Origin of the sequence: Sphingomonas sp. Xoc002 (assembly GCF_050408055.1) — a bacterium.
Classification (GTDB): Bacteria; Pseudomonadota; Alphaproteobacteria; order Sphingomonadales; family Sphingomonadaceae; genus Sphingomonas; species Sphingomonas yabuuchiae.
Genome location: NZ_CP191175.1, coordinates 3,176,721 through 3,290,629 on the forward strand (window position 1 = coordinate 3,176,721; position 113,909 = coordinate 3,290,629).

At 66.3% G+C, this 113,909-nt stretch carries 101 protein-coding genes and 1 tRNA gene (2 of these 102 cut by a window edge); 53 read left to right on the top strand and 49 right to left on the bottom strand.

The features are described 5' to 3' along the window. From ACQR50_RS14590 to ACQR50_RS14605, 4 genes are all read right to left on the bottom strand, one after another. Positions 1-772: the 5' portion of an ABC transporter permease gene (locus ACQR50_RS14590; RefSeq protein WP_428968862.1), read on the bottom strand. 335 nt of this gene lie to the left of the window's left edge; 772 of the gene's 1,107 nt are visible here — the first part of the coding sequence; it begins with the start codon at positions 770-772; its stop codon lies beyond the left edge, outside the window. 97 nt (positions 773-869) lie between these two features. Further along, positions 870-2,075 (bottom strand): DUF445 domain-containing protein, encoded by a 1,206-nt coding sequence (locus tag ACQR50_RS14595; protein ID WP_184105094.1) that lies wholly within the window; start codon positions 2,073-2,075, stop codon positions 870-872. Between the two features lie 266 nt (positions 2,076-2,341). Further along, complete coding sequence (locus tag ACQR50_RS14600; RefSeq protein WP_428968863.1) at positions 2,342-5,548, bottom strand: efflux RND transporter permease subunit; 3,207 nt, start codon at positions 5,546-5,548, stop codon at positions 2,342-2,344. Between the two features lies 1 nt (position 5,549). Continuing rightward, positions 5,550-6,728, bottom strand: coding sequence for an efflux RND transporter periplasmic adaptor subunit (locus tag ACQR50_RS14605; RefSeq protein ID WP_428970714.1), 1,179 nt, complete (start codon positions 6,726-6,728; stop codon positions 5,550-5,552). A 219-nt stretch (positions 6,729-6,947) separates the two neighbouring features. Here ACQR50_RS14605 and ACQR50_RS14610 point away from each other — a divergent pair, with 219 nt between their 5' ends. After that, on the top strand, positions 6,948-7,700 hold the full coding sequence (locus ACQR50_RS14610; RefSeq protein WP_428968864.1) for an SIMPL domain-containing protein: 753 nt from the start codon (positions 6,948-6,950) through the stop codon (positions 7,698-7,700). 141 nt (positions 7,701-7,841) lie between these two features. Here the strand turns inward: ACQR50_RS14610 and ACQR50_RS14615 are convergent, their stop codons facing one another. From ACQR50_RS14615 to ACQR50_RS14625, 3 genes are all read right to left on the bottom strand, one after another. Continuing rightward, positions 7,842-8,099 (bottom strand): GlsB/YeaQ/YmgE family stress response membrane protein, encoded by a 258-nt coding sequence (locus ACQR50_RS14615; RefSeq protein WP_042483991.1) that lies wholly within the window; start codon positions 8,097-8,099, stop codon positions 7,842-7,844. A gap of 150 nt (positions 8,100-8,249) precedes the next feature. Then, the gene (locus tag ACQR50_RS14620; protein WP_428968865.1) at positions 8,250-8,549 is read right to left on the bottom strand and encodes a DUF1153 domain-containing protein; all 300 of its coding nucleotides are present in this window, start codon (positions 8,547-8,549) and stop codon (positions 8,250-8,252) included. A 95-nt stretch (positions 8,550-8,644) separates the two neighbouring features. Next, a complete protein-coding gene (locus ACQR50_RS14625; RefSeq protein WP_056436937.1) occupies positions 8,645-8,875 on the bottom strand; it encodes a hypothetical protein in 231 nt (76 codons plus the stop codon). A 177-nt stretch (positions 8,876-9,052) separates the two neighbouring features. On the opposite strand from ACQR50_RS14625, the gene mnmA reads away from it, so the two are divergent. Then, positions 9,053-10,150 carry a tRNA 2-thiouridine(34) synthase MnmA gene (mnmA, locus tag ACQR50_RS14630; RefSeq protein WP_428970715.1) on the top strand — a complete coding sequence of 366 codons (1,098 nt, stop codon included), beginning with the start codon at positions 9,053-9,055 and terminating at the stop codon, positions 10,148-10,150. A gap of 15 nt (positions 10,151-10,165) precedes the next feature. After that, positions 10,166-10,438, top strand: coding sequence for a UvrB/UvrC motif-containing protein (locus ACQR50_RS14635; protein WP_184104828.1), 273 nt, complete (start codon positions 10,166-10,168; stop codon positions 10,436-10,438). On the opposite strand, the gene ACQR50_RS14640 is transcribed toward ACQR50_RS14635, so the two are convergent. Then, positions 10,429-10,812: a VOC family protein gene (locus tag ACQR50_RS14640; protein WP_428968866.1), complete on the bottom strand. Its 384-nt coding sequence runs from the start codon at positions 10,810-10,812 to the stop codon at positions 10,429-10,431. The two genes, ACQR50_RS14635 and ACQR50_RS14640, sit on opposite strands and share 10 nt — an antisense overlap. A gap of 37 nt (positions 10,813-10,849) precedes the next feature. Next, positions 10,850-11,563, bottom strand: a complete 714-nt coding sequence (locus ACQR50_RS14645; RefSeq protein ID WP_428968867.1) for a DUF4163 domain-containing protein — start codon at positions 11,561-11,563, stop codon at positions 10,850-10,852. Between the two features lie 106 nt (positions 11,564-11,669). Here ACQR50_RS14645 and ACQR50_RS14650 point away from each other — a divergent pair, with 106 nt between their 5' ends. From ACQR50_RS14650 to ACQR50_RS14660, 3 genes are all read left to right on the top strand, one after another. Next, a complete protein-coding gene (locus ACQR50_RS14650; protein ID WP_428968868.1) occupies positions 11,670-12,914 on the top strand; it encodes a putative DNA modification/repair radical SAM protein in 1,245 nt (414 codons plus the stop codon). 80 nt (positions 12,915-12,994) lie between these two features. Further along, positions 12,995-13,480, top strand: a complete 486-nt coding sequence (locus ACQR50_RS14655) for a hemerythrin domain-containing protein (RefSeq protein WP_056437197.1) — start codon at positions 12,995-12,997, stop codon at positions 13,478-13,480. A 166-nt stretch (positions 13,481-13,646) separates the two neighbouring features. Beyond that, positions 13,647-15,044: a UdgX family uracil-DNA binding protein gene (locus ACQR50_RS14660; RefSeq protein ID WP_428968869.1), complete on the top strand. Its 1,398-nt coding sequence runs from the start codon at positions 13,647-13,649 to the stop codon at positions 15,042-15,044. A gap of 71 nt (positions 15,045-15,115) precedes the next feature. Here ACQR50_RS14660 and ACQR50_RS14665 read toward each other — a convergent pair whose 3' ends face one another. The 3 genes from ACQR50_RS14665 to ACQR50_RS14675 form a co-directional block, all read right to left on the bottom strand. Then, positions 15,116-15,286 (bottom strand): metallothionein, encoded by a 171-nt coding sequence (locus tag ACQR50_RS14665; protein WP_056436918.1) that lies wholly within the window; start codon positions 15,284-15,286, stop codon positions 15,116-15,118. A gap of 5 nt (positions 15,287-15,291) precedes the next feature. After that, positions 15,292-15,594: an ArsR/SmtB family transcription factor gene (locus tag ACQR50_RS14670; protein WP_428968870.1), complete on the bottom strand. Its 303-nt coding sequence runs from the start codon at positions 15,592-15,594 to the stop codon at positions 15,292-15,294. Positions 15,595-15,694: 100 nt separating this feature from the next. Next, complete coding sequence (locus tag ACQR50_RS14675; RefSeq protein WP_428968871.1) at positions 15,695-16,492, bottom strand: aldo/keto reductase; 798 nt, start codon at positions 16,490-16,492, stop codon at positions 15,695-15,697. Between the two features lie 75 nt (positions 16,493-16,567). Between ACQR50_RS14675 and ACQR50_RS14680 the strand changes: the two genes are divergently transcribed. Continuing rightward, positions 16,568-17,203 carry a DedA family protein gene (locus ACQR50_RS14680; protein ID WP_056436910.1) on the top strand — a complete coding sequence of 212 codons (636 nt, stop codon included), beginning with the start codon at positions 16,568-16,570 and terminating at the stop codon, positions 17,201-17,203. Here ACQR50_RS14680 and ACQR50_RS14685 read toward each other — a convergent pair. Further along, a complete protein-coding gene (locus ACQR50_RS14685) occupies positions 17,158-18,573 on the bottom strand; it encodes a hypothetical protein (RefSeq protein WP_428968872.1) in 1,416 nt (471 codons plus the stop codon). The two genes, ACQR50_RS14680 and ACQR50_RS14685, sit on opposite strands and share 46 nt — an antisense overlap. Before the next feature lie 125 nt (positions 18,574-18,698). On the opposite strand from ACQR50_RS14685, the gene ACQR50_RS14690 reads away from it, so the two are divergent. The 7 genes from ACQR50_RS14690 (at position 18,699) to ACQR50_RS14720 (ending at position 25,933) form a co-directional block, all read left to right on the top strand. Continuing rightward, positions 18,699-21,443, top strand: a complete 2,745-nt coding sequence (locus ACQR50_RS14690) for a [protein-PII] uridylyltransferase (RefSeq protein WP_428968873.1) — start codon at positions 18,699-18,701, stop codon at positions 21,441-21,443. A gap of 82 nt (positions 21,444-21,525) precedes the next feature. Further along, a complete protein-coding gene (locus ACQR50_RS14695) occupies positions 21,526-22,800 on the top strand; it encodes a glutamate-5-semialdehyde dehydrogenase (protein WP_428968874.1) in 1,275 nt (424 codons plus the stop codon). Continuing rightward, on the top strand, positions 22,797-23,396 hold the full coding sequence (locus ACQR50_RS14700; protein ID WP_428968875.1) for a nicotinate-nucleotide adenylyltransferase: 600 nt from the start codon (positions 22,797-22,799) through the stop codon (positions 23,394-23,396). The genes ACQR50_RS14695 and ACQR50_RS14700 overlap by 4 nt, the downstream gene beginning before the upstream one ends. Before the next feature lie 12 nt (positions 23,397-23,408). After that, positions 23,409-23,813, top strand: a complete 405-nt coding sequence (gene rsfS, locus ACQR50_RS14705; RefSeq protein ID WP_042483930.1) for a ribosome silencing factor — start codon at positions 23,409-23,411, stop codon at positions 23,811-23,813. 19 nt (positions 23,814-23,832) lie between these two features. Beyond that, a complete protein-coding gene (locus ACQR50_RS14710) occupies positions 23,833-24,255 on the top strand; it encodes a 23S rRNA (pseudouridine(1915)-N(3))-methyltransferase RlmH (protein ID WP_042483928.1) in 423 nt (140 codons plus the stop codon). 4 nt (positions 24,256-24,259) lie between these two features. Then, a complete protein-coding gene (locus ACQR50_RS14715; RefSeq protein WP_428968876.1) occupies positions 24,260-25,420 on the top strand; it encodes a murein hydrolase activator EnvC family protein in 1,161 nt (386 codons plus the stop codon). A gap of 42 nt (positions 25,421-25,462) precedes the next feature. Then, complete coding sequence (locus ACQR50_RS14720) at positions 25,463-25,933, top strand: hypothetical protein (RefSeq protein WP_428968877.1); 471 nt, start codon at positions 25,463-25,465, stop codon at positions 25,931-25,933. 25 nt (positions 25,934-25,958) lie between these two features. On the opposite strand, the gene ACQR50_RS14725 is transcribed toward ACQR50_RS14720, so the two are convergent. Further along, positions 25,959-26,042: transfer RNA gene (locus ACQR50_RS14725), tRNA-OTHER, on the bottom strand. A gap of 231 nt (positions 26,043-26,273) precedes the next feature. Here ACQR50_RS14725 and ACQR50_RS14730 point away from each other — a divergent pair. The 4 genes from ACQR50_RS14730 to ACQR50_RS14745 are packed head-to-tail and all read left to right on the top strand — an operon-like array spanning position 26,274 to position 29,095. Next, positions 26,274-27,560 (top strand): S41 family peptidase, encoded by a 1,287-nt coding sequence (locus tag ACQR50_RS14730; protein ID WP_428970716.1) that lies wholly within the window; start codon positions 26,274-26,276, stop codon positions 27,558-27,560. Positions 27,561-27,562: 2 nt separating this feature from the next. Next, on the top strand, positions 27,563-28,057 hold the full coding sequence (locus ACQR50_RS14735) for a disulfide bond formation protein B (protein ID WP_428968878.1): 495 nt from the start codon (positions 27,563-27,565) through the stop codon (positions 28,055-28,057). After that, positions 28,054-28,596: a demethoxyubiquinone hydroxylase family protein gene (locus ACQR50_RS14740; RefSeq protein WP_058744552.1), complete on the top strand. Its 543-nt coding sequence runs from the start codon at positions 28,054-28,056 to the stop codon at positions 28,594-28,596. Before ACQR50_RS14735 ends, ACQR50_RS14740 begins: the two co-directional genes overlap by 4 nt. Before the next feature lie 22 nt (positions 28,597-28,618). Further along, positions 28,619-29,095, top strand: a complete 477-nt coding sequence (locus ACQR50_RS14745; RefSeq protein ID WP_056436887.1) for a hypothetical protein — start codon at positions 28,619-28,621, stop codon at positions 29,093-29,095. A 394-nt stretch (positions 29,096-29,489) separates the two neighbouring features. Here ACQR50_RS14745 and ACQR50_RS14750 read toward each other — a convergent pair whose 3' ends face one another. Continuing rightward, positions 29,490-30,557, bottom strand: coding sequence for a Glu/Leu/Phe/Val family dehydrogenase (locus tag ACQR50_RS14750; RefSeq protein WP_428968879.1), 1,068 nt, complete (start codon positions 30,555-30,557; stop codon positions 29,490-29,492). A gap of 128 nt (positions 30,558-30,685) precedes the next feature. On the opposite strand from ACQR50_RS14750, the gene ACQR50_RS14755 reads away from it, so the two are divergent. Further along, a complete protein-coding gene (locus tag ACQR50_RS14755; protein ID WP_428968880.1) occupies positions 30,686-31,156 on the top strand; it encodes an Lrp/AsnC family transcriptional regulator in 471 nt (156 codons plus the stop codon). Positions 31,157-31,804: 648 nt separating this feature from the next. Here ACQR50_RS14755 and infC read toward each other — a convergent pair. The 5 genes from infC to ACQR50_RS14780 all read right to left on the bottom strand — a co-directional run bounded on the left by infC (position 31,805) and on the right by ACQR50_RS14780 (position 36,863). Next, positions 31,805-32,338, bottom strand: coding sequence for a translation initiation factor IF-3 (gene infC / locus ACQR50_RS14760; protein ID WP_037569087.1), 534 nt, complete (start codon positions 32,336-32,338; stop codon positions 31,805-31,807). 114 nt (positions 32,339-32,452) lie between these two features. After that, entirely contained in the window at positions 32,453-34,456 is a 2,004-nt protein-coding gene (gene thrS / locus ACQR50_RS14765) for a threonine--tRNA ligase (protein ID WP_428968881.1), read from the bottom strand. Between the two features lie 96 nt (positions 34,457-34,552). Beyond that, positions 34,553-35,245: an EAL domain-containing protein gene (locus tag ACQR50_RS14770; protein ID WP_428968882.1), complete on the bottom strand. Its 693-nt coding sequence runs from the start codon at positions 35,243-35,245 to the stop codon at positions 34,553-34,555. Positions 35,246-35,435: 190 nt separating this feature from the next. Next, on the bottom strand, positions 35,436-35,630 hold the full coding sequence (locus ACQR50_RS14775) for a general stress protein (protein ID WP_056436877.1): 195 nt from the start codon (positions 35,628-35,630) through the stop codon (positions 35,436-35,438). 417 nt (positions 35,631-36,047) lie between these two features. After that, positions 36,048-36,863, bottom strand: coding sequence for an LD-carboxypeptidase (locus ACQR50_RS14780; protein WP_428968883.1), 816 nt, complete (start codon positions 36,861-36,863; stop codon positions 36,048-36,050). A gap of 74 nt (positions 36,864-36,937) precedes the next feature. Between ACQR50_RS14780 and ACQR50_RS14785 the strand changes: the two genes are divergently transcribed. The 10 genes from ACQR50_RS14785 to ACQR50_RS14830 all read left to right on the top strand — a co-directional run bounded on the left by ACQR50_RS14785 (position 36,938) and on the right by ACQR50_RS14830 (position 43,044). Beyond that, positions 36,938-38,329 carry a UDP-N-acetylmuramate--L-alanine ligase gene (locus ACQR50_RS14785; RefSeq protein ID WP_428968884.1) on the top strand — a complete coding sequence of 464 codons (1,392 nt, stop codon included), beginning with the start codon at positions 36,938-36,940 and terminating at the stop codon, positions 38,327-38,329. Positions 38,330-38,411: 82 nt separating this feature from the next. Further along, positions 38,412-38,801, top strand: a complete 390-nt coding sequence (locus ACQR50_RS14790) for a hypothetical protein (RefSeq protein ID WP_428968885.1) — start codon at positions 38,412-38,414, stop codon at positions 38,799-38,801. After that, a complete protein-coding gene (locus tag ACQR50_RS14795; RefSeq protein ID WP_428968886.1) occupies positions 38,783-38,998 on the top strand; it encodes a helix-turn-helix transcriptional regulator in 216 nt (71 codons plus the stop codon). Before ACQR50_RS14790 ends, ACQR50_RS14795 begins: the two co-directional genes overlap by 19 nt. 61 nt (positions 38,999-39,059) lie before the next feature. After that, positions 39,060-39,314: a DUF6356 family protein gene (locus ACQR50_RS14800; RefSeq protein WP_428968887.1), complete on the top strand. Its 255-nt coding sequence runs from the start codon at positions 39,060-39,062 to the stop codon at positions 39,312-39,314. Positions 39,315-39,489: 175 nt separating this feature from the next. Next, positions 39,490-40,218, top strand: coding sequence for an alpha/beta hydrolase (locus tag ACQR50_RS14805; RefSeq protein WP_428968888.1), 729 nt, complete (start codon positions 39,490-39,492; stop codon positions 40,216-40,218). Further along, positions 40,215-40,979: a tetratricopeptide repeat protein gene (locus tag ACQR50_RS14810; protein WP_428968889.1), complete on the top strand. Its 765-nt coding sequence runs from the start codon at positions 40,215-40,217 to the stop codon at positions 40,977-40,979. The genes ACQR50_RS14805 and ACQR50_RS14810 overlap by 4 nt, the downstream gene beginning before the upstream one ends. 90 nt (positions 40,980-41,069) lie before the next feature. Continuing rightward, entirely contained in the window at positions 41,070-41,486 is a 417-nt protein-coding gene (locus tag ACQR50_RS14815; protein ID WP_076717443.1) for a VOC family protein, read from the top strand. A gap of 10 nt (positions 41,487-41,496) precedes the next feature. Further along, positions 41,497-42,213: a hydroxyacylglutathione hydrolase gene (gene gloB, locus ACQR50_RS14820; protein ID WP_219020859.1), complete on the top strand. Its 717-nt coding sequence runs from the start codon at positions 41,497-41,499 to the stop codon at positions 42,211-42,213. Between the two features lie 34 nt (positions 42,214-42,247). Further along, complete coding sequence (locus ACQR50_RS14825) at positions 42,248-42,676, top strand: hypothetical protein (RefSeq protein ID WP_428968890.1); 429 nt, start codon at positions 42,248-42,250, stop codon at positions 42,674-42,676. After that, positions 42,676-43,044 (top strand): hypothetical protein, encoded by a 369-nt coding sequence (locus ACQR50_RS14830; RefSeq protein WP_428968891.1) that lies wholly within the window; start codon positions 42,676-42,678, stop codon positions 43,042-43,044. Before ACQR50_RS14825 ends, ACQR50_RS14830 begins: the two co-directional genes overlap by 1 nt. Before the next feature lie 228 nt (positions 43,045-43,272). Here the strand turns inward: ACQR50_RS14830 and hslU are convergent, their stop codons facing one another. The 3 genes from hslU to phaR form a co-directional block, all read right to left on the bottom strand. Then, complete coding sequence (gene hslU, locus ACQR50_RS14835) at positions 43,273-44,568, bottom strand: ATP-dependent protease ATPase subunit HslU (protein WP_056436846.1); 1,296 nt, start codon at positions 44,566-44,568, stop codon at positions 43,273-43,275. A gap of 13 nt (positions 44,569-44,581) precedes the next feature. Continuing rightward, entirely contained in the window at positions 44,582-45,124 is a 543-nt protein-coding gene (hslV, locus tag ACQR50_RS14840; protein WP_056437183.1) for an ATP-dependent protease subunit HslV, read from the bottom strand. A 351-nt stretch (positions 45,125-45,475) separates the two neighbouring features. Then, positions 45,476-46,036, bottom strand: a complete 561-nt coding sequence (phaR, locus tag ACQR50_RS14845) for a polyhydroxyalkanoate synthesis repressor PhaR (protein WP_428968892.1) — start codon at positions 46,034-46,036, stop codon at positions 45,476-45,478. A gap of 90 nt (positions 46,037-46,126) precedes the next feature. Between phaR and ACQR50_RS14850 the strand changes: the two genes are divergently transcribed. The 3 genes from ACQR50_RS14850 (at position 46,127) to ACQR50_RS14860 (ending at position 51,701) form a co-directional block, all read left to right on the top strand. Next, positions 46,127-47,122, top strand: coding sequence for an alpha/beta fold hydrolase (locus ACQR50_RS14850; RefSeq protein ID WP_428968893.1), 996 nt, complete (start codon positions 46,127-46,129; stop codon positions 47,120-47,122). Between the two features lie 22 nt (positions 47,123-47,144). Then, on the top strand, positions 47,145-48,317 hold the full coding sequence (locus ACQR50_RS14855; protein ID WP_076717449.1) for an acetyl-CoA C-acetyltransferase: 1,173 nt from the start codon (positions 47,145-47,147) through the stop codon (positions 48,315-48,317). Positions 48,318-48,527: 210 nt separating this feature from the next. Beyond that, positions 48,528-51,701, top strand: coding sequence for a TonB-dependent receptor domain-containing protein (locus ACQR50_RS14860; protein WP_428968894.1), 3,174 nt, complete (start codon positions 48,528-48,530; stop codon positions 51,699-51,701). A 50-nt stretch (positions 51,702-51,751) separates the two neighbouring features. Here the strand turns inward: ACQR50_RS14860 and alr are convergent, their stop codons facing one another. The 9 genes from alr to ACQR50_RS14905 all read right to left on the bottom strand — a co-directional run bounded on the left by alr (position 51,752) and on the right by ACQR50_RS14905 (position 59,832). After that, positions 51,752-52,780 (bottom strand): alanine racemase, encoded by a 1,029-nt coding sequence (alr, locus tag ACQR50_RS14865; RefSeq protein ID WP_428970717.1) that lies wholly within the window; start codon positions 52,778-52,780, stop codon positions 51,752-51,754. Between the two features lie 96 nt (positions 52,781-52,876). Continuing rightward, a complete protein-coding gene (gene mmsB / locus ACQR50_RS14870) occupies positions 52,877-53,752 on the bottom strand; it encodes a 3-hydroxyisobutyrate dehydrogenase (protein WP_428968895.1) in 876 nt (291 codons plus the stop codon). 146 nt (positions 53,753-53,898) lie between these two features. Continuing rightward, positions 53,899-54,675, bottom strand: a complete 777-nt coding sequence (locus tag ACQR50_RS14875; protein WP_428968896.1) for an enoyl-CoA hydratase — start codon at positions 54,673-54,675, stop codon at positions 53,899-53,901. Positions 54,676-54,688: 13 nt separating this feature from the next. After that, positions 54,689-55,738 carry an enoyl-CoA hydratase/isomerase family protein gene (locus ACQR50_RS14880; protein ID WP_428968897.1) on the bottom strand — a complete coding sequence of 350 codons (1,050 nt, stop codon included), beginning with the start codon at positions 55,736-55,738 and terminating at the stop codon, positions 54,689-54,691. A gap of 116 nt (positions 55,739-55,854) precedes the next feature. Continuing rightward, positions 55,855-56,997 carry an acyl-CoA dehydrogenase family protein gene (locus tag ACQR50_RS14885; protein ID WP_428968898.1) on the bottom strand — a complete coding sequence of 381 codons (1,143 nt, stop codon included), beginning with the start codon at positions 56,995-56,997 and terminating at the stop codon, positions 55,855-55,857. Positions 56,998-57,124: 127 nt separating this feature from the next. After that, positions 57,125-58,642, bottom strand: coding sequence for a CoA-acylating methylmalonate-semialdehyde dehydrogenase (locus ACQR50_RS14890; protein WP_428968899.1), 1,518 nt, complete (start codon positions 58,640-58,642; stop codon positions 57,125-57,127). 113 nt (positions 58,643-58,755) lie between these two features. Beyond that, entirely contained in the window at positions 58,756-59,391 is a 636-nt protein-coding gene (locus ACQR50_RS14895; RefSeq protein ID WP_428968900.1) for a YoaK family protein, read from the bottom strand. Positions 59,392-59,400: 9 nt separating this feature from the next. After that, complete coding sequence (locus tag ACQR50_RS14900; RefSeq protein ID WP_428968901.1) at positions 59,401-59,568, bottom strand: hypothetical protein; 168 nt, start codon at positions 59,566-59,568, stop codon at positions 59,401-59,403. A 108-nt stretch (positions 59,569-59,676) separates the two neighbouring features. Continuing rightward, entirely contained in the window at positions 59,677-59,832 is a 156-nt protein-coding gene (locus ACQR50_RS14905; RefSeq protein ID WP_219020874.1) for a hypothetical protein, read from the bottom strand. A gap of 260 nt (positions 59,833-60,092) precedes the next feature. On the opposite strand from ACQR50_RS14905, the gene ACQR50_RS14910 reads away from it, so the two are divergent. From ACQR50_RS14910 to ACQR50_RS14920, 3 genes are read left to right on the top strand one after another with little or no spacing between them, the layout of a single operon-like run. Next, on the top strand, positions 60,093-61,355 hold the full coding sequence (locus tag ACQR50_RS14910; RefSeq protein WP_428970718.1) for an efflux RND transporter periplasmic adaptor subunit: 1,263 nt from the start codon (positions 60,093-60,095) through the stop codon (positions 61,353-61,355). After that, positions 61,355-64,549 (top strand): efflux RND transporter permease subunit, encoded by a 3,195-nt coding sequence (locus tag ACQR50_RS14915; RefSeq protein WP_056436807.1) that lies wholly within the window; start codon positions 61,355-61,357, stop codon positions 64,547-64,549. Before ACQR50_RS14910 ends, ACQR50_RS14915 begins: the two co-directional genes overlap by 1 nt. After that, positions 64,546-65,967, top strand: a complete 1,422-nt coding sequence (locus tag ACQR50_RS14920) for an efflux transporter outer membrane subunit (RefSeq protein ID WP_428968902.1) — start codon at positions 64,546-64,548, stop codon at positions 65,965-65,967. The genes ACQR50_RS14915 and ACQR50_RS14920 overlap by 4 nt, the downstream gene beginning before the upstream one ends. A 391-nt stretch (positions 65,968-66,358) precedes the next feature. Here the strand turns inward: ACQR50_RS14920 and ACQR50_RS14925 are convergent, their stop codons facing one another. Both ACQR50_RS14925 and ACQR50_RS14930 read right to left on the bottom strand, forming a co-directional pair. Next, positions 66,359-67,372, bottom strand: coding sequence for an inorganic phosphate transporter (locus ACQR50_RS14925; protein WP_294269797.1), 1,014 nt, complete (start codon positions 67,370-67,372; stop codon positions 66,359-66,361). A 10-nt stretch (positions 67,373-67,382) separates the two neighbouring features. Beyond that, the gene (locus ACQR50_RS14930; RefSeq protein ID WP_042483828.1) at positions 67,383-68,027 is read right to left on the bottom strand and encodes a DUF47 domain-containing protein; all 645 of its coding nucleotides are present in this window, start codon (positions 68,025-68,027) and stop codon (positions 67,383-67,385) included. A gap of 368 nt (positions 68,028-68,395) precedes the next feature. Here ACQR50_RS14930 and ACQR50_RS14935 point away from each other — a divergent pair, with 368 nt between their 5' ends. Continuing rightward, positions 68,396-70,753 (top strand): TonB-dependent receptor, encoded by a 2,358-nt coding sequence (locus tag ACQR50_RS14935; protein ID WP_428968903.1) that lies wholly within the window; start codon positions 68,396-68,398, stop codon positions 70,751-70,753. Between the two features lie 117 nt (positions 70,754-70,870). Here the strand turns inward: ACQR50_RS14935 and ACQR50_RS14940 are convergent, their stop codons facing one another. The 3 genes from ACQR50_RS14940 to ACQR50_RS14950 all read right to left on the bottom strand — a co-directional run bounded on the left by ACQR50_RS14940 (position 70,871) and on the right by ACQR50_RS14950 (position 75,506). Further along, positions 70,871-71,566: an HPP family protein gene (locus tag ACQR50_RS14940; RefSeq protein ID WP_428968904.1), complete on the bottom strand. Its 696-nt coding sequence runs from the start codon at positions 71,564-71,566 to the stop codon at positions 70,871-70,873. Positions 71,567-71,843: 277 nt separating this feature from the next. Beyond that, complete coding sequence (locus tag ACQR50_RS14945; RefSeq protein ID WP_428968905.1) at positions 71,844-72,932, bottom strand: lactonase family protein; 1,089 nt, start codon at positions 72,930-72,932, stop codon at positions 71,844-71,846. Between the two features lie 93 nt (positions 72,933-73,025). Continuing rightward, positions 73,026-75,506, bottom strand: coding sequence for an alkaline phosphatase PhoX (locus ACQR50_RS14950; protein WP_428968906.1), 2,481 nt, complete (start codon positions 75,504-75,506; stop codon positions 73,026-73,028). Between the two features lie 440 nt (positions 75,507-75,946). Here ACQR50_RS14950 and rplJ point away from each other — a divergent pair, with 440 nt between their 5' ends. The 3 genes from rplJ (at position 75,947) to ACQR50_RS14965 (ending at position 78,535) form a co-directional block, all read left to right on the top strand. After that, complete coding sequence (rplJ, locus tag ACQR50_RS14955) at positions 75,947-76,468, top strand: 50S ribosomal protein L10 (RefSeq protein ID WP_056437177.1); 522 nt, start codon at positions 75,947-75,949, stop codon at positions 76,466-76,468. A gap of 69 nt (positions 76,469-76,537) precedes the next feature. Further along, positions 76,538-76,912, top strand: coding sequence for a 50S ribosomal protein L7/L12 (rplL, locus tag ACQR50_RS14960; protein ID WP_007403895.1), 375 nt, complete (start codon positions 76,538-76,540; stop codon positions 76,910-76,912). 195 nt (positions 76,913-77,107) lie between these two features. Next, positions 77,108-78,535 carry a diguanylate cyclase gene (locus tag ACQR50_RS14965; RefSeq protein WP_428968907.1) on the top strand — a complete coding sequence of 476 codons (1,428 nt, stop codon included), beginning with the start codon at positions 77,108-77,110 and terminating at the stop codon, positions 78,533-78,535. Positions 78,536-78,586: 51 nt separating this feature from the next. Here the strand turns inward: ACQR50_RS14965 and ACQR50_RS14970 are convergent, their stop codons facing one another. After that, on the bottom strand, positions 78,587-80,221 hold the full coding sequence (locus ACQR50_RS14970) for a hypothetical protein (RefSeq protein WP_428968908.1): 1,635 nt from the start codon (positions 80,219-80,221) through the stop codon (positions 78,587-78,589). A 367-nt stretch (positions 80,222-80,588) separates the two neighbouring features. Between ACQR50_RS14970 and ACQR50_RS14975 the strand changes: the two genes are divergently transcribed. After that, on the top strand, positions 80,589-82,610 hold the full coding sequence (locus tag ACQR50_RS14975) for a hypothetical protein (protein WP_428968909.1): 2,022 nt from the start codon (positions 80,589-80,591) through the stop codon (positions 82,608-82,610). A 531-nt stretch (positions 82,611-83,141) separates the two neighbouring features. Here the strand turns inward: ACQR50_RS14975 and ACQR50_RS14980 are convergent. From ACQR50_RS14980 to rpoB, 3 genes are all read right to left on the bottom strand, one after another. Next, on the bottom strand, positions 83,142-83,321 hold the full coding sequence (locus ACQR50_RS14980) for a hypothetical protein (protein ID WP_428968910.1): 180 nt from the start codon (positions 83,319-83,321) through the stop codon (positions 83,142-83,144). 269 nt (positions 83,322-83,590) lie between these two features. Then, on the bottom strand, positions 83,591-87,877 hold the full coding sequence (rpoC, locus tag ACQR50_RS14985) for a DNA-directed RNA polymerase subunit beta' (protein WP_428968911.1): 4,287 nt from the start codon (positions 87,875-87,877) through the stop codon (positions 83,591-83,593). Positions 87,878-87,961: 84 nt separating this feature from the next. Continuing rightward, on the bottom strand, positions 87,962-92,140 hold the full coding sequence (rpoB, locus tag ACQR50_RS14990) for a DNA-directed RNA polymerase subunit beta (RefSeq protein ID WP_184104923.1): 4,179 nt from the start codon (positions 92,138-92,140) through the stop codon (positions 87,962-87,964). A 399-nt stretch (positions 92,141-92,539) separates the two neighbouring features. Between rpoB and ACQR50_RS14995 the strand changes: the two genes are divergently transcribed. Continuing rightward, on the top strand, positions 92,540-93,766 hold the full coding sequence (locus ACQR50_RS14995) for a hypothetical protein (protein WP_428968912.1): 1,227 nt from the start codon (positions 92,540-92,542) through the stop codon (positions 93,764-93,766). 44 nt (positions 93,767-93,810) lie between these two features. Here ACQR50_RS14995 and ACQR50_RS15000 read toward each other — a convergent pair whose 3' ends face one another. Both ACQR50_RS15000 and ACQR50_RS15005 read right to left on the bottom strand, forming a co-directional pair. Beyond that, complete coding sequence (locus ACQR50_RS15000) at positions 93,811-94,584, bottom strand: metallophosphoesterase family protein (RefSeq protein ID WP_428968913.1); 774 nt, start codon at positions 94,582-94,584, stop codon at positions 93,811-93,813. A 28-nt stretch (positions 94,585-94,612) separates the two neighbouring features. Further along, positions 94,613-95,701, bottom strand: coding sequence for a catalase family protein (locus ACQR50_RS15005; RefSeq protein WP_428968914.1), 1,089 nt, complete (start codon positions 95,699-95,701; stop codon positions 94,613-94,615). Between the two features lie 259 nt (positions 95,702-95,960). On the opposite strand from ACQR50_RS15005, the gene ACQR50_RS15010 reads away from it, so the two are divergent. The 6 genes from ACQR50_RS15010 to ACQR50_RS15035 all read left to right on the top strand — a co-directional run bounded on the left by ACQR50_RS15010 (position 95,961) and on the right by ACQR50_RS15035 (position 102,042). Next, on the top strand, positions 95,961-96,989 hold the full coding sequence (locus ACQR50_RS15010; protein ID WP_428968915.1) for a quinone-dependent dihydroorotate dehydrogenase: 1,029 nt from the start codon (positions 95,961-95,963) through the stop codon (positions 96,987-96,989). A gap of 46 nt (positions 96,990-97,035) precedes the next feature. Then, the gene (gene ggt / locus ACQR50_RS15015) at positions 97,036-98,790 is read left to right on the top strand and encodes a gamma-glutamyltransferase (protein ID WP_428968916.1); all 1,755 of its coding nucleotides are present in this window, start codon (positions 97,036-97,038) and stop codon (positions 98,788-98,790) included. 60 nt (positions 98,791-98,850) lie between these two features. Next, on the top strand, positions 98,851-100,638 hold the full coding sequence (locus tag ACQR50_RS15020) for an AMP-dependent synthetase/ligase (protein ID WP_428968917.1): 1,788 nt from the start codon (positions 98,851-98,853) through the stop codon (positions 100,636-100,638). Between the two features lie 194 nt (positions 100,639-100,832). Then, positions 100,833-101,069 (top strand): helix-turn-helix transcriptional regulator, encoded by a 237-nt coding sequence (locus tag ACQR50_RS15025; RefSeq protein ID WP_056436755.1) that lies wholly within the window; start codon positions 100,833-100,835, stop codon positions 101,067-101,069. After that, on the top strand, positions 101,069-101,557 hold the full coding sequence (locus ACQR50_RS15030; protein ID WP_428968918.1) for a hypothetical protein: 489 nt from the start codon (positions 101,069-101,071) through the stop codon (positions 101,555-101,557). Before ACQR50_RS15025 ends, ACQR50_RS15030 begins: the two co-directional genes overlap by 1 nt. Continuing rightward, positions 101,554-102,042 carry a hypothetical protein gene (locus ACQR50_RS15035; protein WP_428968919.1) on the top strand — a complete coding sequence of 163 codons (489 nt, stop codon included), beginning with the start codon at positions 101,554-101,556 and terminating at the stop codon, positions 102,040-102,042. Before ACQR50_RS15030 ends, ACQR50_RS15035 begins: the two co-directional genes overlap by 4 nt. Positions 102,043-102,158: 116 nt before the next feature. Here ACQR50_RS15035 and ACQR50_RS15040 read toward each other — a convergent pair whose 3' ends face one another. Next, positions 102,159-103,682, bottom strand: a complete 1,524-nt coding sequence (locus tag ACQR50_RS15040; protein WP_428968920.1) for a fumarate hydratase — start codon at positions 103,680-103,682, stop codon at positions 102,159-102,161. Positions 103,683-103,797: 115 nt separating this feature from the next. Here ACQR50_RS15040 and ACQR50_RS15045 point away from each other — a divergent pair, with 115 nt between their 5' ends. From ACQR50_RS15045 to ACQR50_RS15060, 4 genes are all read left to right on the top strand, one after another. Then, the gene (locus ACQR50_RS15045; RefSeq protein ID WP_428968921.1) at positions 103,798-106,455 is read left to right on the top strand and encodes a putative bifunctional diguanylate cyclase/phosphodiesterase; all 2,658 of its coding nucleotides are present in this window, start codon (positions 103,798-103,800) and stop codon (positions 106,453-106,455) included. A 3-nt stretch (positions 106,456-106,458) separates the two neighbouring features. Then, complete coding sequence (locus tag ACQR50_RS15050; RefSeq protein WP_428968922.1) at positions 106,459-107,049, top strand: DUF3429 domain-containing protein; 591 nt, start codon at positions 106,459-106,461, stop codon at positions 107,047-107,049. A 361-nt stretch (positions 107,050-107,410) separates the two neighbouring features. Beyond that, a complete protein-coding gene (locus ACQR50_RS15055; protein WP_056436738.1) occupies positions 107,411-109,333 on the top strand; it encodes a ribonucleoside-diphosphate reductase subunit alpha in 1,923 nt (640 codons plus the stop codon). Between the two features lie 124 nt (positions 109,334-109,457). After that, the gene (locus ACQR50_RS15060) at positions 109,458-109,889 is read left to right on the top strand and encodes an endonuclease domain-containing protein (protein ID WP_428968923.1); all 432 of its coding nucleotides are present in this window, start codon (positions 109,458-109,460) and stop codon (positions 109,887-109,889) included. A gap of 74 nt (positions 109,890-109,963) precedes the next feature. On the opposite strand, the gene ACQR50_RS15065 is transcribed toward ACQR50_RS15060, so the two are convergent. Then, positions 109,964-110,215 (bottom strand): DUF2171 domain-containing protein, encoded by a 252-nt coding sequence (locus ACQR50_RS15065; protein WP_042489736.1) that lies wholly within the window; start codon positions 110,213-110,215, stop codon positions 109,964-109,966. Positions 110,216-110,271: 56 nt separating this feature from the next. On the opposite strand from ACQR50_RS15065, the gene ACQR50_RS15070 reads away from it, so the two are divergent. Both ACQR50_RS15070 and ACQR50_RS15075 read left to right on the top strand, forming a co-directional pair. Then, positions 110,272-110,469: a hypothetical protein gene (locus tag ACQR50_RS15070; RefSeq protein ID WP_076717506.1), complete on the top strand. Its 198-nt coding sequence runs from the start codon at positions 110,272-110,274 to the stop codon at positions 110,467-110,469. A gap of 50 nt (positions 110,470-110,519) precedes the next feature. Then, positions 110,520-111,575, top strand: a complete 1,056-nt coding sequence (locus ACQR50_RS15075; protein WP_056436728.1) for a ribonucleotide-diphosphate reductase subunit beta — start codon at positions 110,520-110,522, stop codon at positions 111,573-111,575. 381 nt (positions 111,576-111,956) lie between these two features. Here the strand turns inward: ACQR50_RS15075 and ACQR50_RS15080 are convergent, their stop codons facing one another. The 4 genes from ACQR50_RS15080 to ACQR50_RS15095 all read right to left on the bottom strand — a co-directional run. Further along, on the bottom strand, positions 111,957-112,292 hold the full coding sequence (locus ACQR50_RS15080) for an HNH endonuclease (protein WP_237243444.1): 336 nt from the start codon (positions 112,290-112,292) through the stop codon (positions 111,957-111,959). A gap of 93 nt (positions 112,293-112,385) precedes the next feature. After that, complete coding sequence (locus ACQR50_RS15085; RefSeq protein WP_428968924.1) at positions 112,386-113,027, bottom strand: outer membrane protein; 642 nt, start codon at positions 113,025-113,027, stop codon at positions 112,386-112,388. A gap of 232 nt (positions 113,028-113,259) precedes the next feature. Further along, positions 113,260-113,592: an MliC family protein gene (locus ACQR50_RS15090; RefSeq protein WP_428968925.1), complete on the bottom strand. Its 333-nt coding sequence runs from the start codon at positions 113,590-113,592 to the stop codon at positions 113,260-113,262. Then, on the bottom strand, positions 113,589-113,909 hold the 3' portion of the coding sequence (locus tag ACQR50_RS15095) for a hypothetical protein (RefSeq protein WP_056436720.1). It continues 21 nt past the right edge of the window; the window shows 321 of its 342 coding nt (coding positions 22-342); its start codon lies off the right edge, out of view; its stop codon occupies positions 113,589-113,591. The genes ACQR50_RS15090 and ACQR50_RS15095 overlap by 4 nt, the downstream gene beginning before the upstream one ends.

The following is a 113,909-nucleotide window of genomic DNA, read 5'->3' on the forward strand; positions in this document are numbered from 1 at the left end:
CCGCCGCGATGGTACGCGGCACGACGAGCGCCTCCATCGGCGATACGCCGATGACGCGCATCGCATCGATCTCTTCGGTCAGCTTCATCGTGCCCAGCTGCGCGGCAAAGGCCGAGCCGGAGCGGCCCGCCACCATGATCGCGGTCATCAGCACGCCCAGTTCGCGCAAAGTGAGGCGCCCGACCAGATTGATCGTGAACACCTCGGCACCGAACTGACGAAGCTGCACCGCACCCTGTTGCGCGATGACGATGCCGATCAGGAAGCTCATCAGCCCGATGATCGCCAGCGCCGAGACGCCGACCGTCTCGAACTCATGCACCACCGCATTGAAGCGGAAGCGGCGCGGATGGCGGATCACCGCCAGCCCGGCGAGCACCGTCGCGCCCATGAAGCCGAGCAGGCCGTACAGCGTCTGGAAGGCAGCGACCACCGCATCGCCGACCTCGCCCGCCACGCGCGCGAAGGGGCTGATCGGCTTGGGGCGCATCGCGACCGGCTGATCCGCCTCGGTCACCTTGGCGAACAGGTGGCGTTGGTCGTCGTCCAGACCGTCGATGGCGGCATCATTGCGCGCGGCGAAGCGGTGGATCAGCCAGGCACCGACCGTGTCGATCCGGTCGACCTGCGACAGGTCGATCCGCCGGACCGCCGAATCCTCGCGATCCAGCCGCTCGGGCAGGTCGCCCAGGGTCGCCAGCGAAAGGCTGCCGGTGAAGCGCAGCGCTCCCCCGTTGGCCGGGTCATGTTGATAATCGGCCTTGGCGTTCATCAACTGCCTCTTTGCGGGAAAGCGGGTGTATCGACAAGGCGCTTCGTTCCTACGACGAATCGACTGGCGGCAGTAATTATACGACGGCGTGACGTTTTCATAGCAGCCGATCCAGCAGATGCAGGATCAGGCCGACACTGCCGCCCACCAATGTCCCGTTGATGCGGATATATTGCAGGTCGCGGCCCACCGCATTTTCCAGCCGCGAGGTGACGGTGTCGGCATCCCAGCCGCGCACCGTCTCCGACACCAGCCGGACGATGCCGTCGCCATAATCGGCCGCGATGCCCGCCGTCGCGCGGCGCACGAAGCGATTGATCGTCGCCGCCAGCCGGGGGTTGTCCTGCAACGTCTGGCCTAGCTGGCGCATCGCATCGCCCAGCCTCCCGGCGGTGACCGCCTGCGGATCGCGCGCCATGCGCAACAGGGCCTCGCGTGCCTGCTCCCACAAGCCGTCCAGCCAGCGCTGCATCGCCGGATTGGCGATCAGCTCGGCCTTCATCGCCTCCACCTTGGCGCGCATGTCGGGATCATATTGCAGGTCCCAGGCGAGGCGATCGAGCCCTTCCTCGATTTTCTGGCGCAGCGGGTGGTCGCGGTCCTCGGCGACGTCGTGGAGCAGCTTGTGCAGCCCGTCGATCAGCTTGTCGGCCAGCGTCTCGTCCAACCCGGTCCAGCGCAGGATGGCGCCCGCCCGTTCATGCACCATCGCCCGGACGATCGCTTCGTTGGCGTCCAGCGCGGAGGCGGCCCAGCGCAGCACAGAATCGAGCAGGGGCAGATGCCGCCCCTCGGCGATGCTGGCCTTCAGCAACTGGCCCAGGATCGGCGCGACCTCGGTCGCGCGCAGCCGCGACCCGATCCCCGCCTTGACCATGCCGCCCAGCCGCTGCGGGTCGAAGGCGGTCAGCATCTCGGCGAACAGGCGCGACGCCCCGCGCCGGATGCGCCCGCCCTCCTGCGGCGGTTGCGCCAGCCAACGCCCGGCCGCGCCCGCCACGTCGAGCCGCACCATGCGCCGCGCGACGACGCGCGGGACCAGGAAATTGGTGCGCAGGAAATTAGCGAGCGTGTCGCCGATCCGATCCTTGTTGCGCGGTACGATCGCGGTGTGCGGGATGGGCAGGCCCAGCGGATGGCGGAACAGCGCGGTCACGGCGAACCAGTCGGCCAGCCCGCCGACCATCGCCGCCTCGGCAAAGGCGCGGACGTAGCCCCAGGCAGGATGCACCGGCTGCAGCCCACGCGACACCAGATACAGCGCCGCCATGCCGACCAGCAGTCCGGTGGCCAAGACCCGCATCTTCCGCAGGGCGGCTGGAACGGTCTGGCTACCCCCCGATCGCATTGCGAGTTCCATCAATCAGGACAATTCGCGAAGGGCGGCTTTGTTCAAGAGGAATCTTTCCCGAGCGTAACGAAAGCGGGGCAAAGGCAATCCTCCCCGGCACGGGGAGGTGGCAGGCCCAAGGCCTGACGGAGGGGGGCTTCCACGCAGGGTGTCCTTTGTGGCGATCCCCCTCCACCATGCTGCGCATGGTCCCCCTCCCCGTGCCGGGGAGGATAATTTCACTCCGCCGGATCGTAACCCAGCTTGCCCGTCGCGGGCGGCAGCGCGGGACCGCCCGCAGGCCCTTCGATCACCGGCCCGCCGCCCAGTTCGTCGCCGGGCTTGTAGGTCAGCAGGCGCCGGCCCAGGCGCGGCCCGATCCAGCGTTCGACACCGACCGAAAGGCTGAAGGCGGCGGGAACGATCAGCAGGGTCAGGATCGTCGACAGGGCAAGGCCGCCGATCACCGTCACGCCCATCGGACTGCGCCACGATCCGTCACCGCCCAGCGACAGCGCGGTCGGGATCATGCCCGCGACCATCGCGACCGTGGTCATCACGATCGGCTGGGCGCGCTTGTGCCCGGCATCGACCACCGCCTCATAGATGGGAACGCCCTTGGCGATTTCCTCCAGCGCGAAGTCGATCAGCAGGATCGAGTTCTTGGCGACGATGCCCAGCAGCATCAGCAGGCCGATATAGACCGGCAGCGACAGCGGATTGCCGCTGAAATACAGCGCCAGCAGGCCGCCCAGCGGGGCGAGCAGCAGCGACGCCATGTTGACGAAGGGCGGCAGGAAGCGGCGATAGAGCAGCACCAGCACGGCGAAGACCAGGAACACCGCCGAGATGATGGCGGTGAAGAAGTTGGCCATCATCTCCGCCTGCATCTTGGCCTGGCCCAGCACCATCTCGCCGACCCCCATGGGCATGTTCTTCATGATGGGCAGGTCATGGACCTTCTTCATCGCATCGCCGCTGATCAGGCCCTTGGCGAGGTCGGCGCCGACCGTCACCTGACGCCGTTGGTTCACGCGGTCGATCTGGGTCGGCCCTGCGCCCAGGCCGATATCGGCGACGACGCTCAAGGGCACCGAGCCGCCGGTCTGGGTCTGCACCGGCAGGTTCTGGATGGTCGACAGGCGCGCGCGCGCATTCTGGTCCAGCGCGACGCGGATCGGCACCTGCCGATCGGACAGCGAGAAGCGGGCCGAATTCTGGTCGATATCGCCCAGGGTCGCGATACGGATCGCGCTCGACAGCGCCTGCGTCGTCACGCCCAGATTGGCCGCGAGGTCGAGGCGCGGGCGGATGACGATTTCCGGCCGATCGACATTGCCGACGATGCGCGGCGCGACGAGGCCCGGAATGGTGCCCATCTGCTCGACGATCTTGTTCGCCGTATCGCGCAGCACGGCGGGATCGTCGCCGCCCAGCGTGATGGTCAGGTCACGCCCGCTCGAGCCCCAGCCGAATTGCGACTGGAACGACACGCGCGCATCGGGGATCGCGGCCAGTTCGGGGGCCAGCGACCGTTCGAAGTCGGTGCTCTTCATCGAGCGATCCTCCTTCAGCGTCGCGACCACCCGGCCATTGCCGACATTGGTGCGGGCATAGACCGATTCCACGTCGGGCTGCTTGCTCAGGAACGCCGCGACCCGCTTTACCACCGCATCGGTCTGGGCCAGCGTGGTGCCGGGGACCATGTCGATCTTGGCGACCGCCCGATCATTGTCCTGCGGCGGCTGGAACGTCTTGGGGATGATCGCGAACATCGCGATGGTCAGCATGAAGGCGCCGACGCCGATGCCGATCACCCACAGGCGATGGTCGCGGAACCGCCCCAGCAGGCGACGCAGACGCCCGCGCTTCACGCCATCGGTCGGCCGGTCATAGCGAAGCGACCAGCGCAGCGTCGCCATATAGGCGTCCATCAGCCTGCCCTCGCCATGGCTGGCATGGCCGGCGGACTTCAGGAAATAGGCCGCGATCATTGGTGTGATCAGGCGCGCGACCGCGAGGCTCATCAGCACCGAGACGACGACGGTCAGGCCGAAATTCTTGAAATACTGGCCCGGAACGCCGGGCATCAGCGCGACCGGCAGGAACACCGCGACGATCGCCATGGTGGTTGCCAGCACGGCGAGGCCGATCTCGTCCGCCGCGTCGATCGACGCCTGATAGGCGGATTTGCCCATGCGCATGTGGCGGACGATATTCTCGATCTCCACGATCGCATCGTCGACCAGCACGCCCGCCACCAGGCTGAGCGCCAGCAGCGTCATCTGGTTCAGCGTGAAGCCCAGCAGGTCCATAAACCAAAAGGCGGGGATCGCCGACAGCGGAATGGCCAGTGCCGAGATCACCGTCGCGCGCCAGTCGCGCAGGAAGATGAAGACGACGATGACGGCCAGCACCGCACCCTCGATCATCGCGTGGATGGCGCTTTCATATTGCGCCTCGGTGTATTTCACGCTGTTCGAGCGGAGGACGAACTTCACCTCCGGGTTGCGCTTTTCGAGGTCCTTCAGCTTGGCGACCGCGCCGTTGAAGACGCTGACGTCGGAGGCGCCCTTGGCGCGCTGGAAGTCGAAGCTGATGACCTGCCGTCCGTCGACCGCCGCCTGCGAACGCTGTTCGGCGTAGAGGTCGCGCACGGTGGCGATGTCGGCAAGGCGAACGGTACGGCCGCCGCGCACGTTGATCTGGGTCTGGCCCAGGTCATAGGCGTTGCGCGCATTGCCCAGCACGCGGACCGCCTGTTCGGTGCCCGCGATCTCGGCGCGGCCACCGGCGGCGTTCAAATTGGTCATGCGTAACTGGGCATTGACCTCGCTGGCGGTCAGGCCCTGCGCCTGGAGCTTCAGCGGATCGAGGATCACGCGGATCTCACGCGTCACGCCGCCGTTGCGGATGACCTTGGAGAGACCCGGAACCGACAACAGCTCCTTGGTGACATTGTTGTCGATATACCAGCTGAGCTGTTCGGGCGTCATGTTGGACGCCACCGCCGAATAGCTGGCGAGGTCGTTATCGGTCGAATCGACGCGGATGACCTGCGGCTCGAGAATGCCGTCTGGGAGCATCGAGCGGATCTGAGTGATCGCATCGCGCGCATCGCTGACCGCGCGGTCAATCGGCGTGCCGATGTCGAGCTGAACCAGCGTCTGCGACGTGCCCTCGGTCACGGTCGAGGTGATTTGGTCGACGCCCTGCAGGTTCCGCAACGCCGCCTCGACCCGCTGGGTGACCTGCGTCTCCAGTTCGGTCGGTGCCGCACCCGGCTGGTTCACGACGACCACGACGATCGGGAAATCGATATCGGGGTCGTTGTTCACGTCCATCCGCATGAAGCTGACGATCCCCGCCAGGGTCAGTGCGACGAACAGGACGATCGGCGGAACGGGGTTCCGGATCGCCCAGGCCGAGATGTTGCGGAAACTCATGTTACTTGGCCTCCTGACCGCCAAGGATCGGGCGGACCAGCTGCCCGGCCGCCAGGAAGCCACCCGCCGAACGCACCACCCGCTCGTCACCTTTCAGGCCCGAGGCGATGGTCACGCCATCGTCCGACACCTGACCGATCTTGACGTCACGGCGCGCGACCTTGTTGTCGGCTCCGACGATATACACGAAACTTCCCTTGTCGTCGCTCTGGATCGCCGAGTCCGGCAGGACCGGGGCATGGCCCGCACCGCCGCGGATCGTCGCCGCGGCGAAACCACCGGGCCGCAGCGCCGGGTCATAGGACAAAGCGACGCGCGCGACACCCTGACGCGTCTGCGGGTCGATGACGGGCGACACCTGCCACACCTCGCCCTTGAAGCTCTTGTCGCCGCCGACCGGGGTCACGGTGGCGGGCGCGCCGACCGACAGGCCGACCAGGTCCGCCTCCGCCAGCTGCGCGCGCAGCTCCATCTGCCCGCCCATCGCCATGCGGAACAGCACGCCCGAGCCCGAGCTGACGATCTGGCCCGGCTCGGCGGCGCGGGTCAGGATCAGCCCCTCGGCAGGCGCGCGAATATCGAGGCGGCCGTTGCGCGCCTGCGCCTCGCGGAAGGTCGCCTGCGCCGCGCGGACGCGGGCAGCGGCGGCATCGCGGGTCGCGGTGCGGCGCTGGAGATCGGCCTTGGAGATGAAACCGCGATCGACCAGCTGCTGAGCACGGTCGAGTTCGGCCTGCGCGATCTGCTGGTCCGACTGCGCGACCGACACCTGCGCGTTCAGCGCCGAGGCGGTCTGGGTCTGGACCGAGCGGTCGACGGTGGCCAGCACCTGCCCCGCACGGACCCACTGGCCCGGCTCGACCAGGACGCGGGTGATCATGCCACCCTCGCCCGCGACGCCGACCGGCATTTCGCGGCGCGCGGCCAGCGTGCCGGTGGCCGAGATCACGCGGCTGACCGCCTGCTGGCCGGGAACGACGACGGTGATGTTGGGCACCTGCGTCCCCGCCCCGGCCCCTTGGTCCGCCTCATGCTTCTTGGGCGCGAACAGCAACCAGCCCGCCAGCGCCAGCACGATGACCGCCGCGACGATCCAGATCCAGCGCCTGCGCGGCGTGGATACCGGCCCCTCCAGCTCCAGATGCCGGCCGCCACCGATCGCCCCCGTCTCGTAATTCATGTTCGTCATCGATCCCCGAACCGCATCCATCGTGCGCGCATTGCCATGCAGGATGCACCCATCCCCGCTGTGTTATAGAAATATAGCACACCACTCAAGCGTCTTTTGGTACGCCGGAATTGCGGCGGCTCCAAGGTGGACGCCATGCGTTCATCGCCTGTTTTGCCATGAGGCGTCAAAGCCTTGGCCCATAGTCGTGAGACGATCATCACAAGGGAGATGTCGATGAGGAAATACCTGCTTCTGGCCGCGATGGCCCCCGCCGCGTTGGCGCCGCTGACCGCCGCTGCGCAGGTCCAGCCCGCCCCCACCACGGTCGAGCCGCTGGTGCCCGCCGCCGGGACGGTGCTGGACGTTTCGGCCGAGGGGCGCACGACGCGCGTGCCGGACCTGGCGACGATTCGGGCCGGGGTGGTCAGCCAGGGTGCGACCGCCGCCGCCGCCCTGTCCGACAATGCGCAGCGCATGGCGCGGGTGCTGGCCGCCGTGAAGCGCGCCGGGATCGCCGACCGCGATATCCAGACCGCGACCGTGCAGCTTCAGCCGCAATATCGGTATGGCGACAATGTGCCGCCGGTCATCACCGGCTATCAGGCGACCAACACGCTGAGCGTCCGGTTCCGCGACGTCGCCAAGTCGGGCAGCGTGCTCGACGCACTGGTGGCGCAGGGGGCGAACCAGATCGACGGCCCCAATCTGTCGATCGACAAACCCGACGCCGCGCTGGACGAAGCGCGGGCCGACGCGATCCAGCGTGCCCGCGCCCGCGCCGAGCTTTACGCCAAGGCGGCGGGGCTGCGCGTCGCGCGGATCGTGTCGATCACAGAAAATGGCGCGGATGCGGGCGGCCCTCAGCCGCCGATGATGCTCCGCGCCTCGGCGATGCGTTCGGACGCCATGGAAAAGACCAGCATCGCGCCGGGTGAGCGCGACGTGACCGTCAATGTCTCGGTTCGTTTCCTGCTGAACTGACCGATCACGCCCCCATCGCCTTCATGGCATGGGGGCGACCATTCCGGCGGGCAGATAGCGGCCAGCACCATACCCGGCATACGAAAAAGGCCGCCCGGTTTCCCGGACGGCCCTTTCTGGCTCAGCGAGCGAATGCGTTGTTTAACGCACCCGACCACGACGAACCAGGTTCACGATCGCCAGCAGGACGACGGCGCCCAGCAGCGAAACGAGGAACGAGGTCAGCGTCAGACCGGCATTGTTGATCGAACCGCCTGCGAAGATCAGGCCGCCGATGAACGCGCCGACGACACCGACGACGATATTCAGGAAGATGCCCTGCTGAGCATCGGTACGCATGATGATGCTGGCCAGCCAGCCAATGACACCACCGACGATAAGCCACAGGATAATACCCATTGTCTTTCCCTCCGTTGGGCCCGCGAGCGGGACACGGGGAAAAGACGTGCGAATGTGGCTATTGTTCCGTGGCCGTACCGGCAATTCGACGAAGCGTTTTTGAAAATGTCAACGATGCGATCGTTTTTATTCCGCCCTGGATTTCGGGGCTCAGTATTTCTGCTGGCGCTCGTAGAGCGAGCGATAATGCTGGATGCGCGTGACACGCAGGCCCGGCATTCCCGAGCGATCGATGGCGCGCTGCCACCCGGCGAATTCCTCGACCGTCAGGCCATAACGGTCGCAGACCTCGTCCACCGAAAGCAGCCCGCCATTGACGGCCGCCACCACCTCCGCCTTGCGACGGACGACCCAGCGCGTGGTGCTGGGCGGCGGCAGGTTGTCGAGCGTCAGCGGTTCGCCGAGCGGCCCGATTACCTTGGCAGGGCGGATCTTTTGGTTCTCGAACATCATCAAACCTCGTCGGGGCTCCCTACCCCATGTCGTCTGCAGGGCCGCTCTACCATGTGCCCTTGAACATCGCCTAAAATCGAAAGGTTAACGGATCATTCATTCCTGTTCCATCCGACGATGGCCCGCGCCATCGGCCCGTTGAACGCCCCGTCGAGCGGGGCGAACAGCATCGGATCGGGGGACACGCGGGCGAAACCGGCCTGCACCGCCGCGGTCGGGCTGGCCGCCTGTCGCGCCGTCGCACCGACCATCAGCACGGCCAGGTCCGGCGGCAGCACCGTCAGTTCGGTATCCCGATCGAAACGGTTGAAACTCAGGTCCAAAAGCGCGGTCCAATCCCGGTGGGTGAGCGGCCTTGTTATCGACGGGATATGAAAGCCGGGTAAAGGCCCAAAACTATTCTCCCTATTTTACGACGCTTGCCCCTGCTTCAATCGGGAGGACGCTCCGCTTTTTTGCATGACGCGCGCGAAAGGCGTATGGGGGCCACCATGGAGCAGATGGTGGACTTTCAGCTTGGGGGCGATCCCCGGGCCAAGCGGATCGTGGTCGCGATGTCGGGTGGCGTCGACAGTTCGGTCGTGGCCGCGCTCGCCCATGCCACGGGGGCCGAGACGATCGGCGTCACCCTGCAACTCTACGACCATGGCGAGGCGGTGGGCCGCGCGGGCGCCTGCTGCGCCGGCCGCGATATCCGCGACGCGCGCGCCGTGTGCGATCGCCTGGGCATCGCACATTATGTCTTTGACCATGAAGACAGTTTCCGCACCCAGGTGGTCGATCGCTTCGCCGACGAATATCTTGCCGGGCGCACGCCCATCCCCTGCGTCCAGTGCAATATGGGGCCGAAATTCACCGACCTGCTGAAGCTGGCGCGCGACCTGGGCGCGGACTGTCTGGCGACCGGCCACTATGTCCGCCGGGTCGAGGGGGTGAACGGTGCGGAGCTGCATCGCGGCGCCGATCCCGCGCGCGACCAGAGCTATTTCCTGTTCGCCACGACGCAGGATCAGCTGAACTTCCTGCGCTTTCCGCTGGGCGCGCTGCCAAAGTCGCGGGTGCGCGAGATCGCCGCCGAACTGTCCTTAAGCGTCGCGGCCAAGCCGGACAGCCAGGACATCTGCTTCGTACCCGATGGCGACTATGCCGGACTGGTCAAGAAATTGCGTCCGGAAGCGGATACGCGCGGCGATATCGTCGATCTGTCGGGCGCCAAGCTCGGCGAGCATCGCGGCCTGATCCATTATACGGTCGGCCAGCGGCGCGGTCTGGAGATCGGCGGTAGCCCGGAACCGCTCTATGTCGTCCGGCTGGAGCCCGATACCAAGCGCGTCGTCGTCGGCCCGCGCGTCGCGCTGGCGGTGGAGGCGGCGCGGCTGACGTCCATGAACGTGCTGGGACCGCTCGACGGCCCGCTTCTCGCCAAGGTCCGCTCCATGGCCAAGCCGGTGCCCGCCCGCATGGTCGGCGACCGGCTGGTGTTCGATGCGCCCGAATATGGCGTGTCGCCGGGCCAGGCGGCGGTGCTCTATGACGGCGACCGCGTGCTGGGCGGCGGCTGGATCGCCGAGACCGAGGCGGCACGCATCGCCGCCTGAGGCGTTGGTCCGGGCATGACCGCCCCGACCCTCGAAGAACTGCGCCGCCAGATGGAAGCGGCCGCCGAACGCCTCGACTTCGAGGAGGCACGGGCCCTGCGCGACCGGATCAACCTGTTGCGCGGCGGCGCGGAGGACGTCGCCGTCGACACCAGCGGCCTGACCCGCCAGCAACCCGGCGCCATGGGCCTGGGCACCAGCCAATCCCGCCCGGAACGCCCCGAAGGCTGGGTGCCGCCGAAAAAGCCCGATCCGATGACCAAGGGACGCGGGCGGCGTCAGGGGTGACCCTTGATCCGCCATGGCGGGAAGCGCCGATTGCTTCCCGCCTGAAACAGGCAAAGCCGATTACCGGCGGGGTCGCGCAGCCGTGCCTCCCGCCAGAGCCAACGCTGGTCTTCCGGTCCTGACTCCAACGTGCCGCCCTGTGCCGTGAATCGGGCGGCGGCAGCATCCACGTCATCGACCTCGAAATAGATGATCGGCCCATCGCCGGGCACGTCGCTTTGCAGGTGGATGGAGAAGGTCGCATCCCCCTCCGGCATTTCGCCCCGGGCATATTCGCCGCGCGACGAGACGATCAGGCGCAGACCCAGATCGCAGTAGAAGCGGACGCTGGCCTCGAAATCGGTCGCACCGACCGTCACTTGATTCAGCCGCACCCTTCCCCTCCCTCGCCGTTGCCGCTACCGGGTCATATCACCCCCGCACCGCAAACGCCCCGCGATATTCCGGCTTCACCGCACCCAGGATCGCCCGCGTCACCGGCAGCGTGACCTCATAGGCTCCCTCGGCATAGGAGCCCGCCACATAAGGGTCGGCGATCAGCCCGATCCGGTCGATCGCGCGGCCATTGGTCGAGCCCAGCAGCATGGTCAGGTCCTTCAACGGCGGGCAGGCGTTCATCGACGATAGATCGCCTTGATTACGCTTCACCTGCTCAGCCTTGAGCCTCGCGCAATAGTCGGTGCGGATCGCAGTTTGGAGCGCGGGCAGCGACGTGAACACCGCCTTCGGGTCCAGCCGCCGCCCCACCGCCTTGTCCCAGACCAATTCATGGGAGGCAGGCGAGCCATGCGCGCCGCCGGTGAAACTATAGCTGTCGCCCGACAGGCTCAGGAAGCGCGGTGTGTCGGTCACGACCTTCCACGTCTTGTCGAAGGAATAGCGGTTATAAGGAAAGCCCGATTGTTTAGCGTCGCGACGGCCGGCGGCCCCGTCGCGCGCCGCCTTCGCCTGGATGCGTGCGCGGTCGGCGTCGAGCCATGCCTTCAGCCCACCGATCCGCGCCGCGGCCGCCGGATAGGCATAGCTGAATTCATAGTCGGCGGTCTTGGCCTCGCGTGTCACGACCTGCGCCACAACCGGGCTGGCGGCACCGATCAAAGCCAGCGCGATCATCACCTTATGCATCAATCGTCTCCCCTCGATATCGGCAATATGGACCGGACGGGCTGTACGGCCGATGACTGGCGACGAGCCGCTTGTCCCGCCGCGTGGGCGAACATATATCGAACACATGGCGCAACTTGACACCCGTGAGAAGCTGGCGATCCTGGCCGATGCCGCAAAATATGACGCGTCCTGTGCGTCGTCGGGGACGTCGAAACGCAACAGCCGCGACGGCAAGGGGATCGGATCGACCGAGGGCATGGGCATCTGCCACGCCTATGCGCCCGATGGCCGCTGTATCTCGCTGCTAAAGATATTGCTGACCAACAGCTGCATCTTCGACTGCCATTATTGCATCAACCGCAAGTCCTCGAACGTCCGCCGCGCGCGCTTCACCGCGCAGGAGGTGGTGAACCTGACGCTGGCCTTTTACCGGCGCAATTATATCGAGGGGCTGTTCCTTTCCTCGGGCATCATCAAATCGTCCAACTATACGATGGAGCAGATCGTCGAGGTCGCGCGGTCCCTGCGTGAGGATCATGGCTTTCGCGGCTATATCCATCTGAAGACGATCCCGGATGCCGATCCCGAGCTGGTGCGGCTGGCCGGGGTTCATGCCGACCGCGTGTCGATCAATGTCGAGCTGCCCACGGTGGGCGGTCTCCGCCGCCTCGCGCCCGAAAAGGATGCGGGCCGGATCGAAGGGGCGATGGCCGATGTGAAGACTGCGATCGAAGACCGGACCGACGCGGCGAAGAAGTACAAGTCCGCCCCCGGCTTCGCGCCCGCAGGCCAGTCGACCCAGATGATCGTCGGCGCGGATGCCGCGACCGACCGCGACATCGTCGGTCGTGCCGCGACCCTGTACGGTCGTTTTTCCTTACGCCGCGTCTATTATTCGGCGTTCAGCCCGATCCCCGACGCCTCGGCCGTGCTGCCGCTGCAACGTCCGCCGCTGATGCGCGAGCATCGGCTGTACCAGTCCGACTGGTTGATGCGCTTCTACGACTATCGCCCCAATGAAGTGGCGGCGGCCGCGGACGAAGCGACGGGGATGCTGCCGCTCGATATCGATCCCAAGCTCGCCTGGGCGCTGAAATTCCGTCAGAACTTTCCTGTCGACGTGAACCGTGCCCCGCGCGAGATGCTGCTGCGCGTGCCGGGACTGGGCGTGAAGGCGGTGGACCGGATCATCGCCACCCGCAAATGGCGCAAGCTTCGGCTGGAGGATGTCGGGCGGCTGACCGTCTCGATCACCAAGCTGCGCCCCTTCCTGATCGCGGAGGACTGGCGCCCGGTGGCGCTGGCCGAGCGGGCGGACCTGAAACCGCTGATCAAGCCTAGCGCCAAGCAGCTTGAGCTGTTCGGCTGAGTATACCTGATTCCATGAGAGTGATTCGCGGGTGAAACGCGCGTCATGTTGCGCCGTTGGGCCATGCGAAGGAGACGATCATGGCCACCGCCGAAATCTATGCCGATCTGAAGCGCGACCACGACAAGCAGCGCGAGATGCTGAAGGAACTCGCCGAGTTGAAGGGCGACGGCGCCAAGCGCAAGAAGCTGTTCGAAGCGTTCCGCATCGAGATTCAGAGCCATGCCGCCGCCGAGGAAGAGTCGCTCTACGCCACCATGCTGGGCGAGCCCGAGCTGCGCGACGATGCACGCCACTCGGTGTCCGAGCATAAGGAGATCGACGATCTGCTGGGCGAGATGATGGACCTCGACTTCGCATCGGACGAGTGGGAGTCCAAATTCTTCCATATGCGCCATCGCTACGAGCATCATATCGACGAGGAAGAGGAAGAGATGTTCCCCGCCGCCGAAAAGGAACTCGACGACGCCACCGAGCAGAAGCTCGCCGAAATCTACGAAACCCGCAAACCCATCGAAGCGAAGGAAGCCAAGGCCAACCCGCCCGGCGGAGACGAGCGCGATTGAGCTTGCCTATGCGCCAATTCCTCCCCTTGCAGGGGAGGTGGCAGGCCGAAGGCCTGACGGAGGGGTGTAACCGGTCGCGAGCGAAGCCTGCCCTCGCAGCCGGGGACACCCCTCCACCAGCTTCGCTGGTCCCCCTCCCCTTGCAGGGGAGGAACGTCGCGAACCCATGCGCATCATAACCCTGCCCGCCCCCGACGACTTCGACGCCTGGCGCGACGCCGCGCGGGGGTTGATCGCCGACAGCGTGCCGCCCGACCAGGTCGTGTGGCAGGTCGGCGAGCAGCTAGCCGATCTGTTCGGCGCGGTTGCCGAGGACAATCCGGCCACCACCGCCCCCCGCTTCAACGTGTCGCGCGGCTTTATCGACCTTGCGCGCAGCGTCATCCTGTCCAACGACCAAGAGCGTTTCGCCCTGCTCCACACCGCGCTCGACCGGTTGCGCCGCCACCCCCGGCTGATCGAGGATCAGGCCGATCCGCTGATCCGCCGCCTCGACCGACTGGCCAAGGCGGTGCGGCGCGACATCCACAAGATGCGTGCCTTTCTGCGCTTTCGCGAGACCGAGGATGACGACGGCCCGCGCTATGTCGCCTGGTTCGAGCCCGAGCATCATATCGTGCGCGCCAATGCGGCGTTCTTCGTCAACCGCTTCACCACCATGCGCTGGTCGATCCTGACGCCCGAGGTATCGCTCCACTGGGACGGCAAGACGCTCACCGAAGGTCCCGGCGCGAGCAGGGCAGACGCGCCCGAGGGCGATCCGACCGAGGCGGTGTGGAAGACCTATTATGCCAGCATCTTCAATCCCGCGCGCGTGAAGATCGGCGCGATGCTCAAGGAGATGCCGCGCAAATACTGGAAAAACATGCCGGAAACCGCGTTGGTCTCCGAATTGATCGCGGGCGCGCAGGCGCGGGAGACGGGTATGATCGCAACGGCCAAGACGGATGTGCGGACCGGGCGCGGCGGCAATGCGCAGGCGGCCTGGGCGGCGCTCAGGGACGAGGCGATGACCTGCACCCGCTGCCCGCTCCATGCGCCCGCGACCCAGACGGTGTTCGGCGAGGGTCCGGTCGATGCCGCCCTGATGTTCGTCGGCGAACAGCCCGGCGACCAGGAGGATCTGGCGGGCCACCCCTTTGTCGGCCCGGCCGGACAGGTGTTCGACCGCGCGGTGGCGGAAGCCGGGATCGACCGGGCGACGGCCTATGTCACCAACGCGGTCAAACATTTCAAGTTCGAGCCGCGCGGCAAGCGCCGCATCCACAGCTCACCCAATGCGGGTGAGATCCAAGCCTGTCGCTGGTGGGTCGAGCAGGAACGTCTGCTCATCCAACCCCGGGTGACGGTAGCACTGGGTGCGACGGCCGCACGATCGTTGTTCGGCAAGGTCATGACGATCGGGCGCGAGCGCGGCAAGGCTCTGACGCTGCCCGATGGCGGCATGGCCTTCATCACGGTGCATCCGAGCTATCTGCTCCGCCTGCCCGATCCGGCGGCAAAGGGGGTCGAATATGCGCGGTTCGTGGATGACCTGAAACTTGCCGCCGCAGCGCTATCGTGAAGCGGCGGCCAGCAATTTATTGTCGATAATCAAGGGGCCGGGCGCGATCGGCACCCGGCCCTCGAAAGGGATCAGCCGTGGCAGGTGCAACCGGCATGGTCGCAACCCGTGCCGCCCTCATGATGCTGGGCACAGGCGTCACTACAGAAGCTGCGGCCTTCGGCTTCGATGGCATTGTTGACGCTGACGATGCAGACGCAATCGGCGCAGGCGCACTTCACTTGATCGACGGTGACGGCCATTCGACTTACTCCTCGTCTAGGGAATCGGGTTCGAGCACATGGTCCATCATGTTGGTCAGCATGGTCCGGATATGACAGTCGGGCAGTTCGTAAAGCACGTTGCGCCCCTGCCGACTTTGCTTAAGCAAGCGCCCGGCGCGCAACAGCCGCAGATGTTGCGAAGCCAGGCTCTGGCTCACGCCGACGTCCTGCGTCAGCTCGCTGACGGTGCGCGGCCCATCCAGACACGCGACCACCAGCCGCAGCCGATTGGGCTCGCCCAAAAGGCGAAACACATCGGCCAGTAACGCGCCCTCATCCGGTGTCATGCATATACCAACATATGAACACATCCTAATATGTTCATATCAATCTTGATGTCAATCAGGATTGGTGGATTTCAATGCCGCCGAGGCGCGGTACGCCCCGTTACATCACCCTCGGATCCGGACCGATCCGCCCATCGGCATCGTCCAGCGCATCGATCGCCGCCATGTCCTCATCGTCCAGCACCAGCTCGGTCGCCGCGAAGTTATCCGTCATATGCGCCGCATCCGCCGCCTTGGGGATCACCGACAGGCCGTGCGCCAGATGCCAGGCCAGCACGACCTGTGCGGTCGAGCGACCATGTTTCTCCGCGATGCCCGCAATCTCGGCCGTCTTCAGCAGCGCCCCGCCCTGCCCCAACGGGCTCCAGCTCTGGGTCACGATGCCGTTGGCTTCATGATAGGCCCGCGCCTCGCGCTGCTGGAAGCGGGGGTGGAGTTCGATCTGGTTGACGGCGGGCACCACGCCGGTGGCCTCGATGATCCGGTCCAGATGCTCGGGCAGGAAGTTGGACACGCCGATCGACCTCGCCTTGCCCGCATCGCGAAGCGCGATCAGGCTTTGCCATGCCTCGACATAGGCGTCCTCGGCAGGCACCGGCCAGTGGATCAGATACAGGTCGACCGCCTCGACACCCAGCAGCGCCAGGCTTTCGTCCAGAGCGGCTTCGGCGTCGCGGTGGCGGTCGTTCCACAGCTTGGTGGTCAGGAAGGCGTCGGCGTCGCGAAGCCCGTCGCCCGCGCCGCGCTCATTGCCGTATATGGCGGCGGTGTCGACCAGGCCGTATCCGGTATCGAGGCCACGCCGCACCACCAGCGCCGCCTGCGAATCCGGGATCTGATAAGTGCCCAGCCCCAGCTGGGGCATGGCGCGGCCGTCGTTCAGGGTCAGTGTCTTCATGCCGTCCCAAACCGGCCGCCCCCTCATGCGGTTCCGATTGACCCCCGCCCCCCGATCGCGCAAGTCGCTGCCCCCATGGTCGAGCATATTCTTTCCGCGCTGGCGAGCTTCGCCATCTGGGTCATTTCCACCGGTGGCTATCTGGGCATCATGCTGCTGATGGCGATCGAGAGCGCGTGCATTCCGCTGCCCTCCGAGATCATCATGCCGTTCGCGGGCTATCTGGTGTCGACCGGGCAGTTCAACCTGTACCTCGCCGCGACGGCGGGCGCGCTGGGCTGCAATCTGGGTTCGATCGTCGCCTATGAGATCGGCAAGCGCGGCGGACGGCCGGTCGCCGAGCGCTGGGGCAAGTACCTGCTGATCGGGCCGGGCGAGCTGGACGCCGCCGACCGCTTCTTCGCGCGCTATGGTTCGATCGCGGTGCTCATCGGGCGTCTGCTGCCGGTGATCCGCACCTTCATCGCCTTTCCGGCGGGTGTGGCGCGGATGAAGCTCGTCCCCTTCCACCTCTACACCTTTCTGGGCAGCTGGCCCTTCTGCCTGGTGCTGGCCATCGTCGGACGCGAGCTGGGCGAGAAGTGGGATTCGGACCCGCGCGTCAAGGCGTTCTTCCACCGCGCCGACCTGGCGATCGGGATCGTGCTGGTCGTGCTGATCGGCCTTTACATCTGGCACCGGGTACGCGGGCTGAAGCGCGCGCAGGACTGAACCAGCCCCAAAGCGAGCGGGACCGCCACCGCCGCCCAGAGGTACAGGCCGTGCCAGCTCGTCCATCCCCACCATTCGGAGGGGATGGTGCGCAGGTCGCCGAACAGGAAGCGCTGCTGCATCACCGCCTGCCACCAGGCCCAGCGGAAGGTCGGCGGGGCGAAGATCTCGGCCGATGCGATGGTCAGGTTGATCGCCATCGATCCCGTCAGCACCGACGCGAGCAAGCCGCGCATCCAGAGCCGCCGCGCCATCGTCCAGAGCGGCGCCAGCCCCAGCGCCATCACGCCCGCCAGCGGCATGGCATGACGCGGGCCGGTGGCGTTGCCGCCATCCCAATAGACATAGGCCGCATTGACCAGCAGCGCGACCAGCGCGACCCCGGCGGCGGTCAGCGCCAGCCCGCGCGTCGCCCGATCCTCGCCCAGCCGCCACAGCCCGATCGGGGCCAGCACCAGTACCGGCGCGACCCAGACGATCCCGCGCGTCGGGCCGGTCAGGATTTCGCGAAGCACCGCGATCCGGGGAAAGGTCAGTCCGAACAACCCGTGGTTCATCCCCTCGAACCCGACCACGCCCGAATAGCCGATGCGGAACGGCGTCCCGAAGGCGAAGAGATTATAGGCGAACAGCGGCAGCAGTCCGGCCACGCCCGCCGCCAGCAACGGTAGCAGCGCCTTCGGGGTCGCCCGGTGCCGCCACAGCGCCCAGAGCCCGATGACGGTCCCGGCCAGGACCGCCTGATACTCGACCACCACTGCCCAGCCGAGCGCCAGCCCCGCCACCGCCAGCCAGCGTCCACCGCCCCGCGCCATCCCGATCAGCGCGATGACGAACAGCGCCGCCACGCTCGCATGGCCGAGCAGGGTCGTGGAATAGCCCCAGATCGGCGTCCCCAGCGCATAGCCGAGCGCGGCGAAGAGCCCCGCCCCTGCGCGGCCGCTCAGGCCCAGTGCGAAGTCGAACAGCAAAACGGCCGCGATCGCGGTCAGCAGCGCGGAGCCCGTGGCGGCGGCGACGCGGGTGCGCAGCTTCAGATAGTCGACGAAACCGGGATCGACCGTGGACATGATATGATGCTCGGCCCGGTCGCCGGTGGCCAGATCGGTCAGCGCCACGGCGGGCAGCGCCATCAGCGTCATGCCCGGCGCCTTGTCGAGATAGGCATGCGCGCCGAACTGCGCCTTGTCGATGGTCAGCGGCGCGAAGGGGTCGATGGTCGCGGTGCCGTTCTCGACCATGCGGATCGCGGCGAAGAGGCGGGTCGCATTGTTGGGATTCCACTCCCAGGACCCGAACCAGACACAGGAGAACCAGACCAACAGGAACAGCCCCGCCCGAATGCCGCCCAAGCCCTGCCACCGCGTCATCGGATCATCCCCCGGTTCACGGGCTCCGGCGCTACCCGCCCTGCCGGTCGCGGACAAGCGCGCCTTGTCGAGGATTGAATCGCCTCCCTCTCCTTTTGTTCATCACCAGCCCCTATGAAGGCCTGATGCACAGCCGTTTCGAATCCCTGCCCAACCGCCGCGCCATCGTCGATCGCCGGGCGCTCGCCGACCAGGTCGCCGCCCTGGGGATCACGGGGCCGGAAGGCCGCACGCTCGTCACCCCCGTCCTGCGCGCCGCACTCGATGCCGGGCGGCAGGAAGTGGCGCGACGGCTGTCGCTCCATCCCTCGCGCGGGTTGGAGGCGGCGGCGGCGCAGGCCTATCTGACCGACCAGGTGCTGAAGGTGTTGTTCGAGTTCACCACCGACACGCTCTACCCCGTGAGCAACCCCACGGCGGGCGAGCGGCTGACCCTGATCGCGGTCGGCGGCTATGGGCGGGGCGAGATGGCGCCCTATTCGGACGTCGATATCGGCTTCCTCACCCCCTTCAAGCAGACTCCGCATGCCGAGCAGGTCATCGAATCGATGCTCTATTCGATCTGGGACCTGGGGCTGAAGGTCGGCCACTCCAGCCGTTCGATCGACGAGATGATCCGCCAGGCCAAGGCCGATGTGACCGTCCGCACCGCCCTGCTGGAGGGGCGTTTCCTGTGCGGCGACCAGGCGCTGTACGGCGAGGCATCGCGCCGCTTCAAGACCGAGATCCAGACCGATTCGCATCGCCAGTTCATCGCCGACAAGCTGGCCGAGCGGGACCTGCGCCACCGCAAGATGGGCGACACCCGCTATGTCGTCGAACCGAACGTCAAGGAGGGCAAGGGCGGCCTGCGCGACCTGCACGCGCTCTTCTGGATCGGCAAGTACGTCTATGACGTCGACCGCGCCGCCGAGTTGATCGACCGGGGCCTGTTCACCCGCGAGGAATATCGGCAATTCCACCGCGCCGACAATTTCCTGTGGGCGGTGCGCTGTCACCTCCACACCATCACCGGCCGGGCCGAGGACCGGCTGACCTTCGACGTGCAGCGCCAGATCGCCGAGCGGATGCGCTTCTCCGACCGGCCCGGCAAGGCCAAGGTCGAGCGGTTCATGCAGCTCTATTTCCTCCAGGTGAAGACGGTAGGCGCGCTGACCGGTGCGTTTCTGGCGCATCTGGACGAGCGGTTCGCGGCGCGGGGCCATCGTTTCGGCCTGCCCACCATCCGCAGGCGCCCGCGCCGGTTGAACGGCTTCGTGCTCGATCGCGGGCGGCTCGCTTTGCCGCGCGACAGCTTCTTCCAAGAGGACCCGGTCCGCCTGATCGAGATCTTCCAGCTCGCCGATCGTTACGAGCTGGAGGTCCATCCGCTGGCGGTGCGCGCGGCGTCGCGCGATGCCAAGCTCGCCGACGATATCCGCAACGATCCGCGCGCCAACGCCCTGTTCCTCGACGTGCTGACCAGCCGTCACGACCCCGAACTGGTGCTGCGCTGGATGAACGAGGCTGGCGTCTTCGGCCGCTTCATGCCCGATTTCGGCCGTGTCGTGGCGCAGATGCAGTTCGACATGTATCACCATTATACGGTCGACGAGCACACCATCCGCGCGCTGGGCCTGCTGGCGAAGATCGAACGGCAGGAACTGGTCGAGGAGCATCCCGTCGCCTCGGCGATCATCGACCAGATCGTGTCGCGGCGCGTCCTTTATGTCGCGGTCCTCCTCCACGACATCGCCAAGGGGCGTGGCGGTGACCATTCGATCCTGGGCGCGGAGGTGGCCGAGCGGCTTTGCCCACGCCTGGGCCTGAGCGAGGCCGAAACCGAAACGGTGGCGTGGCTGGTCCGCTGGCACCTGCTGATGTCCGCCACCGCGTTCAAGCGCGACCTGTCGGACTTCAAGACGATCCTCGACTTTTGCGAGACGGTCCAGAGCCCCGAGCGGCTTCGCCTGCTCCTCCTGCTGACCATCGTCGACATTCGCGCGGTCGGGCCGGGGACGTGGAACGGCTGGAAGCGCCAGCTGCTCGCCGACCTGTACGACGCCGCCGAGGAGGTGCTGCGCCTGGGCCACAAGCAGCGTGGCCGGACCGAGCGGATTGCCGCCAAGCAGGCGCGGCTGGCCGAGATACTGGGCTGGCCCGAGGCGCAGTTCGCTGCGCTGGTCCGCCGCCTGCCCGAGGCATACTGGATCGCCGAGCCCGAGGATGTGCTGGCCCATAATGCCCGCCAGATGGCGGCGGCGGGCGATGCGCAGCTGTCGATCGACGCGCAGGTTTACGGCGAGCGCGGCGCGACCCTGGTGTCCATCTATGCCGCCGACCATCCGGGCCTGTTCTATCGTATCGCGGGCGCGATCCATGTCGCGGGCGGCAACATCATCGATGCGCGCATCCACACCACGCGCGACGGCATGGCGATCGACAATTTCCTGGTGCAGGATCCGCTGGGTCGACCCTTCGACGATCCCGGCCAGTTGTCCCGCCTGCGCCGCGCGATCGAGGATGCGCTGGCCAATCGCAGCAAGCTGGCCGACCGGCTGGTCGCCAAGCCCAATGCCCGGCCGCGCGCCGATGCCTTCCCTATCGCGCCCAACGTCCTGATCGACAATCGCGCGTCCAACCGCTTCACGGTTGTCGAGGTCCATGCCCGCGACCGCCCCGCGCTGCTGAATCAGCTGGCCCATGCGCTGTTCCAGTCGAAGGTGACGATCCACTCCGCCCATGTCGCAACCTATGGCGAACGCGCCGTCGACGTCTTCTACCTGACCGACCTGACCGGGGATCAAATTACCAATGGCGGCCGGTTGAAGACGCTGGAGAAGAGGCTGCTGGGCGCGGCGGCGGGCGAAGCGCTGGAGATCGCGGCATAAACGGCCTTGCGATCACCGCACCTTGCAGGAGAGCAAGATTCCCATGCTTGGGTGCGTCGTCCCGACATGATACCGCCCCCGCATGGCCGACCTGAACAATATTCCCGCCCTGATCGCCGATATGGGCCAGCGGGCCCGCAGCGCCGCCGTCACGCTGGCGCAGATGCCGACCGAGGCGAAGGCCGATGCCCTGCGCGCCGCCGCCGCCGCGATCCGCGAGGCGACGCCGGCGGTGCTGGAGGCCAATGCGCGCGACGTGGCGGCGGGCGCGGCCAACGGTCTGTCCACTGCCATGCTCGACCGGCTGACGCTGGACGAGGCGCGGATCGCGGGCATCGTCGCGGGCGTGGAGGCGGTGGCCGCTCTTCCCGATCCCGTGGGCGAGCGGATCGACGAGCGCACCCGGCCCAACGGCCTGAACCTGTCGCGCGTTCGCGTGCCGGTGGGGGTGATCGGCATCGTTTATGAAAGCCGCCCCAACGTCACGGTCGACGCCGCCGCCCTCTGCGCCATGGCGGGCAATGCCGCGGTCCTGCGCGGCGGGTCGGAGGCGGTGCACAGCAACCGTGCGCTGCACGCCGCCTTCGTCCGGGGATGGACGGCGGCGGGCGGACCTGCGGATGCGGTGCAACTGGTGCCGACCACCGACCGCGCCGCCGTGGGTGCGATGCTGGCCGCCGACGGGCTGATCGACCTGCTGATCCCGCGCGGCGGCAAGAGCCTGGTCGCGCGGGTGCAGGCCGAGGCCAAGGTGCCGGTGCTCGCGCATCTCGACGGGATCAACCATGTCTATGTCGATGGCTCGGCCGATCATGACATGGCGCGGCGGATCGTGCGCGATGCCAAGATGCGCCGCACCGGCATTTGCGGCGCGATGGAGACGCTGCTGATCGACCGCGCCTACTGCCACCCCGCCGAACTGGTCGCCGCGCTGATCGACGCGGGTTGCACGGTGCGTGGGGATGCCGACATGCGCGAGATCGTTCCCGGACTGGAGGCCGCCACGGCCGAGGACTGGGATACCGAATATCTCGATGCGATCGCCAGCGTCGCGCTGGTCGACGGCCTGGAGGGAGCGATGGCCCATATCGCCGCGCATGGATCGCACCATACCGACGCGATCGTCGCCGAGGACACGGGCGTCGCCGAGCGCTTCCTGGCCCAGGTCGACAGCGCCATCGTGCTGTGGAACGCATCGACCCAGTTCGCGGACGGCGGCGAGTTCGGACTGGGCGCCGAGATCGGCATCGCCACCGGGCGGCTGCACGCGCGCGGTCCGGTCGCGCTCGAAGGGCTGACCACCTATAAGTGGATCGGGCGCGGGACCGGGCAGATCCGGGCCGAAAATCAGGGATGAGGATCGGTCTGCTCGGCGGGTCGTTCAATCCCGCCCATAAGGGGCATCGCCGCATCACGCTGGACGCGATGCGCGCGCTGAACCTGGACGAAGTGTGGTGGCTGGTGTCGCCGGGCAATCCGCTCAAGGACGGTGCCAGCGACATGGCGCCCTTTGCCGCGCGGTTCGCCTCGGCCCGGAAAATGGCACGCCGCGCGCCGATCCGGGCCAGCGCGATCGAGCAGGAACTGCACACCCGCTACACGCTCGACACGGTGCGGAAAATCCAGCGCCGCTACCCCGGCCACACGTTCATCTGGCTGATGGGCGAGGACAATCTGGAGCAATTTCATCGCTGGCGCGGGTGGCGCGATATTGCCCGCGCGATCCCGATTGCGGTTATCGGCCGTCCGGGGTACAATGCCGCCGCCCACGCGACACCCGCGCTGGGCTGGTTCAGGCGTTTCCAGAGGCGTCCGGGCCAGGCGAAGAACTGGACGATGTGGAGTTTGCCGGCCTTCGTGCTGTTGCGCTTCCGCCCCGACCCGACTTCCGCCACGGGCCTTCGGGCCCGCGATCCGGACTGGTTTCGGCATATGGGCCGGAACGTCCCCTGAACAGGAGCTCACTTGGCCACTTCCCCGCAATCGCCGCGTCCGTCCGATCCCGCCGAGGTGGAGGCGCTGCATCGCCTGATCCTCGCGTCGCTGGATGACGACCAGGCGGTGGAGACGATCTCGATCCCGCTCGCGGGCAAATCGTCGATTGCCGATTTCATGGTGATCGCCAGCGGTCGCTCGACCCGGCAGGTCGCCTCGATGGCGATGAAACTCGCCGAGAAGATCAAGGCCGAGTTCGGCCGCTCGGTCCGGATCGAGGGTCTGCCGACCGCCGACTGGGTGCTGATCGACGCGAACGACGTCATCGTCCACCTGTTCCGGCCCGAGGTCCGCAGCTTCTACAATCTGGAGCGCATGTGGGCGTTCGGCGATGCGCCGACTCCCCCGGCCAGCCCGGCCGACCGTAACCCCTGATTCACGCCAAGGTCCGCCCGTGCTGCTGCATATCGTCGCGCGCGGGCGGATCGGCCGTTCGCCCGAGGCCGAGCTGGTCGACCGCTATATCAAGCGGATCGGCTGGCCGACCAAGGTCACCGAACTCCCCGACACCGGCGGCAAGGTCCCGCCGTTAGAGGGACAGGCGCGTCTGGTCCTGATGGACGAGAAGGGCGAGAACCTGTCCTCGATGGATTTCGCGCGTCGGCTGGAGCGCTGGCGTGACGATGGCGTGCGCGAGTGCCGCTTCATGATCGGCGCGGCGGATGGATTCGAGGATGCCGACCGCGCTCGCGCCGACCTGCTCATCTCCTATGGCCGGGCGACCTGGCCGCACATGATGGCGCGCGCGATGCTGGCCGAGCAACTGTTTCGCGCGACCAGCATCCTCGCCAACCATCCCTATCACCGCGAAGGCTGAACACGTGAGGCGGCGGCATGGCGTGCTGGCGCTGGCGGCCCTGGCGCTGCTCGGCGCGACCGACATCGCCGCCGACCAGCGACGGCTAGCCGATGCCCGTGCGGGTGCGGCGGCAGCGCAGGCGCGAGCCCAGGCGCTGGAGCGACAGGCCGGAGCCGAACGCAACGCCGCCGCCATCGCCCAGGCCAAGGAACGCGCCATGGCCGCCCGCGTCGCTGCGGCGGAGGCCGAGGTGACGGCGGCCCGCGCCCGCGTCGATCTGGTCGCCGGGCTGCTGGAGCAGCAACAGGCGAAACTGGCCAGCGCGCAGGCCCCGCTCGCGCATCTGCTGGCCGCGATGCAGAGCATGGCCGCGCGTCCCCCGGTCGCGGCGGTGGCACAGCCCGGCTCGGTCGCCGATCTGGCGCATGTCCGCGCGGTCTTCGCCACCGTCGCCCCCGTCATCGCGGCGCGTTCTGCCACCGTCCGCGCCGAACTGGCCGCCACCCGCCGGGTCCGCGCGCAGGTGACGGTGGCAGCGCGGGCGCTGACCGAGACCACCGCCAAGCTGGAATCCGAACGCCAGGCGCTGGCCCGCCTGGAGGCACGCCATCGCGGCCGCGCCGAGGCGCTGGGCCAGGTCGCCATCGACGAATCCAACCGCGCACTGGCGCTGGGCGAGGCGGCGCGCGACATCGTCGACCGCATGGCCGAGCGGGGCGAGGCGCAGGCCACGGCGGGCGAACTGGTCGCCCTCCCCGGCCCTGTCTCGCGTCCGCTCGGGGCAGGCGTCATGGGCCCGGTGATCCCGCCGGACACGTATCGCCTGCCCGTGAAGGGACGGGTCACGGGCGGCTTCGGCGAGGTTTCGGATTCGGGCGTGCGGGCGCGCGGCATCACCTTGTCGACCGTTCCCTATGCGCCGGTCCTCGCCCCCGCAGGCGGCGAGGTCCGCTATGCGGGCGCATTCCGGGGCTATGGCGGGATCGTCATCCTGAATCACGGCACCGGCTGGACCAGCCTGGTAACCGGTCTGGGCGGCATCGCGGTCAAACCCGGCGACCATGTCGCGGCGGGGGCGGTCCTCGGCCGTGCGGGACGAGGACGAGCCGGTGTCGAGCCGCGCGTGACGGTCGAATTGCGCCGCGACGGGCGTCCGATGGATATTGCCGCCCTTCTGGGGTGAGGGATTGCCTTCCGGATGGTGTGCATCATCTCAAGGCGGTAAGTGTTCGCGATGCTCACGCCCTTTTTGCTGATCGCCATGGTCCTTGCCCAAGTGTCCGGGGTGCCACAGCCCGCACGCCAGCAGGCGCTGATGAACGAGATTGAGGGGATCATAGTACTGCCCCGAGGTGCCGGGCCGCTCGCGTCCTATGGTCGGAACTATGCGTTGTCCGGACCCGATAAGGTGGTGGCCACCTATCTGTTGCCATCGCCGTCGATCGACTTCAGTCAGAGGTGTGAGGAGATGCTGGCGGACTTCAGTTCCCGACCTTGCACCAAGAGCGAGATAAAGGCTCAAGTGCGATCGGAGGCAGAGCGCAAAGCGGCGGAAACGCCCGCTGGCAAGAGACGCTGGCATCAAAGTGCCAAGGCGCTCCCCCGCATCAACGACGGCGAATGTATGCAGGTCAACGTCGAGTATGAAATTTCGACACGCCGCGTCATCACGGTTTCCTGCAACGGTCAGGCATAGCGTCTGATGCGCCGTCGCCCGATATGACCAGCGGCGGGGATCGAACCCACACCCCGACGATTGCCGAGGATCGCTGAGGCGATACGTCTACCAATTCCGTCACGCTGGTGGCAGTCCATAGCATGGAACGCGGCAAGGTGGGGCGCTGTTGGTTCTCGACATTCCCCACCCTTCGCTCACCCCCCGTTCAGCACGGTTGCGCTTTGATTGCGTCCGGCTTCCCGCTACACAGGCGGTCTGCTTATCTGGTCCAGGACCCTCGATGCCCCGCCCGCTTTTCAGACTTCCGCTGCCGAACCGTCCGCTTCTGACTGCTACTGCCCTTGTCGGCGCGCTGGCCATGGTGCCGATCACGACCTCCGCGATGGCGGCGGTGGACAGTTCGACCGTCCGCCAGTTCGACCGGTTCCTCGACGTCTACAACCGGATCAAGGCCGATTATGTCGACAAGGTCGACGACGACACGCTGATCAAGGGCGCGATCCAGGGGATGCTGGCGGCGCTCGATCCGCATAGCAGCTATGTCGACGCGCTCGACTTCGACAACCTCAAGATCCAGACCGAGGGCAATTATGGCGGGCTGGGCCTGACCGTCTCGATGGAAGACGGCGCGATCAAGGTCATCGCGCCGCAGGAAGATACCCCGGCGGGCCGCGCGGGCGTCAAGTCGGGCGATTACATCACCCATATCGACGGCAAGCTGATCTATGGCCAGTCGCTGGACGAGGCGATCGGCCAGATGCGGGGCAAGCCCGGCACCAAAATCAAGCTGACCATCGTGCGCCCCGGCCGCGACAAGCCGATCGAGCTGACCCTGACGCGCGAGGTCATCGTCCAGCGCCCCGTCAAGTGGGAGGTGAAGGGCGATGTCGGCTATATCAACATCAACACCTTCTCCGAAAACACCGGCGCCGACACGCGCGCGGCGATCATGGCGATCGACAAGGCGTTGGGGCATCGGCCGCTGGGCTATGTCGTCGACTTGCGCGACAATGGCGGCGGCCTGCTGACCCAGGCGATCGCGGTCAGCGATGCGTTCCTGGATCACGGCGAGATCGTGTCCCAGCGCGGCCGCGAGAAGTCGGATATCGAGCGTTATTACGCCAAGCCCGGCGACGATGCTCACGGTCTGCCGGTGATCGTGCTGACCAACTCCGGCACCGCCTCGGCGTCGGAGATCGTCGCGGGCGCGCTTCAGGATCATCACCGCGCGCTGGTGATGGGCGAGCGCAGCTTCGGCAAGGGATCGGTCCAGACGCTGCTGCCGCTGGGACCGGAGACGGCGCTCCGCCTGACGACCGCGCGCTACTACACCCCCTCGGGCCGGTCGGTGCAGGAGGGCGGGATCGAGCCCGACATCAAGGTGCCGCAGATTTCCGATCCCGATTACAAGACGCGCCCCGTCTTCCGCGAGGCCGATCTGCGCCGCCACCTGATCAACGAGGTGAAGGCGGACAATTCGATCCTGGAAGAGGATACCAAGGCCGATCCGCGCTTCGCCGCCACGCCCGAGGCGCTGAAGAAGCAGGGGATCGAGGACTTCCAGCTCTATTATGCGCTGAAGACGGTCGCGCGTCTGGGCGGCCCGGCCCAGATCGCCGCCGCCACCAAGCCGCCGGTGAAGTGATCATGGCCGTCGCCCGCACCCGCAACGAGAGACTGGCGAACATCATCGCCTTCGCCCTGCCCGCCACGCTGCTGGCGGGGGCCTGGGGCAGCCAGCTGATCGGCGGGCTGTACCCGTGCGAGATGTGCCATTGGCAACGCTGGCCGCATTATGCCGCGCTGGTGCCCGCCTTCCTCGCCTTCTTCGTGCCCCAGCGCAGCATCCGGGGATCGCTTGTCGTGCTCGCCGCGTTGTTGATCGCGGTGTCGGGAGGGATCGGTGTCGCCCATGCCGGGGTCGAATATGGCTGGTGGCAGGGCTTTACCGCTTGCACCTCGACGGTGAGTTTCACGGGCGGGAGCGCCGCCGACCGGCTGAACGCGATTTTGAAGGCGCCGGTCATCCGTTGCGATGTGGCGCAATGGACCCTGGGCGGGATTTCGCTCGCCGGGTTCAATGCGATCTTCTCGCTGGGCGGTGCGGCGGCGATCCTGCTGTTGATGAGGAAGGCGCGATGAGCCAGCTTCGCTGGATGCCGGGCGACCGGCGCGAACCGATGAAGGCGATGGTCCGGGTGGACCAGGCCGGGGAATATGGCGCGACCCGCATCTATGCCGGGCAGCTGGCGGTGTTGGGCGACCGGCATCCCTTTGCACGCGCGATCCACCACATGGCCGAGCAGGAAGAGCGCCACCGCGCCTTTTTCGACCGGATGATCGCCGAGCGCCGGGTGCGCCCGACCCTGTTCCAGCCCTTCTGGGACAAGGCCGGTTTCGCACTGGGCGCGATCACGGCGGCGATCGGGCCGAAGGCGGCGATGGCCTGCACCGCGGCGGTCGAGACCGAAATCGACAAGCATTACCAGGAACAGCGCGACCAGCTGGGCGACAGCGACCCCGAATTGTCGGAGGCCATCGCCGATTTCCAGGCCGAGGAACTGGAGCATCGCGACCATGCGCTGGGCGCGGGCGCCGAGGAGGCGATCGCCTATCCGGTGATGTACGGACTGATCCGGGCGGGCTGCAAGGTCGCGATCGCGGCGGCCAAGCGCCTCTGAACGATATTGCGGGAGAGAGAGGATGACGAACCGGTCCCGGGCCGCCGGCATGTTGGCCATGATGACGATCGCAGGCATCGGCGCGGCCCCCGCGACGGCACAGCAGGTCGCCGCCCCCGGCGCGCTTCCGCCCAAGAAGATCGAGGCCCCCGGCGAGGTCTCGCGCAACGCGCCGGTCAACGGCGTGCTGACCCTGTTCGGCAACGAACGCTGCCCGACGGACAATCAGGGCAACGAGATCGTGGTCTGCGTCCGGCGCGGCGCGGAGGAACAGTTCCGCGTGCCCAAGGAACTGCGCGACCTGCAGGTCACACCCGAGAATGAGAGCTGGGCGGCGCGGGCGACGGGCACGCTGAACGAGGGTGCGGGCGTCAACAGCATCGGCAGTTGCTCGGCGGTCGGCGCGGGCGGTGCGACCGGCTGCTTCGTCCAGCGCGCGCGGGAGAACCGCGCGATCAACGCCCAGCGCAGGCGTGACGAGGAACCGCGGAATCCGTGATGTATGGGTGTCGGCAATTCTTTGAACCCCGACTCCATCCCTACACGGCCGAGTATGTAGCCTAAGCGCGCTTATAACTGCGGCAAGCATACCGTAACTGGACCCCGGCCTTCGCCGGGGTGGTGCGTTGAGAGGCGCAAGCGCAATTCACGGTAAGTGTCGTCGAAGCGCCCGCGCCGCAGCGCTAGTTTGGCGAAGGGTTGGCTCTTCGCTCAGGCCGAACGGGGGTGGGGAAATCGACTGACATTGGTCAGGGCAGACCTATCTGTCCTGCCACCATTCCCGACTTCCGTTCACGCTGAGCAACGTCGAAGCGCACGCCAGACTCGGGCGGCCGGGCCTATGCCGGACCTGCCGCCCGCCAGAATGCGACCGGGAAAGCCCCGCCGCCCCCTCAAGCCGCCACGGCCTGCACCCGCGGCATCTGCGCGATCCGTTCCAGCGCCAGCGCGCGGGCCGCCTCGTCCGGCGTGATGCCGTTCTGCTCGGCCAGTGCCAGCACCGCGCCCATCTTCCGCCCGACGGCCTGGACCCGCCGCCGCACTTCGGCCGTGCGCCAGCCCAGATATTCGCCCGCCACATTGATGATCCCGCCCGCATTCGCCAGGAAGTCCGGAGCATAGAGGATGTCGCGAGCGGCCAGCCGTTCGGCCATGTCCTCGCTCGCCAGCTGGTTGTTGGCCGCCCCGCACACCACGCTCGCGCGCAGCTGGGCGACCGTGTCGGCATCCAGCACCCCGCCCAATGCGCAGGGCGCCAGCACATCGACGCGCGCCGACAGCAGCGCCCGGCTGCTCATGACCATCGCGCCGAACCGGTCGGCGGCGCGCGCCGCCACCTCGCTGCGCGGTTCCGCCACGATCAGCTTGGCCCCCTGTTCGTGGAGCAGTTCGCATAGCGCATACCCGACATGGCCCAGCCCCTGAACGCCGACCGTCACGTCGGAAAGCTCCGCGCCCAGCCGCTGACGAACCGCGACACGCATGGCCTGAACCACCCCCAGCGCCGTCCAGGGCGAGGGATCGCCGCCGGGCTTCTGCCCGGAAACGGGTAACCCGGCGACATGGCGCGTGCGCGTGGCGACCTCTGCCATATCCGCCACGCTGGTCCCGACATCCTCGGCGGTGACATAGCGACCCTTCAGCTCGGCGACCTGACGCCCGAAGGCACGGAACAGCGCGGCACGGTCGAACGGTCCCTGGGGCAGGCGGATGACCGCCTTGCCGCCGCCAAAGGGCAGATCGGCCAGCGCATTCTTCAACGCCATGCCCTCGGCCAGCCGCAGCGCATCGACCGTCGCGCTGCGGTCGTCGGCATAATGCCACAACCGGCACCCGCCCGCCGCCGGGCCGAGCACGGTGGAGTGGAGCACGATGACGCCGCTCGCCCCGCTGTCCTTGTCGTGGAACGTCACCACCTCTTCGGGCGGCAGGCTCTGGCGGTCTTGGGCTGGGTGCAGCATCGATCGTATCCCTGAACTTTCTCTGACATGGAGATAGCCCAGCGCGAGAGGCGAAACTGATCCGATTGATTAGGCCAATGTCGATTTATCGGCTAATATGACCTCATAGTGGCTGACTGAAGGATGAAATGTCTCACGATCTCGATATCTGGGAAAGACGCATCCTTGCCCTGCTGCAGGAGGATGCCAGTCTTTCCACCGCCGCCATCGCCGAAGCCGTCGGCCTGTCGGCGTCACCTTGCTGGCGGCGGATCGACCGGTTGGAGCGTGACGGGATCATCAAGCGCCGGGTCGCGCTGGTCGACCGCGCCAAGGTGGGGCTGAAGGCGCAGATCTTCGCGCAGGTGAAGCTCAACGCCCATGGCCGCGCCAATCTCGACGAATTCACCGCCGCCATCCGTGAAGTGCCGGAAGTGATGGAGTGCCATGTGCTGATGGGCTCGGTCGACTTCATGCTGCGCATCGTGGCAGCGGATATCGAATCCTATGAGCGGCTGTTCTTTAAAAAACTGTCGAACCTGCCCGGGGTGCAGGAAATCAACTCGACGGTGGCACTGTCGGAGATCAAATCGACCACGTCGCTGCCGATTGCCGGGTGAGGCCCTCACCTTGCCGTTTAGGCCTGTCACACGGCCCCCGCTCCGTTCGCACTGAGCGTGGTCGAAGTGCACGCCACGCGGTGGAACCGATCAACCGTCCAGGCTCTTCCGCTAACCCTGCTGGCTAGCGCAGCTTGGGTAGGGGTTGAGCGAGCCTTCGGCTCGCGCGCTCGCGGATGCGAGCGCAGCACCCCTCACCCAGCTCCGACTAAGCCTTTGCTTCGCAAAGGCCAAGTCTGCGCAACCCTCTCCCCTCTATGAGGGGCGAGGGGGGAAGGGCATGGCTCAATGTCGATCCGCTCTAGATCGAGACTGTTGATGCCATTGCCTGAAACGCGAAGTTTTCAGGCATAAATTACATGAAATGCCCCCCTCCCCTTCAGGGGAGGGGTCGGGGGTGGGGCGCTTCCGCAAGCGCGGCGTTCGTGGAAAGGCCCCACCCCAACCCCTCCCCTGAAGAGGAGGGGCTCACGTTGATTCAAGACATTGTCGTCAGGCTCGAACCTTCGTCGCTCAGGCTGAGCGGAGATCAGATTCGACATTCTCCACGCACGCCCAAAACAAAAACCCCCGGCAGCCCATTGAGCCACCAGGGGTTCTCAAAAGCATCGCGCAACCCGGGGAAGCCCCCCCCCGAGTCGCCGCGCATCACTTCGGGGCCAGCACCATCAGCATCTGGCGGCCTTCCATGCGCGGATAGGCTTCGACCTTGGCGACCTCGGCGACCTGCTCGGCGACGCGCTGGAGCACGTTCATGCCCAGCTGGCCGTGGCTCAGTTCGCGACCGCGGAAGCGCATGGTGACCTTCACCTTGTCGCCCTCGCCGATGAATTCGACCACCTTCTTCATCTTGGTGTCGTAATCATGGTCGTCGATGTTCGGACGCATCTTGATCTCCTTGATCTCCTGCGTCTTCTGCGACTTGCGGGCGAGGTTCGCCTTCTTCTGCGCCTCGTACTTATACTTGCCGACGTCGAGGAACTTGGCGACGGGCGGGTCCGCGTTCGGCGACACCTCGACCAGGTCGAGGCCGAGCTCCTGGGCCTGGGCCATCGCCTCGCGCGTGTACATCACGCCGAGATTCTCGCCCTCATGGTCGATCACGCGAACCTTGGGGCTTTGAATCCACTCGTTGAACCGAGGACCGTTCATCGGCGGCGCCTGCATCGGACGGCGCATCATGGGAGGACGTATGGGTATTTCTCCTGTGGCAATTACGATTTCAATATAAGCGATCGGGGGCAAATTTGAAAGGGCGAGACAAACGTCCCGCCCTTTCCTTTAGCTTATGAGGATTCAGCCGCGCAGATCCGGCGGCGTCGCTTCCTCACGCAGCATGGCGATGGCTTCGTCCAGCGTCATGATCTCCTGCGCCTGGCTGCCCAGACGGCGGACGGCGACCTTGCCCTCCTCGGCCTCGCGCTTGCCGACGACCAGCAGCACGGGGACCTTGGCAACCGAGTGCTCGCGCACCTTGTAGTTGATCTTCTCGTTGCGCAGGTCGGTCTCGACGCGGATGCCCGCCGCCGCCAGCTTGGCCGCCGCCTCTTCCGCATAGCCGTCCGCGTCCGACACGATGGTCGCGACCACCGCCTGCACCGGTGCCAGCCACACGGGGAAGCGGCCCGCATAATGTTCGATCAGGATGCCGATGAACCGCTCGTACGAGCCGAAGATCGCGCGGTGGAGCATGATCGGGCGATGCCGCTCGCCATCCTCACCGATATAGGACGCATCGAGTCGCTCGGGCAGAACCCGGTCCGACTGGATGGTGCCGACCTGCCAGGTGCGGCCGATCGCGTCGGTCAGATGCCATTCCAGCTTGGGCGCATAGAAAGCCCCCTCGCCCGGCAGCTCTTCCCAGCCATATTGCTCGGTGGCGAGGCCAGCGCGCACGACCGCGTCGCGCAGCTCGGTCTCGGCCATGTCCCACATCTCTTCGGTGCCGAAGCGCTTTTCGGGGCGCAGCGCCAGCTTGATCGAGTAAGTGAAACCGAAATCCTTGTAGATCCGGTCCGCCAGTTCGCAGAAGGCGCGAACTTCCTCGACGATCTGGTCCTCGCGGCAGAAGATATGCGCGTCGTCCTGGGTGAACTGGCGCACGCGCATCAGGCCGTGCAGCGCGCCATGCGGCTCGTTGCGGTGGCAGCAGCCATTCTCATAGAAGCGCAGCGGCAGGTCGCGATAGGACTTGATCCCCTGGCGGAAGATCAGGACGTGCGCCGGGCAGTTCATCGGCTTCAGCGCCATCCACTGCGCATCGTCCGACACCAGCGGGCCTTCGTCCTCGACGTTCGGTACCTCGTCGGGGATCACGAACATATTCTCGCGATACTTGCCCCAATGGCCCGACTGCTCCCACTGGCGCGCGTCCATCACCTGCGGGGTCTTCACCTCGCGATAGCCGCCCGCGTCGATCGCGCGGCGCATATAGGCCTCCAGCTCGCGCCAGATGCGATAGCCCTTGGGATGCCAGAAGACCGAGCCATGCGCCTCCTGCTGGAGGTGGAACAGGTCCATCTCGTTGCCCAGCTTGCGATGGTCGCGCTTGGCGGCTTCCTCCAGGCGGGTCAGATGCTCGGCCAGCTGCTTCTTGTTGAGCCAGCCGGTGCCATAGATGCGGCTGAGCATCGCGTTCTTCTGGTCGCCGCGCCAATAGGCGCCCGACACGCGGGTCAGCTTGAACGCATTGGGATCGAGCTTGCCGGTGGAGGCGAGGTGCGGCCCGCGGCACATGTCGAGCCAGGCATCCTCGCCCTTGCCCGCACGATAGACGGTCAGTTCCTCGGTATCGGGCAGTTCGGCGGCCCATTCGGCCTTGAAGCTCTCGCCCTGCGCCGTCCAGCGCTCGATCAGCTGTTCGCGGGTCCAGACCTCGCGGATCAGCGGCTCGTCCTTGGCGATGATCTTGCGCATCTCGGCCTCGATCGCGGGCAGGTCCTCCTCGGTGAAGGGGCGATCCTTGGGCGCGAAGTCGTAGTAGAAGCCGTCGTCGGTCGCCGGACCGAAGGTGATCTGCGTGCCGGGGAACAGCGCCTGCACCGCCTCGGCGAGGACATGCGCATAGTCGTGGCGGGCGAGTTCGAGCGCATCGGCCTCGTCCTTCGCAGTCACCAAGGCCAGCGCGGAGTCGCCCTCGAACGGGCGCATGATGTCGCGCAGTTCGCCATCGACGCGCGCGGCGATCGCCGCCTTGGCGAGGCCCGGACCGATCGCGGCGGCGATGTCCGCGGGAGTAGTTCCGGGCGCGACCTCACGGACGGAACCGTCGGGCAGCGTGATACGGAACATCGCGGACATGGATACTCTCTTCGATTAGGGCTGGTGATGCGCCAGCTGAACCCGGCGCGAGGGGCTCTATAGGGAAGAAACGGCGACAGGTATATGGGGTGGCGCTCAGCCCTGCGCCCGGATCTCCGGCAGCACTTCCAACGCGGGCCGGGCATACCAGTAACCCTGGTGATACCGCACGCCCAGATCGCGCAGCGTCGCGGCCTCAGCCGCCGTCTCGATTCCCTCGGCGATCAGCAGCGTGTCGAGTTCGGCGCACATGCCGACCACCCCGCGCACGATGGCGCGGCGGCGGGGATCGGTGTCGATGTCGCGGACCAGTTCCATATCCAGCTTCACCTCGTCGGGGGCGAAGCGCATGAACCGGTCGAGCCCCGAATGGCCCGCGCCGAAATCGTCGATCGCCACCGAAAAGCCGATCTGCTTGTAGGAATCGATGATGCTCGCGACATGTTCGGGCGATCCCATCTGCTCGTTCTCGGTGAACTCGAAGATCAGCCGGTCGACAGGCAGCCCCTGCGCCTGGGCGGTGCGCAGGGTCAGCTGGATACAGGCCATCGGCGAATAGACGGCATTGGGCAGGAAGTTGATAGACAGCCGCGCATCGCCGTCCATGATCCCCGCCGCCATCGCAGTTTCGATCGCCTTCACCCGGCACGCCTGGTCGAAGGAATAGCGGTTCGCCTCGTTCACCTGCGACAGCACGCTATACGCGCCCTCGCCCCTGAGGCCCCGGATCAGCGCCTCATAGGCAAAGGGACGCCCGGTCATGGTGTCGACGATTGGCTGGAATGCCATCGTGAACGGGATCTCGAAATCGACACCGTCGCGGCATCCACTGCAGATTTTGCGCATTTCCATGCCCCCCGGCTAATTGGAATTGGTTAACGCCTTGCCTCACCGGAATTTTCCGATGCAAGGCGCTTGCCCAGAAAAAGGGCGGCGGTGGTCCGTATCCACCGCCGCCGCAAGGTTCAGGACCTGGGCGTCAACCTTGCTGGCCGCCGCCGTGACTGGCCTGTCCGCCCTTTGCCCCGGCCTCGGCCGCGCGTTCGGGGTCGTTCTTGAAATTGCCGCCGCTTTCCTGACCACCCTTGCGTCCTGCTTCGGATGCCTTTTCGCGGTCGTTGGCAAAGTTGCCCGGATTATTCTCGCGGCCGCCGCCGCCATTGCTGTTGGCCATCTTGTCTCTCCTACTGCCCCCGCAGCGCAAAGACGAAGCGGCGAAGCCTCAAGTTTCGGAAATCCGCGCAACAATTATATTCTGCATAAGTGACAGATCATGATCTGTTTAATGGAGCGAAGCGGTACGGACTTCAGCAATCCTGACCCATATCATTATCAGCCACAGGGACGGAGCCCGAAATAACGGGGCGAACCACATCATGTCTTCGCCGATATCACGCGGCGCAGCCGGTCCCTATTAATCGATTGGGTAGACCGCCATCGCCGTGACCTTGCCGTCGATGGGCGTAGGCGACAGGTCGATACGAACCGGTGGTGCCGGTGGCGGAAACCGGGATTTACGAGGGCGAGTTTGTCTGGGCCATCGCGGTCCGTGCGATGCATGGGCCAAGCGCCATGCCTTGATCGCCTTCCCTCACGCGATCCCGAACGGCACGAGGTGATTGTCCTGCGTATGACCGATCCGCGCCCGCCCCAGATAGGGCACGCCCATCTCGGTGCACCAGCGCTGGATCATGAACTCCAGCGTCTCGCCCCATTCGGGCTCGTTGGCCTGGACGTTGCTGACCGCGCCCAGCCGGACGCCCGCCACGCCCTTCAGCTGGGTGGCGTTGGCCATGGTGAACAGCATCCGGTCGACGGCATAAAGATGCTCGGACACTTCCTCGATCATCAGGACATGGTCGGTCAGGTCAGGCAGCCAGGGCGTGCCGATCAGCGCATGGAGGATCGACAGGTTGAACGCCGCCGCCGGGCGGCCGTCGAGGCCCGGCTCCAGCCCCTGCCGATCGCCGCTCACCAGCCAGCCGAGCGAACGCGCCACGGTCACATCGCCATGCTGGCGGCGAATGTCGCTCGCCATCGGCCCATGCACCGGCCGTCCGATCCGCCGGGCATAGAGCGCGGCCAGCACGAAGCCGAGGTCGGAATAGCCGATATAGGTCTTGTGCCCCGCCGCCGCGTTCAGATGGGGCATGACCCGCGACAGGATGCGGTTCGATCCGTATCCGCCGCGCAGGAACCAGATCGCGTCGATGCCGGGATCGTTGGCGAACTCCAGAAAGGCCGAGGCGCGGCGTTCGTCGGACCCGGCGAAATGGCCGTCCTGCTCATAGCATTGCGGGTGGAAGATCAGGTCGACATCCGGATAGGCGATCGCGGCAAAGGCGCTGACCGGGGCTTCGGCGGCGGGGTTGCCGATGCTGGCGGGGGCGAGGATTCCGATCTTCATGCTGGCGTACCCCCTTGGCTGCCGATCCGGCGGGGCATTGCCCTGTGCCGCATTACCGCCGATAGCGTGGCGCCATGACCAACGGCAATTCCTGTTTTCTGGTGGGTATCGGCGGATCGGGGATGATGCCGCTGGCGATGATCCTGCGCGCACGCGGCTGGACGGTGGCGGGCTCCGACCGGGGACTGGATCAGGGGCGCGTCGCCGCCAAGTTCGACGCGCTGCGCGCCGCCGGGATCGCGCTGTTCCCCCAGGACGGATCGGGCGTGACCGCGGCCGACCAGCTCGTCATCGCCTCGGCCGCCGTCGAGGAGACGGTGCCCGACATCGTTGCCGCCAATCGGCTGGGCTGCGCCCGCGCCACCCGCGCGCAGGTGCTTGCCAGCCTGTTCAACGAGAGCGCGCTGCCCATCGGCGTGGCGGGGACCAGCGGCAAGTCGACCGTCACCGGCATGATCGCCTTCATCCTGCACGAAACGGGGCGCGATCCGACCGCGATGAACGGCGCGGTGATGAAGGACTTCGTCTCGCCCGACAGTCCCTTTGCCAGCGCGCTGGTCGGCGGCGGCGAGGCGTTCGTCAGCGAGGTGGACGAAAGCGACGGTTCGATCGCGCTCTACAATCCGGCCATCGCGGTGCTGAACAATGTCAGCCTGGACCATAAGTCGCTGGAGGAATTGCGCGACCTGTTCGGCGGGTTCGCAGCGCGGGCGCGTCATGTCGTGGCGAATGCGGGCGATGCCGAGACGGCTGCCTTGCTGGCCGACATTCCCAACCTGACCACCTTTGCGGTGGAGGGGGCGGCCGATCTGGTCGCCGAGGCGCTGAAGCCTGAACCCTTCGCGATTCAATTCGACCTGATCACCGGGGGGGCAGGCTATCACGTCCGGCTATCGGTGCCGGGCCGCCACAATGTCTCCAACGCGCTGGCCGCCATTGGGGCGAGCGTGGCGGCGGGCGTGCCGCTGATCGATGCGATCCGCGCGGTCGAGCGCTTCACCGGCCTGAAACGCCGGTTCGAGAAGGTCGGCGAGGCGAAGGGCGTTACCGTCATCGACGATTTCGGCCACAACCCCGACAAGATCGCCGCGACGCTCGATACGCTCCATGCCTTTCCCGGCCGGTTGCTGATCCTGTTCCAGCCGCACGGTTATGGCCCGCTCAAGGTCATGCGGACCGAACTGGTCGACAGCATCGCCGCACGGATGAAGCCCGACGACGTGCTGGCGATTCCCGACCCGGCCTATTTCGGCGGCACCGTCGCACGCGAGGTGACCAGCGCCGACATCGTCGCCGACCTGCGCGCGCGCGGCCTCGATGCCCGCCACATCGCCGACCGTGCCGAGGCCGCGGCAATGCTGGTGGCCGAAGCGCAGGAAGGCGACCGTATCGTGGTGATGGGCGCGCGTGACGACACGCTCAGCCTGCTGGCGCAGGACATGGTGGAGCAGCTGGCAGCGACGTAAAGGACGCTTGACGTAAAGCGAACTTTCCATGTAAAGCTTCCTTCACATACGAGGGAGGTTCGTGATGCGTTTGCAACCTGAAATGAAGCGATATACCCGCCGCCTGCTGGCGACGATGACGCTCTATGCCGTCGCTCTGATCGGCGCGAATATGTGGTTCCGTCATGCGCCTCCCTCAGGCCCGCTGGCCTATCTGGTCGCCATTCTGCCCGCGCTGCCGATCATGGGCGTCTTCGTCGTGATCGGCCGCTTGCTGGTGGAGATGCGCGACGAATATGTCCGGATGCTTCTCGTGCGACAGTCGCTCATCGCAACCGGCTTTGCCCTGTCCGTTTCGACGGCATGGGGGTTTCTGGAGGGCTTCGGGCTGGTCGAGCACACCCAAGGTTACTGGACGACCGTCCTTTGGTTTGGTGGCTTCGGGCTGGGCGGCTGTGTCAACGCATTGACGGAATGGCGGGCGAGGGCGTGAACAACCACCTCCGCACCCTGCGCGCCGAGCACGGTTGGAGCCAGCAGGATCTGGCCGAACGGCTGGAGGTCAGCCGCCAGAGCGTCAACGCGATCGAAACGGGGCGCTACGATCCCTCGCTCCCCCTCGCCTTCAAGATCGCCGAGCTGTTCGGCTGCGCGATCGAGGACATCTTCGTCAGCCCGTCCAAAGGCTGATTTGGCCCATTCCCATCGTCATGATAGGATCGACGCCAACGGCCATAGGAGAACGCCCGTCATGTTCCGTCGCCTGTTTACCGAACATCCCGAAAGCGTCGGCGAAAGCTATGTCGAGCATTTCGGCGTCGCGGCACGGTTCGGGGGGATCATGATCCTGGGCGGGCTGGGCGCGATCGTGCATGCCGTGGTGCCCGGGCTATGCACCACGACGGGCAGCGACACGGTCGCCCGGCTCCATGCCGAGATGGTGGCCAAGCGGCGCAAGAAACAGGCGGCACAGGTGCAGATGAAGAGCGTCGAATATGTGATCTGAGGGGGGTGCCCCTCCTTCCGTTCGGCCTGAGCATAGTCGAAGGCCACGCCGCGGCCTCTCCAGGCATCTCCATGGGGAGGTCATCTCTTGGCCTTCGACTTCGCTCAGGCTGAACGGAGGCGGGACATTGCGCCGTCGGGTTTCCAATCCCTTCCCCGCCCCCTAAATCCCGGTCATGACCGACACGCCCACACCCCGCCCCAAGCTCGCCCATCACTGGACGCCGGGGACCGGCCCCGCGATCGTGTTCCTGCCCGGCTATGCCTCGGACATGCAGGGGTCGAAGGCGCTGGCGCTGGAGGCATGGGCCCAGGCGAACGGCCGGGCCTTCCTGCGCTTCGACTATGGCGGCTGTGGCGATTCGGAGGGCGCGTTCGAGGATCAGGCGCTGGCCGACTGGCGGGACGACGTGGTCGCGATGCTCGACGATGTGGTGAAGGGACCCGCCATATTGGTCGGATCGTCGATGGGCGGCTGGCTGATGCTGCTCGCCGCCAAGGCACGCCCCGAACAAGTCCAGGCGCTGGTCGGCATCGCGCCCGCGCCCGACTTCACCGACTGGGGCTTTTCCGAGGAGGAGAAGATGACGATCCTCCAGGCCGGGCAACTGGAGCGGCCCAATCCTTATGGCCCCGCCCCCACCATCTATACCCGCCGTTTCTGGTCGTCGGGCGAGGCCAATCGCCTCACGTTCGGCTCCATCGCGTTCGACGGGCCGGTCCGCCTGCTTCAGGGCATGGCCGACCCCGATGTGCCCTGGCAGCGGACCACCCATCTGGCGCAGCTGTTCCGTTCAGCCGATGTGCAGACTGTCTTGATCAAGGACGGGGATCACCGGCTGTCGCGCGATGCCGATATCGCGCTGCTGATCCGGGCCGTCGAGGACGTGTTGCACCGCCTATGATCCTGCTCTCCCTGGCGCTCGCCGCCGCCGTCCAGTCCGCCCCCGCCAAGACGCCGCCCCTCCCCACCGACCCGCGCGAGGCGCGCTATCAGCGCTGCGTATCGCTCGCCGACACCAATCCCGCTGCGGCCAAGGTCGAGGCGGGCAAATGGCGGCTGGCGGGCGGCGACTATTTTGCGCAGCAATGCCTGGGCCTCGCCTTTGCGGCCGAGCGCAGCTGGAGCGCCGCGGCCAGCGCCTTCGAACAGGCCGCCCGCGCCGCCGAGACCGCGCATGACGTGCGTGCCGCCAATTACTGGGCACAGGCGGGCAATGCCTTTCTGGCCGGCGGGGACGCCACCCATGCCCGCGCCGCGCTGGATGCTGCACTCGCGGCAGGCGAGTTGAGCGGCTTCGCGCTGGGCGAGGCGCAGCTCGACCGGGCGCGGGCCTCGGTGGCGGGCGGACAGATGGCCGCCGCGCGGGTCGATCTGGATGCGGCGCTGGCCAACGCGCCTGCCGATCCGCTCGCCTGGCTGCTCTCGGCGACGCTGGCGCGGCGGATGAAGGACCTGCCCCGCGCGCAGAAGGACATCGCCCAGGCGCTGGCCCGCTCCGCCGACGATCCCAGCGTCCAGCTGGAGGCGGGCAACATCGCCGCCGTCGCGGGCGACGAAGCGGGCGCCCGCAAGGCGTGGAGCGAGGCCGCCCGCCTCGCCCCGCCCGACAGCCCGATCCGCGCCGAGACGGCCAAGGCGCTCTCGCAATTCCCGTCCCGCTAATCCCTTATCGCACGTAAAGGTCATGCTTTCCCGTTCGGGATAGCATGGCTGTCCCGCCCGAGCGGCCCCGTTGAACAGGCAGAACCACCGATGCGCTATCTCCACACCATGATCCGCGTCAGCGATCTCGACGCCAGCATCCGCTTCTTCGAGCTGCTGGGCCTTAAGGAGGTCCGGCGGGTGGACAACGAGCGCGGGCGTTTCTCGCTGATCTTCCTGGCCGCGCCGGGCGACGAAGGCCGGGCCGAGGTCGAGCTGACCCACAATTGGGATCCCGAAATCTATACCGGCGGTCGCAATTTCGGGCATCTCGCCTACCGCGTCGACGATATCTACGCGACGTGCCAGCGGCTGATGGATGCCGGGATCATCATCAACCGCCCCCCGCGCGACGGGCATATGGCCTTCGTCAAGACGCCCGACGGCATCTCGATCGAACTGTTGCAGGACGGTGCGCTGCCGCCCGCCGAACCCTGGGTCTCGATGCCCAATGTCGGAAGCTGGTAAGAGGCTTTCCATGGAAATCGTTCGAGTCCCCGTCCTCTCCGACAATTATGCCTGGCTGATCCATGACGCCGGGCAGACCGTCGCGCTCGACCCCGGCGAGGCCGCGCCCGTCGCGGCGGCGGCCGCCGCGCGCGGCTGGACGATCGATCAGGTCTGGCTGACCCATTGGCATCCCGATCATGTCGGCGGTGCCGCCGCGTTGAAGGCGCAAGGGGCCCGCGTCGCGGGTCCGGCGGCGGAGGCGGCGAAGATCGACGGGCTCGACACGCTGCTGGACGAAGGCGACACCATCGCGGTCGGTGACGCCGTGGCGACCATCTGGTCGGTGCCCGGCCATACGGCGGGCCATATCGCCTTTCACATCGCCGACCGGGCGACGATCTTCACCGGCGACACGCTGTTCGCCATGGGATGCGGGCGGCTGTTCGAGGGAACGGCGGCGCAGATGCACGCCAATATGCGCCGATTCGCGGGGCTGCCGGGCGACACGCGCGTCTATTGCGGCCACGAATACACCCTGTCCAACGCCCGCTTCGCCGCCGCCGTCGAGCCCGACAATGACGCCATCGCCGAGCGGCTGGCCGATGTCGTCGCGATGCGCGAACAGGGCGAGCCGACCATTCCGACGACCATCGCGCTGGAGCGGGCGACCAACCCCTTCCTCCGCTCGGTCGACGCGGACGAACTGGCGCAGCGCCGTGCAGCCAAGGACGCGTTCAAGGGTTAAGCCATTGCTACAGGGGCGTTTAGACGGAGACGGAATGATGCGTATCGTGACGTTGTTACCTGTTCTGATCCCCATGGCGGGCTTGAGCGCCTGTACGCTGACGCCCGCGCAAAAGGCACAGGTCGAGCAGCGCGCCCAGACCGAGCGTGCCGATCTCGATAAGGCGCTGCGCGGCCTGACGCCGGGCGCGCCGACCCAGTGCATCAGCCAGTACCGGACGCAGCAGGTCCGGTCGTACGGCCCGACCATCGTCTACACCGTGTCACCGCGCCTGAAATATGTCAGCCGGACGGCGGGCGGGTGCAGCGATGTCGGCGGGTCGGGCAATAACATCTTCGTGACCCGCACGACCACGGGCCAGCTCTGTTCGGGCGACATCGCGCAGACGGTCGACCGCACCTCCGGCTTCTTTACCGGCAGTTGCAGTTTCAATGAGTTCATCCCCTATCGGAAGCGGGGCTGATGCGCGGCAAGGCCACCATCGCCGCCGCGCTGGGCCTGACCCTGACCCTATCGGCGGCCAGGTCCGACCCCTTTGCGGGACGTGTCGCGGGGGCGCCGGCGCAATGCGTCGACACCAGCACGACCATGTCGGGGCCGGTCATCGCCGACAAGGACGTGATCGTCATCAAGGCGGGGCGTCGCGTCTGGCGGGCCAAGGTCCGTGGCCAGTGCTTTGGTATTCAGCCGTTCAACACGCTGTTGATCGACCGCTGGGGATCGCAGGTCTGTCGGAACGACCGGTTCCGGGTGTTGCAGCAGGGGCTGTCGATCCCGTCGGCATGGTGTTTCTTTGACGGGTTCGTGCCGTATGATCGGGTGAAGAAATAAGCGTTTTCGCTTGCGGCCTGCCCTCCCCCATCCCCTCCCGCAGGCGGGAGGGGCGTGCCTGGATCGACACGTATGAATGGAGGCACAACATTTGGTCTTGCCGCTCCCCTCCCGCAGGCGAGTTTCAGGTCGGTCATGCCCCCGGCATGACCTAAACGATGCGGGGCATCGTTTACCTGAAACTGGGATGGGGGAGGGCTTCGGTGTCTCACCGAGCCCCCACCCCGATCACAGAACGAACCGGCTCAAATCCGTATTCCGCGCCACCGCCGACAACTGCTTGTCGACATAGGCCGCATCCACGGTCAGCGTCGAACCCTGACGATCCTCCGCCTCGAAGCTGATCTCCTCCAACAGCTTCTCCATGACGGTCTGAAGCCGCCGCGCGCCGATATTCTCGACCTGGCCGTTCACTTCCGCCGCAATCCGCGCGATCGCGGCGATGCCGTCCTCGGTAAAGGAAATCTCCACCCCCTCGGTGCCGATCAGCGCCTTGTACTGGGCGGGCAGCGACGCCTTGGTGTCCGACAGGATCGCGACGAAGTCGCTCTCGGTCAGCGCCTTCAACTCGACCCGGATCGGCAAACGGCCCTGAAGTTCGGGCAGCAGGTCGGATGGCTTGGCGACGTGGAAGGCGCCAGACGCGATAAAGAGGATATGGTCCGTCTTCATCGGGCCATATTTGGTTGCGACCGTCGTCCCCTCGATCAGCGGCAACAGATCGCGCTGCACGCCCTCACGGCTGACCGAACCGCCGCGTACGTCGCTGACCGCAATCTTGTCGATCTCGTCGAGGAAGACGATCCCGTTCGCCTCGGCATCGGCCAGTGCGGCGCGGCTGACCTCGTCCTGGTCGAGGCGCTTGTCGGCCTCTTCCTCGACCAGCTTGGTCCAGGCCGCGGAGACGGTCAGCTTGCGGCGCTTGAGCGGCTGGCCGCCGAACGCCTTGCCCATCATCTCGGACAGGTTGATCATCTGCGGCGCGGCACCGGGAATCTCGAACGGCGTCGCCTGCGCCTGCTCCAGTTCGATCTCGATCTCGGTCTGGTCGAGATGGCCGTCGCGGAAACGCTGACGGAAGGCCTCACGCGTTGCCTGGCTGGAGTCCTTGCCGACCAGCGCGTCGAGCAGGCGGTTCATCGCCGCCTCTTCCGCCTTGTCCTTCACCGCGACGCGGCGGCGCTCCTTTTCCAGCCGGATCGCCTCCTCGACCAGGTCGCGCGCGATCTGCTCGACGTCGCGGCCGACATAGCCGACCTCGGTGAACTTGGTCGCCTCGACCTTCACGAAGGGCGCATCGGCCAGCTTGGCGAGACGGCGGCTGATCTCGGTCTTGCCGCAGCCGGTGGGGCCGATCATCAGGATGTTCTTGGGCGTCACCTCGTCGCGCAGGTCCGCGCCCAGCCGCTGGCGACGCCAGCGGTTGCGCATGGCGACGGCGACGGCGCGCTTGGCGTCGGCCTGGCCGATGATGTGCGCGTCGAGCGCGGCGACGATCGCCTTGGGGGTCAACTGGTCGTTCATGGGAGCTTTCGGATTAGTTCGCGCCGTCGATGGCTTCAAGCGTGACGCGGTCATTGGTGTAGACACAGACATCGGCGGCGATCGCCATCGCCTTGCGCGCGATCGTCTCGGCATCCTGTTCATAGTCGACGAGCGCGCGGGCCGCCGCGAGCGCGTAATTGCCGCCCGATCCGATCGCACAGATACCGTTCTCCGGCTCCAGCACGTCGCCATTGCCGGTCAGGATCAGCGTCACGTCCTTGTCGGCGACGATCATCATCGCCTCCAGGTTGCGCAGAAACTTGTCGGTCCGCCAGTCCTTGGCCAGTTCGACCGCCGCGCGCAGCAACTGGCCGTTATGCCGCTCCAGCTTGGCCTCCAGCCGCTCGAACAGGGTAAAGGCATCCGCCGTCGCGCCCGCAAAGCCGCCGATGACCGAGCCGTCGCCCAGCCGCCGAACCTTGCGCGCATTGGGCTTCATGACCGTCTGGCCCATCGAAACCTGACCGTCCCCGGCCACCACCACCCGGCCGCCACGGCGCACCGAGCAAATCGTCGTGCCATGCCAGGTGGGCATGGCGTGTTCATTCCCGCTCATGCGCGGCGATATGGAGTCGGGTAGGCGCGGGTTCAATGATCGCGATGACGGACTATCCGTCTCCGTTCCGCCTGAGCGAAGTCGAAGGCCACGCACGGACATCGCGGCTGAACCAATCTTATTCCTCCCCTGCAAGGGGAGGTGGCAGGTCGAAGGCCCGACGGAGGGGTGTCGCCCCTTGGAGAGGTTGGGGCGCACCCGCAGCTGGTTACACCCCTCCACCCGCTTCGCTGGTTCCCCTCCCCTTGCAGGGGAGGAATAGCTAGGTGCCAGCCTCGCCGGTTAGAGTGTAGCCTTCGACTTCGCTCAAGCTGGACGGAGGCTCGGGCCTTATTCCCCCAGCTTCTCGATCTTGTCCTTCAACGCGGCCAGTTCCGCCTTCAGTGCGGCCATTTCCGCGTCCTTGCCCGCCGGAGCCGCCGCAGGCGCAGCCGTCACAGGTCCCGCCGCGCCCGGCTTGAACCCTTGCGTCGCCGCCTCGAACATCGCCAGGTTGCGCTTGGCCATGTCGGCGAAGGGCGTGTTCGCGAACGCACCCTCGACCGCCGACTTGAACTGTTCCTGGTTGCGGCGGAAGCTGTCCATCGACGCCTCCAGATAGCCGGGCACCATCGCCTGCATCGAATCGCCGTACATCGAGATCAGCTGGCGCAGGAAATTCACCGGCAGCATGGTTTCGCCCCGGCTTTCCTCTTCCATGATGATCTGGGTCAGGACATTATGGGTGATGTCCTCGTCGGTCTTGGCGTCGACGACCTTAAAATCGCGACCCGCGCGGATCATGCCCGCCAGATGGTCGAGCGTGATGTAGGAGGAGGTTTCGGTGTTGTAGAGCCGCCGGTTCGCATATTTCTTGACGATCACGACGCCGTCCGATGCCTGCTTCTTCATGGACCCCCGCCTTTCATGGTTTTGTCGCAGCCTAACGCCTTGGATTTCGCATCGCAACATGGTCCGCGACCCTTGCCGCTGTTCCTAGCAATGTTGCGCAGCGAGGCTGCGGAAAATCCCGAGCTGGTACAGGCCGCGCTGGCGGGACTGCGCCGGTTTCAGGAGGCGAAGCGCGAGCGGCCGATGCGCGCCCTGCCCGTCCGGCGGCGGCGCGGCCGGGTAAAATTGCGCGATGCGGGAGGCGGAGGACGGCCGGTGCTGTTCATCCCCTCGCTGATCAACCCGCCCTCCATCCTCGACATGGCGCGCGACCGCTCGCTGATCCGCTGGCTGCGTGGACAGGGTTTCCGTCCCTGGCTGGTCGACTGGGGGACGCCGGGCGTGAAGGACCGCGACATCGACGTTGCGGGCCATGTCGAACGCTTCCTGCTTCCGCTGATTGCGTGCCTGCCACAGCCGCCGGTGCTGGTCGGCTATTGCCTGGGCGGCACGCTTGCCATGGCTGCGGCGGCGCGCAGCAAGGTCGCCGGGCTGGCCGCGATCGCCGCACCATGGCATTTCACCGGCTATGGCGACGAAGCCCGTGCCGCGATGGCCGGGCAATGGGCCGCGATCAAGCCGACCTCCGAAGCGCTCGGCCTCGTTCCCATGGAGGCGTTGCAGGCGGGCTTCTGGCGGCTCGATCCGGCGCGCACCATCGCCAAATATGCAGCCTTCGCCGAACTCGATCCGCGCAGCGACGCCGCCCGCCGCTTCGTCCGGTTGGAGGACTGGGCCAACCGGGGCGCCCCTCTACCCCATGCTTTCGGCCGCGAGCTGTTCGAGGAACTGATCGCCGAGGATCGTCCCGGCCAGGGCCAATGGCGCGTCGCCGGGGCGACCGTCACGCCATCGCAATGCGACGCCCCTAGCGTCGAATTCATCGCCACCGCCGATCGGATCGTTCCCGCCGCCACCGCCATCGGCCTGTCCGACCGGCGAGCGGGGGGCACGGGTCATGTCGGCATGGTCGTCGGCGGCCGTGCGGAGCAACAGCTCTGGCAGCCGCTCGCCGACTGGATCACCGCCCTCCCAACACCTAGATAGATCCGAACCTAAAGGAGCCTTCATGACCGAGATCGTCATTACCGCCGCCAAGCGTACCCCCGTGGGCAGCTTCCTGGGCGCCTTTGCCGCCACGCCCGCGCACGAACTCGGCCGGGTGGCGATCACCGCCGCGCTCGAACAGGCGGGCATCAAGGGCGAAGACGTGTCCGAGGTGATCCTCGGCCAGGTGCTGACCGCCGCGCAGGGCCAGAACCCGGCGCGTCAGGCCTCGATGGCCGCGGGTATTCCCAAGGAGGTCCCCGCCTACGGCGTCAACCAGGTCTGCGGCTCGGGCCTGCGCGCCGTGGCGCTGGGGATGCAGGCGATCGCCAATGGTGATGCGACCATCGTGGTCGCGGGCGGCCAGGAATCGATGTCGCTCTCGCCCCATGCCCAGACGATGCGCGGCGGCACCAAGATGGGTCCGCTGACCATGGTCGACACCATGGTGCATGACGGCCTGACCGACGCCTTTGCCGGTTATCACATGGGCATCACCGCCGAGAACCTCGCCGAGCAGTATCAGGTGACCCGCGACCAGCAGGACCAGTTCGCGGTCCGCTCGCAGAACCTGGCCGAGAAGGCACGCGGCGAGGGCCGCTTCAAGGACGAGATCGCGCCCGTCACCATCAAGGGCCGCAAGGGCGATACGGTCGTCGCCGACGACGAATATATCCGCGCCGGTGCGACCATCGAAAGCGTGTCGGGCGTCCGCCCCGCCTTCAAGAAGGACGGCACGGTCACGGCCGCCAACGCCTCGGGCCTGAACGACGGCGCCGCCGCCATCGTCCTGATGAGTCGCGAGGAAGCCGAGAAGCGCGGGACCCCGATCCTCGCCACGATCAAGAGTTGGGCCTCGGCAGGCGTCGATCCGTCGGTGATGGGCATCGGCCCCGTCCCCGCCACCAAGCGCGCGCTGGAAAAGGCGGGCTGGACCATCGGCGACCTCGACCTGATCGAAGCCAATGAGGCCTTTGCCGCACAGGCCCTGTCGGTCGGCAAGGAACTGGGCCTCGATCCCGAGAAGGTCAACGTCAATGGCGGCGCGATCGCACTGGGCCACCCGATCGGCGCCAGCGGCGCGCGTGTGCTGACGACCCTGATCTACGAAATGCAGAAGCGTGACGCCAAGAAGGGTCTGGCGACGCTGTGCATCGGCGGCGGCATGGGCATCGCCATGTGCCTCGAACGCTAAACGTGTGTTGAGCGATAAACACGCTACTTTTCGAAAATTTCGCGTTTAACCGTTAGATTGCAGGGATGTGTCGAAGCTGTCACATCCCTGCAACTATGCTGACGCAATTTTCAGAAAGCGTTGCGTCAGCGCTTGTTTTCCCGTCGGAAATTTCTTTCCCTGCGATGAACGGACATGAACGATCCGTCATATTGGGGGTAAAGAATGAATATGCGTACCCTGCTGGGAGCCTCTGCGCTGGCCAGCACCCTGGTCCTGATGCCGGTCGCCGCGTTCGCGCAGACCGCCACCTCGGGCACCACCGCGACGCAGTCGCAAGAGGATGCCGCGACCGATCCCAACGTCGCCGAGCGTAGCGAACAGGCGGCGGGCGACGTCGTCGTCACCGGCTCGCGTCTGGCTCGTCCGAACCTGGACTCGCCGACCCCCGTCACGTCGGTCACCGCCGAACTGCTGACCTCGACCGGCAACCTGAACCTGGGTGACTCGCTCAACCAGCTGCCGGCGCTGCGCACGACCTACAGCCAGGCGAACTCGACCCGCTTCATCGGCACCTCGGGCCTGAACCTGCTCGACCTTCGCGGTCTGGGCACGCAGCGCACCCTGGTGGTCGTCAACGGTCGCCGCCACGTAACCGCGCAGCCGGGCAGCTTCGTGATCGACACGAACACCATCCCGACCGACCTGCTCGAGCGCGTCGACGTCGTGACCGGCGGCAGCTCGGCCGTGTACGGCTCGGACGCCATGGCGGGCGTCGTCAACTTCGTCCTGAAGCGCGACTTCGAGGGCCTTCGCGCCACCGGCCAGAGCGGCATTTCCAGCCACGGGACGCGCGGCTCCTATTTCGGCGCACTGACCGCCGGTAAGAACTTCGCCGAGGGTCGCGGCAACATCGCCGCGTCGGCCGAATATTCCTTCTCGGACGTCGTCTATTTCACCGATCGCGACGACATCACCGGCGCCTTTTCGGGCCGTCGCCAGTTCAACGCGGTACAGAACACCGGCCCGCAGCTGAACCCGAACGGCGGCGTGATCCGTACCGGCGGCGAGCCGTCGACCGGTGACGGCATCCCCGACACCAACTTCCTGACCGGCGTGCGCAACGGCACCATCTCGGAAGGTGGCGTGTTCGCGTCCTCGTGCCCGACGGTCGCGGCCACCGGCGAGTCGGCGGCAGCCTTCGCCGCGCGTCGTGCCTTCACCTGCACGGGCATCGCCAATGTCGGCAGCGCCAATCCGCTGTCGCAATATGGCCGGAACTTCCTGTTCAACCCGGACGGTACGCTGACCGCCAACAACTGCGTTGCCGATCTGCGTCCCGCCTCGACCAACTGCGTCGGCGGCCGTGGCTCGACGCTGCGTCTGCTGGGCATGTTGCAGCCGCGCATGGAGCGCGCTTCGGGCAACCTGCTGGCGCACTTCGATATCTCAGACGCCTTCAAGCCGTTCATCGAAGCCAAGTATGTCCGCATCAAGTCGTTGCAGGAAGGTCAGCCGACCTTCGCCAACAACACCTTCAGCATCAACAACCCGTATCTGACCGACCAGGCCCGCTCGACGCTGCAACAGGCGCTGGCACCGGGTGCCACGACCTTCGTGGCGCAGCGCTTCAACGTCGACTTCGGCGGTCGCGGCGAAGACCATACGCGTGAGACCTTCCGCATCGTCGGCGGCGTCGAGGGCGATTTCGGCCAAGGCTGGCATTACGAAGTGTCGGCGAACTATGGCCGCCTCGACACCTTCTACCGGACGGCAGGCAACTACGTCACGCAGAAGTACAACAACTCGATCAACGCCGTGCGCAACGCCGCCGGTCAGATTGTTTGCGGTATCAATGCCGACGCCTCGACCGCCAATGACGACGCGGCCTGCGTGCCCATCAACCTGTTCGGCCAGGGCCAGGTCAGCCAAGCCGCGCTGAACTATTTCTCGGTCACCTCGACGCGCAAGCAGAAGGCCGAGCAGTTCGACCTGCTGGGCTTCATCAACGGCAAGCTGTTCCGCCTGCCGGGCGGCGACGTCACCTTCTCGCTGGGCGGTGAATATCGTCGCGAGACGGCCTATTCGAAGTATGACGACCTGACCGCCAGCGGGGCGACGTTCCTGAACGCCATCCCGACCTTCGCGCCGCCTGCCTACGACATCAAGGAAGCGTTCGGCGAACTCAGCGTGCCGTTGCTGGCCGATCGTCCGTTCTTCCACGAACTGACGCTGACCGGCGCTGCCCGCGTGTCGCACTACAATGTCGGCAATGCCGGAACGCCCTGGACGTACAATCTGAATGCGATCTGGTCGCCGATCCGCGACATCACGATCCGTGGCGGCTATGCCCGTTCGGTCCGTGCGCCCTCACTGGGCGAACTGTTCACGGCCAACAACCAGACCTTCGCCCAGCCGTCGGATCCGTGCAGCCAGAACAACATCAACAACAACCCCAACCGCGCCCGGAACTGCGCGGCAGCGGGTGTGCCGACGACCCAGACGTTCAACGGCACGACCGAACCGTTCACCAACGGCACGGCAGCCAGCATCGCGGGCGTCAATCGCGGCAACCCGAACCTGAACGCCGAAAAGAGCAACAGCTTCACCATCGGTGCGGTGTTCCAGCCGCAGGCGATCCGTGGCCTGTCGTTCACGGTCGATTACTACAACATCACGATCAAGGACGCGATCGTCTCGCTGGCGGCTCAGACGCTGATCAACCAGTGCTATGACAATCCCAGCGGCATCAACAACCAGTATTGCGCCGCCGTCATCCGCAATCCGAACGGCACGTTCGCCGGTCAGTCGAGCGTGATCCATGGCGGCACCACCGTTCCGCTGACCCCGACGGGTCCGTCGTTCTTCTCGCAGGGCTTCAACTTCGCCAAGCTGGAAACCTCGGGCATCGACTTCGACCTGTCGTACCGTACGAAGATCAGCGACACCGGCACCCTGAGCCTTCGTGTCCTGGCCAGCTATGTGGCGCAAAACAACGGCTATACCGATGTGGGCGATCCGACCTTCCGCGATCGGTACAAGAGCGAGCTGGGTTATTCCGCATGGCGCGGCCAGTTCGTCGGCAACCTGAACTTCGAAACCTTCGATCTTCAGTATCGCCTGCGTTACGAAGGCAAGTCGACCATCGGCGAATGGGAAACGCAGAACAGCTATGACGGCCGTCCGGCGCGCAATCCCGACGCCTATCCGGTCGTCTACTATCCCGAGGCGTTCTACCACTCGATCCAGGTCGGCTTCAACGCCACCGAGCGGTTCCGCTTCTATGTCGGCGTGGACAACCTGACCGACGTGAAGCCGCCCTACGATCTGATCGGTACGGCGTCGGGCGATCCGTACGACAATATCGGCCGGTTCTTCTATGCCGGGTTCAAGGCCAACTTCTGATCCCAACGGATCGAAGTTGATCGGGGCCTTCCTTCGGGAAGGCCCCTTTTTTATGCCCGCGCGAAACGCTGGGCGAGGCCGGTCAGCAACTCATATTGCGACACACCCGACGCGGCGGAGGCGGCGGCGAGGTCATAGTCCATGGCCAGCCAGTCGCCTTCGGCCAGGTCCGGGCGCGCGGTCACGTCGACCGCCAGCAGGTCCATCGACACCCGGCCCAGCACGCGCAGCCTTTCCCCATCGGCCACCGCCGCCCCAAGGTCGGACAGCGCGCGGCGATAGCCGTCGGCATAGCCCAGATTGAGGATCGCCACCTCGGTATCGGCGGGCGCAGTCCAGGTGGCATTGTAGCCGACCGTCTCGCCCGCAGGCACAAGGCGGCGCTGGAGGATCTGCGCTTCGGGCCAGGCGACCTGGCGGAGATGCCCCGCCATATCGGAGCGCGGCAGGCCGCCGTACAGAGCCAGTCCCGGCCGGGTCAGATCGAAATGATAATCCGCGCCCAGCCCGATTCCGGCCGAGTTGGCGAGGCTCATGCGTCGTGCGCCGGTGCGGCCCTTCAGGCTAGCAAAGGCCTCGCGCTGATGTCCGTTCATCGGGACATCCTCATCGGCACAGGCGAGATGGCTGACAAGCGTCCCGATCGTCAGGCCGTCGAGCAGGCCGTCCCGCACCGCCTGCACCGACACGCCGAGCCGGTTCATGCCGGTATCGACCATCACGTCGCAAACGCCGCCGCCGCTGTCGCGCCAACGGGCGATCTGGTTCGGCGTGTTCAGCACCGGGCGGGCGAACCCGGCTTTCGCGGCGGGCAGGTCTTCGGCGCGCAAGCCGTGCAGGACCGACAGCGTGACGCCCAGCGGGGCCAAGCCCTGCGCCTCGGCCCAGTTGGCGACGAAGAAATCACGGCATCCGGCCTTGGCCAGCGTTTCGGCGACCAGCCCCGCGCCCAGGCCATAACCGTTGGCCTTCACCGCCGCCCCGCACGCCGCCGCCCCGCTCAACCGATCGAGCGCCTGCCAGTTGGACGTGAGCGCATCGCGGTCGACACGCAGGCGGAGGGGAGCGGGTATTTCCATCACCCTCCGGGCTTTAGGCGGCATTGGTCAGGGGGAAAAGGCGCGATGGGCTTTTCCTTGCCCCCTGCCCCATTCAGCCTGAACGGAGGGCGGGGTTCACCGCAGCGTGCGGATGATCCCCGAAAAGTCCACCGGCGGCTGCCCTTCTCCCACGAACGCCGCATAGAGCTCCGCCGCCCGCTCGCCCATCGGCGTGGTCGCGCCTGCATCCTGGGCCGCCTGCATCGCCAATTTCAGGTCCTTCAGCATCAGCGCCGCCGCGAAGCCGCCCTGATAGTCATGATCGGCGGGCGTCTCCGGGCCGACGCCGGGGACGGGGCAGTATCGGGTCATCGACCAGCTCTGCCCCGACGAGACCGAGGCGATGTCGTAAAAGGTCTGCGCCTCCAGCCCCAGCTTCTCGGCCAGCACGAACGCCTCGCAGGTCGCGATCATCGTCGCGCCGAGCAGCATGTTGTTGCAGATCTTGGCCGCCTGGCCCGCGCCGTTGCCGCCCGCATGGATCACCGCCTGGCCCATGGCGGACAGGAACGGCTCGGCGCGGGCAAAGGCCTGTTCCGAACCACCGACCATGAAGGTCAGCGTCCCCGCCTTGGCGGCCGCAATTCCGCCCGACACGGGCGCGTCGACCGCCATCATGCCCTTGCCCTGTGCCGCCTCCGCGACGCGGCGCGCGGTGGCGACGTCGATGGTCGAGCAATCGATCAGGATCGCGGACGGAGGTGCGGCGGCGAAGACGGCGTCGGCATAGACGCGCTCGACATGGGTCCCGGCGGGCAGCATGGTCACGACCGCCTCGACGCCCTCCATCGCCGCCACGGCGCTGTCGACCGGCAGGCACCCGGCCGCCTTGGCCGCCGCCAGCGCGTCCGCAGACAGGTCGAAGGCGCGGACGTCATGCCCCGCCTTTGCGAGGTTGGCAGCCATCCCGCCGCCCATATTGCCCAGGCCGATAAAGGCGATCCGCGCCATGTTGCTCTCCTAATTTCTTCTTTTTCTTATGCCCCCCTCCCGCAGGCGGGAGGGGTTGGGGGAGGGAAAGGCCGCGAGCGATGGTCTCGGTGAGACTCCCTGCCCTCCCCCATCCCCTCCCGCCTGCGGGAGGGGCGTGAGACTCATTATTGGTTGGTCCAGATCGGCGCACGCTTCTCGACGAAAGCGGCCATGCCTTCCTTCTGGTCGGCCGAGCCGAACAGGCCGTGGAACAGCCGCCGTTCGAACTGCACACCCTGCGCCAGCCCCATATCGAAGGCGGCGTTGACCATTTCCTTATTGGCCTTGACCGCGATCGGGGCCATGCCCGCGATGGTGGCGGCGGTCTTCAGCGCCTCCTCCACCAGGTCGGCGGCGGGGACGATGCGCGCGACGAGGCCCGAACGCTCGGCTTCCTCGGCGTCCATCATCCGGCCGGTCAGGCACATCTCCATCGCCTTGGCCTTGCCGACCGCATGGGCCAGCCGCTGGGAGCCGCCCATGCCCGGCGTCACGCCCAGCTTGATCTCGGGCTGGCCGAACTTGGCGGTGTCGGCGGCGAGGATGAAGTCGCACATCATCGCCAGCTCGCAGCCGCCGCCCAGCGCATAGCCCGCGACCGCCGCGATGATGGGTTTGCGCGTGCGGGTGAAGTCGTCCCAGCCGGTGAAATGGTTGCCGCCATACATGGCGGCGAAGTCCATCTCCTGCATTTCCTTGATGTCCGCGCCCGCCGCAAAGGCCTTGGGGCTGCCGGTGATGACGGCACAGCGCTGTTCGGGATCGGCGTCATAGGCGCACATCACGTCGAGCAGTTCGGACAGCAGTTCGGCATTGAGCGCGTTCAGCGCCTGCGGCCGGTTGAGCGTCACCAGGGTCACCGCCTCGCGGCGCTCGACGATCAGGGTGTTGTAGTCGGTCATGCGGGCGTCCTTCTCAGCGATCGTCGGGTGTCCAGGCCTGCCCTTCGGGCATGGGTGCGAAGATATGGTCGATCATCATGTCGGTCACGCCCTCCGGCGTGGCGGGGTTCCAACGCGGCGCATTGTCCTTGTCGACGATCAGCGCACGGACGCCCTCGACGAAATCGGGGCGCTGCACCACGCGGGAGGCGATGCCGTATTCCCGGCGCATCTCGTCGGCGAAGTCGGTGGACAGCCTTCCCTCGCGCAGCAGACGCAGCGACACCTTGCAGGATTGGGGCGATTTTGTGCGCAGCACGGCGAGCTGCTGCGCCGCCCATTCGCCGCCGTCCGCTTCCAGCATGGCGATGATCTCTTCCAGCGTATCGGCGGCGAAGAGACGGTCGATTTCGGCGGCATGGGCCATGATTTTCGCGTCGGCCGCGGGCGTAGAGAACCGGTCGAGCGTCGCGGCAATCTCCTGCGGTGCGGCGATGATCGCAGCCTTTGCCTCGTCTAGCGTAGAAGACGACAGATAATGGGTGGCCAGCCCCAAAGCATGCGCCTCCGCCCCGTCGAGCCGGTGGCCGGTCAGCGCCAGATACTCGCCCATCCGCCCCGGCAGGCGCGAGAGATACCAGCCGCCGCCGACATCGGGGAACAGGCCGATGCCCGTCTCGGGCATGGCGAACCGGGTATTCTCGGTCGCGATCCGGAAGCGGGCAGGCGCGGAAATCCCGACGCCGCCGCCCATGGTGATGCCGTCCATGAAGGCGACGATCGGCTTGGCATAGGTGAACAGCCGGTGGTTCATCCGGTATTCGCTATGGAAGAAGCCCCGCGCCGCCTCACCGTCGCCCGCACCGCTTTCCGCCAGCAGGCGAATGTCGCCGCCCGCGCAAAAGCCGCGCCCCTCGGCATGGTCGATGATGACCGCCTCCACCGACAGATCGCCGCGCCAGTCCTCCAGCGCGGCCAGCACGCCCTCGCACATCTCGCGGGTCAGCGCGTGGATCGCCTTGGGCCGGTTGAGCCGCAGCCGCCCCACCGGGCCTTCGCGGGTGACGATCAGGTCTTGGGTCATGTCTTTCCTTAACCCCTTCCCGTTCCCCGGCGAAGGCCGGGGCCCAGTTTTGGTAACGTATGAGGCGCGCCACCGGCCGCGTGGAGACTGGACCCCGGCCTTCGCCGGGGAACGGCTTAATCCTTCAGCAAATCGCGCCCGACGATCATCCGCATCACCTGGTTCGTGCCCTCCAGGATCGAATGCACGCGCAGGTCGCGCCAGAAGCGCTCGATCGGGTAGTCCATCAGATAGCCGTAGCCGCCATGGAGTTGCAGCGCGCGGTCGACCACCGACGATCCGGTATCGGTCGCCAGCCGCTTGGCCATCGCCGCAAAGCGCGTCTTGTCCGGCGCGTTGTCGGTCACCTTGGCGGCAGCGAGATAGAGCAGCGCGCGCGCCGCCTCCAACTCGGTCGCCATGTCGGCCAGGGTGAACTGCGTATTCTGAAACTCGGCGATTGCCTTGCCGAACTGGCGGCGGTCCTTCACGTAAGCGACCGCCTCGTCCAGGCAGCGCTGCGCCCCCCCCAGCGAGCAGGCGCCGATGTTCAGCCGCCCGCCGTCCAGCCCCATCATCGCGATGCGGAACCCCTCGCCCTCCGCGCCCAGCCGGTTGGCGACCGGCACGCGGACATTGTCGAACGTCACCTGCCGCGTCGGCTGCGAATGCCAGCCCAGCTTGCGCTCGTTCGCGCCGAAGGAAACGCCGGGTGTGTCCTTGTCGATCACCAGGCAGGAAATGCCCTTCGGCCCGTCCTCGCCGGTGCGGACCATGGTGACATAGACCTCGTTCTCGCCGCCGCCCGAGATGAACTGCTTCGAGCCGGAGACGACATAATGGTCGCCGTCGCGGACCGCGCGGGTCTTGAGCGCGGCGGCGTCGGAGCCCGAACCCGGCTCGGTCAGACAATAGCTCGCCATGCGCTCCATGGTGACGAGGTCTGGCAGGTAACGGTCCTTCACATCCGCATCGCCGAAGCGGTCGATCATCCACGACGCCATATTGTGGATCGAGATGAAGGCGCTGGTCGAGGGACAGCCATAGGCCATCGCCTCCATGATCAGCGCCGCCTCCAGCCGCCCGAGCGCGATGCCGCCGGATTCTTCGGAGACGTAGATCGCCGCGAAGCCGAGTTCGGCGGCTTGCCTAATCGTGTCGCGGGGGAAGATGTGCTTCTCGTCCCACTCGGCCGCGAACGGCGTGATGCGGTCGGCGGTGAAGCGGCGTGCCAGTTCCTGGATCTCGCGCTGCTCGTCGGTGAGGTCGAATTGGGTCATTTTGCTTCCACTTCTGAAGCCCCTCCCGCAGGCGGGAGGGGTTTGGGGAGGGCAAGGAGTCTCACCGAGACCGCCGCCTGTGGCTTTCCCTCCCCCATCCCCTCCCGTAAACGGGAGGGGCGTGCTGTTACGCCATCGTTGGGATGACGAAGGCATTGCCGCCATCGGCCGAACCATCCGGCCAGCGCTGCGTCACCGTCTTCACCTTGGTCCAGAAGCGGACCCCCTCCATGCCGTGCTGGTTCACATCGCCGAACGCCGAGCGCTTCCAGCCGCCGAAGCTGTGATACGCCACCGGCACCGGGATCGGCACGTTGATGCCGACCATCCCCACCTCGACCCGCGCCGCGAACTCGCGCGCGGCGTGGCCGTTGCGGGTGAAGATCGCGACGCCGTTGCCGTATTGATGCTCGCTGGGCAGGCGGACCGCCGTCTCGAAATCGGGGGCACGGACGATCTGGAGGACCGGGCCGAAGATTTCCTCCTTGTAGCTCTGCATGGCGGGCGTCACCCGGTCGAACAGCGACGGGCCGATGAAGAAGCCTTCCTCATAACCCTGCAACTGGAAGCCGCGGCCATCGACGACCAGCTCCGCGCCCTCGTCGACGCCGGTCTGAATCCAGTCCTCGACACGGCGCTTGTGCGCGGCGTTCACCACCGGGCCGTAGTGTGCCTGATCGTCGGTCGAAACGCCGACCCGCAAAGCGTCGATCGCCGGGATCAGCTTCTCGCGCAGCGCATCCGCCGTCTTGTCCCCGACCGGCACCACGACCGGCAGCGCCATGCACCGCTCGCCCGCCGAGCCGAAGGCCGCGCCAGACAGGTCGGCCACCACCTGGTCCAGATCGGCGTCGGGCATGACGATGCCGTGGTTCTTGGCGCCCCCCATCGCCTGGACGCGCTTGCCCGCCTCGACGCCGCGCCGGTACACGTAATGCGCGATGTCGGACGAGCCGACGAAGCTGACCGCGCTGATCGCCGGATGGTCGAGGATCGCGTCGACCATCGCCTTGTCGCCGTGCACGACCTGAAGGATGCCCTCGGGCGCACCCGCTTCGCGCATCAGTTCGGCCAGGCGGACGGGGACCGAGGGGTCGCGCTCGGACGGCTTCAGGATGAAGGCGTTGCCGCAGGCAATGGCGACGCCGAACATCCACATCGGGATCATCGCGGGGAAGTTGAACGGCGTGATCCCCGCCCCGATGCCCAGCGGCATGCGCATCGAATAGACGTCGATGCCCGGCCCTGCGCCTTGCGTATATTCGCCCTTCAGCGCGTGGGGGATGCCGCAGGCGAACTCGATCACCTCCAGCCCGCGCTGGATGTCGCCCTTCGCGTCGGCGATCACCTTGCCATGTTCGGAGGAGAGCAGATGCGCCAGCGCATCCATATTCTGCTCGACCAGTTCCTTGAAGCGGAACATCACCCGCGCCCGGCGCTGCGGATTGGTTGCGGCCCAGCCCGGCTGCGCGGCTTGGGCGGCGGCCACGGCGCGTTCGAGCAGCGCGGCGTCGCCCAGTATCACGCGGGCCTGAACCTGGCCGCTATTGGGGTCGAAGACATCACCCAGACGACCCTCGGGACGGGTTCCGGCGGCGTCGGTCGCGGTCTGTCCGCCGGCAACCAAATGGTCGATCACGCGCATAAGCTCTCCTGTTTCGGGTCTGATGCCCGACTCTTTCGCTTGTAATTATATTGCTCTCGCGTGAAATCCAAGTCGGGTCGACCAAAAAGGCGGCGAGCCCGTGTCCGCGTGCGTCAGACCGCCGGACAGAGCCGCCAGGCCGCTCCCGCCGCGATCAGCGCGCCCGCCACCGCCGCCGCCAGCGAGGCGAGTCCCCAGAGCGGAAAGGCCAGCGCCCCCAGACCGGCACCGACCAGAAATCCGGACCAGAGCAGCAGATAGGGCAGCCAGCCCCACCGCTCCCGCCCCGCGACGGTGTGCGCCAGATGCTGGCCGATCTTGACCAGCGTGCCGGTCATATAGGTGACGCCGATGCTGACCTCGCCGTCGCGCTCGAAGGTGGCGTTGGTCGCGCCCATCGCCAGCACCATGGCGGGCGCGGTCCATCCCCCCAGTAGCGCGACGCCGCCCAGCAGCAAGGCGACCAGCAGCAGCACTGCGACCTGCCCGATGCGCGGTAGCGCCAGCCGGATCAGCGTGCCGACCAGCACGCCCACGACGAACAGCGCCAGCAGCATCGCCAATATCGCGACCGCACCCGCCAAGGGTCCGTGCGGTGCGGCCAACTGGACCGCGAGCATCGTGCCATTGCCGCTCATGAAGGAAACGAAATAGCCGCCAAGCTGCTGGAATCCGATCGCATCGACATAACCGGACAACAGGGCCAGCCAGATGGCCAGCGGCCAGGATCGGCGGTCGGATCGGATCATCGTGGGCAGCTATATCGCGGCGGGTGCGGCGTGACCAAAGGATATTGCGGCGCGTGAAGGGATCGGATCGGGAGCAGGCGCGTTGGCGCGGTTCGGAGCATGGGGAGAGGGCATGGCGGGTGCGCTGGTGGAAATCTGGTTGACCGTGTCGGCGCTGTCTTCGTTCGTCATAATCATGATGGCGCTAGGTCATAGTGACATGCGTCGCGAAAAGCGTCTGCGCCCACGGGCCGTACGACGTCGTCGCGCGTCGTACCTTTCCCTGACGCACGCGACCCAAATCGATCAGAACATGTGAAGCAACCGGTCGAGCAGGCCGGGCTTGCGGGTGCGCAGCGCCATGTACCGGGCGCGATCCTCGGCCGCACGACGATAGAGCGCGTCCAGACGCTGCTCGCGCGGCATGTCGGAAATCCGTGGCGGCGGCATGTGACTGGCCATCTTATACCCTCCCTTATGTCGAGCCGTTCGTTTTCAACGACGAATCGTGACTTTTGTTCCTGACGGGTGACAGGGCGGTCATATCGACGAGCCTCCCCCCAAGGTCCTGAAATCGGGCCTTTCTGGCAATTTTCGAGGATTTTCGGACGATCCGGCCGCGCCCGATCATGAACGTCTCGTAAGGAACCCGTAAGGGCCGGGTCAGGGGGCGGCCCCTATCGGCCGGGCTAATATCCGCCTTCTTGCGCCGAAAGAGCCCGATGCACGTCAATCCCGCCGACGCAACGCTACCCGAGACCCGCCGCCTGTCCTCCGCGCAGCAATGGCGCTGGGTCGGCATCGCCGCCGCCGTCCTGATCGGGGCACTGGTCCTGTTCACGGTCATCGGCAAGCTGACGCACAAGGATGAGACGCCCCCCGCCCCGCCGCCGCCGGGCACGCTGCGCCTGTCGAAGGACCAGTTGGCGGCGATGCCGACGATGCGCGTCGGGCTGGGCGCGTCGGGCGACCAGACGATGGCGACCGGCGCGATCACCGTCGATGCGACCCGCTCGACCCCGGTGCTGATGCCCTATGCCGGTCAGGTGGTGCGGGTACTGGCCGATGCGGGCCAGACGGTGCGCCAGGGCCAGCCGCTTTTGCTGATCAAGACCAGCGATTTCGTCGATGCCCGCTCGGGCCTGTTCTCGGCGCGCGCGGCGTACCAGAATGCGCAGGCGCAGCTGGTCGCGGCGCAGCGCAACGCCGACCGCCAGCAGCAGATCTACGAGACCGCCGGCGGCGCGCTGAAGGATTTTCAGCAGGCCAAGGCCGATCTCGCCGCCGCGCAGGCGACCGCGCGCACCGCCGCCGCCTCGCTGGGTGCCGCGCGTGACAAGCTGGCGATCCTCGGCAAGTCGCAGGGCGAGATCAACCGGCTGGAGAATGCGGGCCAGGGCTCGGGCATTCACGACATCACCACGCTGGTCGCCCCGATCAGCGGCGTCGTCGCCTCGCGCGACGTCGCGCCGGGCCAATATGTCTCGCAGGGCGGCGATAAGCCGGTGATGACCATCACCGACCCCTCGCGCGTCTGGCTGATCGCGCAGGTGGCCGAGAGCGATGCCGAGAATGTCCGCGTCGGTGATCCGGTCGAAGTGACGACGCCCGCCGTGCCCGGCCGCGTCTTCCACGCCACCATCGATCTGGTCGGTGCCGCGCTCGACCCGCAGACCCACCGCCTGCCCGTCCGCGCCTCCATCCCCAACCCGGACAAGGCGCTGAAGCCGCAGATGTTCGCCAGCTTCGCGATCAAGCATCTGAACGCAGGCGAGGCGATCCGCGTGCCCGCCGCCGCCGTCATCCATGAAGGCGACAATGCCCGTGTCTGGATCATGCGGCCCGACGGCCTGCTGGTCGCGCGCGATGTGCAGACCGGCGACTCGGCGAATGGCCTGGTCACCATCACCTCCGGCCTGAAGCCGGGCGAGAAGATCGTCACCTCGGGCGCGCTGTTCGTCAACGAAGCGGGGATCGGCGAATAATGAACCGCATCGTCGACTTTGCGCTGCGTCAGCGACTGCTGATCGTCGGCCTGTTCTTCGCGATGATCGTCGCTGGCGTCATCGGCTTCATCAACCTCAACATCGAGGCCTATCCCGACCCGGTTCCGCCGATGGTCGAGGTCATCACCCAGACCCAAGGCCTGTCGGCCGAGGAGATGGAGCGCAACGTCACCATCCCGATCGAGGTCCAGATGGCGGGCATCCCGCACCTGACCGCGATCCGCGCGATCAGCCTGTTCGGCCTGTCGGACATCAAGATCCAGTTCACCTACGACTATACCAACGAACAGGCGCGCCAGCAGGTCATCAACCGCCTGTCGCAGCTGCCGCCGCTGGCCGGGGGCGCACAGCCGACGCTGTCGCCGACCTCGCCGGTGGGCGAAATCTATCGCTATCGCATCTCCGCGCCCAAGGGCTATTCGGTGATGGACTTGAAGACGCTGCAGGACTGGGTGCTCCAGCGCCGGTTCAAGCGGATTCCGGGCGTGATCGACGTGACGGGGTGGGGCGGCAAGCTGCGCGCCTATGACGTGGTGATCGACCAGAACCGGCTGAACGCCCACGGCGTCACCGTGGCGCAGGTGCTGGCGGCGCTGTCCAAGAGCGACGGCAATGTCGGCGGCCAGACGATCAACTTCGGCGAACAGGCCGCAATCGTGCGCGGCATCGGCCTGATCCAGTCGCCCGACGCGATCCAGAACGTGCTGGTCGGCGAGGCGGGCGGCGCGCCCGTGCTCATCAAGGACGTGGCGACCGTGAAGGTCGGCAACGCGCCGCGCATGGGCATCGCCGGGTACAATAACGACGACGACATCGTGCAGGGCATCGTCCTGATGCAGCGCGGCGCCCAGTCGATGCCGACGATCAAGGCCGTGCAGGCCGAGGTCGCCAACATCAACGACAGCGGCGTGCTGCCCCCCGGCGTCCATCTGGAGCGGATCTACGACCGTTCCGACCTGATCAACCTGACCATCCATACCGTCATGGAAAACATGGTGGTCGGTATCCTCCTGATCTTCGCGCTCCAGTGGCTGTTCCTCGGCAATCTGCGCTCGGCGATCATCGTGGCAGCGACCATCCCCTTCGCGCTGGCCTTCGCGATCCTGATCCTGGTGCTCCAGGGGGAGAGTGCGAACCTGCTGTCGGTGGGTGCGCTGGACTTCGGCCTCGTCGTCGATGCCTGCGTCATCATGGTGGAGAATATCTTCCGCCACATGGTCGAACGCTCCGCCGCCGTGGAGAACGGCCAGGGTCGCTACACCCTGGCCAGCCGCTTCGGCGCGGTGCTGGGCGCCTCGTCGGAGGTCAGCCGCGGCATCTTCTTCGCCGCCGCGATCATCATCGCCAGCTTCCTGCCGCTGTTCACCCTGACCGGGGTGGAAGGCCATATCTTCGGCCCGATGGCCAAGACCTATGCCTATGCGATCAGCGGCGGCCTGCTGGCGACCTTCACCGTCGCGCCGGTGCTCTCGACGCTGCTGCTGCCGGACAAGCTGGCCGAGACCGAAACGTTCATCGTCGGCAAGCTGCGTGCGGTCTATGAACCCGCCGCCTCCTTCGCGCTGCGCAACAAGGTGGTGACGCTCGGCGGCGCGGCATTGATGATGGTCCTCGCGGTCGTCGGCGTGCGTTCGCTGGGCATCGAGTTCCTGCCGCACCTCGAAGAAGGAAACATGTACATCCGCGCCACCCTGCCCTCCTCGATCAGCCTGGAGGCGGGCGAGAAGGTGACCAACGAGGTGCGCAAGATCATCGCCAGCTATCCGGAGACCACGGCGGTCCTGTCCGCCCATGGTCGTCCGGATGACGGCACCGACGCGACCGGCTTCTTCAACGTCGAGTTCTTCGTGCCGCTGAAGCCGTTCGACACCTGGCCGAGCGGCATGACCAAGGAGAAGCTGATCGACGAACTGTCGACCCGGCTCGCCAAAAAATATCCCGGCGTCGACTTCTCCTTCTCGCAGATCATCGAGGACAATGTCGAGGAAGCCGCCTCGGGCGTGAAGGGCGCCAATTCGATCAAGCTGTTCGGCCCCGATCTGGTCACGCTGGAAAAGCTGGCCAACCAGATCAAGGCGCAGATGGCCAAGGTGAAGGGCATCGAGGATCTCGGCGTGTTCGAGATCCTGGGCCAGCCGACCGTGCGGATCGACGTCGATCGCGCCAAGGCCGCCCGCTATGGCCTGACGCCCGACGACATCAACCAGACGGTGGCCGCCGCCATCGGTGGCCAGTCGTCCGCCGACCTGTACGAACCCGGCACCGACCGGCACTTCCCGATCATCGTGCGGTTGCAGCCGACCCAGCGCGACTCGCTGGAATCGGTGCGCAACATCACCATCGGCGCCCCCTCGCCCGACGGCAACGGGACCATCCAGGTGCCGCTGTCCGAGGTGGCCAACGTCAAGCTGACCAGCGGCGCCTCGTTCATCTATCGCGAGCATCAGGAGCGCTACGTCCCGATCAAATTCTCGGTGCGTGGCCGCGATCTGGGCGGCGCGGTCGAAGAAGCGCGCGCGCGGATCAACCAGAATGTCCAGCTCCCGCCGGGCTATCATCTGGAATGGGCGGGCGAGCTCGACAATCTGAAGAACGCGATCGCCCGTCTGGAGATCGTGGTGCCGATCAGCCTCGTGCTCATCCTGCTGCTGCTCTATGCCAATTTCGGCTCGATGCGCGACAGCCTGCTCGCCTTCTCGGCGATCCCGATGGCGGTCGTGGGCGGTGTGCTGGCCCTGGCCCTGACCGGCACGGCGTTCAGCATCTCGGCGGCGATCGGCTTCGTGGCCTTGTTCGGCATCGCGGTGATGGACGGCATCCTGGTCGTCACCACCTTCAACAACGCCATCGACGAGGGTGCGCCGCGTGAAAATGCGCTGGCCACCACCGTCAAGAACAGCCTGCGCCCGGTGGTCATGACCTGTCTGGTCGCCGCGATCGGCCTGCTGCCCGCCGCCCTGTCGCACGGGATCGGCAGCCAGGTGCAGAAGCCCCTCGCGCTGGTCGTGGTGGGCGGCATGACGCTGGCCCCGGTGCTGATCCTGCTGGTCCTGCCGGTGCTGATCAGCCGCTATTCGACCCGCCTGCCGCTGTCGCAGCGCAAGAAGAAGCATGATCCGATGGTCGACGACCAGGACGATACCACCACTCCTGAATCCGGGGTTCCGGCATGAAGCGTTTCCTGACCCTGCCGCTGCTCGCCTGCGTCTCGGCCTGTGCAGTCGGCCCACATGATCTGGACGCCCATGCCAGCCTGCCGCCCATGGCTCCCGCGCCGGTCATTGCCCCGGCGACCGGCCCGGCGCAGACCGTGTCGGCGAGCGTCGCGCCCGAATGGTGGCACGCCTTCGGCAATGCCCAGCTCGACGCGCTGGTCGCCGAGGCGCTGGCGCATAACAATGATGTGGGGGTCGCCGAAGCGTCTTTGCGGCAGGCACGGGAACAGGCGCGGGCGACGCGTGGCTCGCTGCTGTTTCCCCAAGGCAGTCTAAGCTATCAGGCGCAGCGCAATCGCGTGTCGGACTCGCTGTCTTCGGCGGTCGCCGATGAGAATCAGCTTCTCTATACGCTGCATACCGCGCAGGTCAGCGTCTCCTACGACGTCGATGCGTTCGGCGGAAACCGGGCGCAGGTTCGCTCAGCCGTCGCACGGGCCGAGGTCGAGCGGCATCAGCTGGACGCGGCGCGGATGACGGTCGCGGCGAACCTCGTCACTGCCCTGATCGAGCGGGCGAGCCTGGCCGAACAGGTCGCCGCCGCGCAGACTGCGGTCAAGGTCAACCGCGACATCCTGACCGCGCTGCAACAGCGTCAGCGGCTGGGCGCGGTCGGTGCTTCCGACGTGGCGACGCAGCAGGCCGCGCTCGCCACCGCCGAGGGCGCCCTGCCCCCGCTGGTCCGCGCCGAAGCCGCGCAGCGCACCGTCATCGCGACGCTGATCGGCCGCCCGGCGGGTTCGGCGCTGCCGCCGCTGCCCGAGCTGTCGCAGTTGACCCTGCCGACCGAACTGCCCGCCATCGTACCGTCCGAGCTCGTCCATCGCCGCCCCGACGTGCTCGCCGCCGAAGCGCAGTTGCAGGGTGCGGGTGCCGATGTCGGCGCCGCCATCGCCGCCCGCCTGCCCAGCATCCAGTTGTCGGCCAATGCCGGTGGCTCGTCGCAGAATTTCGGCGACATGTTCAAGAGCGGCAATCCCTTCTGGGCGCTGCTCGGCGGCATCACCCAGCCGCTGTTCCACGCCAATGCGCTGCGCCACCAGCAAAAGGCGGCGGAGGCGGCTCTGGACGGGGCCAAGGCGCAATATCGCCAGGCGGTGCTTCAGGCGTTCGGCAATGTCGCGGACTCGCTGACCGGCCTGTCCACCGACGCGCAGGCGCTGGATGCGGCCCAGCGGGCGAGCAACGCGGCGGGCCAGGCGCTGACCTTCGCGCGGCGGCAGCTGGCGCTGGGCGATGTGGGGACGCTGCAACTGCTGAATGCGACCGCGACAGACGCGCAGGCCCGGTCGCAGCTGATCCAGGCCAAGGCGGCGCGGATGACCGACACGGTCGCCCTGTTCCAAGCGGCCGGGGGGCCGGTTACCGGGTCGTGAGGGTTTGAGGGGGGTGGGCTGATCGAGGCTCGCCCCCTACTTCCATTGAGCCTGAGCGAAGTCGAAGGCCAAGGGATTTCGGTTCGCGCAGAGGCGCTGAGGACGCAGAGGTTGCGCTCCCCGCACCCACTTGAATACTCATCTGTTCCCCGGCGAAGGCCGGGGCCCAGTTGCCATGTCCTTGAAGGCACGTGGCCCGGTTGCCTGGTAGGCAATGGTGGCCCGCCCTCGACAGCGCACCGCAACTGGACCCCGGCCTTCGCCGGGGTGGCTGACTTGAAGATGGAGGTGAAGGCTCAATCGCCCTCTATCTCCTGCCGCGTTCGACACGGCTCAGGCTGAACGACGCAAGGTATAAGAAAAAAGGGGAGGACCTTCGCCCTCCCCTTGATCAGAACAACCGGGTCAGCAGGTAGAAGCCCGCCCCCATCACGGCGGAGGCCGGAATGGTGATGATCCAGGCGATCACCACATTGCCCGCCACGCCCCAGCGCACCGCCGAGGCGCGCCGCGCCACGCCCGCGCCGATGATCGAGCCGGTGATGGTGTGCGTCGTCGACACCGGAATACCCAGCGCGGAGGCGCAGAAGATCACGATCGAGCCCGCCGTCGAGGCGCTGAACCCCTGATGCTGCGACAGCTTGGTGATGCGGCTGCCCATCGTCTCGATGATCTTCCAGCCGCCGGTCATCGTGCCCAGCGCCATGGCGACGTAGCAGGAGATGGCGACCCAGTGCGGCACCTCGAACGGGCCGGTCAGGCGGCCGGTCGAATAGAGGAGGACGGTGATGATCCCCATCGTCTTCTGCGCATCGTTCAGGCCGTGGCTGAGCGAATAGGCGGCCGACGAGACGAGGTGCAGGGCACGGAAGCTGCGCTCCGCCCCGCCCGCCGTCGAACGGCGCAACGCCCAGCTGCTCAGCAGCATGACCAGCATCGCCAGCATCATGCCGAGCAGCGGCGACAGCACGATGGCGAGCAGCGTCTTGTTGAGACCCGCCCATTGCACCGCACCCATGCCCGCATGCGCGACGCCCGCACCGACCAGCCCGCCGACCAGCGCATGGCTGCTCGACGACGGAATGCCGCGCAGCCAGGTGATGACGTTCCACGCCATCGCCCCGCCCAGCGCGCCGAAGATGACGGCGGGCGTCACCACGTCCTGGGCGATCAGGCCCTTGCCGACCGTCTCCGCCACCTTGTGCAGGCTGGGGAAGGCGACGGTCAGGAAATAGGCGGCGAAGTTGAAGAACGCCGCGAACACCACCGCCGCGACCGGCGACAGCAGCCGCGTCGCCACCACGGTCGCGATCGAATTGGCCGCGTCATGCAGGCCGTTGAGATAATCGAAGGCCAACGCGACCAGGATCAGGCCGGCCAGCAGCGGAAAGGCGAGTTCGTGCATGATCCGCGCCTCAGGCGTGATCGATGACGATGCCGTCGATCTCGTCGGCGACATCCTCGAACGCGTCGAGGATGCGCTCCAGATGCTTGTACACTTCCTTTTCGATGACGAAGCGCAACGTGTCGCGCTCGCCGCATTCGTCCAGCGTACGCTTCAGGCCTGCCGCATGGATCTCGTCGGCGCGACCTTCCAGCCGGACCAGTTCCTCGGTCAGCGCATGGAGGCGGTCGCCGTTGCGCGCGACGTCGCGCATCAGCGGCATCGCCTCGACGGTCAGCCGGGCCGCCTCGACCGCGACCGCCGCCATCTCGCGCATCTCAGGCGCGAAGTTGGTCAGCCGGTACAGGCCGATCGCAGTGGCCGCCGCGTTCATCTCGTCGATCGTATCGTCCAGCGAACCGATCAGCGAGGTGATCGAGGCACGGTCGAACGGCGTCAGGAAGGTCGAGCGGACCGAGGTCAGCACCTGTCGCGTGATCTCGTCGGCGTCATGCTCGCGCGCGGCGACGACGGCGATCTCGTCGGCGGTGTGGCCCTGACTGTCGAACAGCCGAACGGTGGCTTCGGCCCCCGCAAGGATAGTGGCGGCTTGCGCCTCGAACAGCTCGAAGAAATTTCCCGTCTTCGGCAGGAGGCGTTGGAACCAGGCGAACATCAGTCGGTAAACCCCGATAGTGATCCGATAACGTGCACGTCTTCAGGCCATGACCGATCGGGCCACGACGAAACGCCGGACCGTGAAAGGGTCAAGAACCGAGGATGGCACGAACGCCGCCCCCCTGACCAGACGCAGGCCCCCCGTCAAGCAAAACCGGGTTACAACTCTGTGACAACAGGGTCCAGAGCGGCCATGCCATGGCGGTTGGGCCCTGGCCGTGGCCGATCGTAAATTCATGAGCCATTGTGGTTTTTCCGCACCACCTCTGTCACGCGAGCGCCATAATGCGCCTCTAACCGCCCGTCCTACCGGGAGAATCTAATCAGTCGGGCGGCATGAACCGCCCGCCGGAGCGTGGGGACTATATGAATTCGGTTATCAAGACCGCGGCGCTGCTGGGCGCTGCGTGGGGAACGCTGGCGGCTGCACCGGCCATCGCACAGACTGCCGCCGACCAGGGCGCGGCCACCACCGCCGCGACGGACGAGCAGCAGGGCCTGGGCGACGTCGTCGTCACCGCCGAGCGCCGTTCGGAAAGCCTGAACCGCGTGCCGGTGTCGGTCGGCGTGGTCAGCGGGTCGAACCTGCGCACCTTCCAGCAGGGCGGTGAGGACATACTGGCGCTGTCGGGCCGCGTGCCCGGCCTGTATGCCGAGACGACCACCGGCCGCATCTTCCCGCGCTTCTATATTCGCGGCCTCGGCAATATCGACTTCTATCTGGGCGCGTCGCAGCCCGTGTCGATCATCCAGGACGATGTGGTCCTGGAGCATGTCGTGCTGAAGTCGAACCCGATCTTCGACGTCGACCAGGTCGAGGTGCTGCGCGGGCCGCAGGGTTCGCTGTTCGGTCGCAACACGACCGCGGGCATCATCAAGTTCGACACGATCAAGCCGACGCAGAGCTTCCAGAGCCGCGCCACCGCCTCGATCGGCAGCTACAACACGATCAGCATGGATGCCGGTGTCGGCGGCCCGTTGATCCGCGACGTGCTGGCCTTCCGCCTGTCGGCGCTGGTGCAGCACCGCGACAACTGGGTCGACAACACCTATGCGGGCACCAGCCTGGACGGCACGCTGACCCCGAAGAACAACGCCATGGGCGGCTTCACCGAGCGCGACGTGCGCCTTCAGCTGCTCCTGACGCCGACCGACACGCTGTCGTTCAACCTGTCGGGCCATGCACGCTGGTATGACGGCACCTCGACGCTGTTCCATCGCGGCGCGCTGAAGAAGGGTTCGCGCGACGTGTCGGCCGAGCCGCGCGACCGCGTCGCCTATGACGAGGGTCAGGGCAATCCGCAGTCCTATGACACGCAAGGTGCCTCGCTGCGCGCCGCCTGGGATTTGGGACCGGCCGAGCTGACCTCGATCACCGCCTATGAAACCACGGCCGGTTTCAGCAAGGGCGACACCGATGGCGGCGCGGCCGCGAACTTCCCGTTCAATGGCCAGCCCAACGGCTATGGCCTGAGCCTGGGTCAGGTCCGGGGTCTCGACCAGTGGACGCAGGAAGTCCGCCTCGCCTCGACCGGGACCGGCGCGTTCAAGTGGCAGGTCGGCGGCATCTATTTCGACAGCCGCGACGTCACCGACTTCTATCAGCGCCGCTTCTTCCTGCTGCCCGCCTACAATCCGGCCGCGCCCGGCAGCCCGAACACCAACAACCCGGACAACTGGGTCCGCCTGCACAACGTCAACACCTCCTGGGGCGTGTTCGGGCAGGTCAGCTATCAGGCCACCGACCGCCTGACCCTGACCGCCGGTGGCCGGATCAGCGAGGACACCAAGCGCACCCAGCTGCTCAAGGCGCCGGGTCGGCCCGATGGCGGCGTGGTCTATCGCGGCCGCCGCGACGTGCGCCTGTCGGACACCCAGCCCAGCTGGGACCTGTCGGCCATGTATGAGGTCAATCCGAACCTGAACGTCTATGTCCGTGCGGCACAGGGCTTCCGTGGCCCGACCATCCAGGGTCGCTCGGCGGTGTTCAATTCGGACTTCACCACCGCGAACTCGGAAACCAACCTGTCGTTCGAAACCGGCTTCAAGTCGAAGCTGTTCGACAACACGCTGCGCTTGAACGCCGCCGCCTTTGCGTACCGCGTGAAGGGTATCCAGCTGAACGGCAATGACTCGGACGGCAACGGCGTGCTGTTCAACGCCGACAAGGCGGTCGCCTACGGCATGGAAGCCGATGCGCAGTGGTTGCCGGTGCGCAACCTGGCGCTGTCGGCGGGTGTCAGTCTGCTGCACTCGGAAATCCGCGACAAGCGCGTGTTCGCCCAGACCTGCGGTCTGAACGGCGTCCAGGTCTGCACCGTGCTCGATCCGTATGTCACCCGCACGGTGTTCGGCGCCCCCGCCTTCTTCGCGCAGATCGACGGCAACCCGCTGCCCAACGCGCCGGAGTACAATGTCAACCTGGCGGCCAAGTACGACATGCCGCTGGCGGATGGCGGCAAGGCGTTCATCGCGACCGACTGGAACCTGCAAGGGTATACGAACTTCGTCCTGTACCGGACCAAGGAGTTCACCTCGAACGGCAATTTCGAGGGCGGCCTGAGCATCGGCTATTCCGCGCCGAACGACGACTGGAGCCTGTCGGTCTTTGCCCGCAACATCACGAACGAGAAGAACCTCAAGGGCGTGATCGAGAACTATATGGCGGCCGTGTTCAACGAACCGCGCATCATCGGCGTGTCGTTCACCGGCAAGTATCGCTGATCGCCTTGATCATGTGATGGGAAAGGCCCGTCCCTCAGACTGAGGGGCGGGCTTTTTCCTGCGCGACGTGAACGCCCCACCCTCCGTTCCGCCTGAGCGCGGTCGAGGGCCACGCCCCTATCCGCGCCGCAGGATCCGCAGACGCCCGGACGCGCCCCTTGCCCGCGCATGGCGTTCGGCATGGGCGAGCAGCATATCCAGGTCCTCGCGCGCGATGTCGAAGCTCTCGTGCATGTCGTCCAGCGCAGCGTCGATATCCTCCGCCCGGATGCGCGAAGCGTCGCCGACCGGCGGGGCGAGCGCGGGTTCGTGCGGATAGCTGCGCCCCGTCGCGCGGTGGAAGAACATGCCGAGCGCCACCAGCGCGATCGAGTTGATCGCGACCGGCGCAAAGGCAAAGGAAAAGCCGGCCGCATGGATGCCCTGACTGCCGATCACGGCGGTCAGTGCCGCCGCGCCGCCCGGCGGATGCAGGCAGCGCGCCAGCGACATGACCAGGATGGCACCCCCGACCGCGCATCCGGCCGCCAAGGGCAGCGACGGGATCGCCTGAAACATCGCCACCCCGACCAGCGTCGACAGGACATTGCCCCCGACCACCGACCAGGGCTGGGCCAGCGGACTGGCGGGCACGGCGAAGACGAGCACCGCCGAGGCCCCCAGGGGCGCGACGATGATCGGCAGATCGGGACCGAGCGGCGGCAGACCGCCACAGACGATGATGGTCAGCGCGATCCCGATGACCGCTCCGACACAGGCGAGCAGACGGCCGGACAGGGTTGCTCCGGCGAGCAAGGGTTGGAAAAAGCGCATGAAATCTTTGGCTGTTTCGGATGGAAAGGTTCGGGATTAACCGCGGACCGCACGCCTGGCCACCGTCAATAACGTGATGCGATACCCGCGAAACCTGGCGCGAAGCCCCTCCTCCCGGCAGGGGAGTTTCAGGTAAACGATGCGGGGCATCGTTTACCTGAAACTGGGTTTGGGGTGGGGACTGAGCCGCAAGCGATGGTCTCGGTGAGACACATTACCCTCCCCCATCCCCTCCCGTTTACGGGAGGGGAGCGGACGGTCGTGAGGTCCGGGCGTGTCAGACCTCGGCCAGGAACACCACGCCCGGAATGGCGATGCTCCGGCCGGTCGCGGTCAGGTGGCCGTCCCGACCGATGCGGAAGGCGTCGACCGTACCCGAACGCTCGTTCGCCACCAGCATCTCCCCCCGCCCCTTGCGCAGCAGAAAGAAGCGTGGCCAATTCCCGCCGGTCGGGACATGCTGCACCAGCCGGGGCTCGCCCTTCGCATCCAGCGCAAAGACGGAAATGCTGTTCGCGCCGCGATTGGACACATAGAGCGTCCGCCCCGCCCGATCGATCGCGATATGCGCGGCATAGGATGGCCCCTTCGTGCCCTCGGGGAGCAGCGCGTGCTCGCCTGCGTCTCGAAAACGCCCATCGGGCAGCGCATCGAGGACGAACAGCTTCGGCGTCAGCTCACAGGCGAGATAGGCGCGCGGCAGGGTCGGGTGGCGGACCATGTGGCGCGGGCCTGCCCCGGCGGGCGCGGACCATGCGACCACCGGCTCGGCCAGCGTGCGTGCGGCGGGGTCGAAGCGATAGGCGAAGATCGAATCCGCCCCCAGATCGACCGCATGCAGCCAGCGCCGGTCGGGGCTGAACCCCACCCAATGCGCGTGCGGCCCGGCCTGACGCTCGCTATTGGGTCCGTGGCCATGGTGCTGGAAGACCTGGGCCGGGCCGGTCGCGCCGGTTCGACGGTCGAGCCGATAGAAGGCGACCGAGCCGCTGGAATAATTGGCGACGGCCAGGCAGGCCGAAGCCCGGTCGATCCCGACATGACACGGGTCCGCCCCGCCGGTCGAAGCACCGCCCCGCGCGGTCCAGTCCGGGCCATAGCCGCTCACGCGGCCATCCGCCTGTTCGCGCAGCAGATAGAAGGTGCCGTCCGGCCCGCCGCCCACGCCGTACGAGGCGTTGACGATCCCCGACACCGGCTGTCCGACGCGCCCATCGACGATCGGATAGAGCCCCTTGCCACCCTCATTGGCATAGGTGCCCGCGATCAGCCCGTCGCGCCCCGGCACCCGGGCCACGGCCGGGACAGCCGCGCCCAGCCCCATCACCGCTGCGCCAACCACCACCTCGCGCCGTGTCGTCGTCATGCCCATTCCTTTCAAGGGCAGCGTTGAACGGCAAAGGGGGCGGGAAGGCAATGACCTTCCCGCCCCCTCCGGGCTCACGATGCGATCAATCGATCAGATCGCGACCACGCCGCCGTCATTCTTGGTGATGACGATGGTGGCCGAGCGCGGACGGATGGTCGCGGAGGCCGAACCGCCCTGGCTGTCCGGCCAGTTGCTGGTCGGCGCGGACGGGGTGCTGGCGTCCTCGCCCGGATGCTGGATGTTGACGAACACCGAGGTGCCGTCCGGCGTCGAGTGGATGCCGGTGATCTCGCACTGTTTCGGGCCGACCAGGAAGCGCTTCAGCGTGACGCCCGGCGCCTTGCCGATCCGCGTGGTGACGGTCGCGCTCGATCCGCCCGCGCTGCTCGTGACCGAGCGGGTGCCGCCATCGCCGACCCGGCCGGGGATCGCGGCCAGCATCATGCAGTTGGTGACGTCGGTGAAGGCGCCGTCATCGGTCTGGATCCACATCACCGGCGTCGCCTGCCCGGCGACATTGCTCGGCAGGCTGAACCACAGGCCGTCGGGCGACGAGAAGTCGTTGGTCGCGTCCAGCCCCGACAGGTTGATGTTGGTCGGATCCAGGTCCGCCCCCGCACCGAAGGCATAGACGTCCCAGGTGAAGCTGGTCGCCTCGGTCGTGTCGTTGGTCTCGCGGATACGGATGATATGGCCGTTGCGGTTGCCGACCGAGGTCGAGGGTGCATCGACATAGGCGCGCGGATTGGCCGCATCGACGCCGGTCAGATTGCCCGAGGCGACCGGGCGGCGCGAGGCGTTGTTGGTCAGGGTGCAGTACATCTCGCCGGTCGCCGGATTGACGGCGGTCCATTCCGGCCGGTCCATCTTGGTCGCGCCCAGCACGTCGGCGGCCAGACGGGTGTTGATCAGGACATCGGCCTGATCCGCGAAGGGATAGACGCTGTTCGAGGCGTTCAGCCCGTTCTGGCCGAAGACCAGCGGCATCCACAGTCCGGTGCCGTCCGCGTTGAATTTCGCGACATAGAGCGTGCCGTTGTCCAGATATTTGTCCCCGACCGCCAGGCGATCGCTGGCGCTGGCGTCCGAGGCATTCCACGGCCTCGTCGAGACGAACTTGTAGATATATTCGTTCTGCGCGTCGTCGCCCATGTAGAAGGCCGGACGGACGCCCGCGATCATCCGGCCGCTCTGGCAGCCTTCGTGGTTCATGCGGCCCAGCGCGGTGCGCTTGCGCGGGGTCGAATTCGGGTTGAACGGATCGATCTCGACCACCCAGCCGAACTGAAACGGCTCGTGCCGGAAGTCGGCGGTGCCATCCGCGGCCAGCGCGGCATTGGCGGTCGCGTTCCAGCGGCGGAAGACAGTGCTCGACGCATCCGACGGCGTGACCGTGGTCCAGCCATAATTGCCCGAGCGCCCCTCGCTGATGCCATAGCGGGCCAGCGAGACATTCTGCCTGGCCGTGGTCGCGGTGCGGACCGCCGCGTCACCGGCGGTGCGGCGGAAATAACCCGCCCAATTCTCTTCGTTGGTCAGGTACGTGTTCCACGCCATCGTGCCGTTGGCGCAGTTGTTGATGGTGCCGCGCCCCATCGTGCCGTCGGCCGAATAGGCGGTCTTCAGCCAGGCATTGCCCTTGACCGGGCCGCTGAAGGCCATCGGGGTGTTGGGCGTGATGCGACGGTTCAGCGACGAGCTCTGGACATAGGCCCAGGCGCCGTTGGCGCGGGTGACCTCGACCACCGAGACGCCGTGGCACTCGATCTCCTTGATCGCCTCGGATTCGGGACGCGGGCTGGGCGTCGGGCCGTTGGCGTGGAGATAGAGCTGAGTGATATTCTCGTGGTTGAGGACCAGCAGGCCGCGCGTGCTGCTGTTCGGGTCCGGATTGGCGCCCGACGAGGACAGGCCGAAATAGCTCATGCCGTCATGATGGTCGCCCGCGCGCTGTGCGAAATTGGTGTCGTTGCCGTTATTGGCAAAGGCCGGGACGGCGCTGCTGATCGGATCGCCCAGGCGATAGAGCACGGTCACGCTATAGCCCGAGGGGACGGTCACGATATCGGCCAGGCTGTGCGGCACGGCGGTGAAGTCGAGCGTGATCGGCGTGACGGTGACCGTCACCGTGTTGTTGGTGACCAGACCGTCGCGGCTGGTGATCTCCAGCTTGAACGCCAGCTGCGTCGCGGTCGCCACGGCGGGTGCGCGGAACGAGGCGACCAGCTGGTTGGCATTGGTCAGCGTGACGGACGGGCCTGCCGTCTGGCTCCAGTTCACATTGGCGACCTGGCCGCTGCCGACGGTGCCGGTCAGCGTGACGGGACGGCCCGCCGCGACGCTGGCGGTGCTGCCCGCCGCCGTAGCGGTGACCGCCTGCGGATTCTCGTCGTCGCAACCGGCCAGCAGCGCACCGCCGAACAGCGCGGTGGTCATCGCCGACACACCATGGCGCAGCGTCTGGCGGCGCGACAGGCGGGTGGCGATCAGGTCGCTCATATGCGCGTTGGCGGAGCGGTTGGTGTCGATGTCGCCATCGTCATAGGCGACCATGTTGTTGATATCCGACATGGAATTTCCCCCGATACCGCGCAGGAAGCGCTGCGGTAAGCAGGGGCGCTTTGCCGCCGAACCAAGTCATGCACGCTTCATTTCGGCGTCATGTCGGTGACCGATGCATGACTGAAACATGACACACACGTCATGCGACGGGATTGCTTGACTCGCGTCCTCGATCCTCGTAGGGGCAGCCCCGCATCCGGATGGGCTTGCCCGTTCGGATTCCGTCCAAGACAGCAGGTGCCGGGGAATATGCCTTGGCTTAATCTCCTGCCGAGACGGGGAAAAGGATTTTGCCGGTCGTGCCACTCGCTGGTCCCGCCCGGTCTGCCCCGCGTTTCTCACGCGTCGGTTGCCCATTCCCCATCGCTGGACACCCCGAGGGGTGGTTTCACCCCCCGGTCAAGCAACCGGGATGACCGTTCGCGGTCGTTCCAACCATGGAGAATGGCATGGATCGCGATCAAAAGAGCCAGGCCGTCGCCGAACTGAACCGCAACTTCAACGAGGTTGGCGTGGTGGTCATCACCCGCAACCACGGCATGACCGTCGCCCAGTCGACGGCCCTGCGCACGAAGATGCGGGAAGCCGGCGCGACCTACAAGGTCTCGAAGAACCGGCTTGCCAAGATCGCAGCCCAGGGCACCGACTATGCCGGTGTCGCTGACATGCTGACGGGTCCCGTCGGCATTGCCAGCTCGATCGATCCCGTGGCCGCCGCCAAGGTGGCCGTGGATTTCGCCAAGACGACCGACAAGTTCGAGATCGTCGGCGGATCGATGGGTGCGAACGTCCTTGATGTCGCAGGCGTGCAGGCGCTGGCGACTCTGCCCTCGCTGGACGAGCTCCGGGCGAAGCTGGTTGGTCTTATCGTCGCTCCGGCGACCAAGCTGGCCACCATCACCCAGGCTCCCGCGGCGCAGATCGCCCGCGTCCTCGCGGCTTATGCCGACAAGGACAAGGAAGCCGCCTGATCTTCGGGCGAACACGATTGAACTGACACACTCGGGCCATTTTACCCGGCCCGTATTGGAGATAAGAACATGGCAGACCTGAACGCGCTGGTTGACCAGCTGAGCGAGCTGACCGTCCTCGAGGCCGCTGAGCTCTCGAAGATGCTCGAAGAGAAGTGGGGCGTCTCGGCCGCCGCTGCTGTTGCCGCGGCTCCTGCTGCCGGCGGCGCTGCTGCTCCGGCCGCTGAAGAGAAGACCGAATTCGACGTGATCCTCACCGGCGACGGTGGCAAGAAGATCAACGTCATCAAGGAAGTCCGCGCGATCACCGGCCTGGGCCTGACCGAAGCCAAGGCGCTGGTCGAAGGCGCTCCGAAGCCCGTCAAGGAAGGCATTGCCAAGGACGAGGCCGAGAAGATCAAGAAGCAGCTCGAAGAAGCCGGCGCGACCGTCGAGCTCAAGTAATCGGACTGCGAAAGGGCAACCTTTCGCACCCGTTCGCTTGGCGAGCTAAAGTTAAGGGCGGCCCCTTCGGGGGTCGCCCTTTTCTTTTGGAAAAGGGCAGATCCGGATGGGCGACGTGCCGCGATGCACCATCTGGAAAGCATTGAGAGTTAGGGCATCTTGCCCGAATCGGGGTAGTTTGGGCACATTGGACCGATGGAACAAGACGACGCGCCTTCCAGCGCGGAATTGAGCTTCACATGGCTCGTGGCCGCGACGCTGCACTTTCTGTGCGCGGCATCGACCGTCTATCTGACGAGCGACGGCAAGACGATCGCGACGGTGTGGCCCGCCAATGCCGTCCTGCTGGCCCTTCTGCTCCTGTATTCGCGGCCGCGCTGGATTACGGTCCTCAGTGCCGGACTGATCGGCAATCTCCTGGCCAACTGGCTGACCCGGGGGACGATCACGGGCCCGCTGCTCCTGAGCCTGGCGAACGGATCGGAGGTCGCGGTCGCGACTCTGTTGATACGGGGACGGCTGAACGCGTTCGATCTATTGCGCTCCACCGGTGCCCTGCTGCGCTTCATCCTGGCGGCCGGGGTCATCGCCCCCCTGATCAGCGGCCTGCTCGGCGCAGGCGCGGCAATGCTCGTATATCAGCAGCACTTCCTCCTCGCCTTTCGCACATGGTTCGTCAGCGACAGCCTGGGCCTGCTCGTCTTCACCCCTGTGTTCCTGTCGATCTTCAACGGCCAACTGGCCGACTGCTTGCGCAGCAAGACGGGGCTGCAGCGCGTCCAGGCGCTCGGTTATCTCGGACTCGTCGCTGCGATTGCCTATCTGGTCTTCGTCGTCGCCGAGCTACCGGCCCTGTTCCTCATCTATGCGCCGGTTATCCTGATCACCTTCCGCGTCGGACCGCTTGGGACGAAGATGGCGGTCATGATGGTCGCCGTGATCGGGGCACTAGCCACGACGGCGGGCCACGGCCCCATCGCCATGGTCGCGACCGATCCGCAGATGAAGGCGCACCTGTTCCAGACCTTCCTGGCGGTCATGCTGCTGACGTGCCTGCCCGTCGCCGCCGAGATTTCCGAACGCAACCGGCTGGCCCAGGAACTCGCGGCGCGTGCGGCGGAAGCGGATGCCGAGGCAGCAACCGACATGCTGACCGGGCTGTTCAACCGGCGGGGCTTCATGCGTCGGTTCCCGCCGCTGATTGCCGATCGGAACACCGGCTTTTGCTGTGTTGCGGTGGATGTCGATCGCTTCAAGGGCATCAACGATCGCTGGGGCCATCCGTTCGGCGATCGGGTGCTTCGCCACATTGCCTCGACGATGCGTGCGAATACGCGGGCGGACGATCTGCTTGCCCGGCTCGGCGGCGACGAGTTCCTGATGATCCTGCATGACGAGCCCCATCGCACCGGTGAGGAGATCTGCACGCGCATTCAATCCGCCTTGCGGCAATATCCCCTCACCGCCGATGACGGGACGAGCGTGATGGTCGCCATCAGCGTCGGCATCGTCTGTTTCGAGGGGCACGAGCCGCTGGAGCAAATCCTCGCCCAAGCCGATCGGGCGCTGTACGAGGCCAAGCGCGACGGCCGGAACGGCATGAGGTCGGCTGCCCCGGCCTGACCCCGTTCGGAACGAGGACGGCGCGTATCGTGTCTATTGACCCGCGACCGGTCAGGCGCGAACCCAAGGCTGAGCCCGTCGCACGTCGAGCCCACAGACGTCGCGCAGCCCGTGCCGCCGCGCATAGGCCGCCACCCGCGCATCATAATCCGCCGCCAGTGGATCGCCGAAATTCCAGTCGGGCGGATTGAAGGTCGAGAAGCCGTTGATCGTCGGCACCCGCCACAGCTCGGCCAGGAACATGCCGTCGACATTGTGGGGATAGAGCTTGTGCAGTTCCTCGCTGATGTAGAGCGGCTCGCTCCCGCGCGACGCGGTGACGTAGAACACGCGGCAGTCGCGCGGCGGCCGCGGAATCGCGAACAGGGCGGTACGATGCTCGGCACGGCTGAACTGGGCGGGCGTCTCGGCGCTGAGATTCTCGGCGACCAGCAAAGCGACGATCGCCGCCGCCCAGGCCGGGCGTTCCGCCCGCAACCGCGCCGCCTGCGCCCGCCAGCCCGCCACGATGATGAGCAGGAACGGCAGGGTCAGCCACAGCTGATAGCGAGAGACGGTGCGCAACCCCTTGGCGCCCGGCACCAGCTCGAACACGAGCAGCCAGGGCGAGGCGTACCAGAATTGCAGGGTCAGGACCCAGGCGACCATCATGGCCAGGGTGAAGGCGCGCAACGTCACCGGCGCCTCGGCCTGGCCCACCCGTTTCCGCACCACGATCCGCCAGGCCGCGACCAGCAGCAGCGCGACCATCAGCAGCGGAAACCCCGCCTCATGCTCGCCGCCCAGCACCCGGCGCGGCAGGTCGGGATCGTCGGGCAGCAGATGATGGACCAGCGCATGGAGCGGCGCGAACAGCCTGCCCCATATATAATTGCCCGGGCCCACATTCACCATGTCGATGACCGGCGTGACGAGATAGCCGAGCATGTCCTCCAGCCCCTCGCCCCCCGTCTCGCGCATCTTGGGCAGATAGACGATCAGGAAAGGCAGGATCAGGACGGCAAAGGCCGCGACGCCGACCGCGATCGTCCCGGCATGACGGCGAACCAGCGCAAAGGCGGCGGCGGGCCGTGCCTGCCCGGTCATCACGCCCCAGCACAGCAGGAACAGGCAGGCCGAAAAGATGGTGAACCAGGCCATGTAGTAAGAGGTCATCAGCCACGCCGCCATCAGCGCGGCCAAGCCCGCCGCCCGCACCCGCGCCGCACCATGCCGCCCCGCGCCTTCCGCCCGGACGCAAGCCATCGCCAGCATCATCGCGAGGGGGAGCAGCGCCACGCTCTGCAACTGGGCATGGACCGCTTGCAGATGGATGTTGCTGGCGATCGTCCAGAGCAGCGCGACCAGGACGGCCGCCCCCCGCCCCCAGCGCAGGGTGCGCGCGACCAGGGCATAGGCGGCAAAAAAGCCGATCGTCTTGAAGGTCAGGATGTTCAGCGTGTCGGCGTGAAAGGGGTCGGCGACCAGCCGCCACAGGCTGTAGACGATGCCATAGAGGAAATAGCCGTCATTATAGCCCAGCGTCCCGCCATAAGGGTGGAAGTAGAATCCGCTGTTCCATGACGACACCCCCGACCAGACATTGCGCCAATGTTCGAGAATGGTCATCTCGATCAGCGCATCGCCACGCTCGCCGAATCCCAGATCGAACCCGCTGGCGATCGGCACGCGGAAAAAGATCAGCATTGCCAGCAGATAAGCCAGGGAAATGACGAAAACGTCATGCCAGGCAATCTTGCGGCGGCAGCGAATAGGGGCTGGACTCATGGGGTCCGCCTATGTCGTCGACACGCTCCTGTCGAGCGGGGATAAGTTCACCAAAGCGGTGTATAATCTCATTTCACCAAACAAACGAACATGTTGAAGTGAGAAAGAATCGAACGAGCCGCCACCACATCCCAATATTGGACAGCGATTCATCACTGCTTCAATTCGAGACGCATGGGACTGTTCGGGACGATCACTCTTCGGCGCTATGATTGAAAGCGTCATGAACCCGTCATAGCCCTCGCCCCGTCATACGGCCCACAGGGGGGTCACGGGAGAAACGATCATGACGGACTTTACGGTTTCCAGAAACTGGTATGCCCCGCTCTTCGTCTATGGCGGCGAAACGGACACCGTCAGCGCGCGGGGCAGGCTCACGCCGGTGACCTCCACGGCCGTGTATTTCAAGCTGATCGGCTCGTCGAACGACGCGACCCTGAACAACAGGGGCGAGATTGCGGCGCGCGACGTGGCGATCGACACCCTCTGGTCCCCCGCCCATAGCTTCCTGACCAGCGCCGACCAGAATATCGTGGTCTGCAATTCGGGTTCGATCACGGCCGGGGACGACATCTTCCGGGTCCGCACCACGCTGAAGGGCGGCTCCGCGACGGTCGACAATTGCGGCACGATGAGCACCACCGGCGGGCGCGGCGTGAACATCCAGGAATATAGCGACCTGTCCCAATTCACGCTGACCAATGCGCAGTGCGGCGTCATCAAGAGCCAGGGCGACACCATCCGCCTGACCTCCGCGAACACCGGCACCGTCTTCACCGGCGTGATCGCGATCACCAACAATGGTCGACTTGAAACGACCGGCACCGGCGGCCAGAACGGTCAGGCGATCGATCTGGGCGATGTGCGCGTCACCGAAGCGGGCCATGTCCAGATCACCAACGGCAAGACCGGCGTGATCCAGTCCGCCGACGCCGACGCCATCCGCACCAGCGCCTATACGCAGATCGCCAATTCCGGTGTGATCGAAGCTCGCAACGGCACCCGCAACTCCTCGGGCAATGACGGCATCGATGCCCAGTCCAACATCGGCGTGACGGTGGACAATTACGCGGGCGGCACGATCACCGGTGCACGTCATGGCATCACCGGCACGCAGTCGATCGGCATCACCAATGACGGCACGATCCTGGGCAAGCAGGGTTCGGGCATCAATCTGGACACGGCGTCCTCGACCGTCACCAAGATCGTCAACACCGCCCATGGCGTGATTACGGGCACCGCGACCGCCACCAAGGACGGCGACGGGATCGACGTCGACGGCCTGATCGACCTGACCAATGCGGGGACGATCCAGGCGGTCGGCAAGTATCTGGGCGGCGACGGCTTCAACGAAGCGCTGGCGATCGGCGGCGGCACCGTCGTCAACAGCGGCCAGATCGTCAGCGAGCAGCGCGCGATCACCGTCGACAATGGCCATGGCGGCGCGGCCTTCGCGGCGCTGGCCCTGACCAACGAAGCCGATGGTTCGATCGTCGCCGGCAATGGCGCAGCGGCGATCACCATCATCGGCGACAAGGCCGACACGATCACCAACAAGGGCAGCATCGTCGGCAACGTCTCGACCGATGCAGGCAATGACGTGCTGAACAACGCCGGATCGATCAAGGGCGATGTCAGCCTGGGGGCCGGTGACGATGTCGCGAACTGGACCGGCGACCTGACCAGCGTCCAGCGCGTCGATGGTGGTGCGGGCACGGATGCGCTGAACTTCGACGTGGTGATGAGCGGCACGGTGAAGGCCAGCTTCGTCAATTTCGAAACCGCGTCGGGCCAGATCCTGGGCCAGGGGGGCGACGACGTCATCGACTTGTCGAGCCTGACGGCCACCGGCTCGCTGAAGCTGGCGGGTGGCGACGGCAACGACATCATCCTGGGCGGCACGACCGACGACCTGCTGATCGGCGGGCGCGGCAACGACGTGCTCAACGGTGGCGCGGGCAAGAACGTGCTGATCGGTGGCGAAGGTGCCGACACCTTCATCCTGTCTACGACCAAGCCGGACGGCGGGCACGACCAGATCAAGGATTTCGAGACGGGCATCGATACGCTGCAGATCGACACCAAGGTCTTCACCGCACTGGCCCAATATGGCCTGGGCCGCCTGGACTTCGGCGAACTGACCTTCGGCGCCGCCGCGACGACGGCGGACCAGCATCTGATCTACAACGCCAAGAAGGGCCATCTGCTGTACGATCCCGATGGCGTCGGCGGCCAGGAGGCCTTCGTGATCCTCGCGGCGCTGTCCAACCATGTCGATCTGGCGGCGAGCGATATCGTCCTGATCTGATCGGGACGGCCATCGTCCAAGGATGGAGAGGCGGGTCGGAAACGGCCCGCCTTTTTTTCGTTTGGGGGGCGGAGGGGAACGGGGCGCAAGGCTGTCTTTCCCCTCATTCCTCCCCTGCAAGGGGAAGTGGCAGCGCGCTGCGCTGACGGAGGGGTGCCCCGCCCTCGATAGGGCTACACCCCTCCACCAGCTTTGCTGGTCCCCCTCCCCTTCCAGGGGAGGAATGAGACGAGCTGCGTGTGCGCGTAAAAACACAGGTCACGCCATCCCGGCGAAGGCCGGGATCCAGTCCGGGAACTGTGGGTGAATTCTTCCAACTGCTTTGCAACTGGACCCCGGCCTTCGTCGGGGAGGAGTAAATGGGGTGGCAGAAAAGGCGGTCGCGAAAGTTCGTGATGGCCAGGGCACTACGGCAATCGAGCCAATTTCCACGTCGACCGGCACCCCGCAGCGCACAGCAAAACCGCCCCGACCGGTAACGGTCGAGGCGGCTCCAACGCATTCAAATCTCTAACTTGATCGGCGACGAGCTTACTCCGCCGCCTCGACCACCGCATTGGCATCCGGCTGGCTGTACACCCGGTCGAGATAGTGGTTGGCGATGATGTAATGCGCTCGAACCGCGGCGGGGTGGGTCGCCTTCTGGGCCAGTTCGAGTTCGGTTTCGGCACGCTGATAGAAATAGTCTTCGTCAATCTCAGGCGACGTCATTTCAGGTCTCCAGGGTCCCGGCGATGCACCAATAACCCGCGCATCTCCGGGATCTTCTCCAATATTCGTATATGGTTGGGAGGGCCTTTCGGTTCCTGCATCCGGCCTTACGCGCCCTCCATTCGGCGCAAAACCGTCGTTTTTCCTGTTACAAATTATGGCCGGGAACCGGGGCCTGCTTCAGATCACATATCCATGTCGCTGGCGGTAAAAAGCCGCCGCCCGGTTGCCCGGACGGCGGCCCTTTTGATTCCAATCCGTTAGTCGGATCAGTCGTTCAGATACTCACCGGCATCGGCGTCCGTGCCGTGGCCCGAGGGGGCGACCTCGGCCAGCGGATCGTTGCCGGTGCCGCCAGCGTCACGCGCCGAACGCGCCTGCTCGGCAGCCCGCTCTTCGGCGGCGCTGACCGGTGCGACGATCGCCTCGGCCAGCTTGCGCTGCTGCGCCCGGAGCGCCGCGTCGCGGCTGGAAGCCGCCACGCGCAGGCGGTTCATGCCCGCACCGGTGCCCGCCGGGATCAGGCGGCCGACGATGACGTTTTCCTTCAGGCCCATCAGCGTGTCCTGCTTGCCCTGGACCGCCGCCTCGGTGAGGACGCGGGTGGTCTCCTGGAACGACGCCGCCGAGATGAAGCTGCGGGTCTGCAGGCTCGCCTTGGTGATGCCGAGCAGGACGGGCTTGCCCTGTGCGCGGACCTGGTTGGCGTCGAGCTTGTCGTTGATCGCGTCCATTTCCTCGCGATCGACCTGCTCGCCCTTCAGCAGCGTGGTGTCGCCGCCGTCGGTGATCTCGACCTTCTGCAGCATCTGACGAACAATCGTCTCGATGTGCTTGTCGTTGATCTTCACGCCCTGGAGTCGATAGACTTCCTGGATTTCGCTGACCAGATATTCGGCCAGCGGCTCCACGCCCATCGTTTCCAGAATGTCGTGCGGATCGGGCGAGCCGCCGATCAGGTTGTCGCCACGCTTGACGTAGTCGCCTTCCTGAACGTCGATCACCTTCGACTTCGGCACCAGATACTCGACGACCTCGCCGCCATCCTCGGGCTGGATGCCGATCTTGCGCTTCGCCTTGTAATCCTTGCCGAACACGACACGGCCCGAGACCTTGGCGATGATCGCCGAGTCCTTGGGAACGCGTGCCTCGAACAGCTCGGCGACGCGCGGCAGACCGCCGGTGATGTCGCGGGTCTTGGCCGATTCGCGCGCGACACGGGCCAGAACGTCACCGCCCTGCACCTGCGCCCCGTCCTCGACCGAGAGCGTCGCACCCGGTGCCAGCATGTAGCGACCGGCCTCGCCCGAATTGTCGTCGAGCAGGGTCATGCGCGGACGCAGATCCTCCTTCGACTTGGTCGAGGCGCGATATTCGGTGACGACGCGCTGGGCGATACCCGTGGCTTCGTCGACCTGCTCGGTCAGGGTCTTGCCCTCGATGAGGTCCTGGAACTTCACCGTACCGGGGTTTTCCGTGATCACCGGCATGGTGAACGGATCCCACTCGGCCATCCGGTCGCCCTTCGACACGATGTGACCATCGTCGAACAGGACGTACGCACCGTAAGGGATACGGTCGACCGAGAGCTCGCGGCCGTCCATGTCGACGATCGCGATCTCACCCGAACGGCTGAGAACCACGCGGCGGCCGCGCTGGTCGGTGATCAAGCGCAGGTCGCGGAACTGGACGACACCGTCCACCGCCGCTTCCAGGTTCGACTGCTCGTTCAGCTGCGCCGCGCCACCGATGTGGAAGGTACGCATGGTCAGCTGCGTGCCCGGCTCACCGATCGACTGCGCCGCGATGACGCCGACCGCTTCGCCGATGTTCACCGGCGTACCGCGGGCGAGGTCACGGCCATAGCATTTGCCGCAGACACCGACTTTCGATTCGCAGACCAGCGGGCTGCGGATCTTGACCGACTGGGTGTTCGCCGCCTCGATCCGCGCCACCATCGGCTCGTCGAGCAGGACGCCCGATGCGATGATGACTTCGCCGGTCTTGGCGTTGACGATGTCCTCGGCCGTGGTGCGGCCCAGGATACGCTCGCCGAGCGAGGCGATGGTCGAACCGCCCTGCACGATCGCCTTCATCTCGAGGGCGCGGGTCGTGCCGCAATCCTCTTCGATGATGACGCAGTCCTGGCTGACGTCGACCAGACGGCGGGTCAGGTAACCCGAGTTCGCCGTCTTCAGTGCCGTGTCGGCCAGGCCCTTACGCGCGCCGTGGGTCGAGTTGAAGTATTCAAGAACGGTCAGACCTTCCTTGAAGTTCGAGATGATCGGCGTTTCGATGATCTCGCCCGACGGCTTGGCCATCAGGCCGCGCATGCCTGCCAGCTGCTTGATCTGGGCGGGGCTACCACGCGCGCCCGAGTGGGCCATCATGTAGATCGAGTTGATCGGCTTCTCGCGGCCTTCCATCGGGCCGTCCTCATAATGCCGGACCGCCTTGATCTCGTTCATCATCGAGTTCGCGACCTGGTCGCCGCAACGGCTCCAGGCGTCGATCACCTTGTTGTACTTCTCCTGCTGCGTGATCAGGCCGTCCTGATACTGCTGCTCGAAGTCCTTCACCTGCTCGCGCGTCTCATCGACCAGACGATCCTTGTCCGGCGCGATGATCATGTCGTCCTTGCCGAACGAGATGCCCGCACGGAACGCGTGACGGAAGCCCAGCGCCATGATCGCGTCGGCGAACAGCACGGTCTCCTTCTGGCCGGTGTGACGATACACCTCGTCGATCACCTCGCCGACGTCCTTCTTGGTCAGGACGCGGTTGACGATGTCGAAGGGCACCTTGTGGCTCTTCGGCAGGCACTCGCCCAGCAGCATGCGACCCGGCGTGGTCTCATAGCGCTTCAGGTACTGCTCGCCATTCTCATCGGTCTGCGGAACGCGGCTGATGATCTTGGTGTGCAGCGTGACGGCACCGGCGAAGAGGGCCTGGTGGACCTCCTCCATGTCCGCCAGCATCATGCCCTCGCCCGGTTCCTTCTGCTTCTCGAGCGAGAGGTAGTACAGGCCCAGCACCATGTCCTGCGACGGCACGATGATCGGCTTGCCGTTGGCGGGCGACAGGATGTTGTTGGTCGACATCATCAGGACGCGCGCTTCCAGCTGCGCTTCGAGCGACAGCGGAACGTGCACGGCCATCTGGTCGCCGTCGAAGTCGGCGTTGAACGCCGAGCAGACCAGCGGGTGAAGCTGGATCGCCTTGCCCTCGATCAGCACCGGCTCGAACGCCTGGATGCCCAGACGGTGAAGCGTCGGCGCGCGGTTCAGCATGACCGGGTGCTCGCGGATCACCTCGTCCAGGATGTCCCAGACTTCCTTGCGCTCCTTCTCGACCCACTTCTTGGCCTGCTTCAGGGTCATCGACAGACCCTTGGCGTCCAGACGGGCGTAGATGAACGGCTTGAACAGCTCGAGCGCCATCTTCTTCGGCAGGCCGCACTGGTGCAGCTTCAGCTCCGGACCGGTCACGATGACCGAACGACCCGAATAGTCGACGCGCTTACCCAGAAGGTTCTGACGGAAGCGGCCCTGCTTGCCCTTCAGCATGTCGGACAGCGACTTCAGCGGACGCTTGTTGGCACCCGTGATGGTGCGGCCGCGACGGCCGTTGTCGAACAGTGCGTCGACCGCTTCCTGCAACATGCGCTTTTCGTTGCGGACGATGATGTCCGGCGCACGCAGCTCCATCAGGCGCTTCAGGCGGTTGTTGCGGTTGATGACGCGGCGATACAGGTCGTTCAGGTCCGAGGTCGCGAAACGACCGCCGTCCAGCGGCACCAGCGGGCGAAGCTCGGGTGGGATGACCGGAATGACTTCGAGGATCATCCATTCGGGACGGTTGCCCGATTCCAGGAAGCTCTCGACGACCTTCAGGCGCTTGATGATCTTCTTGGGCTTCAGCTCCGACTTGGTCGTCGCCAGCTCTTCGAGCAGCGCGACCTTCTCGCCTTCCAGGTCGAGATTCTCGAGCATGATGCGGACCGCCTCGGCGCCGATCCCGGCCGAGAAGGCGTCCTCGCCATATTCATCCTGCGCGTCGAGCAGTTCGTCCTCGGTGAGAAGCTGATACTTCTCCAGCGGGGTCAGGCCCGGCTCGATGACGATATAGGCTTCGAAGTACAGCACGCGCTCGAGCTGCTTGAGCTGCATGTCGAGCAGCAGGCCGATGCGGCTCGGCAGCGACTTCAGGAACCAGATGTGCGCGACGGGTGCAGCCAGCTCGATATGGCCCATCCGCTCGCGGCGGACCTTCGACACCGTGACTTCGACACCGCACTTTTCGCAGACGATGCCCTTGTACTTCATGCGCTTGTACTTGCCGCACAAGCATTCGTAATCCTTGATCGGACCGAAGATGCGCGCGCAGAACAGGCCGTCACGTTCCGGCTTGAACGTGCGGTAGTTGATCGTCTCGGGCTTCTTGATCTCGCCGAACGACCAGGAACGGATCTTGTCGGGCGACGCGATGCCGATCTGAATCTGGTCGAAGGTTTCCGGCTTGGCCACCGGATTGGCGAAGTTGGTCAGTTCGTTCATCTTGCTTTCCTCACAGGGAGGGAAAATTCATCGGGTGAGCGAGAAAGGCACCGGTGAGGCAGACTGCCCCACCGGCCCCATTCCTTACTCCGCCGCCTCGGCCAGACCGTCGTCCTGGGCGTCTTCCATCGACTTGAGGTCGACGTTGAGACCCAGCGAGCGCATTTCCTTGACCAGCACGTTGAAGCTCTCCGGGATGCCCGCCTCGAAGGTATCGTCGCCCTTGACGATCGCTTCGTAGACCTTGGTGCGGCCGACCACGTCGTCCGACTTCACCGTCAGCATTTCCTGGAGCGTGTACGCCGCGCCATAAGCCTGCAGCGCCCACACTTCCATCTCACCGAAGCGCTGGCCACCGAACTGCGCCTTACCACCCAGCGGCTGCTGGGTAACGAGCGAGTACGGCCCGATCGAACGCGCGTGGATCTTGTCGTCGACCAGGTGGTGCAGCTTCAGCATGTAGATGATGCCCACGGTCACCTTGCGGTCGAACTGATCGCCGGTGCGCCCGTCGAACAGGTCCGACTGGCCCGAGGTGTGAAGGCCCGCCAGCTCCAGCATCTCCGACACGTCGCTTTCGCGCGCGCCGTCGAACACCGGGGTCCCCATCGGCACGCCGGTGCGGATGTTCTGGACCAGCTCGGCCACTTCCTCGTCGTCCCGGTTCTGGATGTCTTCGGCATAGTGATCGCCGTAGATTTCCACGAGCCGCGACTTCACCGCTTCCGGCACCGCGCCCGGCTTGGCGTCGGGGTTGGCTTCGCGCCAATCCTCGAGCTGCGCCGCGACCTGCATACCCAGGTTGCGCGCCGCCCAGCCCAGGTGGGTCTCGAAGATCTGACCGACGTTCATGCGCGACGGCACGCCCAGCGGGTTCAGCACGAGATCGACCGGCGTACCGTCCGCGAGGAAGGGCATATCCTCCTGCGGCAGGATGCGGCTGATGACGCCCTTGTTGCCGTGACGGCCGGCCATCTTGTCGCCCGGCTGCAGCTTGCGCTTCACCGCGACGAAGACCTTGACCATCTTCAGCACGCCCGGCGGCAGCTCGTCACCACGCTCCAGCTTGTCGCGACGGTCATGGAACTTGTCCGTGATCCGCTTGGCGGCTTCGTCATACTGCGCCTTGACCGCTTCCAGATCGCTCTGGCGCGCATCGTCGGCGACGGCGAACTTCCACCATTCGTGACGATCGACCGATTCCAGCACCTCGGCATCGATGACGATGCCCTTCTTCACGCCCTTGGGCGCGGCGGTGGCGGTCTGGTCGAGCAGCATCTCGCGCAGGCGGCTCCAGGTCGCCCGGTTGAGGATCGTGCGCTCGTCGTCGGCGTCCTTCTTCAGGCGCTCGATCTCCTCGCGCTCGATCGCCATCGCGCGCTCGTCCTTGTCGATGCCGTGACGATTGAAGACGCGCACGTCGACGATCGTACCGGCCACGCCCGGCGGCAGACGCAGCGAGGTGTCGCGCACGTCGCTGGCCTTTTCACCGAAGATCGCGCGGAGGAGCTTTTCCTCCGGCGTCATCGGCGATTCGCCCTTCGGCGTGATCTTGCCGACCAGGATGTCGCCCGGCTCCACCTCGGCCCCGACATAGACGATGCCCGCCTCGTCGAGGTTGCGCAGCGCCTCTTCACCCACGTTCGGGATGTCGCGGGTGATGTCTTCCGGCCCGAGCTTGGTGTCGCGCGCCATGACTTCGAACTCGTCGATATGGATCGACGTGAACACGTCGTCCTTCACGATCCGCTCGGAGATGAGGATCGAGTCCTCATAGTTGTAGCCGTTCCAGGGCATGAACGCGACGAGCGCGTTGCGGCCCAGCGCCAGCTCACCGAACTCGGTCGAGGGGCCGTCGGCGATCACGTCGCCCGCCTTCACGACGTCGCCCACCTTCACCAGCGGACGCTGGTTGATGCAGGTCGACTGGTTCGAACGCTGGAACTTCATCAGCGTGTAGATGTCGACGCCCGACTTGCCCGCATCGACCTCACCGGTCGCGCGAACCACGATACGCGACGCATCGACCTGGTCGACGATACCGGCGCGCTTCGCCGCGATCGCCGCACCCGAGTCGCGGGCCACGGTCTCTTCCATGCCGGTGCCGACGAAAGGCGCTTCCGCCTTCACCAGCGGCACGGCCTGACGCTGCATGTTCGAGCCCATGAGCGCGCGGTTGGCGTCGTCGTTTTCCAGGAACGGAATGAGCGAGGCGGCGACCGAGACGAGCTGCTTGGGCGACACGTCCATCAGGGTGATCTGATCGGGCAGCGCCATCAGGAATTCACCCGCCTGACGTGCCGAGACCAGATCCTCGGTGAAGCGGTTGTCGGCGTCCGTCGCGGCCGAGGCCTGGGCGACGGTGTGCTTCTGCTCTTCCATCGCCGACAGGTACACGACCTCGTCGGTGACGCGGCCGTCGATCACCTTGCGATACGGCGTCTCGATGAAGCCGTACTTGTTGACGCGGGCGAAGGTCGACAGCGAGTTGATCAGACCGATGTTCGGGCCTTCCGGCGTTTCGATCGGGCAGATGCGGCCATAATGGGTCGGGTGAACGTCGCGGACTTCGAAGCCCGCACGCTCACGCGTCAGACCGCCCGGCCCAAGCGCCGAGACGCGACGCTTGTGCGTCACTTCGGAGAGCGGGTTGGTCTGGTCCATGAACTGCGACAGCTGCGACGAACCGAAGAACTCGCGCACCGCAGCGACCGCAGGCTTGGCGTTGATCAGGTCGTTCGGCATGACGGTCGACACGTCGACCGACGACATGCGCTCCTTGACCGCACGCTCCATGCGCAGCAGGCCGACGCGATACTGGTTCTCCAGCAGCTCGCCCACCGAACGCACACGACGGTTGCCGAGATTGTCGATATCGTCGATCTCGCCCTTGCCGTCCTTCAGGTCGACCAGCGTCTTGACGACCGCCAGAATGTCCTCGGTGCGCAGCGTCGTCACCGTGTCCGGGCAGTCGAGGTCGAGGCGCATGTTCAGCTTGACGCGACCCACGGCCGACAGGTCGTAGCGATCGGGATCGAAGAACAGGCCCGCGAACAGCGACTCCGCCGTCTCCAGCGTCGGCGGCTCGCCGGGGCGCATCACGCGATAGATGTCGGACAGCGCCTGCTCGCGCTCTTCGGCCTTGTCGGCCTTCAGCGTGTTGCGGATCCACGGACCCGTGGCGACATGGTCGATGTCGAGCAGTTCGATCGTGTCGACGCCCGCCTTGTCCAGCGCTTCGAGATTCTCGGCGCTGATCTCGTCACCAGCTTCGACGTAGATTTCGCCGGTCTGCTCGTTGATCAGGTCATAGGCCGAGTAACGACCGAAGATTTCCTCGGTCGGGATCAGCAGCTGCGACAGGCCGTCCTTGGCCGCCTTGTTGGCAGCGCGGGGGGAAATCTTCTGACCGGCCGGGAACACGACCTCGCCCGAGCTGGCGTCGACGATGTCGAACATCGGCTTGGCACCGCGCCAGTTCTCGGCCTGGAACGGGATCTTCCAGCCGCCGTCGCCGCGAACGAAGGTCAGGCGGTTGTAGAAATAGTTGAGGATCTCTTCCGAGTTCATGCCCAGCGCATAGAGCAGCGCCGTCACCGGCAGCTTGCGCTTGCGGTCGATACGGACGTTGACGATGTCCTTGGCGTCGAACTCGAAGTCCAGCCACGAGCCGCGATACGGGATCACGCGCGCGGCGAAGAGATACTTGCCCGAGGCATGGGTCTTGCCGCGGTCATGGTCGAACAGCACGCCCGGCGAACGATGCATCTGGCTGACGATGACGCGCTCGGTGCCGTTGATGAAGAAGGTGCCGTTCTCCGTCATCAGGGGCATGTCGCCCATGTAGACGTCCTGCTCCTTGATATCGATGACCGACTTGGCTTCGGTATCGGGATCGACCTCGAACGCGGTCAGGCGCAGCGTGACGCGCATCGGCGCGGCATAGGTGATGCCCCGCTGGCGGCATTCCTCGACGTCGAACTTCGGGTCCTCGAGGACGTAATCGTCGAAGTCGAGATAGGCGGTGCCGGCGAAATCCTGGATCGGGAAGACGCTGCGCAGCGTCTTTTCCAGCCCCGAGACATGGCCCGTGGACTTGTCCGAACGCAGGAACTGCTCGTAGCTTTCGCGCTGAACCTCGATCAGGTTCGGCATCTGCACCACTTCGTGGATGTCGCCGAACACCTTGCGGATACGCCGCTTGGCGGTGCCGCCATCGCCCTTGCGCGGGGCGGAGCCGCTGTCGATCGCCTTGGTTGCCATGGGTCTGTCTGCCTCGTCAGCCGTAAATCACTGCCCGGATGCCTCCGGGCGAGACGCAACGACAGACGCCGAAAGGCCGCGCGCAAGTCTCTGCGGCGGCATCCGGCGTCCGTTGAACCAGCGACCTTCCATTCGACCGACACGCTGCGCGAAGGCGCGTCATTTCCCGAAGATCGTGGTGAGTGATGGCGATATAGGCGTTGCACCCCCGGGTGTCAAACCGACGCACGCGCAGGCCAGGGCAAAGTTCCCGCTGGCGCGGGGCTTGCCACATATTGGCCGCATATGCGGTTACTATATGGGGTTGCATCCGCCGGGCCTCCGGGGCACGGCTGGTGCGGCCGGGTCTGGGACCCGGACGGCGGTTGAAGATTGTAGTTACCACGAGGAATGCATTTCATGACATCGTCCGGGCCGCGCCGCGCCGCGCGCCTTCTTGCCCTGACGCTGGTGCCGGTGCTTGCCCCGCTGCCCGCCGCTGCCGTCCCGTTCCAGACCACGTCGCAGGACAATGACGCCGCGCGCCCGGGCACCGGCGGACTGGAAAGCTTCAGCCTGAGCCCGCGCCTTTCGACGCCGCAGACCAATCCCACCACGGTGCCGACCCCGCCGCCCCCGCGCATCGTGCTGCCCGGCCAGTCCGCCGCCCCGGCCACGCCAGCGGCGACTCCGACACCGCGCGCCACCCCCACGCCCCGGCCGACCCCGCGGCCGACGCCGACACCGACGCCCAGCCCGACCCCGGTCGAGGTGCCCGTACCGGCTCCCTCGCCCGAGCCGCCCGCCACGCGTCTGCCCGACCGCGAGGCCCAGCCGGTCGGCGGGACCGAGCCGGGCGTCGACGGCATGACCATCGCCAACGAACAGGCCCCCGCCATCGCCGCGCCGGGCACCGTCGCCCCCGAGCAGCAGGATGACTCGGATCGTGGCCTGCCCTTCTGGCCGATGCTGATCGGCACGGGGCTTGCCGCGCTGGCCCTCGGCATCTGGCTGGGTCGTCGCAGCCGCAAGGTTCCGGCGCTCCCGGCGCCCGCCCCGCGCGCCGCCGCCGATCCGGTCGAGCGGACACCTGCGCCGGTCCGCGATACGCCCCCGCCTGCCGAGCCGACGCCGCCCCCACCACCCGCCCCGTCGCTGCCGCCCGAGCCCAGCTTCCTGGCGGTCGAGGCCCGGCCGGTGCGTGTCGGCCTCAACATGCTGTCGGCGACGATCGAGGCCGAGGTGACGGTGCATAACAGCGGCGCGACGCCGATCGGCCGGGTCGCGGTCGACCTGCGGCTGCTCAGTGCCCATGCCGGGCTCGACGGACAGCTGATCGAGCTGGCGCATCAGCCGCAGGGCCGCCCGATCGTCCCGCCCTTCGCGCTGGCACCGGGTGAAAGCCGCACCGTGCGCGGCGTCACCGCCCTGCCACGCGAGGCGATCCATGTGATCGATGCGGCGGGCCGCCCGATGTTCGTGCCGATCCTTGCCGCCGCCGCGCATACCGACTGGGGCATGGCGCGCTGCGCCTATGCGGTCGGGCTGGAGCGGACGGATTCGAGCAAGCTGTCGCCGATCTGGCTCGACCAGCCGGGGCGGATGTACGATCAGGTGGCGGCGCGGCCGCATGTGATGCGGGGGTGATCGCTCCGGGCGTGGTCGAAGCCCATGCCTCGAACCGTCCCGATCTAACCCGCCCGCATATCCTCGGTAATCACATGCGGCGCGGTCTCGCCGAAACTGCGGACCAGCGTCTCGAACCCCAGTCCCTCGATCCGCAGTTCGTTGAACGCAGGCGGAGTCTTGCGCGTCCGCTTCGACAGGGTGCCCGCGCCGATCATGCGGATGATCCGGCCGTCGCGGTCGATCGGGACGTCGAACGGGTCGTGGACATGGCCCGATAGCACCGCATGCGCCCCCGCCGCCGCCAGCTGGGTCAGTGCCGCATCGCCGTTGCGGGTCTTGGCCGTGCCCTTGGTCGGCCCCTCGATCAGCGGGTGGTGCGCGGCAACCAGGATCAGATGATTCTTGGGCGCCTGCTCGATCAGCGCCAGCGCACGGCGGAGCGAGCCGGAACTCACCCGCCCCTTGGACCAGTTCCACCGCCACTGCGCGCGCGCGGTGGTCTTCAGCGGCACGACGGTCACGCCGGGCAGGTCGAGCGGCTTTTCGATCATCCGCTCGATCGCGGCATAACGCTGGTACGGCGCGAACAGCCGCCGGAACGGGTCCCAATAATAGGGGATGTCGTGATTGCCGACCTCGACCGTCACCGGCACGCCCAGCGATTGCAGCCACGCGCCGCCGGCCTGGAACTCGCGCTTGGTCGCGCGCATGGTCAGGTCGCCGGTCATGATGACCGCATGCGGCTTTTCCGCCGCGACCCGCTCGGCGAACCAGGCGAGCGCGGCGGGGTCCTCGGCACCGAAGTGCACGTCGCTGACATGAAACAGACGGATCATGCCGCCCGTCCTAGCCTTTCCCCGCGCGTCACGGCAACTCGGCCATGGCGCGCGGCTCGTGCATCGGACAGCCATTCACCCGGCCGCGATAGTCGGCCGAGAAACGATAGGTGTCCTTGCGCGCCCGGTTGATATTGCCCAGCGGCCGGTGCGCGGCCAGCCCGTGCCAGATGCTGTAGGACAGCGCATCGTCGATCGCGTTGGTCTGACCGTCCTGCCAGCTGATCTGCGGTTCCGCGGTGAAGGTCGCGACGGTTATGTACGGGCTGTCCTCCTGGCTCCACTCGGCGGTGGCGTCCTCGATCGGCATCGCGTCGAGGTCGCGATTCAGCTGGACGCGAAGCTCCCACTCGCCGCCCTGCTCGATCATCACCTCGCGCACGACTTCGCGAAGGGCATCGGGGCGGTCGTGCGTATTGACCGTATCGCCGGTCAGCTGGGTCAGCGCGGGGCTGACCGGGAACAGGCCGAACTTAGCGATATGGTCGCCATAGCGGAACGGCGTCTGGCTATAATAGGTTTCGCCCAACGGGTGCACCTGTTTGGCCCCGCCCAGCGTCTGGAGCGTCGCGCTCTCCAGGCCGACCGTCTCCAGCGTCGCCTCGATCCCGCGCAATATGCCCGACAGCAGCTTCTTGCCGCCCTCGAACTTGTCGGTCGTGGACGCGAGCATCTTGAGGTTCTTGGCGAAGGCGTCCGCCGTCGGCGCGGTGAAGACCGGCGCATTGGCCATCACGAAGTCCTGCGTCGCATCGCCCTCCGAACCCGGCAGCCGATCGCCCTCGACCCCGATGACCTTCAGCGCGAGCCCGCGCGGCAGGCCGATGGCGTCATCCAATATGTCGCCCGGATTGGTCGAGATACGCGCCACCGCGTCATAGTCGCCCGGCCCGGCGAAGAGCCCCTGCGCCAGTTCGGGCGGGAGGCTGTCGTGAACCTTCAGCTTGCCCCGGATGATGCCATGCGCCTTGGCATGGACGGCGCGGACGCCGTGCCCATAGTCCTTTGACGTGGTGTCGAGGATGTGCTCGAACGAGTGCTTCATCTGGTCGACGGTTTCGCCTTCCTTGGGGCTAACGTCTTCGACCTGGGGGGTGAATGCGACGGGGGTCTTCATCGGGGCTCTCCCTGTGGGTCCCCACCAACCCATGTTGGGTAATAGCGTTCCTTCTGGAGATAATGCTCACCCACCGATCTGGGCACGCCCCTCCCGCAGGCGGGAGGGGATGGGGGAGGGAAAAGCCACAGGCTATGGTCTCTGCGAGGCTCCCAGCCCTCCCCCCAACCCCCTCCCGCCTGCGGGAGGGGGAGCAGTGAAGGCAAGAGGGATGCCCCACACCTTCCCCCTCCCCCCGCAATCCGCTAACCGGGCCGACATGGCCTTTTATCACCCGCTCCTCTTCGCGCTCGATGCCGAACGCGCCCATGGTCTGACGGTCGCGATGCTGTCGCGCTGGGGCGCACTGGGCGCACCGATGGGAGCCGATCCGGCGCGCTATCCACGTCTTGCTAGCACGGTAGCGGGGATCGACTTCGCCAACCCGCTGGGGCTGGCGGCTGGGGTCGACAAGAATGGCGAGGCGATCGACGGCTTTTTCGGCCTGGGCTTCGGCATGGTCGAGATCGGGACGCTGACCCCGAAACCCCAGCCCGGCAATCCCAAGCCCCGCCTGTTCCGGCTGGTCGAGGACCAGGGGGTGGTCAACCGCTATGGCTTCAACAATGGCGGGCTGGATGCGGGACTGGCGCGCGCGAAGGCCGCCAAACGCAAGGGCGTGCTGGGCATCAATGTCGGCGCGAACAAGGACGCCGCCGACCGCATCGCCGATTACCGTCACGGCGTGGCCTGCGCGGCGCCGATCGCCGATTACGTCACGATCAACATCTCCAGCCCCAACACGCCGGGCCTGCGCGATCTGCAGCATGGCGCGGCACTTGCCGAACTGCTCGCCGCGTCGCGCGAGGCGGCGGGCCGTGTCCCGCTGTTCCTGAAGGTCGCCCCCGATCTCGACCCCGCCCAGATCGACGAGATCGCACGCGCCGCGATCGACAACCGGCTGGACGCGATCATCATCGGCAACACCACCATCACCCGGCCCGACGTGAAGAGCCCCAACGCCGCCGAGACCGGCGGGCTGTCGGGCCGTCCGCTCGCCCCGCTCGCCCGCGCGCGGCTCGTGGATTTCCGCAAGGCCACCGGGGCGGCGATGCCCCTGATCGCGGCGGGCGGGATCGACTCCGGCGCGGAGGCCTATGCCCGCATCCGGGCCGGGGCCAGCCTGGTCCAGCTGTATTCGGCACTGGTCTATGAGGGGCCGGGGCTGGCCGCGCGCATCCTGACCGATCTCAATGCGCTGCTCGCCCGCGACGGGTTCGCCAGCGTGAGCGAGGCCGTCGGCGCCTGACGTTACGGCTTGGCGTAGGGAGAGCCTTGCCGCTAGGGTCGGCCGCATGAAGCACTGGCTCCTCTCCATGGCGGCGCTGACGCTGCCGCTCGCCGCGCCCGCCGAAGCACGCCAGCCCGCCAAGGCCCCCACTAAGGCCCCCACCGAAGGGATGGTCAGCGCCGCCGACCCCCGCGCCGCCGCCGCCGGGGTCGAGATATTGCGGGCGGGCGGCAGTGCGACCGACGCCGCCATCGCGACGATGCTGGCGCTGAACGTGGTCGAGCCGCAAAGCTCCGGCATCGGCGGCGGCAGCTATTGGGTGCGCCATGACGCGCGCGGCACCAACACCATCGACGCACGCGAAACCGCGCCGATGGCCGCGACGCCCGACTGGTTCTACGGCCCCGATGGCCGCCCGCTCAGCCATGCCGATGCCGTCCCGGGCGGACGCAGCGTCGGCGTGCCCGGCGCATTGCGCGGCATGGCGCTGGCCCATGCCCAAGGCGGCAAGCTGCCCTGGGCGCGGCTGTTCCAGCCCGCCATCCGGCTGGCGCGCGACGGGTTCCAGCTGAACCCGCGCCTCCAGACCGCGCTGACCCGCTATGGCGGCCATGTCGATGCCGCCACCCGCGCCCGGCTGACCGGCCCGGACGGACAGGTCCTCCCGCTCGGCAGCATCATCCGCAATCCCGGACAGGCCGCACTGCTGGAGCGGATCGCCAGGCTCGGTCCCGACAGCTTCTATATCGGGCCACAGGCGCAGAAGCTGGTGACGACGGTCAACACCGCCCAGCGCAATCCGTCGAAGATGACGACCGGCGACCTGACCAGCTACGCCGCAAAGCCGCGCCCCCCGCTCTGCGCCACCTATCGCGGGTACAAGGTGTGCAGCATGGGGCCGTCCTCGGGCGGCGGTTCGACGATGCTGTCGATCCTGAAGCTGCTCGAACGCTTCGACATGGCCAGGCTGGGCAAGGATTCTCCGCAAGCCTGGCATCTGTTCGCCGAAGCCTCGCGGCTCGCCTATGCCGACCGCGACATGTATCTGGGCGATCCCGACTATGTCCGCGTACCGATCAAGGGCCTATTCGACCCGGCCTATATCGCCAGCCGCTCCGCGCTGATCGCGCCCGACAGCACCATGGCGTCGGTGTCGCCCGGCACGCCGCCCGGCGCCCCGCCTCGTGTCCGCGCGCCGGTCAGCGAGGTGCCCGGCACCACCGATCTTGTCACGGTCGACGCCGCCGGTAACGTCGCCGAGGTGACGACGACCGTCGAGGGTTCGTTCGGCTCCGGCCTGTCGGTCGACGGCACGATGCTGAACAACGAACTGACCGATTTCGACATCGTGCCGGTCAAGGACGGCGATCTGGTCGCCAACCGGGTTCAGGGCGGCAAGCGCCCGCGCAGCTCGATGTCGCCGACCATCGTCTATGGTCCCGACGGCAAGGTCCGCCTGGCGGTCGGCGCGGCGGGCGGATCGACCATCATCGCGCAGGTCGCCAAGGCGATCATCGGGGTCATCGACTGGAAGCTGAGCGCGCAGGATGCGATCGCGCAAGGGCTGCTCTTTGCGCCGTACAAGGTCGCGACGGTCGAACAGGGCACCGCGTTGGAGGCGCTTGTCCCCGGCCTTCAGGCGCTGGGCGAGACGGTGGTCGTCGCGCCGATGGGGCTGAAGGCCAATGCCATCGAGCGGGTCGGGGGCCGCTGGGTCGGTGCCGCCGATCCACGCAGCGAGGGTGCGGCGATCGACGTGACCGGCCGGACGACCGCGATCCGACGCGTCGGCGACAAGCCGGGTCGTCCGGCGGAATAAGCAAACAAAGAGCCCGATCGCGCGTTACGCCGTGCGATACGGGCCGGTGGGAGAGGCACCATGCGTACGCTCGAATATTTCCCCAATCTGATCACCATGTTCTTCACGCGCGCCGCCGAAAAGGGTGACGCGCCGTTCCTCTGGCGCAAGGAATCCGGGGCCTGGCGGTCGATCAGCTGGGCCGAGGCGGCGCGCCAGGTCGCCAGCCTGTCGGCGGGGTTGAAGGCCACCGGGCTGCAACGCGGCGACCGGGTGATGCTGGTGTCGGAGAACCGCCCCGAATGGTGCATCGCCGACCTCGCCATCATGGCGGCGGGCGGCGTGACCGTGCCGACCTACACCACCAATACCGAGCGCGACCATGCGCATATCATCGAGAATTCGGGCGCGCGCGCGATCATCGTGTCGACGCAGAAGCTGGCGACGACGCTGATGCCCGCCGCGCTGCGCTCCAACCACGTCCAGACGGTGATCGGGATTGAGCCGCTGAAGCTGGGGCCGAGCCAGATCGAGTGCCGTCAATATGACGCGATGCTCTCGGAGCATCCCGCCGATCCGGTCGTGGTGGCCGCACAGGCCGATTTCGCCCGCGAGGATCTGGCCTGCATCATCTACACTTCGGGTACCGGCGGCGCGCCGCGCGGGGTGATGCAGCATCACGGCGCGATCCTGCACAATTGCGCCGGATGCAGTGCGGTGATCGCCGAGGATTTCGGCTGGGACGACGAGGTATTCCTGTCCTTCCTCCCCCTCTCCCACGCCTATGAACATACCGGGGGGCAGCATTTCCCCATCTCGCTGGGCGGGCAGATCTATTATGCCGAGGGTCTCGACAAGCTGGCCGCCAATATCGAGGAGGTGCGCCCGACGATCATGTTCGTCGTGCCCCGCCTGTTCGAGGTGCTGCACACCCGCATCGCCAAGGCGATCGAGAAGAAGGGCGGGCTGGGCGCACGGCTGCTCGACCAGGCGCTGGCGCTGGGGGCCAAGAGCTATGACGGCCGCTTGCGGCTGATCGATCGCCCTGCGCAACTGGCGGTCAACACGCTGTTCAAACCCAAGATCGCCAGGAAGTTCGGCGGCCGATTGAAGGCGATGGTGTCGGGCGGCGCGCCGCTCAATCCCGAGATCGGGCTGTTCTTCCATTCGATCGGCCTCACCCTGCTGCAAGGCTATGGCCAGACCGAGGCCGCGCCGGTCATCGCCTGCAACCGGCCCAAGGCCGGCGTACGCATGGACACGGTGGGTCCGCCGCTCGACAAGACCGAAGTGCGGATCGCCGAGGATGGCGAGATATTGGTGCGCGGTGAACTGGTCATGCACGGATACTGGCGCAACCCGACCGAGACGGACCGCGTGCTCAAGGACGGCTGGCTCCACACGGGCGATATCGGCGAGATCGATGCGGCGGGCCGCCTGCGCATCACCGACCGCAAGAAGGACCTGATCATCAACGACAAGGGCGAGAATGTCGCCCCCCAGAAGGTCGAGGGGATGCTGACCCTGCAACCCGAGATCGGCCAGGCGATGATCGCGGGCGACCGGCGGCCCTATATGGTCGCGCTGATCGTGCCCGATGCCGAATGGACCGCCGAATGGTGCGCCAAGTCGGGCACCGGCTGCAATCGCGCCGCGCTGGACGACGATCTCGATTTCCGGGGCGCGATTTCGGCCGCGATCGACCGGGTGAACCGCGACCTGTCGGTGACCGAGCGTATCCGCCGCTTCATCATCGCCGACGAACCCTTCGCGATCGAGAACGAGCAGCTGACCCCGTCGCTGAAGATCCGCCGCCACGTCCTGCGCGAGGTGTATGGCGACCGTCTGGACGCGCTGTACAGAAATTGACGAGGAAACTTCCTCCCCTGCAAGGGGAGGGGGACCGTGCGCAGCATGGTGGAGGGGTGTCCCGCTATCGAGAGGGCGACACCCCTCCGTCAGGCCTTCGGCCTGCCACCTCCCCTTAAAGGGGAGGACGGTGATCTTGTACGCAGCAAAAACGAATCGTTGTGTAAACACAACAAGTCATATAGCCTATCAATATGCACAACCGCATCGCCCTGTTCCGGAACGACCGCAACGTATCGCGGCGCGAGCTGGCGGAAGCGGTCGGCGTCAATCCGCAGACCATCGGCTATCTCGAGCGCGGCGACTATAAACCCAGCCTCGAACTGGGCCTGAAGATCGCCGCCTATTTCGACGCGCCGGTCGAGCTGATCTTCTCCCTCACCCCCTTCCCCTCGCTGACCGACGCACTGCGTCGGGATGGAGACGCCTGATGCGCTCTGACAGCCGCCGCTGGACCGGCCGCGCCGCGCCGGGCGAGAGGTCCTCGGAATGCGCCAACCGCCCCTATCGGAACCGCACCCTGCGCTGGTGGCTGGTCGGCGTGGTCGTCCTGGCGATCGGGCTGGCCGTCTTGCAGGTTTGGCAGGACATCGGGCTGAACTTCGGAGCGCTGGTCATCGCGGGACTGAGTGCCGCCTCGGGCCGCTCGCCCTTCGCCCGCGCGAAGTATCGCGACTATGACGAGTTCGAGAAACAGGCCCTGATGCAGGCGCATCACCGTGCCTATTCGACGATGATGGCATTGACGCTCACCGCCATGGGATGGTGCGCGTTCGCCAGCCATTATGGGTGGCCGATGCCCCGGCAGTTTTCAGACTGGGCGACATGGGCGGCGGCTCTGCTGGTGATCGGCACGAACCTGCCCGTCCTGCTCGCCGAGTTCGCTATCCCCTTTCCCGATCAGGAGGACGCCACATGACCGGCTATCGCGACGGATATGATTTCCGCAAATGGTATGCCGCCAGCTTGAAAGAGCGGCCGCGTCGCTATTGGGTCCGCTGGGCGCTGGCAGGAGCGGTGGTGGTTGCGCTCACAGCGGCGATGCTCTCCGGAGCGGACGGCCATCCTCCTCTGTTCGTCTCGTTCCTGCCCGGATTCTTCATCGGCTTTTCGCCTTTCGCCCGAGACAGCTGGGCGGCCGACCAGGGGCGGGCCGTGTATGACGAGTTCGAACACGCCGCCCTGCTACGCGCCACGGCTCGGGCCTTTGCCACCTATATCGGACTCATCGCCCTACTCGTCAGTTGGATGATCACCGCCCCCGGCCTGGGCTGGCCGGTGCCGGTACTGCCGATGCAATGGACTGGTTGGCTCGTCACGCTTCTGGTCATCGGCATCAGCCTGCCTGCGACCTTCGCCGAGTTCATGGTCCCCATGCCCGAGCCCGAGGACGAGACGCTGTGACGAATAAAGAGGCTTGAGCAATAAGACCGCCGGGCGGGCCACCATGGTGGAGGCCCGCCCCTCCACCATGTTTCGCATGGTCCCCCTCCCCATCTGACGATGGGGAGGATTTTACGTCACGCCGGGGTCAGCAGGCCTTCCTTGGCGATCTTGTCGCGCCACACCAGCGGGGCCAGGGTATGGACGTTCTGGCCTTCGGAATCGACCGCAACGGTGACGGGGAAATTCTCCACGTCGAACTCGTAGATCGCCTCCATGCCCAGATCCTCGAAGCCGACGACCTTCGATCCCTTGATCGCGCGGGCGACGAGATAGGCCGCGCCGCCGACCGCCATCAGATAGGCGGACTGGTGTTCGCGGATCGCGTCGGTGGCGGCCGGGCCGCGCTCGGCCTTGCCGACCATCGCCAGCAGGCCCTGGTCGAGCATCATGCGGGTGAACTTGTCCATGCGGGTCGCGGTCGTGGGACCGGCGGGGCCGACCACTTCCTCACCGACCGGATCGACCGGGCCGACATAATAGATCACCCGGCCCTTGAACTCGACCGGCAGTTCCTCGCCGCGATCGAGCATGTCCTTGATCCGCTTGTGCGCGGCGTCGCGGCCCGTCAGCATCTTGCCGTTCAGCAGCAGCCGGTCGCCATGCTTCCAGCCCTTCACCTCTTCGGGCGTCAGGGTGTTCAGGTCGACGCGCTTGGCCGCCTGGAGGTCCGGTTTCCAGTCGACCTTGGGCCATTCCTCCAGCTTGGGCGCCTCCAGATAGACCGGGCCGGAGCCGTCCAGCGTGAAGTGCGCGTGGCGGGTCGCGGCGCAGTTGGGGATCATCGCGACGGGCTTGGACGCGGCGTGGGTCGGCCAGTCCATGATCTTGACGTCGAGGATGGTGGACAGGCCGCCCAGCCCCTGCGCGCCGATGCCCAGCGCATTGACCTTGTCGAACAGCTCGATGCGCAGCGCCTCGATATCGTTGCGCGGTCCACGCTCCTTGAGCTGGCCCATGTCGATCGCGCCCATCAGCGATTCCTTGGCGAGCAGCACCGCCTTTTCCGCCGTGCCGCCGATGCCGATGCCGAGCATGCCGGGCGGGCACCAGCCCGCGCCCATTTGCGGCACCATTTCCAGCACCCAGTCGACGATCGAGTCGGACGGGTTCATCATTTTGAACTTCGACTTGTTCTCAGAGCCGCCGCCCTTGGCCGCGACATCGACGGTGACCTTGTTGCCCGGCACCATCTCGACATGGAGGACCGAGGGCGTGTTGTCCTTGGTATTGCGGCGGGTAAAGGCGGGGTCGGCGAGGATCGAGGCGCGCAGCTTGTTCTCGGGGTGGAGATAGGCGCGGCGCACGCCCTCATCGACGACCTCCTGGAGCGAACGGTCGCCCGACAGGCGGCAGTCCTGGCCCCATTTCACGAAGACCGTGACGATGCCGGTGTCCTGGCAGATCGGGCGATGCCCCTCCGCGCACATCCGGCTGTTGGTCAGGATCTGCGCAATGGCATCCTTGGCCGCCGGGCTCTTCTCGGCCTCATAGGCCTTACCCAGCGCACGGATATAATCCATCGGGTGGTAATAGCTGATGAACTGGAGCGCGTCGGCCACGCTCTCGATCAGGTCGGTGTCGCGGATCAGGGTCGTCATGCATCCGTCCTTAGCGAAAGGGGCGCGGCCGGCGCAATGGAGGGCGCCCGTTTCAAGCTATCTTAACCAGCATTAGCGCAGGGTGGCGCGACATTATTGGAAACCCGCACCCCGCATGTCGCCAGCCCCCTCCAAGACCCTGTCCTTCCTCGCCCTGATGGGCCTGGCCGAGGATAATGACGAGCTGTTGGTGTCGCTCCACCTGGGTCGTCTGAAGACACTGTGCCGTACCTGGCCGCTGGCCGTCCTGCAGAATTTCGTGGCCATGGCGACCATCTTCGGGCTCGATTCGCCGGGCGGGTCATCGTCCCAACGGATCGAAAAGGCGGTGGCGGGCGGCCTGATGGTGGCGGCCACGCTGGTCTTCGGTTTCGTGCTGTGGCGCGGCGTCTCCCGGCAATGGCCCTTCTACCGGCTGAAACAATGGCTGAGCGTCATGGGTCTGCTGGTCGCGCTGGCCACCGGGCCGATGCTGCTGATCGTGGCGAATGCCCATCACGGCACCGGCGGATGGGTGGCCGTGCTGACGCTCGCCTGCACCATGTGGACGACCGCATCGATGCTGAACGCGGTGCGCGGCGCACTGCTGGGCTATTCCTTCGGCTTCGCGTTTCTGGCGCCGGTCACGGCGCTGGCCTGGGGCGTGTCGGTGCTGCCGGTTCTGGCAGCGGTCCTCCCGCCGCTGATCTTGCTGATCCTCAAGGCGCGCGCCGTCGGGCAGCTCGATTATGACAGCGCCCGCGACCGCGCCCAGGCCTTTGGCCAGGGGCAGCAGGCGGTCAAGATGATCGCCGAATTCGAGGAGCATGGCACCGGCTGGTTCTGGGAAACCGATCGGCATGGGCGACTCACCTATCTGTCGGGCAAGGTCGCGCGCGATCTGGCCGCCTCGGGCATTGAGAGCCGGGGACAAGTGCTGACCGAGCTGTTCCAGATGGATCCCTCCGCACCCGGCACCGAACGGACCCTGTCCTTCCACATGTCGTCGCGCACCGGCTTTTCGGATTACACCGTGTGCGCGGTGGCCGAGGGCGGAGCGGTGTCGGAACGCTGGTGGTCGATCTCCGGCCGACCGATCCTGGACAGTATCGGCCGGTTCCGCGGCTTTATCGGTTCGGGCTCCGACCTGACCGAGAAGCGCCGGTCGGAGGCGGAGATCACCCGCCTGGCGCTGTTCGACAGCCTGACCGGGCTGGCCAATCGCCAGCGCATGACCCTGTCGCTCGACAAGACGCTGAAACAGTCGATCAACCCCTGGCGCCCCAACGCGCTGTTCCTGATGGACCTCGACCGCTTCAAGGCGGTCAACGATACGCTGGGCCATCAGGCGGGCGACCTGTTGCTGCAACAGGTCGCGCGGCGGCTGGAGAAGGTGGTCGGCGATGTCGGGCTGGTCGGGCGGCTGGGCGGCGACGAATTCCAGATCCTGCTGCCCGGCATCGATGCGCGCGACCGGCTGGCCATGCTGGCGGACCGGATCATCGCCGCGCTGTCGCGCCCCTATGACATTCTGGGCAACGAGGTCACGATCGGCTGTTCGATCGGCATCGCCATCGCGCCCTATGACGGCGAGGATTCGCAGACGCTGATCCGCAACGCCGATCTGGGCCTGTACGCGGCCAAGGGCGACGGGCGCGGCGTCCACCGTTTCTATGCCGAGGCGATGCTGGAAGGCGCGCGCAGCCGCAAGCGGATGGAAGAAGATCTGCGCATCGCCGTCGCGCAGGGGCAGTTCCGCCTGGTCTATCAGCCGATCGTGTCCACCCGCGACGCGATGATCGTCGGCTATGAAGCGCTGCTGCGCTGGCACCACCCCGAACAAGGCCACATCCCGCCGTCGCAGTTCATTCCGGTCGCCGAGGATTGCGGCCTGATCGAACAGATCGGCGAATGGGTGATGCGCACCGCCTGTGCCGAAGCGGCGGGCTGGCCGCAGGAGGCGCGCGTCGCGGTCAACGTATCGTCGATCCAGTTCGCCAAGCCGCATCTGCCCGCGCTCGTCGCGCAGGCGCTGGCGCAATCGGGTCTCGCGGCGGCGCGGCTGGAGCTGGAGATCACCGAGAGCGTCTTCCTGAACGACAATCAGGAATCGCATCGTCAGTTCGCCGCGCTGAAGGCGCTGGGCATCCGGCTGGCGCTCGACGATTTCGGCACGGGCTATTCCTCGCTCGGCTATCTGCGTCACGCGCCGTTCGACAAGATCAAGATCGACCAGTCCTTCGTACGCGGCGCGAGCAGCAAGGGCAGCCGCAATGCCGCGATCATCCGCGCGATCGTGACCATGGCCGACACGCTGGGCATGGAGACGACCGCCGAGGGCGTGGAGATCCAGGAAGAGATCGAGATGATCCGCAGCCTGGGGTGCAGCCATATCCAGGGCTTCGTCTATGGCAAGCCGATGGAGGCGCCCGACGTCCCCCAGTCGATGCGCGAGCATGGCGGCCATGCCGAGCCGGTCGGCCTGAAATCGCTCCGTCGCCCACGGGTGAAGATCCTGCGCATCGCTCAGATCCTGTCGGGCGATGCGACGATCGATGTCCGCATCCGCGACCTGTCGACCACCGGCACCATGATCGAGGGGCTTCCCCCCGCCTATATCGTGGGCGGGGCGGCGGTCGGCATCCGCCTCGGCGGCGACGCACCCGTTCGCGGCTATATCCGATGGGAGCGCGAAGGACGGGTGGGCCTGGCCTTCGCCACGCCGCTGCCCGAGGATCATCCATGGCTGGACAAGGCTCAGGAGGAGGGGGACGCGCGGCTTCGATCCGCCTGATCGATGCCGCCCGCACGGGCGGCGGCGGCACGGGTGGCGGCAGCACGGGTGGCGGCAGGGGGGCGGGATAGGAACGCCGCGCCGCACGTTCGCGCCGTCATGACCCCGACCGCTCCCAATCCGGGCCCCAATCCGGCCCCCACCCCCGCCCCCACGCCGGAGGGCGCATCGCGCCGGATCCCCCTGCTCAGCTTGGTCTTCGGCTATGGTCCGGTACTGGTGCTGCCCCTCACCGCGCTGGCCGCCTGGGCGGGTATGCCGCTGGCCCTGCTCATCGGACAGATTTGGGGGGCGGCGATCCTGATCTTCCTGGCGGGCGTCGCGCGCGGCCTGAGCTTCTTCACGCCGGGCGGCACCCATGTCTCGCAGATGGCGACGATGATCCTGCGGTTCTCGCTGGGGCTGCTGGCCTTGATCGCGGGGCCGTCGACCGGCTTCGGATTGTTGATCCTGGGCTATGCGTCGATTGCGCTGACCGATCCCTGGCTGGCCAGTTGGGGCGGCGCGCCGGGGCATTTCGCGCGGCTGCGGCCACCCCAGATGGCGGTGGCGATTCTCGGTCTCATCGCGCTCTTCTTGCTCGTCCCGCGCTGATCCCGGCGGCCAAAAAATATTTTTAGGGACTTGCGCTTCCCGAACCCCGCAGACATCCGTGCGTCGCGGCTTTTGGGCGGCCCGGACGCGCCCGCCATTCGTCGCAACCAACCCCCGCCCCGCGCTTTAACCTCTTGCGGTGCCGCTCGGGATTTTCCACTAAGGATTGTGGAAGAGGTCGGGAAGGGCCCCAAGCACTGGTAGGATGAGGTCATGCCCAAACGCATGGCCGGATGCGGAGAAAGCCCCGGAATCGGGGATTTCCCCTCCCTTCGCATCCTGATCGCGACGCGCCTGGCGCGCGGTGCTAGGGGCTGGATGCCGACTCGAACGGAACAAGAACAAAGGAGCGGCATCAATGATGGATTTCAGGGATAGCCGGGATAGCGACATGACCACTGATATGCTCGAAAAGATGGCGGCGGATACGGCCCAGAACGCGGCGCCTGCCCCGACCCCGGCGGACACCAAGTCGGTGCGCCCGCAACCCTATCCGGTCGAGGTCGACCATGCGCGCGACGCGCTGCTGACCGACTTCGGCAAGGAAACGCTGAACGACCGCTATCTCCTGCCCGGCGAAAGCTATCAGGACCTGTTCGTGCGCGTGGCCTCGGCCTATGCCGACAATGCCGAACATGCCCAGCGGCTGTACGACTATATCTCGAAGCTGTGGTTCATGCCCGCCACGCCGGTCCTGTCGAACGGCGGCACCGGTCGCGGCCTGCCGATCAGCTGCTATCTCAATTCGGTGCCCGACAGCCTGGACGGCATCGTCACCACCTGGAACGAGAATGTCTGGCTCGCCTCGCGCGGCGGCGGCATCGGCACCTATTGGGGCCAGGTGCGCGGCATCGGCGAGCCGGTCGGCCTGAACGGCAAGACCAGCGGCATCATCCCCTTCGTCCGCGTGATGGATTCGCTGACGCTGGCGATCAGCCAGGGTTCGCTGCGTCGCGGTTCGGCGGCCTGCTATCTCGACATCTCGCATCCCGAGATCGAGGAGTTCCTGGAGATCCGCAAGCCCAGCGGTGACTTCAACCGCAAGGCGCTGAACCTGCACCACGGCGTGCTGATCCCCGACGCCTTCATGGAGGCGGTGCGCGACGGCGCCGAATGGCAGCTGAAGAGCCCGAAGACCGGCGAGGTCCGCGCGACCGTCGACGCGCGCGCACTGTTCCAGAAGCTGGTCGAGACCCGTCTGGCGACCGGCGAGCCGTACATCGTGTTCGCCGATCATGTGAACAAGAACATGCCCAAGCACCATCGCGAGCTGGGGCTGAAGGTGTCGACGTCGAACCTGTGTTCGGAAATCACCCTGCCGACCGGCATCGACCATAAGGGCAAGGACCGCACCGCCGTCTGCTGCCTGTCGTCGCTCAACCTGGAAACCTGGGACGAGTGGAAGGACGACAAGCAGTTCATCGAGGACGTGATGCGCTTCCTCGACAATGTGCTTCAGGACTATATCGAGCGGCACGAGCCGGGCATGGAGCGCGCCGCCTATTCGGCCGGTCGCGAGCGCTCGGTCGGCCTGGGCGTGATGGGCTTCCACAGCTTCCTCCAGGCGCGCGGACTTCCCTTCGAGGGCGCGATGGCCAAGTCGTGGAACCTGCGGATGTTCAAGCACATCAATGCGCAGGTGAACCAGGCGTCGATGACCCTGGCGGTCGAGCGCGGGCCGTGCCCCGATGCGGCGGATGTCGGCGTGATGGAGCGTTTCAGCTGCAAGATGGCGATCGCACCGACCGCGTCGATCAGCATCATCTGCGGCGGCACCAGCGCGTGCATCGAGCCGATCCCGGCGAACATCTATACCCACAAGACGCTGTCCGGGTCGTTCGCGGTCAAGAACGCCTATCTCGAGAAGATCCTGATCGCGAAGTCGAAGAATTCGGACGCGGTGTGGAACTCGATCCTCGAGCATGGCGGCTCGGTCCAGCATCTCGACTTCCTGTCGCCGGAAGAGAAGGACACGTTCAAGACCTCGTTCGAGATCGACCAGCGCTGGCTGCTCGAACTGGCGGGTGATCGGACGCCCTATATCGACCAGGCGCAGTCGCTGAACCTGTTCATCCCGGCCGATGTAGAAAAGTGGGACCTGCTGATGCTCCACTTCCGCGCCTGGGAGCTGGGCATCAAGTCGCTCTATTATCTCCGCTCGAAGTCGGTGCAGCGCGCCGGTTTCGCCGGAAGCGGCGGCGTCGAGGCCGACAACACGATCAGCGCGCCCAAGTTCGAGATCGGTGAGACGACCGATTACGACGAATGCCTGGCGTGTCAGTAACCGGGCTTTGAGAGCATAGGCCGCCCTCACCCTCCCTCTCCCGAGGGGAGAGGGGTGAGACGGTCTAATCCCTCTCCCCTCGGGAGAGGGAGGGAGCCGCGCAGCGGCGGAAGGGTGAGGGCAGATGCGCCTTTACGAGAATCAACCGACTGGTACGGTTCCTCGCGCCCGCCAACTCCGCCGCGAGGCGTCCGAACCCGAACGCCGTCTGCTCCGCGCGTTGCGTCAAACCTATCCGCATCTGAAATGGCGTCATCAGGCGCCGCTGGGACCTTTCTTCGCCGACATGCTGTGCTTTGCCGAAAAGCTGGTCATCGAGGTCGACGGCGATACGCACGCCGCCGCGGAAGGCTATGATGCGTCACGCGAAGATTTCATGGCGCACGAGGGGTATCGGACGGTCCGCGTGACGAACGCCGACGTGATGGAGAATCTCGAAGGCGTGATGGAACGTATCTCCTTCTCCCTGCGGGAGAAGGAAGGGGCCCGCGCGGCGCAGCCGTGTGGGAAGGATGAGGGTGTCGCACTCGCAAAGAAAAAGGGCGGCGTCGCATGAACGACACCACCCTCACCCTTCCGCGCCCTGGCGGGCGCTCCCTCCCTCTCCCACTGGGAGAGGGAGAGTATCGCTCACTCGGCCTCTTCGAACTGGTCGACGGCGTTCTGGCCGGTGGCCGACAGGCGGACGGTGTCGCCCTCGACTTCGGCGACCAGGCCGAGCGGCAGGTAATGGTGCTTGGCGCCCTGCCCGTCCTGGGTCTGCGGGCTGTCGTTCTTGGTCAGCTTGATGCGGTCGCCATCGACGTGATCGACCGTGCCGACATGGACGCCGTCCGCGCCGACGACTTCGGCATGTTCCTTGATCTGGCTGACATCGACCATCTTACGTCTCCTGTGTTGGGTTCGGGTTCGGAACGCGCAACGCTGGAAATGGTCGCATGACGGGGGCGGCGATCATGTACGGCGTTGCCGCCCTGTTAACCGGGATCGGCGCAACGCTGTTGCTGCAACTCCGCACCCCCCGGTCGGAGCAGGGCCGCTACGCCCGGCTGATCGCGGGCACCATGTTCGCCATGGGCGGGATCATTCTCGCCGGTTTCGCCACCGCTCTGCGCTCCTGGGCGAGCAGCGGCTGAACCGGCCTTCACCCTATCACCTCATTTGATTTGTATCCGGAGTAACCCCGATGCCTCTCCTCCAAGCCTCTAAGCAGTATAAGCCCTTCGAATATCCCTGGGCGTTCGAGTTCTGGAAGCGCCAGCAACAGCTTCACTGGCTGCCCGAAGAGGTGCCGCTGGGCGAGGATTGCCGCGACTGGGCGCAGAAGCTGACCGATCATGAACGCAACCTGCTGACTCAGATCTTCCGCTTCTTCACCCAGGCGGACGTCGAGGTGCAGGACTGCTATCACGAAAAATACGGTCGGGTGTTCAAGCCGACCGAGGTCAAGATGATGCTGACCGCCTTCTCCAACATGGAGACGGTGCACATCGCCGCCTACAGCCATCTGCTCGACACGATCGGCATGCCCGAGAGCGAATATGGCGCCTTCCTCGAATATGCCGAGATGAAGGACAAGCATGATTACATGCAGAATTTCGGCGTCGACAGCGACGAGGACATCGCCCGCACGCTGGCCATGTTCGGCGGCTTCACCGAGGGCGTGCAGCTATTCGCGTCCTTCGCGATGCTGATGAACTTCCCGCGCTTCAACAAGATGAAGGGCATGGGCCAGATCGTCAGCTGGTCGGTGCGCGACGAGAGCCTGCATTGCGAAGGCATCATCCGCATGTTCCACGCCTTCTGCCAGGAGCGCCAGTGCCTGACCAAGGCGGTCAAGGACGACATCGCCGACGTGTGCCAGACGACGATCCGCCTGGAGGATAATTTCATCGACCTCGCCTTCGAAATGGGCCCGGTCGAGGGGATGAAGCCCAAGGAGATCAAGAAGTATATCCGCTACATTGCCGACTGGCGTCTCAGCCAGCTGGGCCTGAAGCCGATCTACATGATCGACGAGCATCCCCTGCCCTGGCTGACCCCGCTGCTGAACGGCGTGGAGCATGCCAACTTCTTCGAAACGCGCGCCACGGAATATTCCAAGGCGGCGACGCGCGGCCAGTGGAACGACGTCTGGGACGCGTTCGACACCCGCCAAAAGGCCAAGACCGCCAAGGCGGCGAACGAGGAGCCGGGCGAAACCGGCGACATGTTCTCGGCGGCGGGCGTCGCGGCGGAGTGATCTACGAGAGGGCGGGCTTCGGTCCGCCCTTTTTCGTTCACGCGAAGGCGCGAAGGCGCGAAGAAGGTTGGTTCGCGCAGAGGCGCGGAGGACGCAGAGATCGCCCGGGCAAACTGCCCGCTTTCCCACCCTCCGTTCAGCCTGAGCGAAGTCGAAGGCCAAGGGAAGCACACGCCAAAATCGACTTGGCCGGAGGCTATCCATGTCCCGGAGGATAAATGAGCCAGCCGCTCGGCGGACGTTATCCCGTGGCCTTCGACTGCGCTCAGGCTGAACGGGGGCCGAGGCTATCGTCCTCGTGCGCTTCCGCTTCTCTGCGCCCTCCGCGCCTCTGCGCGAACCAACCTCCTTCGCGCCCTCGCGTCTTCGCGCGAACCCAAACTACCGCGCCGCCCGCGTCGGCGCATGAAAGTCCGCCGGTTTCCCCGCGATCCAGCGCAGGAACCGCGCCATCTCCGGATGCGCCCGCAACACCGCGAAGTCCGCAAACCCCCTTGCCAGTTCCCCATTGGAAAAGGTCGCATGGATGGTGCGATGACAGATGGGATGGACCGGCACCGTCTCGCGCCCTCCCTCGCTCTTGGGGACGGGATGGTGCCATTCCACCTTCACCCCCAGCGGCCGATCGCACAGCGCGCAGGATCGTGCCGCAGGTTGCTGCTCGATCCGTTCGGCGGCGGCCACCAGCCCCGCCTTTCGCTTCACCCGTCCGACCATGCGCCCGATATGGGATGCGTCGCCCGATAAGAAAACGGGGTCCGGCATTGCTGCCGAACCCCGTTCCTTTACGCCAACTGGATCCGAGAGGGATCAGAAGTGTGCGACAACACCCGCCATCGGACGGAAGGAGTGCGCGTTGTCGAAGGTCGAAACTTCCATACGCAGACGCAGACCCGAGTTGCCGGTCAGGCCGCCCAGACCGATGTCCTTCGGGCCGACTTCGGCGCCGACGCCGTACACGGTCGCGTGATAGTCCTGCTTCAGGTCGCCAGCGACGCCCGGAGCGAAGTTGTGGAAGTTGTTCCAGCGGTAGCCGACCTTGCCGTAGAACAGGCCGCTCTCACCGGCGCGGAAGCCCGCGCGGCCATAGGCGCCATACTGCCAATCGATGTCACCCGACACACCCTTGGCGACCGCGCCCTCGGCGCCGACGAACACCGGGCCCAGCGGCACGTTGAAGCCGACAATGCCCTCGACCAGCGCGCCGTCCAGGTTGTAGCCCTTGGGCTGCGCGGGGATGCCGGCGACCGTCTGGCGATCGAACTGCTCCCAACCACCCATGATCGCGACATACGGCTCGATACCGAAGGCACGGGTGCCGTCGGGAGCGGTCGCGGTGTCGGCCGGGGCCGGAGCCGCGGTCGTCGTGTCGGTGGTGTTCATGTCCTGGGCCATGGCAGGCACGGCAACGAACGCGGCCGCCGCAGCGGCGACGAGGGAAAGCTTACGCATGTGAGATACCCTTCTCTTATTCTATGTGGGGCGGCGGATCGAACCGCTCAGCCCAGGCCCGCTTAACCGGCTAGACGCCCATGGGTTGCACGCCATTTCAGATTTTTGATCGCCTTGTCGGAACCTGTGGCGCCAAGGACACAGTTCCTGTCACATAGATGAACCAAATGGGGGCGGAATGGGGCAGTGGCGGATTTCCGCCACTTTTCGGCCGCGTTTCCGCGCCCCCCGCTCATCCCGCCGCCGTACAGCGTACAGAATCACCCGTGGGGCGTGTCAAAACAACCTCACCCCCCTTGCCGCGAAGATCGTGACCGAAACCGGTATAGTGGATGCCGGAAGCGACACGCTGTCCCTCCAGCCGCATCTCCAGATCGTCGCCGAAGCGCACCAGCGCGCTGTCGTCGCGATTGTCGAAGCGGACCCAGAAGCGGCTGCCATTCTCGCACTGGAAGGTCGTCGAGACCATCGGCGGCAGCGTCGAGGCGGCACGCGGATCGGGCATGGTCGAACAGCCGACCAGCACGATGCCGCCCGCCGCCAGTGCGACGGGAAGCCGGGTCATGGCCGCAGGGCGGTATCGTCGGCGTCGTCGATATCGCCGTCGGCCACCGTGTCGTCCTCGAAATCCTCCTGGAGATCGTCTTCGTCGATATCCTCGGCATCCATGTCGACCGAGGCATCGCTGGTCCCGACCTCTTCGGAGTCCATGTCGAGTTCGTCGATCGGCTCGTCCTCGACGCTGTCGTCGCCCAGATCGGGTTCGATATCGGTCAGCAACACGCCGTCGCTGGGGCCGTCGCGCGTCACCTCCAGGATTTCGGCGCGCTGGCTCTCATCATAGCCTTCTTCGTCCCAGCCATCGTCGCCGGGTCCCTGGCT

Excerpts from the sequence above, each read along its gene's own strand:
- ACQR50_RS14595 (WP_184105094.1), bottom strand. The coding sequence starts at position 2,075 with ATGCGGGTCTTGGCCACCGGACTGCTGGTCGGCATGGCGGCGCTGTAT.
- ACQR50_RS14600 (WP_428968863.1), bottom strand. The coding sequence starts at position 5,548 with ATGAGTTTCCGCAACATCTCGGCCTGGGCGATCCGGAACCCCGTTCCG.
- ACQR50_RS14605 (WP_428970714.1), bottom strand. The coding sequence starts at position 6,728 with ATGAATTACGAGACGGGGGCGATCGGTGGCGGCCGGCATCTGGAGCTG.
- ACQR50_RS14610 (WP_428968864.1), top strand. The coding sequence starts at position 6,948 with ATGTCGATGAGGAAATACCTGCTTCTGGCCGCGATGGCCCCCGCCGCG.
- ACQR50_RS14615 (WP_042483991.1), bottom strand. The coding sequence starts at position 8,099 with ATGGGTATTATCCTGTGGCTTATCGTCGGTGGTGTCATTGGCTGGCTG.
- ACQR50_RS14620 (WP_428968865.1), bottom strand. The coding sequence starts at position 8,549 with ATGTTCGAGAACCAAAAGATCCGCCCTGCCAAGGTAATCGGGCCGCTC.
- mnmA (WP_428970715.1), top strand. The coding sequence starts at position 9,053 with ATGGTGGACTTTCAGCTTGGGGGCGATCCCCGGGCCAAGCGGATCGTG.
- ACQR50_RS14635 (WP_184104828.1), top strand. The coding sequence starts at position 10,166 with ATGACCGCCCCGACCCTCGAAGAACTGCGCCGCCAGATGGAAGCGGCC.
- ACQR50_RS14645 (WP_428968867.1), bottom strand. The coding sequence starts at position 11,563 with ATGCATAAGGTGATGATCGCGCTGGCTTTGATCGGTGCCGCCAGCCCG.
- ACQR50_RS14650 (WP_428968868.1), top strand. The coding sequence starts at position 11,670 with ATGGCGCAACTTGACACCCGTGAGAAGCTGGCGATCCTGGCCGATGCC.
- ACQR50_RS14655 (WP_056437197.1), top strand. The coding sequence starts at position 12,995 with ATGGCCACCGCCGAAATCTATGCCGATCTGAAGCGCGACCACGACAAG.
- ACQR50_RS14660 (WP_428968869.1), top strand. The coding sequence starts at position 13,647 with ATGCGCATCATAACCCTGCCCGCCCCCGACGACTTCGACGCCTGGCGC.
- ACQR50_RS14665 (WP_056436918.1), bottom strand. The coding sequence starts at position 15,286 with ATGGCCGTCACCGTCGATCAAGTGAAGTGCGCCTGCGCCGATTGCGTC.
- ACQR50_RS14670 (WP_428968870.1), bottom strand. The coding sequence starts at position 15,594 with ATGACACCGGATGAGGGCGCGTTACTGGCCGATGTGTTTCGCCTTTTG.
- ACQR50_RS14675 (WP_428968871.1), bottom strand. The coding sequence starts at position 16,492 with ATGAAGACACTGACCCTGAACGACGGCCGCGCCATGCCCCAGCTGGGG.
- ACQR50_RS14680 (WP_056436910.1), top strand. The coding sequence starts at position 16,568 with ATGGTCGAGCATATTCTTTCCGCGCTGGCGAGCTTCGCCATCTGGGTC.
- ACQR50_RS14685 (WP_428968872.1), bottom strand. The coding sequence starts at position 18,573 with ATGACGCGGTGGCAGGGCTTGGGCGGCATTCGGGCGGGGCTGTTCCTG.
- ACQR50_RS14690 (WP_428968873.1), top strand. The coding sequence starts at position 18,699 with ATGCACAGCCGTTTCGAATCCCTGCCCAACCGCCGCGCCATCGTCGAT.
- ACQR50_RS14695 (WP_428968874.1), top strand. The coding sequence starts at position 21,526 with ATGGCCGACCTGAACAATATTCCCGCCCTGATCGCCGATATGGGCCAG.
- ACQR50_RS14700 (WP_428968875.1), top strand. The coding sequence starts at position 22,797 with ATGAGGATCGGTCTGCTCGGCGGGTCGTTCAATCCCGCCCATAAGGGG.
- ACQR50_RS14730 (WP_428970716.1), top strand. The coding sequence starts at position 26,274 with ATGGTGCCGATCACGACCTCCGCGATGGCGGCGGTGGACAGTTCGACC.
- ACQR50_RS14735 (WP_428968878.1), top strand. The coding sequence starts at position 27,563 with ATGGCCGTCGCCCGCACCCGCAACGAGAGACTGGCGAACATCATCGCC.
- ACQR50_RS14740 (WP_058744552.1), top strand. The coding sequence starts at position 28,054 with ATGAGCCAGCTTCGCTGGATGCCGGGCGACCGGCGCGAACCGATGAAG.
- ACQR50_RS14745 (WP_056436887.1), top strand. The coding sequence starts at position 28,619 with ATGACGAACCGGTCCCGGGCCGCCGGCATGTTGGCCATGATGACGATC.
- ACQR50_RS14750 (WP_428968879.1), bottom strand. The coding sequence starts at position 30,557 with ATGCTGCACCCAGCCCAAGACCGCCAGAGCCTGCCGCCCGAAGAGGTG.
- ACQR50_RS14755 (WP_428968880.1), top strand. The coding sequence starts at position 30,686 with ATGTCTCACGATCTCGATATCTGGGAAAGACGCATCCTTGCCCTGCTG.
- infC (WP_037569087.1), bottom strand. The coding sequence starts at position 32,338 with ATGATGCGCCGTCCGATGCAGGCGCCGCCGATGAACGGTCCTCGGTTC.
- thrS (WP_428968881.1), bottom strand. The coding sequence starts at position 34,456 with ATGTCCGCGATGTTCCGTATCACGCTGCCCGACGGTTCCGTCCGTGAG.
- ACQR50_RS14770 (WP_428968882.1), bottom strand. The coding sequence starts at position 35,245 with ATGGCATTCCAGCCAATCGTCGACACCATGACCGGGCGTCCCTTTGCC.
- ACQR50_RS14775 (WP_056436877.1), bottom strand. The coding sequence starts at position 35,630 with ATGGCCAACAGCAATGGCGGCGGCGGCCGCGAGAATAATCCGGGCAAC.
- ACQR50_RS14780 (WP_428968883.1), bottom strand. The coding sequence starts at position 36,863 with ATGAAGATCGGAATCCTCGCCCCCGCCAGCATCGGCAACCCCGCCGCC.
- ACQR50_RS14785 (WP_428968884.1), top strand. The coding sequence starts at position 36,938 with ATGACCAACGGCAATTCCTGTTTTCTGGTGGGTATCGGCGGATCGGGG.
- ACQR50_RS14790 (WP_428968885.1), top strand. The coding sequence starts at position 38,412 with ATGAAGCGATATACCCGCCGCCTGCTGGCGACGATGACGCTCTATGCC.
- ACQR50_RS14795 (WP_428968886.1), top strand. The coding sequence starts at position 38,783 with ATGGCGGGCGAGGGCGTGAACAACCACCTCCGCACCCTGCGCGCCGAG.
- ACQR50_RS14800 (WP_428968887.1), top strand. The coding sequence starts at position 39,060 with ATGTTCCGTCGCCTGTTTACCGAACATCCCGAAAGCGTCGGCGAAAGC.
- ACQR50_RS14805 (WP_428968888.1), top strand. The coding sequence starts at position 39,490 with ATGACCGACACGCCCACACCCCGCCCCAAGCTCGCCCATCACTGGACG.
- ACQR50_RS14810 (WP_428968889.1), top strand. The coding sequence starts at position 40,215 with ATGATCCTGCTCTCCCTGGCGCTCGCCGCCGCCGTCCAGTCCGCCCCC.
- ACQR50_RS14815 (WP_076717443.1), top strand. The coding sequence starts at position 41,070 with ATGCGCTATCTCCACACCATGATCCGCGTCAGCGATCTCGACGCCAGC.
- gloB (WP_219020859.1), top strand. The coding sequence starts at position 41,497 with ATGGAAATCGTTCGAGTCCCCGTCCTCTCCGACAATTATGCCTGGCTG.
- ACQR50_RS14825 (WP_428968890.1), top strand. The coding sequence starts at position 42,248 with ATGATGCGTATCGTGACGTTGTTACCTGTTCTGATCCCCATGGCGGGC.
- ACQR50_RS14830 (WP_428968891.1), top strand. The coding sequence starts at position 42,676 with ATGCGCGGCAAGGCCACCATCGCCGCCGCGCTGGGCCTGACCCTGACC.
- hslU (WP_056436846.1), bottom strand. The coding sequence starts at position 44,568 with ATGAACGACCAGTTGACCCCCAAGGCGATCGTCGCCGCGCTCGACGCG.
- hslV (WP_056437183.1), bottom strand. The coding sequence starts at position 45,124 with ATGCCCACCTGGCATGGCACGACGATTTGCTCGGTGCGCCGTGGCGGC.
- phaR (WP_428968892.1), bottom strand. The coding sequence starts at position 46,036 with ATGAAGAAGCAGGCATCGGACGGCGTCGTGATCGTCAAGAAATATGCG.
- ACQR50_RS14850 (WP_428968893.1), top strand. The coding sequence starts at position 46,127 with ATGTTGCGCAGCGAGGCTGCGGAAAATCCCGAGCTGGTACAGGCCGCG.
- ACQR50_RS14855 (WP_076717449.1), top strand. The coding sequence starts at position 47,145 with ATGACCGAGATCGTCATTACCGCCGCCAAGCGTACCCCCGTGGGCAGC.
- ACQR50_RS14860 (WP_428968894.1), top strand. The coding sequence starts at position 48,528 with ATGCGTACCCTGCTGGGAGCCTCTGCGCTGGCCAGCACCCTGGTCCTG.
- alr (WP_428970717.1), bottom strand. The coding sequence starts at position 52,780 with ATGGAAATACCCGCTCCCCTCCGCCTGCGTGTCGACCGCGATGCGCTC.
- mmsB (WP_428968895.1), bottom strand. The coding sequence starts at position 53,752 with ATGGCGCGGATCGCCTTTATCGGCCTGGGCAATATGGGCGGCGGGATG.
- ACQR50_RS14875 (WP_428968896.1), bottom strand. The coding sequence starts at position 54,675 with ATGACCGACTACAACACCCTGATCGTCGAGCGCCGCGAGGCGGTGACC.
- ACQR50_RS14880 (WP_428968897.1), bottom strand. The coding sequence starts at position 55,738 with ATGACCCAAGACCTGATCGTCACCCGCGAAGGCCCGGTGGGGCGGCTG.
- ACQR50_RS14885 (WP_428968898.1), bottom strand. The coding sequence starts at position 56,997 with ATGACCCAATTCGACCTCACCGACGAGCAGCGCGAGATCCAGGAACTG.
- ACQR50_RS14890 (WP_428968899.1), bottom strand. The coding sequence starts at position 58,642 with ATGCGCGTGATCGACCATTTGGTTGCCGGCGGACAGACCGCGACCGAC.
- ACQR50_RS14895 (WP_428968900.1), bottom strand. The coding sequence starts at position 59,391 with ATGATCCGATCCGACCGCCGATCCTGGCCGCTGGCCATCTGGCTGGCC.
- ACQR50_RS14900 (WP_428968901.1), bottom strand. The coding sequence starts at position 59,568 with ATGATTATGACGAACGAAGACAGCGCCGACACGGTCAACCAGATTTCC.
- ACQR50_RS14905 (WP_219020874.1), bottom strand. The coding sequence starts at position 59,832 with ATGGCCAGTCACATGCCGCCGCCACGGATTTCCGACATGCCGCGCGAG.
- ACQR50_RS14910 (WP_428970718.1), top strand. The coding sequence starts at position 60,093 with ATGCACGTCAATCCCGCCGACGCAACGCTACCCGAGACCCGCCGCCTG.
- ACQR50_RS14915 (WP_056436807.1), top strand. The coding sequence starts at position 61,355 with ATGAACCGCATCGTCGACTTTGCGCTGCGTCAGCGACTGCTGATCGTC.
- ACQR50_RS14920 (WP_428968902.1), top strand. The coding sequence starts at position 64,546 with ATGAAGCGTTTCCTGACCCTGCCGCTGCTCGCCTGCGTCTCGGCCTGT.
- ACQR50_RS14925 (WP_294269797.1), bottom strand. The coding sequence starts at position 67,372 with ATGCACGAACTCGCCTTTCCGCTGCTGGCCGGCCTGATCCTGGTCGCG.
- ACQR50_RS14930 (WP_042483828.1), bottom strand. The coding sequence starts at position 68,027 with ATGTTCGCCTGGTTCCAACGCCTCCTGCCGAAGACGGGAAATTTCTTC.
- ACQR50_RS14935 (WP_428968903.1), top strand. The coding sequence starts at position 68,396 with ATGAATTCGGTTATCAAGACCGCGGCGCTGCTGGGCGCTGCGTGGGGA.
- ACQR50_RS14940 (WP_428968904.1), bottom strand. The coding sequence starts at position 71,566 with ATGCGCTTTTTCCAACCCTTGCTCGCCGGAGCAACCCTGTCCGGCCGT.
- ACQR50_RS14945 (WP_428968905.1), bottom strand. The coding sequence starts at position 72,932 with ATGACGACGACACGGCGCGAGGTGGTGGTTGGCGCAGCGGTGATGGGG.
- ACQR50_RS14950 (WP_428968906.1), bottom strand. The coding sequence starts at position 75,506 with ATGTCGGATATCAACAACATGGTCGCCTATGACGATGGCGACATCGAC.
- rplJ (WP_056437177.1), top strand. The coding sequence starts at position 75,947 with ATGGATCGCGATCAAAAGAGCCAGGCCGTCGCCGAACTGAACCGCAAC.
- rplL (WP_007403895.1), top strand. The coding sequence starts at position 76,538 with ATGGCAGACCTGAACGCGCTGGTTGACCAGCTGAGCGAGCTGACCGTC.
- ACQR50_RS14965 (WP_428968907.1), top strand. The coding sequence starts at position 77,108 with ATGGAACAAGACGACGCGCCTTCCAGCGCGGAATTGAGCTTCACATGG.
- ACQR50_RS14970 (WP_428968908.1), bottom strand. The coding sequence starts at position 80,221 with ATGCTGATCTTTTTCCGCGTGCCGATCGCCAGCGGGTTCGATCTGGGA.
- ACQR50_RS14975 (WP_428968909.1), top strand. The coding sequence starts at position 80,589 with ATGACGGACTTTACGGTTTCCAGAAACTGGTATGCCCCGCTCTTCGTC.
- ACQR50_RS14980 (WP_428968910.1), bottom strand. The coding sequence starts at position 83,321 with ATGACGTCGCCTGAGATTGACGAAGACTATTTCTATCAGCGTGCCGAA.
- rpoC (WP_428968911.1), bottom strand. The coding sequence starts at position 87,877 with ATGAACGAACTGACCAACTTCGCCAATCCGGTGGCCAAGCCGGAAACC.
- rpoB (WP_184104923.1), bottom strand. The coding sequence starts at position 92,140 with ATGGCAACCAAGGCGATCGACAGCGGCTCCGCCCCGCGCAAGGGCGAT.
- ACQR50_RS14995 (WP_428968912.1), top strand. The coding sequence starts at position 92,540 with ATGACATCGTCCGGGCCGCGCCGCGCCGCGCGCCTTCTTGCCCTGACG.
- ACQR50_RS15000 (WP_428968913.1), bottom strand. The coding sequence starts at position 94,584 with ATGATCCGTCTGTTTCATGTCAGCGACGTGCACTTCGGTGCCGAGGAC.
- ACQR50_RS15005 (WP_428968914.1), bottom strand. The coding sequence starts at position 95,701 with ATGAAGACCCCCGTCGCATTCACCCCCCAGGTCGAAGACGTTAGCCCC.
- ACQR50_RS15010 (WP_428968915.1), top strand. The coding sequence starts at position 95,961 with ATGGCCTTTTATCACCCGCTCCTCTTCGCGCTCGATGCCGAACGCGCC.
- ggt (WP_428968916.1), top strand. The coding sequence starts at position 97,036 with ATGAAGCACTGGCTCCTCTCCATGGCGGCGCTGACGCTGCCGCTCGCC.
- ACQR50_RS15020 (WP_428968917.1), top strand. The coding sequence starts at position 98,851 with ATGCGTACGCTCGAATATTTCCCCAATCTGATCACCATGTTCTTCACG.
- ACQR50_RS15025 (WP_056436755.1), top strand. The coding sequence starts at position 100,833 with ATGCACAACCGCATCGCCCTGTTCCGGAACGACCGCAACGTATCGCGG.
- ACQR50_RS15030 (WP_428968918.1), top strand. The coding sequence starts at position 101,069 with ATGCGCTCTGACAGCCGCCGCTGGACCGGCCGCGCCGCGCCGGGCGAG.
- ACQR50_RS15035 (WP_428968919.1), top strand. The coding sequence starts at position 101,554 with ATGACCGGCTATCGCGACGGATATGATTTCCGCAAATGGTATGCCGCC.
- ACQR50_RS15040 (WP_428968920.1), bottom strand. The coding sequence starts at position 103,682 with ATGACGACCCTGATCCGCGACACCGACCTGATCGAGAGCGTGGCCGAC.
- ACQR50_RS15045 (WP_428968921.1), top strand. The coding sequence starts at position 103,798 with ATGTCGCCAGCCCCCTCCAAGACCCTGTCCTTCCTCGCCCTGATGGGC.
- ACQR50_RS15050 (WP_428968922.1), top strand. The coding sequence starts at position 106,459 with ATGCCGCCCGCACGGGCGGCGGCGGCACGGGTGGCGGCAGCACGGGTG.
- ACQR50_RS15055 (WP_056436738.1), top strand. The coding sequence starts at position 107,411 with ATGGATTTCAGGGATAGCCGGGATAGCGACATGACCACTGATATGCTC.
- ACQR50_RS15060 (WP_428968923.1), top strand. The coding sequence starts at position 109,458 with ATGCGCCTTTACGAGAATCAACCGACTGGTACGGTTCCTCGCGCCCGC.
- ACQR50_RS15065 (WP_042489736.1), bottom strand. The coding sequence starts at position 110,215 with ATGGTCGATGTCAGCCAGATCAAGGAACATGCCGAAGTCGTCGGCGCG.
- ACQR50_RS15070 (WP_076717506.1), top strand. The coding sequence starts at position 110,272 with ATGACGGGGGCGGCGATCATGTACGGCGTTGCCGCCCTGTTAACCGGG.
- ACQR50_RS15075 (WP_056436728.1), top strand. The coding sequence starts at position 110,520 with ATGCCTCTCCTCCAAGCCTCTAAGCAGTATAAGCCCTTCGAATATCCC.
- ACQR50_RS15080 (WP_237243444.1), bottom strand. The coding sequence starts at position 112,292 with ATGGTCGGACGGGTGAAGCGAAAGGCGGGGCTGGTGGCCGCCGCCGAA.
- ACQR50_RS15085 (WP_428968924.1), bottom strand. The coding sequence starts at position 113,027 with ATGCGTAAGCTTTCCCTCGTCGCCGCTGCGGCGGCCGCGTTCGTTGCC.
- ACQR50_RS15090 (WP_428968925.1), bottom strand. The coding sequence starts at position 113,592 with ATGACCCGGCTTCCCGTCGCACTGGCGGCGGGCGGCATCGTGCTGGTC.